The sequence below is a fragment of the Parabacteroides sp. AF17-28 genome, assembly GCF_003479205.1.
GTDB lineage: Bacteria > Bacteroidota > Bacteroidia > Bacteroidales > Tannerellaceae > Parabacteroides > Parabacteroides acidifaciens.
This window is the reverse complement of sequence record NZ_QUGV01000002.1, coordinates 115,343-230,685: the sequence shown is the minus strand read 5'-3', so window position 1 is coordinate 230,685 and position 115,343 is coordinate 115,343. Positions and strand designations below refer to the sequence as shown.

General features: G+C 48.2%; 78 protein-coding genes and 2 pseudogenes (2 of these 80 running past the window's edge). 42 read left to right on the top strand and 38 right to left on the bottom strand.

Features of this window, described 5'->3' with window-relative positions; genetic code table 11:
• From DWW90_RS20710 to DWW90_RS02275, 9 genes are all read right to left on the bottom strand, one after another.
• Positions 1–2,135, bottom strand: the 5' end (the start) of a protein-coding gene (locus tag DWW90_RS20710; RefSeq protein WP_122343842.1) for a cyclically-permuted mutarotase family protein. Its footprint begins 2,479 nt before the window's first position; 2,135 of the gene's 4,614 nt are visible here — the first part of the coding sequence; its start codon is at positions 2,133–2,135; its stop codon lies beyond the left edge, outside the window.
• A 7-nt stretch (positions 2,136–2,142) separates the two neighbouring features.
• Positions 2,143–3,762, bottom strand: coding sequence for a sialidase family protein (locus tag DWW90_RS02315; RefSeq protein WP_122343841.1), 1,620 nt, complete (start codon positions 3,760–3,762; stop codon positions 2,143–2,145).
• Between the two features lie 15 nt (positions 3,763–3,777).
• Positions 3,778–5,025: an MFS transporter gene (locus tag DWW90_RS02310; RefSeq protein ID WP_122333791.1), complete on the bottom strand. Its 1,248-nt coding sequence runs from the start codon at positions 5,023–5,025 to the stop codon at positions 3,778–3,780.
• On the bottom strand, positions 5,025–6,221 hold the full coding sequence (locus DWW90_RS02305) for an AGE family epimerase/isomerase (RefSeq protein ID WP_122343840.1): 1,197 nt from the start codon (positions 6,219–6,221) through the stop codon (positions 5,025–5,027). Before DWW90_RS02305 ends, DWW90_RS02310 begins: the two co-directional genes overlap by 1 nt.
• Before the next feature lie 13 nt (positions 6,222–6,234).
• Positions 6,235–7,152, bottom strand: coding sequence for a dihydrodipicolinate synthase family protein (locus DWW90_RS02300; protein ID WP_122343839.1), 918 nt, complete (start codon positions 7,150–7,152; stop codon positions 6,235–6,237).
• Positions 7,153–7,284: 132 nt separating this feature from the next.
• Positions 7,285–8,499 (bottom strand): ROK family transcriptional regulator, encoded by a 1,215-nt coding sequence (locus DWW90_RS02295; protein WP_115498436.1) that lies wholly within the window; start codon positions 8,497–8,499, stop codon positions 7,285–7,287.
• Positions 8,500–8,597: 98 nt separating this feature from the next.
• Positions 8,598–9,287: an ATP-binding cassette domain-containing protein gene (locus DWW90_RS02290; protein ID WP_122343838.1), complete on the bottom strand. Its 690-nt coding sequence runs from the start codon at positions 9,285–9,287 to the stop codon at positions 8,598–8,600.
• A 220-nt stretch (positions 9,288–9,507) separates the two neighbouring features.
• Positions 9,508–10,227: a hypothetical protein gene (locus tag DWW90_RS02280; RefSeq protein ID WP_122343836.1), complete on the bottom strand. Its 720-nt coding sequence runs from the start codon at positions 10,225–10,227 to the stop codon at positions 9,508–9,510.
• 664 nt (positions 10,228–10,891) lie between these two features.
• On the bottom strand, positions 10,892–12,184 hold the full coding sequence (locus DWW90_RS02275) for an ATP-binding protein (protein WP_122343835.1): 1,293 nt from the start codon (positions 12,182–12,184) through the stop codon (positions 10,892–10,894).
• 319 nt (positions 12,185–12,503) lie between these two features.
• Here DWW90_RS02275 and DWW90_RS02270 point away from each other — a divergent pair, with 319 nt between their 5' ends.
• From DWW90_RS02270 to DWW90_RS02245, 6 genes are all read left to right on the top strand, one after another.
• Positions 12,504–14,111: a hypothetical protein gene (locus DWW90_RS02270; RefSeq protein ID WP_233547630.1), complete on the top strand. Its 1,608-nt coding sequence runs from the start codon at positions 12,504–12,506 to the stop codon at positions 14,109–14,111.
• 190 nt (positions 14,112–14,301) lie between these two features.
• Positions 14,302–14,937 (top strand): porin family protein, encoded by a 636-nt coding sequence (locus DWW90_RS02265; RefSeq protein WP_233547629.1) that lies wholly within the window; start codon positions 14,302–14,304, stop codon positions 14,935–14,937.
• A gap of 127 nt (positions 14,938–15,064) precedes the next feature.
• Positions 15,065–15,688, top strand: a complete 624-nt coding sequence (locus DWW90_RS02260) for a hypothetical protein (protein ID WP_122343833.1) — start codon at positions 15,065–15,067, stop codon at positions 15,686–15,688.
• 83 nt (positions 15,689–15,771) lie between these two features.
• Positions 15,772–16,380 carry a hypothetical protein gene (locus tag DWW90_RS02255; RefSeq protein ID WP_122343832.1) on the top strand — a complete coding sequence of 203 codons (609 nt, stop codon included), beginning with the start codon at positions 15,772–15,774 and terminating at the stop codon, positions 16,378–16,380.
• 75 nt (positions 16,381–16,455) lie between these two features.
• A complete protein-coding gene (gene ruvB, locus DWW90_RS02250) occupies positions 16,456–17,481 on the top strand; it encodes a Holliday junction branch migration DNA helicase RuvB (protein WP_122333492.1) in 1,026 nt (341 codons plus the stop codon).
• A 6-nt stretch (positions 17,482–17,487) separates the two neighbouring features.
• Complete coding sequence (locus DWW90_RS02245) at positions 17,488–18,990, top strand: lipopolysaccharide biosynthesis protein (protein ID WP_122343831.1); 1,503 nt, start codon at positions 17,488–17,490, stop codon at positions 18,988–18,990.
• A gap of 33 nt (positions 18,991–19,023) precedes the next feature.
• Here the strand turns inward: DWW90_RS02245 and DWW90_RS02240 are convergent, their stop codons facing one another.
• Positions 19,024–21,093, bottom strand: coding sequence for a sensor histidine kinase KdpD (locus tag DWW90_RS02240; protein WP_122343830.1), 2,070 nt, complete (start codon positions 21,091–21,093; stop codon positions 19,024–19,026).
• Between the two features lie 231 nt (positions 21,094–21,324).
• Between DWW90_RS02240 and DWW90_RS02235 the strand changes: the two are divergent.
• Both DWW90_RS02235 and DWW90_RS02230 read left to right on the top strand, forming a co-directional pair.
• A pseudogene (locus DWW90_RS02235) lies at positions 21,325–22,678 on the top strand (TIGR00341 family protein).
• Between the two features lie 19 nt (positions 22,679–22,697).
• On the top strand, positions 22,698–24,830 hold the full coding sequence (locus DWW90_RS02230; RefSeq protein ID WP_353890110.1) for a S46 family peptidase: 2,133 nt from the start codon (positions 22,698–22,700) through the stop codon (positions 24,828–24,830).
• Positions 24,831–24,901: 71 nt separating this feature from the next.
• Here DWW90_RS02230 and DWW90_RS02225 read toward each other — a convergent pair whose 3' ends face one another.
• From DWW90_RS02225 to DWW90_RS02215, 3 genes are all read right to left on the bottom strand, one after another.
• Positions 24,902–25,507 carry an HU family DNA-binding protein gene (locus DWW90_RS02225; protein ID WP_122343828.1) on the bottom strand — a complete coding sequence of 202 codons (606 nt, stop codon included), beginning with the start codon at positions 25,505–25,507 and terminating at the stop codon, positions 24,902–24,904.
• 222 nt (positions 25,508–25,729) lie between these two features.
• Positions 25,730–26,227 (bottom strand): hypothetical protein, encoded by a 498-nt coding sequence (locus DWW90_RS02220; protein ID WP_147382392.1) that lies wholly within the window; start codon positions 26,225–26,227, stop codon positions 25,730–25,732.
• Positions 26,220–27,458: an AAA family ATPase gene (locus tag DWW90_RS02215; RefSeq protein WP_122343827.1), complete on the bottom strand. Its 1,239-nt coding sequence runs from the start codon at positions 27,456–27,458 to the stop codon at positions 26,220–26,222. The genes DWW90_RS02220 and DWW90_RS02215 overlap by 8 nt, the downstream gene beginning before the upstream one ends.
• Before the next feature lie 140 nt (positions 27,459–27,598).
• Here DWW90_RS02215 and DWW90_RS02210 point away from each other — a divergent pair, with 140 nt between their 5' ends.
• Entirely contained in the window at positions 27,599–29,170 is a 1,572-nt protein-coding gene (locus DWW90_RS02210) for a sulfatase (protein WP_122343826.1), read from the top strand.
• Positions 29,171–29,179: 9 nt separating this feature from the next.
• On the opposite strand, the gene DWW90_RS02205 is transcribed toward DWW90_RS02210, so the two are convergent.
• Complete coding sequence (locus DWW90_RS02205) at positions 29,180–30,067, bottom strand: AraC family transcriptional regulator (RefSeq protein WP_115498415.1); 888 nt, start codon at positions 30,065–30,067, stop codon at positions 29,180–29,182.
• 132 nt (positions 30,068–30,199) lie between these two features.
• Between DWW90_RS02205 and DWW90_RS02200 the strand changes: the two genes are divergently transcribed.
• The 13 genes from DWW90_RS02200 to DWW90_RS02145 all read left to right on the top strand — a co-directional run bounded on the left by DWW90_RS02200 (position 30,200) and on the right by DWW90_RS02145 (position 50,453).
• The gene (locus tag DWW90_RS02200; protein WP_122333485.1) at positions 30,200–31,573 is read left to right on the top strand and encodes a sugar porter family MFS transporter; all 1,374 of its coding nucleotides are present in this window, start codon (positions 30,200–30,202) and stop codon (positions 31,571–31,573) included.
• Positions 31,574–31,582: 9 nt separating this feature from the next.
• Complete coding sequence (locus DWW90_RS02195) at positions 31,583–34,879, top strand: DUF5107 domain-containing protein (protein ID WP_122343825.1); 3,297 nt, start codon at positions 31,583–31,585, stop codon at positions 34,877–34,879.
• A gap of 33 nt (positions 34,880–34,912) precedes the next feature.
• Positions 34,913–37,717: a sugar-binding domain-containing protein gene (locus DWW90_RS02190; protein ID WP_122343824.1), complete on the top strand. Its 2,805-nt coding sequence runs from the start codon at positions 34,913–34,915 to the stop codon at positions 37,715–37,717.
• Between the two features lie 150 nt (positions 37,718–37,867).
• Positions 37,868–40,552, top strand: a complete 2,685-nt coding sequence (locus tag DWW90_RS02185) for a sugar-binding domain-containing protein (RefSeq protein ID WP_233547634.1) — start codon at positions 37,868–37,870, stop codon at positions 40,550–40,552.
• 43 nt (positions 40,553–40,595) lie between these two features.
• The gene (locus DWW90_RS02180; protein WP_122343822.1) at positions 40,596–42,878 is read left to right on the top strand and encodes a glycoside hydrolase family 95-like protein; all 2,283 of its coding nucleotides are present in this window, start codon (positions 40,596–40,598) and stop codon (positions 42,876–42,878) included.
• A 674-nt stretch (positions 42,879–43,552) separates the two neighbouring features.
• A complete protein-coding gene (locus DWW90_RS02175; protein ID WP_122343821.1) occupies positions 43,553–44,272 on the top strand; it encodes a hypothetical protein in 720 nt (239 codons plus the stop codon).
• 185 nt (positions 44,273–44,457) lie between these two features.
• Positions 44,458–44,610 (top strand): hypothetical protein, encoded by a 153-nt coding sequence (locus DWW90_RS20485; RefSeq protein WP_158582800.1) that lies wholly within the window; start codon positions 44,458–44,460, stop codon positions 44,608–44,610.
• Between the two features lie 40 nt (positions 44,611–44,650).
• Complete coding sequence (locus DWW90_RS02170) at positions 44,651–45,841, top strand: 6-bladed beta-propeller (RefSeq protein ID WP_122343820.1); 1,191 nt, start codon at positions 44,651–44,653, stop codon at positions 45,839–45,841.
• 199 nt (positions 45,842–46,040) lie between these two features.
• A complete protein-coding gene (locus tag DWW90_RS02165) occupies positions 46,041–47,246 on the top strand; it encodes a 6-bladed beta-propeller (RefSeq protein WP_122343819.1) in 1,206 nt (401 codons plus the stop codon).
• An 80-nt stretch (positions 47,247–47,326) separates the two neighbouring features.
• Positions 47,327–48,070, top strand: a complete 744-nt coding sequence (locus tag DWW90_RS02160; RefSeq protein ID WP_122343818.1) for a 6-bladed beta-propeller — start codon at positions 47,327–47,329, stop codon at positions 48,068–48,070.
• Positions 48,071–48,171: 101 nt separating this feature from the next.
• The gene (locus tag DWW90_RS02155; protein WP_122343817.1) at positions 48,172–48,597 is read left to right on the top strand and encodes a hypothetical protein; all 426 of its coding nucleotides are present in this window, start codon (positions 48,172–48,174) and stop codon (positions 48,595–48,597) included.
• A gap of 258 nt (positions 48,598–48,855) precedes the next feature.
• Positions 48,856–49,932, top strand: a complete 1,077-nt coding sequence (locus DWW90_RS02150) for a helix-turn-helix domain-containing protein (protein WP_122343816.1) — start codon at positions 48,856–48,858, stop codon at positions 49,930–49,932.
• Entirely contained in the window at positions 49,932–50,453 is a 522-nt protein-coding gene (locus DWW90_RS02145; RefSeq protein WP_122343815.1) for a DUF5615 family PIN-like protein, read from the top strand. Before DWW90_RS02150 ends, DWW90_RS02145 begins: the two co-directional genes overlap by 1 nt.
• 406 nt (positions 50,454–50,859) lie before the next feature.
• Here the strand turns inward: DWW90_RS02145 and DWW90_RS20605 are convergent.
• From DWW90_RS20605 to DWW90_RS02095, 10 genes and pseudogenes are all read right to left on the bottom strand, one after another.
• Positions 50,860–51,078 (bottom strand): annotated as a pseudogene (locus DWW90_RS20605) (deaminase); the annotation flags it as partial.
• Positions 51,079–51,357: 279 nt separating this feature from the next.
• Positions 51,358–52,680 carry a sigma-54 dependent transcriptional regulator gene (locus tag DWW90_RS02135; protein WP_004291471.1) on the bottom strand — a complete coding sequence of 441 codons (1,323 nt, stop codon included), beginning with the start codon at positions 52,678–52,680 and terminating at the stop codon, positions 51,358–51,360.
• Complete coding sequence (locus DWW90_RS02130) at positions 52,673–54,991, bottom strand: ATP-binding protein (RefSeq protein ID WP_004291467.1); 2,319 nt, start codon at positions 54,989–54,991, stop codon at positions 52,673–52,675. The genes DWW90_RS02135 and DWW90_RS02130 overlap by 8 nt, the downstream gene beginning before the upstream one ends.
• Entirely contained in the window at positions 54,991–56,916 is a 1,926-nt protein-coding gene (gene tet(Q), locus DWW90_RS02125; protein WP_004291466.1) for a tetracycline resistance ribosomal protection protein Tet(Q), read from the bottom strand. The genes DWW90_RS02130 and tet(Q) overlap by 1 nt, the downstream gene beginning before the upstream one ends.
• Before the next feature lie 657 nt (positions 56,917–57,573).
• On the bottom strand, positions 57,574–63,390 hold the full coding sequence (locus DWW90_RS02120; protein ID WP_122343813.1) for an N-6 DNA methylase: 5,817 nt from the start codon (positions 63,388–63,390) through the stop codon (positions 57,574–57,576).
• Positions 63,380–63,832 carry a DUF1896 domain-containing protein gene (locus DWW90_RS02115; protein ID WP_004304266.1) on the bottom strand — a complete coding sequence of 151 codons (453 nt, stop codon included), beginning with the start codon at positions 63,830–63,832 and terminating at the stop codon, positions 63,380–63,382. Before DWW90_RS02115 ends, DWW90_RS02120 begins: the two co-directional genes overlap by 11 nt.
• Positions 63,833–63,994: 162 nt before the next feature.
• Entirely contained in the window at positions 63,995–66,082 is a 2,088-nt protein-coding gene (gene topB / locus DWW90_RS02110; protein WP_004291456.1) for a type IA DNA topoisomerase, read from the bottom strand.
• A gap of 60 nt (positions 66,083–66,142) precedes the next feature.
• Positions 66,143–67,714 carry a DUF3945 domain-containing protein gene (locus DWW90_RS02105; RefSeq protein ID WP_004291455.1) on the bottom strand — a complete coding sequence of 524 codons (1,572 nt, stop codon included), beginning with the start codon at positions 67,712–67,714 and terminating at the stop codon, positions 66,143–66,145.
• Between the two features lie 20 nt (positions 67,715–67,734).
• Positions 67,735–68,085, bottom strand: coding sequence for a helix-turn-helix domain-containing protein (locus tag DWW90_RS02100; RefSeq protein WP_004291454.1), 351 nt, complete (start codon positions 68,083–68,085; stop codon positions 67,735–67,737).
• 3 nt (positions 68,086–68,088) lie between these two features.
• Complete coding sequence (locus DWW90_RS02095; RefSeq protein WP_004304264.1) at positions 68,089–68,451, bottom strand: helix-turn-helix domain-containing protein; 363 nt, start codon at positions 68,449–68,451, stop codon at positions 68,089–68,091.
• 201 nt (positions 68,452–68,652) lie between these two features.
• Here DWW90_RS02095 and DWW90_RS02085 point away from each other — a divergent pair, with 201 nt between their 5' ends.
• Together DWW90_RS02085 and DWW90_RS02080 are read left to right on the top strand one after the other, a co-directional pair.
• Positions 68,653–68,952 (top strand): helix-turn-helix domain-containing protein, encoded by a 300-nt coding sequence (locus tag DWW90_RS02085; RefSeq protein ID WP_004291426.1) that lies wholly within the window; start codon positions 68,653–68,655, stop codon positions 68,950–68,952.
• Positions 68,953–68,983: 31 nt separating this feature from the next.
• Positions 68,984–69,289 carry a helix-turn-helix domain-containing protein gene (locus tag DWW90_RS02080; protein ID WP_004291424.1) on the top strand — a complete coding sequence of 102 codons (306 nt, stop codon included), beginning with the start codon at positions 68,984–68,986 and terminating at the stop codon, positions 69,287–69,289.
• 77 nt (positions 69,290–69,366) lie between these two features.
• Here DWW90_RS02080 and DWW90_RS02075 read toward each other — a convergent pair whose 3' ends face one another.
• Both DWW90_RS02075 and DWW90_RS02070 read right to left on the bottom strand, forming a co-directional pair.
• The gene (locus DWW90_RS02075) at positions 69,367–69,729 is read right to left on the bottom strand and encodes a hypothetical protein (RefSeq protein WP_004291423.1); all 363 of its coding nucleotides are present in this window, start codon (positions 69,727–69,729) and stop codon (positions 69,367–69,369) included.
• An 11-nt stretch (positions 69,730–69,740) separates the two neighbouring features.
• Positions 69,741–70,976: a site-specific integrase gene (locus tag DWW90_RS02070; protein WP_004291422.1), complete on the bottom strand. Its 1,236-nt coding sequence runs from the start codon at positions 70,974–70,976 to the stop codon at positions 69,741–69,743.
• A 347-nt stretch (positions 70,977–71,323) separates the two neighbouring features.
• Here DWW90_RS02070 and DWW90_RS02060 point away from each other — a divergent pair, with 347 nt between their 5' ends.
• On the top strand, positions 71,324–72,898 hold the full coding sequence (locus tag DWW90_RS02060; RefSeq protein WP_122343812.1) for a beta-N-acetylhexosaminidase: 1,575 nt from the start codon (positions 71,324–71,326) through the stop codon (positions 72,896–72,898).
• Between the two features lie 272 nt (positions 72,899–73,170).
• Here the strand turns inward: DWW90_RS02060 and DWW90_RS02055 are convergent, their stop codons facing one another.
• Positions 73,171–73,551 carry a hypothetical protein gene (locus DWW90_RS02055; protein WP_122343811.1) on the bottom strand — a complete coding sequence of 127 codons (381 nt, stop codon included), beginning with the start codon at positions 73,549–73,551 and terminating at the stop codon, positions 73,171–73,173.
• The gene (locus tag DWW90_RS20480; RefSeq protein ID WP_158582798.1) at positions 73,526–73,702 is read right to left on the bottom strand and encodes a hypothetical protein; all 177 of its coding nucleotides are present in this window, start codon (positions 73,700–73,702) and stop codon (positions 73,526–73,528) included. Before DWW90_RS20480 ends, DWW90_RS02055 begins: the two co-directional genes overlap by 26 nt.
• Before the next feature lie 131 nt (positions 73,703–73,833).
• Here DWW90_RS20480 and DWW90_RS02050 point away from each other — a divergent pair, with 131 nt between their 5' ends.
• Positions 73,834–75,747: an Ig-like domain-containing protein gene (locus tag DWW90_RS02050; protein ID WP_122333269.1), complete on the top strand. Its 1,914-nt coding sequence runs from the start codon at positions 73,834–73,836 to the stop codon at positions 75,745–75,747.
• A complete protein-coding gene (locus DWW90_RS02045; RefSeq protein ID WP_122343810.1) occupies positions 75,686–76,582 on the top strand; it encodes a DUF3108 domain-containing protein in 897 nt (298 codons plus the stop codon). The genes DWW90_RS02050 and DWW90_RS02045 overlap by 62 nt, the downstream gene beginning before the upstream one ends.
• A 1-nt stretch (position 76,583) precedes the next feature.
• Here DWW90_RS02045 and DWW90_RS02040 read toward each other — a convergent pair whose 3' ends face one another.
• On the bottom strand, positions 76,584–77,642 hold the full coding sequence (locus DWW90_RS02040; protein ID WP_122343809.1) for a PAS domain-containing sensor histidine kinase: 1,059 nt from the start codon (positions 77,640–77,642) through the stop codon (positions 76,584–76,586).
• 14 nt (positions 77,643–77,656) lie between these two features.
• The gene (locus DWW90_RS02035; protein ID WP_122343873.1) at positions 77,657–78,991 is read right to left on the bottom strand and encodes a sigma-54 dependent transcriptional regulator; all 1,335 of its coding nucleotides are present in this window, start codon (positions 78,989–78,991) and stop codon (positions 77,657–77,659) included.
• Between the two features lie 527 nt (positions 78,992–79,518).
• Between DWW90_RS02035 and DWW90_RS02030 the strand changes: the two genes are divergently transcribed.
• Both DWW90_RS02030 and DWW90_RS02025 read left to right on the top strand, forming a co-directional pair.
• On the top strand, positions 79,519–80,766 hold the full coding sequence (locus DWW90_RS02030; RefSeq protein WP_122343872.1) for an efflux RND transporter periplasmic adaptor subunit: 1,248 nt from the start codon (positions 79,519–79,521) through the stop codon (positions 80,764–80,766).
• A gap of 13 nt (positions 80,767–80,779) precedes the next feature.
• Positions 80,780–83,203 carry an ABC transporter permease gene (locus DWW90_RS02025; protein ID WP_122343808.1) on the top strand — a complete coding sequence of 808 codons (2,424 nt, stop codon included), beginning with the start codon at positions 80,780–80,782 and terminating at the stop codon, positions 83,201–83,203.
• Between the two features lie 49 nt (positions 83,204–83,252).
• Here DWW90_RS02025 and DWW90_RS02020 read toward each other — a convergent pair whose 3' ends face one another.
• Both DWW90_RS02020 and cysS read right to left on the bottom strand, forming a co-directional pair.
• Entirely contained in the window at positions 83,253–83,660 is a 408-nt protein-coding gene (locus DWW90_RS02020) for a PaaI family thioesterase (protein WP_115498386.1), read from the bottom strand.
• Positions 83,661–83,757: 97 nt separating this feature from the next.
• Positions 83,758–85,230: a cysteine--tRNA ligase gene (cysS, locus tag DWW90_RS02015; RefSeq protein WP_122343807.1), complete on the bottom strand. Its 1,473-nt coding sequence runs from the start codon at positions 85,228–85,230 to the stop codon at positions 83,758–83,760.
• Between the two features lie 189 nt (positions 85,231–85,419).
• On the opposite strand from cysS, the gene DWW90_RS02010 reads away from it, so the two are divergent.
• On the top strand, positions 85,420–87,234 hold the full coding sequence (locus DWW90_RS02010) for a right-handed parallel beta-helix repeat-containing protein (RefSeq protein ID WP_122343806.1): 1,815 nt from the start codon (positions 85,420–85,422) through the stop codon (positions 87,232–87,234).
• Positions 87,235–87,834: 600 nt separating this feature from the next.
• Here DWW90_RS02010 and DWW90_RS02000 read toward each other — a convergent pair.
• Both DWW90_RS02000 and DWW90_RS20365 read right to left on the bottom strand, forming a co-directional pair.
• The gene (locus DWW90_RS02000; protein WP_122343804.1) at positions 87,835–88,824 is read right to left on the bottom strand and encodes a hypothetical protein; all 990 of its coding nucleotides are present in this window, start codon (positions 88,822–88,824) and stop codon (positions 87,835–87,837) included.
• A 2-nt stretch (positions 88,825–88,826) separates the two neighbouring features.
• The gene (locus DWW90_RS20365) at positions 88,827–89,078 is read right to left on the bottom strand and encodes a hypothetical protein (RefSeq protein WP_147382391.1); all 252 of its coding nucleotides are present in this window, start codon (positions 89,076–89,078) and stop codon (positions 88,827–88,829) included.
• A gap of 534 nt (positions 89,079–89,612) precedes the next feature.
• Here DWW90_RS20365 and DWW90_RS01995 point away from each other — a divergent pair.
• From DWW90_RS01995 to DWW90_RS01985, 3 genes are all read left to right on the top strand, one after another.
• Positions 89,613–91,163 carry a PglZ domain-containing protein gene (locus tag DWW90_RS01995; protein ID WP_115500739.1) on the top strand — a complete coding sequence of 517 codons (1,551 nt, stop codon included), beginning with the start codon at positions 89,613–89,615 and terminating at the stop codon, positions 91,161–91,163.
• A 64-nt stretch (positions 91,164–91,227) separates the two neighbouring features.
• Positions 91,228–91,647: a tRNA (adenosine(37)-N6)-threonylcarbamoyltransferase complex ATPase subunit type 1 TsaE gene (tsaE, locus tag DWW90_RS01990; RefSeq protein WP_115500740.1), complete on the top strand. Its 420-nt coding sequence runs from the start codon at positions 91,228–91,230 to the stop codon at positions 91,645–91,647.
• A gap of 3 nt (positions 91,648–91,650) precedes the next feature.
• Positions 91,651–91,866, top strand: a complete 216-nt coding sequence (locus DWW90_RS01985; RefSeq protein ID WP_122333263.1) for an immunity 17 family protein — start codon at positions 91,651–91,653, stop codon at positions 91,864–91,866.
• Here DWW90_RS01985 and rnr read toward each other — a convergent pair.
• Positions 91,863–94,043 (bottom strand): ribonuclease R, encoded by a 2,181-nt coding sequence (gene rnr / locus DWW90_RS01980; protein ID WP_122333262.1) that lies wholly within the window; start codon positions 94,041–94,043, stop codon positions 91,863–91,865. The two genes, DWW90_RS01985 and rnr, sit on opposite strands and share 4 nt — an antisense overlap.
• Before the next feature lie 82 nt (positions 94,044–94,125).
• Entirely contained in the window at positions 94,126–95,079 is a 954-nt protein-coding gene (locus DWW90_RS01975; protein ID WP_122343803.1) for an SMP-30/gluconolactonase/LRE family protein, read from the bottom strand.
• Positions 95,080–95,272: 193 nt separating this feature from the next.
• Here DWW90_RS01975 and DWW90_RS01970 point away from each other — a divergent pair, with 193 nt between their 5' ends.
• Positions 95,273–96,712, top strand: coding sequence for a tagaturonate reductase (locus DWW90_RS01970; RefSeq protein WP_122343802.1), 1,440 nt, complete (start codon positions 95,273–95,275; stop codon positions 96,710–96,712).
• Positions 96,712–98,199 (top strand): UxaA family hydrolase, encoded by a 1,488-nt coding sequence (locus DWW90_RS01965; protein WP_122343801.1) that lies wholly within the window; start codon positions 96,712–96,714, stop codon positions 98,197–98,199. The genes DWW90_RS01970 and DWW90_RS01965 overlap by 1 nt, the downstream gene beginning before the upstream one ends.
• Positions 98,200–98,431: 232 nt before the next feature.
• Here the strand turns inward: DWW90_RS01965 and DWW90_RS01960 are convergent, their stop codons facing one another.
• A complete protein-coding gene (locus tag DWW90_RS01960; RefSeq protein WP_122343800.1) occupies positions 98,432–100,120 on the bottom strand; it encodes a Na/Pi cotransporter family protein in 1,689 nt (562 codons plus the stop codon).
• An 82-nt stretch (positions 100,121–100,202) separates the two neighbouring features.
• Between DWW90_RS01960 and DWW90_RS01955 the strand changes: the two genes are divergently transcribed.
• Both DWW90_RS01955 and DWW90_RS01950 read left to right on the top strand, forming a co-directional pair.
• Positions 100,203–101,870 carry a nucleoside kinase gene (locus tag DWW90_RS01955; RefSeq protein WP_122343799.1) on the top strand — a complete coding sequence of 556 codons (1,668 nt, stop codon included), beginning with the start codon at positions 100,203–100,205 and terminating at the stop codon, positions 101,868–101,870.
• A 146-nt stretch (positions 101,871–102,016) separates the two neighbouring features.
• Positions 102,017–103,243, top strand: a complete 1,227-nt coding sequence (locus DWW90_RS01950; RefSeq protein ID WP_122343798.1) for a pitrilysin family protein — start codon at positions 102,017–102,019, stop codon at positions 103,241–103,243.
• On the opposite strand, the gene DWW90_RS01945 is transcribed toward DWW90_RS01950, so the two are convergent.
• Positions 103,244–104,644 carry a sodium:alanine symporter family protein gene (locus tag DWW90_RS01945; RefSeq protein WP_122343797.1) on the bottom strand — a complete coding sequence of 467 codons (1,401 nt, stop codon included), beginning with the start codon at positions 104,642–104,644 and terminating at the stop codon, positions 103,244–103,246.
• Between the two features lie 160 nt (positions 104,645–104,804).
• On the opposite strand from DWW90_RS01945, the gene DWW90_RS01940 reads away from it, so the two are divergent.
• The 5 genes from DWW90_RS01940 to DWW90_RS01920 form a co-directional block, all read left to right on the top strand.
• A complete protein-coding gene (locus tag DWW90_RS01940) occupies positions 104,805–105,311 on the top strand; it encodes a flavin reductase family protein (protein ID WP_122343796.1) in 507 nt (168 codons plus the stop codon).
• A gap of 101 nt (positions 105,312–105,412) precedes the next feature.
• Positions 105,413–109,534, top strand: coding sequence for a hybrid sensor histidine kinase/response regulator transcription factor (locus DWW90_RS01935; RefSeq protein ID WP_233547628.1), 4,122 nt, complete (start codon positions 105,413–105,415; stop codon positions 109,532–109,534).
• A gap of 235 nt (positions 109,535–109,769) precedes the next feature.
• Positions 109,770–112,781 carry a TonB-dependent receptor gene (locus DWW90_RS01930; protein ID WP_233547627.1) on the top strand — a complete coding sequence of 1,004 codons (3,012 nt, stop codon included), beginning with the start codon at positions 109,770–109,772 and terminating at the stop codon, positions 112,779–112,781.
• A gap of 21 nt (positions 112,782–112,802) precedes the next feature.
• Positions 112,803–114,476 (top strand): RagB/SusD family nutrient uptake outer membrane protein, encoded by a 1,674-nt coding sequence (locus DWW90_RS01925; protein WP_122343793.1) that lies wholly within the window; start codon positions 112,803–112,805, stop codon positions 114,474–114,476.
• Positions 114,477–114,605: 129 nt separating this feature from the next.
• Positions 114,606–115,343 carry the 5' portion of a DUF2264 domain-containing protein gene (locus DWW90_RS01920; RefSeq protein WP_233547633.1) on the top strand. Its footprint extends 423 nt past the window's final position, so the window shows 738 of its 1,161 coding nt (coding positions 1–738); its start codon is at positions 114,606–114,608; the stop codon falls past the right edge of the window.

Genomic DNA, 115,343 nt, shown 5'->3' with positions numbered 1-115,343 from the left:
GCTATAACAAGCGGCTTTTCCCGTTGGAGCACCATATTATCTGAGTAAGTAACGGGCATTTGCAGTCCTCCGTGATCGTATGTAACGTTGTTGCCACAGTCAGCCTTCTGTGCATGCATGGCGGGAAGTTCCTTGTCCGGCGAATAGATGAGGCCGTCGACAGCCTTTTCACCGTCCGGTGTCACGAATACGAATGTAAACATCCACTTCTGCAAGCGGATTTCTGGTTGTGTGAATGTGCCGACAGGAAGTTTAAGAAAGACCTTGTTCCATCCTTTCTTTAAATGGACAGGGATGGGTGGACGAACCACGCAGTTCTCGTTGCCGAGCAGCGTCTCATTCGACTTTTCGCGATGTGTAGCTGTCCAGACAGGAGGAAGAATTTCCCGGTCGTTCAGCCATACGCGGCTTTCCCGGTAATCCCATTTTCCGGGAAGTGGTGGCAGGTCCATTTCCGAACGGCTGTAATTCTGGAATTCGATCCAGGCGCCGACATCCTGCGCTTCAGGTGAATAAACCCAAGTCCAGGCATAGGCCGTATGATTCTCTTCCGGCTGTTCGTAAATACCCGGAACCAGTGTTCCCCATACATGGCGCAGATAGATTCCGGCGCCTCTTGCCTCGCAGGTTCCGTATGTTTTCCCGTTGTATGTATATTGCGTATCCAATGTTTTTTCGGGCGGGAACGATTCGTGCAGATTCCCTTGGTTCGGGAAAGCATCCGTAATGCGCCATTTGACATTTGTCTGCCTGACGTACGCGAACGGATATCCCTGGAAATAATGTTCCTTATGCCAGAGCAACCGGTTCTCGAAATCGGCAAAAGCTTTGAACTCTTCGCTGCTTTCCGGAGGAAGGACAGTCCCGTGCTTGTCGAAATATTCGGTTCCTCCACCGCGCCAGGCACGTTCGGCGATGGCGAGCATATTCGGATAGAAGTTATTCTGTTTGATGATGTCCGCTTCCGGTTGGATCATCCGGTCGTTCCAGACGGCCAGGATCGTCCCGGCGAGATCGTCACTGCCCTGCGGCTCGTTGTAGATACGGCTGTTATAGAGGGCGAACAGGTCGGCGAACGTATCGAAGTGATTCAGGTAATGGAAGCGGGAATCGATGGCGGGAATCCCTTTTTGCGCTTTCCCGCGATAACTCCACAGATGCGTCATGTCTATTTCTCCCGGTTTGTAGTGCCAGCCGGGGTTCCAGGATATTACTTTTTTCCCTTTGGAACGGACATAAGCGACCATTTCGGGTACGAAATCAGGGTTTGTGAACTTCACCTCGTCCGTTCCGATGTGCAGGTACGGAACGTCGAATGTTTCGCATACTTCGTCCAACAGGAGCTTTAATATCTTCATCCCTTCCGGGCTCTGCATATCGTGGCCGAAAGCGCGCACAAAAGCGGCGCTGTGTCCCGGCATATCGATTTCGGGAATGAGCGTGACGTAATGCTGTTTGCAGAAATCAACCAATTCCCGTGCCTCTTTTAGCGTATAGAATTTTCCCGGCATACGGGTTGTGTTCGTGCTGTCGCTCAGCATCGGAAATTGTTTGCTTTGCAGGCGCCATGCCTGGTTCTCGGTCAGGTGCCAGTGAAAGACATTTATTTTGTAGCGGGACAGGGCCGCGATTTCCCGCTTCAGCTCTTCAAGCGAGATATAACTCCGTCCTACATCCTGCATAAAACCGCGGACCCGGAAAGCCGGCCAGTCTACTATTTCACAGCCGGCGACCGAAATGCCTTTCCCTTTCTTTTCCGTCAGCTGCCGCAAGGTCTGGACAGCCCGGTAGACGCCTGTTTCCGTCGTTGCCTCGATCCGTATTTCGTTGGACGTGACACGTAGTTTATACGCTTCGTCCGGATTAACCGGAATACCGGGAATACTATTCACCAAGTTGATGGTCAGTCTTCGGTTACCTGGCGATTCGACGACGGATATCCCGCAGTCCGATAACCATTCCATGCCCGGGAAATTTTTATTCCATGCGCATGAAACGGAAATTTCCCGGGCATGGAACTTTTCTCCGGTCCAAGTCACTTTTTGCGGCCAGGGGAGCAAATGAGGGATATTGGCTGCGCAAGCAGCCAATATCCCTAAACCTAAACTTACTAAAATGAACAGTATGCGTTTCATGAAAAACTTATTTCACTAAATCGGTCAGCTTGACTGCCTGGAATGTCATGTGAGCGACGCTCGATTCGTAGAAGATGCCGACCGTCTCGCGGTCGATCATGGAGAGGCAGGAATAGCCCCATCCTTCTTCTTCGTCCAGTGTTACTTGGTTGGCAAGCGGCCAGGTTATACCTCCGTCCGTACTGACTTTTATCGTGATATGGTTACGTCCTTTCGTCGTGTTCGGGTTGGAGAAGATCAGCAGGTCTTTTCCGGTGATATTGTCCTTTGCATCCACATGGATGAGGCTTGCCATGCAGACGGGCTCTTGCAGTGCGCTACGGCTCGACGGGTGTTCGTACCACGTTTTACCCAGATCGCGGGTCGTGGCTACGGCACGGCTTCCTCCCCGGTTGTCGCGCATGTTCAGCATCAGGACGCCGGGCTCTACTTCCGCCACCTGCGCTTCGGTCGTATTTGTCCGGGCCAGGTTGTGCAGATGCCAGGTGGTTCCGCTGTCTTTGCTGTACATGATGCCCGCATTCGGCACGCGGGTGGAATCGATAAACTGGATCGGGAAGACCAGTGTCCCGTCCTTCATCGTGATGCCTCGTCCCGGTCCTTGCAACAGGAAATACCAGGAAGGATCTTTCACCTGCGAGGTGATATTGATCGGTTTGCTCCACGTTTTCCCGTCGTCCTCACTCTTGACAAGCATTAATTGGGCGGTGCTGTCCGGTGTCATGCCCGGCATGGAGTTCCACCAGGCGCGTCCGTTCCCCATTCCGTGTGTCCAGGCTGCAACGACCCAGATAGTATTCGTTTTCTTGTCCACCAGGATAGACGGGTCGCCCACGCCATTCTGCGCATGAGGCAGTCCGCCTGTTTCGCCGAAAGTCATGGCCACGCGCATCGGTTCCCAGGTCTGTCCCTTGTCAGTGCTCCGGCTGACGCCTATGTCGACCATTTCCTGCAAGTCCACACTGCTGTTGTAGCGGATGTCGTACACACCTAACAATGTTCCGTTGTTGGAAGTCACCAGCCCCGGAATGCGGAATGCGGAAGCGCCATCGTCTCCGGCATGTCGCACGCCGATCCCCATGCGGCGCACATCCGCCTTGCCGTCCCACATGATCGTTGCCGGCATGCCGTTGATCTCGGCCATCGGCATCTGTACGGTGAGAGTCGACAATAAAGAGGTTTCCGGTTTCATTTCGATGCTGACCCAGTAATAGTTGACGCCCTCTACCATCGGTTGGTTGCTGGTGAAGGTCACCGTCCCTGTGATTTCCGTCACTTCACTCTGCTTAACGGAGTAAGCCGGATTGGCCGCTTTTGTTTTTCCTTCCGCATGGCTGGAAATATAGGATACGGGGCGGTAATGCCGGCCTTCCCTGGAGGCTGCTTCCGTGCCGCTATAAAAGAGGCGCAACGCCTTTATGTCGTTTAAATCGATTTCTCCTTTGAATTGCAGGGACAGTTTGTTGAGCACATCGCCTTTATGCGCGTCTATGCGCATTTCCAACAAAATATTATCCGTCCGGTCGATCAATATCGGAACCAGAGGTTTCCTGACAAACAGGCTGTCGGCTGCAAAAGCCGTTTGAATGAAGAGAAGGAGGCTAAAATAAAGAAGTATCTTTCTCATGATGTTTTTTTATTATTAATCGTTCATATTGATTGTTTTTGGTCGCAGGAAGATTACTTCCACGACTAAAGCGGCAAAGACCAGACCCGCCATCATGGCGAAATCGTGTCCCAGGTTTCCTGCATCCGTCGATTCGCCTAATAGTTTCGTGATGAACGCTCCGGCAAACACCCCTGTCATATTCATAATCCCGTAGGCCGTAGCCCGGTAGCGTGGCGATACGAACTGGCAAAGGATCGGCATGTTGTTGGCGTCGAATATGCCGAACCCGATACCGAAGCAAAGTCCGCCGCCGATAATCATCGCAAAGCTATTGCCGAACCCTAAGAGCAGAAGCGCGGGAATAGTCAGCGCGAGTCCGATGGAACCGGTATAAATACGGCCCCGGACGTTTCGTTGTATCCATTTATCAGACAATATACCGCCCGCAATCACCCCGATAAAGGAAGAGATCGCGATGGTGAAAGTCGATAACGGCCCTGCTTCCGACATATCGATGGACAGGTTTTCCGAGAACAGCGTCGGCAGCCAGTTCTTGGTTGCCCAACCCGGCAGGCTCGACGTGGCGAAATAGAGCAGGATAATCCAGAAAGAGATGTTTACGAATAACATTCCCATTCCTTTTATCGCAGCCGCCACCGGATTCTCTTTCGGCCCGGGAGCCGAAGCAACCGGCTTGACAACCGTATGGTCTTTTTTATCTCTGAGGAAAAGGATCAGCACCAGGCTGTACGCAATCCCGATGATCCCGAACCAGTGGAAAGTCGTCTCCCAACTGTATGCCCCGGCGATTGTCGCCCCGAAGCCGCCCAACGCCTGTCCGGTGTAGAGGCCGGTCATATGGACGCCGACTGCAAGCGAGCGGGTTTTCTCCTGGTGGTAATCCGTTATCAGGGAAAGTCCGGCAGGAATATACAAGGCTTCGCTGACTCCCATAATGGCCCGGAGGATATAGATCTGGTTGAAGTCTGTCGAATAGCCCATCATCAATGTTACGAACGACCAGACAAAGAGACTGCCTACGATCAGCCACTTCCGGTTCACCCGGTCGGCGATCATGCCGGCTACAGGGCTCATCAGGCCGTAAATCCAGAGGAATACAGCCATCAGGCGGCCGAAGTTGGTGGCGGATTCCAGTTCGGTAATATCGATCATCATGGCAGACTTCATGGTCGAAAGCATCTGTCTGTCCATGTAGTTTAACAAAGCTACGCCCCAAAGCAAGGCGACGACTATCCAGGGATAGTATTTCTTATTGTTCATCATAGCCCAGGCAGTATTTCCTTACATAACAGATGACATTTCAGAAGCATCCGGGGGATGTGGAACGGTCCTTTATACATGTTCCCCTTTGCAGGCTGTGAGAGTGTTCCGTCATAATGGAAATAGCCGAACCATTCGCCGTATTCCTTGTCCGGAAAACGAGCGTAGGTATATTCGTTGATCTGCCGGTGCATCTTCAGGTATTTCGGGTCTCCGGTCGCCTCATACGCATACAGCGTGGCAATGATGGCTTCGCATTGCGGCCACCAGAACTTCATATCGTGCCAGTATTCCTGTTGCGGGCGGTTTTTACAATCCCTGAAATAGGTGATCCCGCCATACTTTTCATCCCAGCCCCACTTCCAGGACCAATCGAGGATGGTCAGCCCCATCTGTTTCAGCTTCGGGTCCCAATTGCGGTGTTTGGCCTCTTCGAGAATGAACCAGGCTGTTTCGATGGAATGTCCCGGATTGATGGTTCGGCCCGGTATCGAGTCGATAAACTCGCCGTCCGGTCCGACAGTCTCTAAGATCGCTTTAAACTCCGGTTTCATGAAATCACGTTGCAGTTCGGCTATCGATTCGTCGATCTGGCAGGTCAGCACAGGGTCATTGACCGCTTCGCGGATGCGGGCGGCTGTGTCGATCAGGATCATGCAAAAGGAATGACCTTTTGCAACGAATCCTTCTCGAAATTTAGGCTCTAATGCCCCGGGTGTGTTCTTGTAATAGAGAATTTGGTTGAACAATTTGACCGCTTTTTCGGCATAGCTCTTGTCGCCCGAGGCGATCGAATACTGAGCCATGGCGATGGCGGCAAATGTTTCAGAAAATACATATCGGCGTTTACGTACGGGAGTTCCTATTTTCGTTACTTCGTAAAACATGCGTCCATCCGTATCGAAACAGTGTTTTTCGATAAAGTCGATGCCGCTTTTGCAGGCATCCAACCATTCGGCGCGTTTTTCGAGATGATTGTAAGCATAAGCGAGTATAAAGGCAAACCGCCCCTGGAACCAGACCGATTTATTCGTGTCTAATAGCGAACCTTCGCGGTCCAGGCAAGTGAAGTAGCCTCCGTTCTCTTTGTCTAACCCATATTTCAACCAGAAAGGCAGAATGTCGGTCAGTAGATCTTGTTTGTATTTTTCGCCCCAATACCCTAAGTATTCGGACGGGTGTGCGATGTCATTCATGGCGTTTTGTTTTTTAGAACTTATTGCATCTGTCGAAGAAGCCGATTGCTTCCAGTTCCGCTTTCATGGCGGCCTCTTCCGCATCCGTCATGTTCTGGAACGGCGTGCGGTTCTTGCCTAAGTCGAGTCCGATCAGTTTCATGATCCGTTTCCCTCCGACGATGTTTCCGCGGTAGTGGCAGATCACATTGATGACTTCCTGTGAGAAGTTCTGGCGTTCGCGGGCTGTTTCCAGGTCTCCGGCAGCCCAAGCTTCGAGTATTCCGGTCAGTTCCTTGCCGTTGTAGTTGGTTGTTCCTCCGATGCCGCCCTGGGCGCCGCCCATTGCTAAGCAGGGAAGGATTGTTTCGTCCTGGCCGTGAAGCATATCGAATTTACCGTCTTTGTAGAGGCGGCATTGGTTGTATTCGTACAGGCTTTCGTATGTATATTTGATCCCGGCAAAGTTCGGGATGCGCCCGTCCACCGCTTTCAGCAGTTCGACCATCGGCAGGAAAGCCCCGTTGAAAGCCGGGATATGATAGTAATAGAAAGGAAGTCCGGGAGCGCCGGATGCGATCTCTTCGCAATATTTGACCAGCTCTTCTATCCGGTTTACCTTTGGAAAAGGAGAGGCCATTGCCCCGATTCCCCAGGCGCCGATCTTCTCGGCATGGGCGGCAAGCTTACGGCTCGATTTGACACAAGTGCTTCCGACATGCACGATGACCTTAAAACCTGCGGGGGCCACAGCCACCCATCTCTCGGCCAGTTTCATGCGTTCTTCGTCGGTCAGCATATAGCCTTCGCCGGAAGAACCGTTGATAAACACTCCTTTTAAACCGTTTTTGACAAGAAGTCCGGCGTAAGCTTCTATGGGTTCGTAGTTTACCTCCCCGTTTTCGTAGAACGGGGTGAAAGGTGCATCAATTAAGCCTTTAATCTTTTCCATTACTTGCGTTGTTTAATGTGTTTTATTACCTGGTATCTTTAAATACTTGGCAAATATAAATAAAATATTTTAATAACAAGCTTGATGTTAAAATAATATTACAAATAATGGTCTAAAGAATAGCGAGTTCTGTTAATAACGTATCATGCCGAGCAGCTTGCTCCTTGACAGAAGACAGGCTCCGATTGCGCCCGCCCGCTCTCCCAAACGGGAGATTTTGATTTCCGTATCCTGGTTGACCAGGTTAAGCGAATATTTGCGGATAGCACTTTTGATCGGGAGGCTGATGTATTCGCCCGCCAGTGAGAGTGTCCCGCCTAATATGACTAATTCGGGATTGAAGAGATTCATCAGTCCGGCAATGCCTTTCCCTAAATTGAACCCCATCTGTTCCAGTATCTCGATGCAAAGCACATCTTCTTTCCGGACAGCTTCCAGCAGGTCGCCGAGCGAAATCTCTTTCCCGCTGTCCAATTTACCGGCAAGGATCGTATTGCTGCCCTCCCGGTGTCGTTCCGTCAAGATACGGTGGAAAGCCGAGCCGGATGCTTCCGTCTCGAGACAGCCTTTTTTGCCGCAATGGCACAACACCTCGTTGTCGAACATGCAGAAGTGCCCGAACTCTCCTGAAAATCCGGACCTGCCGTAATAGAGATTTCCGTCTACAATAATGCCGAGGCCCAAGCCCCAGGCCATATTGATGAACAGGATATTTTTTTCTCCCTGTACGACGCCTTTCATATATTCGCCGTATGTCATGGCACGGCTGTCGTTCTCGATGAATACTTTTGCCTGCAACCGCTCTTCCAGTATTTGTGCAAGTGGTTTTTCATCAAAGTAGAAGATGCTGTAGCTGTAGCCCGATACCGGATTCACGCGGCCGGAGATATTGACTCCGACAGCCAATATTTTATTCCGTTCGATCGGCAAAGACACGATGAAATCTTCAATAATCCGGCAAAACTCATCGAACGAGGCAGGCGTGTTTTTCAGCTCGTACGGGACGTTTTCCTCCAATTGGACTTTATCCCCTTTGAAATCGATAGCCGCCATATTGAGCTTGTCTTTGAGCATATCTACTCCCACGAAATAGCCCGATGCGGGATTAAGACCATAAATATTGGGCTTTCGTCCTCCGTTTGTGTCTTGCTTCCCGAAGTCCAGGATGTAGCTGTCCTCCTGAAGTTCGGTAACCAGCTTGGTGACGGTCGGGACACTCAAATCCATTTCCCGTCCAAGGTCCGCAATAGTCGCGTCGCCATTGGCAATATAATAGTGGATGATCTTCTTTTTAAGAAGCTCACTCCGGTTATTGCTGTCGGAAGACAATAAGAAATTTGTGTTCATGGTCGTTAGATTTTTACAATAATAAAATGCTCCACAAAAGTATATAAAATTTTTTCAAATATGTGATTGTAAAAATAAAAATGTATATGAATGTGAACTTATAATAGATGTTCGATCGCTCCATCAGCACGTTGCTTCACGGTGGTGCGGAGTAATTCTTGCAGTTCCCCGAAACGCTCTTTGGGATAGCTGCTGGCGATTATACCGTCTTTCATGTAGTGGATATAATCGCAAACCGTTGTCAGGGTTTCGTAAATATGGGAGGTGACAAGCACTGTTTTTCCATTCTCCCGCAGGCGCGATAAGATGAGAGTCAGCAAGTGAGCGCTTTCGAGGTCGAGGCCATTGTAAGGTTCGTCCAGTATCAGGATCGGTTTGTTCATTTTCAGCACGGCAAGCAAGGCAAGCTTTTTTCTCATCCCGGTGGAATAGTTTTCGGTTATCTCACCTAATGGCAGCGATAGCAGCTTTTGCCAGCTTTCCGTATCAAAATTTGTCCCGCCGGAAGGGAACAGGTTCAGATACTCGTTACCGGTCATATAGGGGTAAAAATAGTTCTCCGATTCCAGATAGCCGATCTCCTTTCTTTTTAGCGGTGAACCGTCATAGAGAATGGTTCCGCTTTGAGGACGGATGAAGGAGTAAAGCGCATTGAGCAGTGTTGTTTTGCCTGCACCGTTCAATCCGACAAGTCCGTGGATTTTTCCCGTTTCCATCGAGAGGCAGATCCCTTTCAGGACATCTTTCTCTTTACTATAGCCGACTCTCAGGTCTTCAATTGTAAGCATAAAGATATTGTATTAGATTACGGCGTGCCGTGATATATTTTTTTATCAGAAGCAATAAAGTCAGAGGAGCCAGTACCGGGAAAAGTATGCCGAACAAGGAGATCGAAATAGCGATCTGCCCGCCCGTAATCCGGGTATTCGGTAGATAAGCGGCATATTTGGACACAACCATCAACGCAATATTCAAGCTCCCCAATAGCACGAACAGCACTGCCAACCACTAATGGGCGGGATGCAGGAGCGTGTAAAGCAGGCACACCGGCATCATCGGAATGAAGTATAACCGTATATATAGGTTTAATTTCCGGTGAAGAAAACGGTTGGCTGACAGCTCCTGTGCACAAAGTATGGAGGTCGGTTCCGAATAGCAGAAAAATTCAGCCATGATGCAGGTCAAAAACCAAAGTGACACCAAAGATACATAAGGCAAAGACAACCCGGCGTAAGCGCTGCCGTAAATAACTAACATCAGCCATCCATATTTACGGACGCCTGTTCTGTACTCGAAAGCCTTTTCCGGGATAAAACGTGGCGGCGAAAAACCTTTTTGTACCCGGCGGACAGGCTGTTCCTGAAGGCTGATCAACCAACATCCGATCCAGACTCCCAGTCCGATCCAATAATATCCGCGTATTATTTCGAGAATAAAGAGGGGTACGGACAGCAGCCAGTAATCCATAAAAAAGACTTGTTGAGGTTTTTCTTCCACGAGTTGGATAAAGTGGAAATCGTTGCGCCGCAAATGAAGCAGCCAGATCAGTAACAAAAAACATCCTCCTGTCGTTGCCGCTCCTGTAAGATTGTCCATAAAAGCATAGATCCCACACAACAAAAATACAGCCATCCCGGTCAATATCACCAGATAAGGCACCGGAATATCCCGTACAATCTTGCCGAATTGCCGGAACCGGAATTTCAGGAATGCTTTGTTGTAATACATATGCTCACGCTTTTGCTGATAAATATACGATTATTCTGGAAAAAGAAGGAATCTGTTTCAAATATCTCGAGTTTTGAACCTCCTTTAAACCGGATGAATTACAATAACCCCCTTTTTGGGCTTTTTTTCTATTTCGTCCGAAATCTTGATCCATTTTGGATTGACTTTTTGCATGGTTTCAATCTTTCCGGCTGACACCGGATGAGATGAGGTGCCGGGGCCATTCCGGAAAGTGTACAATTTGATTGTCGAAAGGTAGAAATGCCGGCAAAGTGATAAACCTTAACTCCCGGAGAATCGAATATTTGAAAACAAAACGGACGGCGTTCCAAATATCCCAAGGCAATTCAGGTGCTTTTTTGCCCTTATGACGGTCCACTTTTCAATTACGACCGTCCAAATCGCCATTACGACCGTGCTAATCTTCGCGAGGTGCCGAGTGCACTACACATTAGCACGGTCGTAATGGCAAAGAGGACGGTCGTAATGGCTGAAAACACTCAAAAAAGGCGGAAAAGTCCCTTTTTGCCGTCTGAAAATCGGGTTAACATTTGTTTGGAATTGGGCTTCTTCTGATCTTGGAAAATACGTTTTTTACAATAAGTACTCTTAAATGAGTGACATGGTAAGGTTGTCTTTTGCATCCTTTCTTCCGATGATGTGTTTAATCTTTAAGACAAGCTAATGGAATAATCTTAACTCCATCAGGGCGTGTGTAAGCCATTTTCCCACCAGTTATAACAATGAGAAGATCGGGTTCTCGAAGTGGAACCTGTTTCTCTTGTTTGTTGAATTCATTAATAAGACGCTTAATTTCAAGCAAATGGTTTGCTCCTTCTTTTATTTCGTTACTTCCTAATTTGCATTCAATCAATGCATAACGTCCATCTTCCAAATGAAGAACAAGATCAGCTTCAAGACCATAACGGTCGCGATAATAAGAGATATGACTATTAAAATCAGGTGTATAAGCTTTAAGGTCGCGCACGCACATCTGTTCAAAAATGAATCCAAAAGTCTTTAGCTGGGTTATAAGAACTTCCGGGGTTAATCCTAAGGAGGCTACAGCGATAGATGGGTCTATAAAAGAACGCTTTAGACCGCTACGTATAGCTGTTTTGCTCCTAATGGCGGGACACCATGCTTCAATGTTACATATCACGAACAGACGTTTAAAAGCTGTAACATAATCTTCAAATGTAGGTGGAGTACAAGATACTTCACCGGAAGAAGTTACATTTGCCATTAACGAAGTGTTTTTTACTAAAGTGGATATATTCCGGGCATAGGCCCTAAGAATCATTCGTGCCAATCTTTCATCTCTTTGCACACCATCAACTCGTGAAATATCCTCACGACAAACAGTGTCAACATAATTTCTTGCCACAAGAAGTTTTGCTTTTGAGCTCTTTATATTGACTGTTGCTGGCCACCCTCCACGACAAGCAACATATATCAAATCTTCGATTTGCATATCAGATGTAATTCCGTCTATGTCATATTCTGGGTTGTCAAACAATTCTTTTAGAGAAATTTTGCCATTGGATTCTTGTGATTCCCAAAGGCTCATCGGTAACATATTCATACGTGAAATGCGTCCATTACCCGAATGAAAAATCTGGTCTTTTTTTACAGCGTTAGAACCTGTAAGAATATATAGTCCTTGCTCTTGTCGCTTATCTACCATTGTGTGGACTGCATCCCAAAGTACTGGTGCATCTTGCCATTCATCTATCAACCTTGGGGTCTCTCCTAATAGCAAAAGCGATGGTTTGGATGCTGCTGTTGCAAGATATTCATCGCGCATATCTGTGTCTTGCATTTTAATGACACTTCGTGCTACTTGTTCGGCGGTTGTTGTTTTTCCACACCACTTGGGACCTTCAATTAGAACGGCTCCGAAGGCTTTTAAGCGTTCTAATAGGACTTTATCTGATACTCTGTTCAAATAACTCATAATATTATTTTTAGTGCTTGCAAAGAGACTGAATTATAATGGTTATAACAATCTATTTTGTGTTTTTGTGGTCCTTGTTCTGTTTAGTTGTAGCAGACCATATTCTGTTTGAAAGTAATTATGGCACGTGCAACATAATGAAAGGATTGATCTGAAATCGTCACAATAACATACTGGTATATCCATTAGGAATTTGTATCTTGCCCCCATAAATCATGAGATCTAACAAAATACACATATGAAAAATACATGGCTACTAATCCTGTTGTTCATCTGTTCATTCTTCTCCTGCCGGAATGACCGGGTTGCCCATGATCTGATGAACAGGGCGGAAGGGTTTATTGAAGCTGATCCGGACAGTGCTTATACATTATTAAACAGTATAGAAGTTCCCGATAATCTGAATGATAGACAGTTTGCCCGCTGGTGTATGTTGTATGGGCAAGCGGCAGATAAGCTTTTTAAAGATATGCCATATGTCATACAGCTAAACCGGGCTTTGCATTGGTATAAAAAACATGGAACCCCTGAACAACAAGCCTGGATGGGATTGTATTTGGGGCGATCGTATATGGAAGATAAACTTTTCATACCGGCAACAGAAGTTTATTCGGAAGCCTTGGATCTGTCGAAAGAGAAACATCTGTATAATGTTGCCGGGTATATTTGCAGTTATATGGCGGATCTTTACGAATATACCGGACAAGTTTCCGAAGAACGGCGTAAATTTGAAGAGGCTGCCGAATTCTTTAAAAAGGCACGCAATGAGCGAAGTTTTGCTTTTGCCTTGCGGGACATCAGTAAGACATGTGTGTTTGATGATTCCACCTCTCTTGCACTCGCTTTGATGCTGAAAGCGGATTCGATTGTTACAACTCTGAATGATTCGGTGGGGATGGCATCGATAGCGAATGGATTGGGGAACGTTTATGCGTCGATAGGAGAAATAGAGAAAGCCAAGAGTTGCTATCAGAGAAGTTTTTCTTATGATACGACAGATTTAGCACCCCATTATTTAGCATTAAGTAGCCTTTATTACAGCAACGACATATTGGATTCGGCCCGCTATTATCAGGAGAAAGCCGATTGCCCGACCGATAATCTCTATACTCCTTCCGACCGGTTGTATATGGGATATTTGATCGAAAAAGAGGCAAACGATATCTCTAAGGCTTTTCAATACTTGGAACAATTTTATGAAGCGAAAGATTCCTTATATGATGAGCAGAAACAGGTGGATATCGTAGATGCAGAAAAACGGCACAATTTATTTACCGTTGTCAAGAAAAACCGGAAATTGCAAACTGATATGTACATAGTATCATCTGTTGCAATTTTCATTTGTCTTGTCCTCTGTGTGCTCTATCAAGCCAGAGACAGGAGGCGGTTGAACAAGATTAATAAGCAACAATTGGTGTTAGATGAAAAAGAATATCAGCTAACAGAGTTGAGAAATGAAATTCGGGAAAAAGAAGCGGTACAAAAAGAAAAAGGAGAGACAGAACATGAAGACGTCGAGCTGATTCGGAATAAGATATCCCAAGTCCAAAAAGAAGTTATAGCTCTAAAATGTGATAAACTTCAGTACTCTTCTCTTTTTAAACAGATAAAAGATCGATGCCAAAAAGGGCATTTGAAAGATATGCAGGCTCTTTCTAAGAAAGATTGGGATAGTTTAATAGCCCTGATCGACTCCGCTTGCCCTAATGTGTTAACATTTATATGCAACAATCCGCTTGGTTTAACAAAAGCAGAGATTGAAATTTGCTATCTTAGTTTTTTAGGTCTTGGCTTGAATGAAGAAGCTATTTTGTTAGGCATCAATACCGATTCGGTGAATAAGCGCAGGCTTAGAACTCGCCATAAACTTAATTTGGTCAATACAAAGACTGGAATTAATGAATTTCTTATCAGTCAAACTTTGTAAGAAATGTTAATGTAATTTTGTCCATATAAAAGCTGCGACGTCTTGCCGCTATATAAAACAAGCCTGATTATCAGGCTTGTTTTATTACATATGTCCATATAAAAAGGCTTTTGTCCATATCGATTTTGCCCGTTTTTGTGTGTACTAAAACCTTCCTCTACTTTTGCTGCACATTTTAAAACAAACGTATATGAATACATTTAAAAAGAGAGTTGATATGAAAAAGAGTTTGATGTTTTTATTGTTGAGTTTCGTATGTTTATCTGTTTCTGCACAGAGTGGAAAAATCAGAAGTGGTGTGATTGCTGGGGTGTCGATGGATTGGTACAAGGATAAAGCGGTATCCAATGACAGACTTGGGTTTAATGTGCCGGATATGAAGCCTTCTTTTCATGTAGGGTATCAGTTTCAATTCTATTTGATGCACCGTTTATCAGTTGATGCTGCCTTATTATATGGGCAAAAACGGGGAGAAATGGCTTCAATAGGTTATGAAGTGGTACCCGTCGAAGGCTATAAGAGTAAATTTACAAGAAATTACATTGCTTTAAACGGAGTTGTTAATTATAACTTGATAGGAGGCCTGAAGATTGGAGCAGGTATCGAACCTACGATTCATTTTAAAGAAGATATAATGATTGAGAACAAGATTAAATCGGCATTTGATGTCCCAGTCGTTGTCAAGGCTGCCTATGCCTTCAAATACTTCGATCTGGCTTTGATGTATAAACATGGTACGTGCAACGTGATGAAAGGAGTTCCTTTTATGAAATACGGACGTACGCGTGATTTACAAGTTTCTATATTTGTCCCGATATTCCGCTGATATCTTGGTTTTGGAAAGAATGTTGAAATTCGTAGTTTGTAAATAGCAAAATCTTAATTTCCCGATAGGGGTTTCCTTGATTTTCCTGTCATATAGGTAAAGCCTAAAAGACGAAAAGGAAGTTGATATGAAAAGACATTTGTTGTTTCTGTTATTATTGGTTTCAATATCTGTGTCCGCTCAGGTGGAGCATGGTGTGTTGGTTGGTGGTGGTGTCGGTTTTTCGATGCAGGATAATAAACAGTTAGATTGGGACGCATCTGATCTCAAATACAATCATAAATTGAAAATAAATGGAATGATTGGTTACCGCTTCCGCTTTCTGCCGGAACGTACGTTCTTTTATGATCTGGATGTTACGGTAGGATTCCAGAATATGAATTCTCATAAGTATTCCCCGTTTTTAGCGGCTGATGGAGATTATGTGGGTCATAGTGATGGTGAAAAGGATTTTAGTGAATTTATCATGCCAGTATCCGTAGCGGCCAGTTGGAATATCCGATTCTCTAAGAATTGTTATTTTGGGTTGGGCGTTGCTCCGACACTCTATGCCCGCCCGCAAGCCGTCTTCGACTTGCCTGTTTTGGCAAAGTTGGGATGTCGTGCAGGAAGGCATTGCGAGCTGTCGCTTTCTTATCAATACGGTTGCTTGAATACATTAAAGCATTTCAACAACGGACCTGCTTATGGACGCACGGGACGCCTGTCCGATTTTATGTTTTCCGTGTATATCCCGTTTACCATTAAATAACAAAAACTCACATCCTTTGGATAGGGGACTTCTTTGATTTTCGGTCATAGAGATATAGTCTAACAAATAAAAAGAGAGTTGATATGAAGAAGAGTTTGATGTTTTTATTGTTGAGTTTCGTGTGTTTATCTGTTTCTGCACAAGGTGGAAAAATCAGAAGTGGTGTGATTGGTGGAGTGTCGATGGACTGGTATAATGACAAGACGATTGCCAAAGAGGGGAAAGGATTCAACGTGCCGGATGTGAAACCGGCTTTTCATGTGGGTTATCAGTTCCAACTCGAATTGAAACACCGGTTGTCTGTGGATGCAGCTTTGCTTTATGGGCAAAAGCGGGGGGAGATAGCTTCAGTTGGCTATGAAGTGGCACCTGTCAAAGGTTATAAGAGCAAATTTGCAAGAAATTACATCGCGTTGAACGGAGTTGTTAATTATAACTTGATAGGAGGCCTGAAGCTTGGAGCAGGTGTCGAACCTACGATTCATTTTAAAGAAGATATAATGATTGGGAACAGGATTAAATCGGCATTCGATGTCCCGGTTGTGCTCAAGGCTGCCTATGCTTTCAAATACTTCGATCTGGCTTTGATGTACAAACATGGTACGTGCAACGTGATGAAAGGCGTTCCTTATATGAAATACGGGCATACACGTGATTTGCAAGTCTCTATATTTGTACCGATATTCCGCTAATCTTTATTGTGTTTACCTGTTTCTATACAGAATGGGGAATATCTTATTATCTTTGCCTGTCAAAGTAATAAGAATATGGAAGATGAATTTGATATAAGGGACGCGCGGGTGCCGGAAAGCGAGCGGGAGTATGAGAATGCGCTCCGGCCGCTTTCGTTTCATGATTTCAGCGGACAGGCCAAGGTGGTCGAGAACCTGAAAATCTTCGTGATGGCGGCCCGGATGCGTAAGGAGGCACTCGACCATGTGCTGCTGCACGGGCCTCCCGGATTGGGTAAAACGACACTGTCCAATATTATTGCGAACGAACTGGGAGTCGGCTTTAAGGTTACTTCCGGACCGGTGCTCGACAAGCCGGGCGATCTGGCGGGAGTGTTGACCTCATTGGAGAAGAATGACGTCCTTTTTATCGATGAGATACACCGGTTGAGCCCGATTGTCGAGGAATATCTTTATTCGGCGATGGAGGATTACCGGATCGATATAATGATCGACAAAGGGCCGAGCGCTCGTTCCATTCAGATCGACCTGGCCCCGTTTACGCTGGTTGGGGCTACGACGCGCAGTGGTTTGCTGACGAGCCCGCTCCGTGCCCGTTTTGGAATCAATATGCACCTCGAATATTACGAGATGGAGACGTTGACGAAGATTGTGCTCCGAAGCGCCGATATCCTGAATGTGAAGTGCGAGCTGAGTGCCGCCCGCGAGATTGCTTCCCGTAGCCGCGGTACGCCCCGTATCGCCAATGCGCTGTTGCGCCGTGTGCGCGATTTTGCACAGGTGAAGGGGTCCGGCGAAATCGACAAGGCGATTGCTTGCTATTCGTTAGAGGCGCTCAATATAGACCGTTACGGGCTCGACCAGGTCGACAACAAGCTGTTGACGACCATCATCGACAAGTTCGGCGGCGGTCCGGTGGGGCTGACTACGATCGCGACGGCTCTTGGAGAAGATCCCGGAACGCTGGAAGAGGTCTATGAGCCTTTCCTGATCAAAGAAGGTTTTATTAAGCGTACACCGCGTGGCCGCGAGGTGACAGAACTGGCTTATACGCATTTGGGGCGTAGCAGGGGAAGTGAACAAGGATTCATATTTGATTAAAAAGTTATGGCAGGAGGAATGAAGCGGCTCGCCGGTGAGACCGCGATTTATGGCGTCAGCAGTATTGTCGGGAAGTTCCTGAACTGGATGTTGGTGCCGATGTACACGCGTGTGTTGGCTACAGAAAGCGATTATGGAATCGTGACGAATTTGTACGCTTGGACAGCTTTGCTGATGGTGATTCTTACGTATGGGATGGAAACGGGCTTTTTCCGTTTTATGAACAAGAAGGAGATTAAGCTTCCGATGCGCGTCTATGCGACGACGCTGTTCAGTCTTGCGATGACTTCTGTTTTCTTTATGGTCTTGGTGTTCGCTGCACTGACGCCGATCAGCCATTCGCTGGGCTATGAGGCACATCCGGAATATGTCGGGATGATGGCAGGGATTGTCGCGGTGGATGCCTTTTGCTGTATCCCGTTTGCTTTCCTCCGGTATCAGGGCAGGGCGGTTCGCTTTGCCGGTATCAAGCTGTTTAATATATTCCTGAATATCGCGCTGGTGATATTCTTCCTTATCGCCTGTCCCTGGCTGTACGAGCATGTGCCGGGATTAGTCAGTTGGTTCTATGTGCCGGACTATCAGGTTGGGTATATCTTTATCGCCAATGTGGCGACTTCGGCGGTGACCTTCCTGCTTTTAGTGCCGGATATGGTTCCCGGACTTCGCGAAAAGGCCAGCTTTGTGTTGCTGAAGCAGATGCTGAAGTACTCGTTTCCGATCCTGATCCTGGGGATTGCCGGTATTTTCAACCAGACAGCGGATAAGATTCTCTTTCCTTTCCTGTTTGAAGACAAGGACTATGCGAATACCCAACTCGGGATTTACGGCGCCTGTTTCAAGGTGGCTGTGGTGATGGTGATGTTTATCCAGGCGTTCCGTTATGCTTACGAGCCGTTTATTTTTGCCAAGAATAAGAGCGACGATAATACGAGGGCCTATTCGGAGGCGATGAAGTATTTCATCATCTTCTCCCTGATTATCTTCCTGGGGGTGATGTATTACCTGGATATACTGAAATATATTGTGCCGGTGGAATATTATCCCGGGCTTCGGGTGGTTCCCATCGTGATGCTGGGCGAGTTCTTCTTCGGCATCTATTTTAACCTGTCCTTCTGGTATAAACTGATTGACCAGACACAGTGGGGGGCTTATTTCTCTACGATCGGCTGTGTGGTGACGGTCCTGATAATCGTGCTGCTGGCCCCTACATTCGGCTATATGGCTTGTGCGTGGGCCTCTTTTGCCAGCAACCTGCTGATGATGATACTCTCTTATGTCATCGGGCAGAAGAAGTTTCCGATCCAATATGACTTGAAATCGGCTGCTGTCTACGGCGTGCTGGCGGTTGCATTCTATGCCGCCGGGATGTTGCCCCGGATCGATTCGGAACTCCTCCGTCTGGGCTACCGTACGGTTCTGCTCCTGATCTTCCTCGCCATTATCGTGAAACGCGATTTGCCGTTAAGCGAATTGCCTTATATCGGAAAGCGGTTTGCATCTAAGTAGAGATGCACGGCCGTGCATCTCTATACCATAGTGTTATTTGTAGGGATTTACCGGCAACCGTAATATGAAGCGGGCGCCGCCAGTGTAATCGGTGTCCAGGTTGAGGCTGCCGTTGAGTCGTTGGGTGATCAGGCGGCAGAGGTAGAGCCCCAGCCCTGAGCCGGGAATGAAATCATCGTTTTTGGTGAAACGTTCGAATATCCATTCGCTTTTGTCGACCGGGATTCCGCAACCGGTGTCCGTAACGGTGATACACATTGTTTTTCCGTCGTCTTCAGTTTGATAAGAGAGGGTGATGCTGCCTCGTTCCGTGAACTTATTAGCATTGTTCAACAGGTGGGAGATGATGAGGCCGAAATGGCTCGGGTCCGAATAAATCAGGTCGTTATTCTTGTCTCCTTCAATCCGGTAATCGATATCCGGCTTTTGATGTAATTTCTTCAACCGGTCCATTTCATGGTGGCAAAGCAGGTCGATATGGGTCGGTTCCAGCGGAAGGACATCATTGCTGCTATCCAGCTGGGCGATAACCAATATATCATCCATCATGGATGTAATGTTATTGCAGTTCGTGAAAATGATCTTGCTGAACTCCTTTTTGTCTTCGGGGCTGATGCCTTCGCTGGTGATCAGCTCGGCAAAGCCGTTGATCGCATTCAGCGGTGTGCGTACTTCGTGACACATGTTTTTAATAAAGGCATTCTTCATCCGTTCGCTTTCCTGCGCCTTTTCGCTGGCGATGACCACCAACCGGTTCGATTCCTGGAGTTCTTTGTAAAGGGATTTGATCTTACCCAACCGGAAGAAAATATAGATTCCGACACTGATCGCCAGGATAAGCAAAGCGAGGAACAGATAAAGCTGGCTCTGGCTTTTATGCAGTTCCACTTCCAGCGCCTTTTTCTCTATCACTAACTCGTCTACATTTTTCTTGATCTCGAGGTCTTCCACTTTGTTTTCCATACTTTTGGTACGGGCGGAATCCAACAGTACGGTATATTCTTTATAAGCCTCATAAGCTTCTTTATACCGGTGCAGGCTGTCGAGGCAGTCTATTTTGTCTTTTAACGACAGGACGATATTTTCGCTCAAGTCAAACGGGAAATCACCATCGCGGAAATAGTGGATGACCGAGTCGTTATAGTCGATGGCTTTTTGGTAGTCCTGTATCGACTTATAGTAGTTGAGCGATGTAAAATAACGATCGTATTCGGCGGAAAATGCGGCATCTTCAGGATATTTCTTATTCAGATTGATAAAGATGTTGAAATAGTAGGTCGCCATATCTTTTCCGACAGTTTCTGCCGAAGTAGCCAGGGTCGAGTAGGCATTCAGCAGGTGGCGTTTGCTTGTGTACGGACGCTTTTTCATCTCTTTTGTTTCCGCATATTCCTTTTGCATATTCAGATAGCGAAGGGAGGCTTTTGCCCGGTCTTCCGGGGCTGCTTCCATCAGGCTCAATATATTAAATGCGTTCAGGCGGAACAGAAACGAATAGTTGAGCGGGATATTATCTGATATCTTAATCAGATTGTTGAAGTGTTGGCAGACCTCTTTGTAAATGGCATCCTGATTTTTCGGGTCGACCCGGTTGCTGTTTGCCATGCCGAGGGTGTAATAGATCGACATCTTTTCGAGTACGGGTATATTCTTCTCCGTTTCCAGCCGCAGGCGATATTTTTCGATCAGCTTCATGCGGTCTTCGCCTTTCGTATAATAGATGACGCGTACGTCCATGATTGTCTTCATGTAGGTGACCAGGAAATCGCGGGCTTTTCCCTTTAGCTCGCGTTCGGCCTCCGCCAGATAGACGTTTGCACTGTCTTTTACGTCGTTGTTTACGTAATAGCGTAGAATCTCCGTTAAAGCCGCTTCCTTATGATAGTCGTCATTTTCGGTCAGAGCCAGATGGTACAATTGTTTGGCATAGTCCACTTGCTCCTCCTGGCGGGAAATATCCATCAGGTTCGTCATGGTTTCCAGCTTCTGCTGAGGGGATAAAGCGGTTTGCAAAGCATTTATCAAAGAGTCTTTAACCGCAGTATTCGCTGTGGAAACAAGAGGGAAAAACAGGAGATATAGGAGAATAATGCGGTGTTTCATCTTGTCTTATGAGGGATTTATTTCATTTTACTTACGTGTTTGTATATTTGTTGTCCGCAAATTTAGCTGAAAATCAACAATTATCCAGATATTTCCACTACTTATTTTATGTTCACTTCTCTTATTTTTTATTTCTGGATACTATTTCTATCTTTGTGCGATTATTGAATGTGTTAGCTTTTACCAATCATTTAATGGGGCGTTTTGTTACCACAACATTGATTTAATAGGATGGAAAAAGGATTGTTGCACAAGCAAATTAGGGACTTCTTTGTCCGTAATTTCGATGTCCGCCAGGAAAAAGAAGATGAGCTCGAGACCATCGAGTCCATCCGCAAAGGCATAGAATTTAAGGGAACGAATCTCTGGGTTCTTATCTTCGCCACGTTTGTAGCCTCGTTAGGGTTGAACACGAACTCGACGGCGGTGATTATCGGTGCGATGTTGATCTCTCCGTTGATGGGACCTATTATGGGCTTCGGCCTGGGTTTGGGAATCTCCGATTTCGAGCTGATCAAACGCTCTTTTCGCAATTTTGTTACGGCAACGCAGTGTGATTACTTCCACGCTCTTTTTCCTGATTTCTCCGATCAGTGAGGCGCAGAGTGAATTGCTGGCGCGTACGCAGCCGACGGTCTACGACGTGCTGATCGCTTTCTTTGGCGGTCTGGCGGGGATTGTGGCGAGCTCGACCAAGAGCAAAGGGAATGTGATCCCCGGTGTGGCTATCGCTACGGCCTTGATGCCGCCGCTCTGTACGGCCGGTTTCGGATTGGCAAGCGGCAACCTGTATTATTTCTTCGGTGCTTTTTACCTCTATTTTATCAATACGGTGTTTATCAGCTTGGCGACCTACTTGGTGGTGCGCCTGTTGAAGTATCCGAAGAAAGTGTTCCTCGACAAGCAACGCGAGAAGATCGTAACGCGCTATGTCGGCGTGATCGTCTTCTTTACGATCGTGCCGAGTCTTTTCCTGAGCTACAACCTGATCCGCGCCAGTTATTTTAACGACCGGGTCCGTATGTTCGTCACCGAAGAATTGAACTTCCCCAATACGCAGATACTGAACAAGACGATTACCGACACCAGTGACAAGAAAGAGGTGAAAGTAGTCCTGATCGGCGAAACGGTGCCCGAAACGATGATCACGAATGCCCGTGCAAAGATGCCGAAATACGGTCTGAAAAATGTAGACCTTGTCGTGCAGCAGGGATTCGGACAGGAAGCTACCGATATTAACGAGTTGAAAAGCCTGCTGATGCAGGACCTGTATAAAAACAACGAAGAAGTACTCCGTGCGCAGGCAGTGCAGATCGATTCACTGAAACGTGACCTGAACAGGTATCACACTTATAACCATCTCACGGTCGATCTGATGCCCGAGATGAAAGTGCTTTTCCCATACGTCGAGGAAGCTTCCTGTGCACGAACTTATCTGATGGCTGCGGATAGTGCCAAACCCGATACCGTTCTGTTAGTATATCTGAAGAGTAAGGAAAAGGTACTCGAGGCGGAGCAGAAAAAGATTAAGGAGTGGCTTGCCGCTCGGGTGGAACAAAAGAAAATCAAATTAATAATTGAATAATAAATAAAGAATGAGTTTTATGAAGAAGTTGTGGGCTGTGTTATTGATTCTCGTTATCTCAGGCCAAGTATTTGCCGACGAGGGCATGTGGGTTCTGAAAGAGTTGAATAAACAAAACCTGGAAAGAATGAAGGAGTTGGGATTTACTCCGTCTTACGAACAGTTGTACAGTGAAACTGACCCTTGTGTTGCCAATGCCGTTGTCATCTTCGGAGGAGGATGTACGGGTATTACCGTCTCGAACGAAGGACTGGTCTTCACCAACCACCATTGCGGTTTCGGTTCGATCCAGCAGTTGAGCAGTGTGGAACATGATTACCTGAAAGACGGTTTCGTTTCCCAGAGTAAAGAAGAAGAGTTGCCGGTTCCGGGCCTGACCGTCCGTTACCTGCGTGAGACGGTGGACGTGAGCGACCGTATCAATTCGCAGATCGGCGATATCAAGGAAGAACACTTGCGCCTGGCTGCCGCCGACTCGATCGGGCAGGCGATAGCCGACTCGGTAGGGAATACGGAATTTCTGTCTGCCGACGTGATCCCCTTCTATAATAATAACAAGTATTTCCTGATCGTTTACGATGTCTACAACGACGTCCGCATGGTATTCGCCCCGCCCAGCTCAGTGGGCAAGTTCGGTGGCGATACGGACAACTGGATGTGGCCGCGCCATACGGGCGACTTCTCTGTCTTCCGCGTATATGCCGATGCCGACAACAAACCGGCAGCCTATAGCAAGGACAATAAACCCTATCAGCCGAAATACGTGGCCGAAGTCTCCCTGCAAGGTTATCAGGACAAGGATTACGCCATGACGATCGGTTTCCCCGGCAGCACGGACCGCTACCTCTGTTCATGGGGCGTCGAGCAGCGCATCGAGGACAGCAACAAGCCCCGCATCGAAGTGCGCGGCATCAAGCAGGCGATCTGGAAAGACGCGATGCTGAAGAGCGACGAAGTCCGTATCAAATACGCCTCCAAATATGCCGGCAGCTCCAACTACTGGAAGAACTCGATCGGTATGAACAAAGGCCTTGCCAACCTGAAGGTGATCGACCGCAAGCGCGAGGAAGAAGCCGCTTTCGCTGCCTGGGTGGCACAGGATGAGAAACGCAAGGAAGTCTATGGCGACGTCCTGAACCTCTTGGAAAAAGGATATAGCTCTTCCAGCGAATATAAGAAGATCTCCACCTACTTAGGTGAAGCTTTCCTGAGCGGCGCCGAGATCGTCAAACTGGCCCGCATGATCCAGAGTGTGGATGTGAAAGGCTCTACCCCTGAAGAGATCGATGTCTTCCTGGAAGACAACATCAAGTCGTTCTTCAAGGACTACGACGCAACTCTCGACCAGAAGGTGCTGGCCGCCATGATGCAGGTAGCCAAAGAGCGTGTCCCGGCTGAAAACCTCCCGGATATCTACAAGAAGATCGACAAGAAATACAAAGGCGATTACAAGAAGTACGCCGCCGACCTGTTCAAGAAGACCTCTATCCTGTCGTACGACAATATCGCCGAAATGCTGAAAGATCAGAAGAAATATGCGAAACTGAAAAAAGACCCGGCCGCCGAATTGAGCCTGTCCGTCCTGATCTCCCTCTTCGAATTGCAACAGCTCACTGGTGATTCCTATTACGACATCGCCAAAGGCGAACGCCTCTATTTCGCCGGCCTGAAAGAGATGTATCCTGAAAAGGCTCTTTCTTCGGATGCCAACTTCACGATGCGCGTGAGCTACGGCTCTGTTGGCGGCTATCGTCCGTACGACGCAGCTTGGTATAACTATTATACGACCGAAAAAGGTATCTTTGAAAAAGAGAACCCGGAGAGCGACGAGTTCTGGGTACAACCGGAAATCCTCGACCTGATCCGCAGCAAAGACTTCGGCCAGTATGCCAATAAGGACGGCGAATTGCAGCTTTGCTTCCTTTCCAACAACGACATCACCGGCGGTAACTCCGGCAGCCCGGTGTTCGACAAGAACGCCCGCCTGATCGGCCTCGCCTTCGACGGCAACTGGGAAGCCATGAGCGGCGACATCGCCTTCGAACCGGACCTCCAGCGCACGATCAGCGTAGACATCCGCTACGTCCTGTACATGATCGACAAATGGGGAAAATGCCCGCGGTTGATCGAGGAGCTGAAGTTGGTGAAATAAGAAAGATTAGTATCGTATAGATAAGAGAAAGGGAAATGGCGCGAACGCTATTTCCCTTTTTTTACCGAGCATTATGGCTGGTTTGCGTTTACAGGTACATACAGCACCGCTTTCCCGTACCCCAGCTTCTTTATTTTGCCGATCTCAATCAGCTCTTTCAGGTCACGTATGGCGGTATTACGGTTACATTCATTCAGGCGCATGTATTGTGCAGCCGTATAATATTCCTTTTCCTTTAGCGCCATCAACATACGACCTTTCCGTTGTTCCGGGGAATAGCTGGTGGCACGGGCATCGGTATCCCGTTCCAGATCGAGAGCTTTCAGTTGGTTTTTCAGTCTTTTACACCCTCTGAAATGAATGTTCCCGAAATGCACGGACCAGGAGCGCAGCTCCTTCTTATCCATGACCGGGCGGCATTTCAAGGAAAGGGAAAAGGACCCCAGATCATCCAATTCGACAGTGTAGCCCTGCCGCAGGTTCCGGGAAATGATTTTTGCCAGTGCATCCAACATCCCTTTTGTAGTGCCTGTGGAGTAGCCGCTGCTATCGGCTATTTCTTCCGCGATTTCCTGTGTACGGACCGTACCTTTCGGGACGATTCGGGCGTGTAGCGGTTGTTTCTTTCCGTCGCCCTTAGGGTTCGGGTTCTCATATAAAGCGTATTTAGCTCCCATAATAGCTGTTTTTAAGTGATAACTTCTCTCTTCTATTGCATGTCACTGCCGTGTTCCTTTCATGTCACAGTCGTACTCCTTCTATGTTACAACCGTATTCTTTCTGTTTCATAACTGTGACATGAATACCGGATGGATGCAAATGTACAACATATTCCGTATGAACCACTCTATTCGCCGGGTTGTTTTTTATTCGCGGCAGGTAAAATGCATTGAGAGTGCTTATGGTTTGTACTCAATCATATTATTCTTGATTTTAACAGGGCAGTTGTGCTTCTTCACCATATCTTCCTTCAGTTTTTCAATAGTTCGGTCGGTTTGGGGAACACGGGAACTGACGATAAAGGCTTTCCGCAGGGATATATTTGTCATTATACCTTCCCGAATAAAGGTCTGGAGCGTTGTAATGATTTGGTTGATCGCCTTGCTTAAGTCTTTTCCTTTCAATTCGACGAAATAGGCTTCCCGTTTTTCTTGTTTGAGATCGGGATTATAGAAAAAGAAATAGTCGCATTTCTCTGTCGTCTGTTCGTAAATAAGAGCGCCGTCCACCTTTATTTTCTCCACTTTATTCCAGTCATCAGTGACCAGGACGAACTTGCGTCCGTTTTCTTGGGCAGACAACCGGATTCCGGATTTGCACCGGCAGGTACAGGCTGGCAGTCGTTCAAGTAAGCTTTTTCCTGAAGGTTTTGAGTCAAAGCATTTACATTTACTCATGATACTTTATTTCTAAAAGTGAATCGTATATGTCGGAAAGTTCGGCGGAGACATTATCCATTTCGTTAATGCCGATCGTATGGTATTCCGGATCCAGGATATTCCGGGAGGTTCCGTTTGCATTTATAAACAGGCAGGTGAGGTCGTCATAATCGATCCATCTGTCTTCCGGTACGAGTTTCTTTACTTCAGCCGCTTTTGCTTCGCTTTCTTTTGCGATGTTTCCGGCTTGCAGCAAGTTCTGGAGGGTGCTCATTACGTAAGGGCTATGGGTGGTGATGAATATTTTAACATGATTCTGCTTAGCCCTCCGGATAATATATTCGATGAGGTCTTTTTGGACTTTTGTGTATAAGTTCAGTTCCGGTTCTTCGATGATTAATAAGTTCTGGCTTAATAAAGAATAATCGAATACGGATAGCATAGGAATTAATGCTTGGAGCCCGCTGGAGGCTTGGGAGAGATCGACCTCGTCGCCGTTACCGAGTATAAAGCCGTCGTTCCCCTTTTTATTATCGAAAAGGACGAGAATATTGAGGAAGTCGATTACATAATGATCGTTCTCTCTTTTTGCAAGGCTATATAGATTAGCGAACTTCTTGAGACTGATCGGCAGGTTGATTTCTTTGTCATAAAAACTATAGATAGCTTGTGATAGCGTGGACATTAGTATTCGTTCTGCCGGGATGTAAATTGAGGATTCACCTCTGTACATGAAGTTAATAAGTTTAGCATATAACGAATAAAATTGATGTCTTAAGAAAAAATCTTCTCCCTGTATTTGCTCGATAGCATTTAATTGTCCTTCGTAGAATGCTTTCAAATCTTCATCGAAGTTTTCAATAACTGATAAAATACGTGATTTGTAAAAAGATTTTTCTTCAGATAAAGGTAATGACAAGTTATTCCATTCTTTTATGCTTTCCGCATAAGGATAATCTGTCTGTACCCCTTCTTTACAGATCGTCCAATGATAAGGCTCTTTTTCATACCGGATATATGTGTCCTCTTTGAATTCGAAATCAATATTGTATGTCTTCAATAAAGATATAAACGGTGACAGATCATCCCCCGGTCCGATACAATAAAACTCCATGCTGTTGAATATCGCCAGCAATTTAGCGATAGTACTTTTACCGCTGGAAGTGTGGCCGATAAGGACACAGATATCTTTAATGTCTATCTCTGCCTGCTGGATGGGGCCGAAGTCTTTTATTCTAATCTTTTCCATATGATGGGATATGTCAGTTCGTGCAAATATAGGTATTTTCTTGTATCTTTAGCCTGAGTATATGCTGGTTTTGAAGTATTGTAGTAGACATTGAACGGAAAATCGCTACTTTTGCAGGAAAGTAATATGAAATACATATCATGAAAACATTCAATAACCTGATCATCGGTGCCGGCTTTCTGGCTGCCATTTCTCCTGCACGGGCAGAAGATAAAGAGGCGCCTGCCGAACGGCCGAATATCCTCTTTATCCTTTCCGACGACCATACTTCGCAGGCGTGGGGGATATACGGGGGAATCCTGAGCGAATATGTAAAAAATGAGAATATACGACGGCTGGCTGCCGAGGGCTGTGTGCTGGACAATTGCTTCTGTACAAACTCGATCTCTGCGCCCAGTCGCGCCGCCATACTGACGGGCGCTTACAGCCATCATAACGGAGTCTACACCCTTGAGGACGGCCTCGACCCGATGACCGATAATATCGCCAAGCAGATGCAGCAAGGTGGTTATCAGACTGCGCTGATCGGCAAATGGCATCTGAAACGGCAGCCCTCCGGCTTCGATTATTTCAGTGTCTTTCACGATCAGGGCGAGTATTGGGACCCGCTTTTCAAGACTGCCGACGGCTGGGTGGACGATGACCAGGGAAAGAGCGGTAAGCCGGAGAAAGGTTTCTCGACCGACCTGGTGACCGATAAGACGATCCAGTGGATCCGTTCGCGCGAGAAGGACCGTCCCTTTATGATGTGCTGCCATTTCAAGGCGACGCACGAGCCTTGGGATTTCCCCGAACGGTTAGCGCATCTTTATGACGACGTCACATTCCCCGAACCGGCCAATATGATGGAGTTCGGACCGGAAAAATCCGGCCGTACCTTCCCCGGGCAACAGCTCGAGAATATGGCGTGGCGCTGGGAGACGGCTTCGAAAGACCCTGCTTCGTGGTGGTGCCAATATCCCGAATTGCCGTTCTCCATCCAGGGAATGGGGAAGGAGGAGGCCCGTCGGAAGACTTATCAGAAGATGATCCGGGATTACTTGCGCTGCGGGGCTGCCATCGACGATAACATCGGCCGTCTGCTCCGTTTCCTCGACGAAGAGGGGTTGTCACAGAATACAATCGTGGTTTATGTCTCCGACCAGGGTTATTTTCTCGGTGAACACGGCTTCTTCGATAAACGCATGATGTTCGAGGAGCCGTTGCATATGCCTTTCGTGATCCGTTATCCGAAAGAAATCCCTGCCGGGACACGCAATGGCGATATCATCCTCAACACCGATTTTGCCTCTACGCTGGCGGACTATGCCGGAGTGAACGCCCCGTCCTGCAGCGAAGGCCGCAGCTTCCGCGACAACCTGAAAGGCGAGACTCCGCGTGACTGGCGCCAGTCTATGTACTATCGCTATTGGACGCATCACAAGATCCGCCCGGCGCACATGGGTATCCGTAACCACCGCTACAAGCTGATGTTCCTTTATGGCGATCCGTTAAACGCGACCGGTTCGGACAAAGCACCCGTCACTCCCTCCTGGGAATTTTATGACCTTCTGTCCGATCCCCACGAAGATCACAACGTCTACAATTCCCCCGCCTACACCGGCGAGATCGAGCGGATGAAACGCGAACTTTTGCAACTCCGCCGCGAAGTCGGCGATACGGACGAGGCAACGCCCCGGATGCAGGAGATTATAGATGGGTATTACTGGTAAGTAATAAGCTCATCCTTTTTTCATCTTCTTGTACTCCCTCGGAGGCATTCCCATCACCTTGCTGAAGAGGCGGGAGAAGTAGTAGGTGTCCTCGATCCCGATCTTATAGCAGACTTGGTTTATTTTCATGTCCGTGAAGTCTAACAGTTGGCAAGCCTGCTGGATCTTCAACTGGTTGAAGTAGGCGAGTGGGGCATAGCCTGTCCGCTGGCTGAACAGGGCGGAGAAATGGGAGGCGGAATAGCCCGTGTGGTCGGCGATCTTCTGCAAGGTCAGCCGTTTTTCGATGTTTTCCTTCATGAAATGGATGGCAGCCGTGACGATGTCGTTCTTCTCCGTTTCGTTGTGGGCGGCATCCCGGTATTGTTGCAGGTAGCGGAGTGTCCCGAGATAGTGGTAGAAGATGGAGCTGGCATATAGCAGGTTCTCGTGGCTGTAACCCATTTCGAGTGTCCGGAATATTTCTTCGAACATGTCGATACGGTTGCTGATGCGCGAGTGTACGCCTGGCTTGACTTCTACCGGGCGGGTATATTGCCGCGCAAAGTGGGAAGCCAGTTTCCCCTTGAAATGTATCCAGTAGATTGTCCAGGGATCTGCTTCATTTGCTCCGTAGGCATGCGGTTTCCCTGCCGGCAGTATGAAGTATTGGTTGGCGGTCACGGAGTGTTCCTGTCCTTCCGTCCGGTACCAACCGGAACCTTCCGTGCAGTAAATAAAGACAAATTGGGAGATCGGTTCTTCCCGTTCCCGGAAATGGTGCAAGGCTTTCGGGTAATATCCGATGTCGGTGATGTGCAGGATGGAAGAGATTGGGTCTTCTTCCATGTCATGGATAATGGATTGGGGAAGGACAAGTGCCCGTTCACCGCTGAAACCGTCTTTTCTTTTGATCATGGCTGATAGATTTAAGAATACTGCAAACTTACGATTAAAATCGGAAGATTGTCCATTGTTATAGACTTTTTATCTATTTTCCGTTTATACGGAAGTCCTTTACTTTGCATCATATCTTAATAACTGATTATCATGAAGCAAACGACAGCCTATTTATTACTGATCTGCCTCGTCTCGGCGATGGGGGGATTACTGTTCGGTTACGACTGGGTCGTGATCGGAGGAGCTAAAATCTTTTATGAACCCTTTTTCCATCTGGAAGGTTCGGCCGCTCTGCGCGGGTGGGCGATGAGCAGTGCGTTGATCGGTTGCCTGGCGGGTGCTTTGCTGTCCGGCGCGTGGAGCGATCGCTACGGGCGTAAGAAGATGCTCATTGCGGCATCCTTCCTTTTTGTCGCTTCGGCTGTGGGGACAGGGGCGGTGGACAGTTTCTTCTGGTTTGTCGTCTATCGCATTATAGGAGGTTTCGGCATCGGTATTGCCTCGAATGTCTCTCCGGTCTATATAGCCGAGGTGTCTCCTGCTTCCGTTCGCGGAAAGTTCGTTTCCCTCAACCAGTTGACGATCGTGTTAGGTATCCTGATGGCGCAGTTGGCAAACTGGCAGATCGGGGAGTACTTTACTGCCGGCGGGGAAACATTGAGCGCCGGGAGTATCGAATGGGCCTGGCGTTGGATGTTCTGGGCCGAACTGATCCCGGCAGGATTATTCTTCATCCTCTCTTTCGTGATTCCCGAAAGCCCCCGGTGGCTGGCTACGACCGGACGGACAGCCGAGGCCGGAAAAATCCTGGGACGTGTGGGCGGAACGGAATATGCCCGGCAGACGCTTTCCGAACTGGGACAGTTGAACGGGGATAAGAAAGAAAAAGCCAACTGGGGAGCCTTGCTTCAACCCGGTGTGCGCAGTGTGTTGGTGATTGGGATTGTCCTGGCCGTCTTCCAGCAATGGTGCGGTATCAATGTGATCTTCAATTATGCGCACGAGATATTCTCGGCTGCCGGTTATGCCGTGTCGGATGTCCTGATGAATATCGTGGTGACGGGTGTGACGAATGTGGTCTTTACGTTTGTTGCGATCTATACGGTGGACAAATGGGGACGGCGTACGCTGATGTTTGTCGGTTCGGCAGGCTTGGCGTTGATTTATGCGATTCTGGGGACTTGCTATTTCTTAGGCATAAGCGGCTGGCCGATGCTGTTGCTGGTCGTGCTGGCGATCGCCTGCTATGCGATGTCGCTGGCTCCGGTGGTCTGGGTAGTCCTTTCCGAGATATTCCCGGTCCGCATACGTGGTATGGCGATGGCGCTCTCCACCTTCTTCCTTTGGGTGGCCTGCTTCCTGCTTACCTATACTTTTCCGCTTTTGAATGAGGCGGTCGGCGCCTCGGGTACGTTCTGGCTGTATGGCGGGATCTGTCTGGCAGGCTTTCTCTTTATACGGGCACGGCTTCCGGAAACCAAAGGAAAGACATTGGAAGAACTTGAAAAAGAATTAACGAAATAACTTTAGAATATGGCAGAGAATGTAAAAGTTTGGGAAGAAGATATCCTTCTCCCCACCTATGGCATCGGTAAACCGGAAAAGAACCCGATGTTCCTGGAAAAACGTGTTTACCAGGGAAGCAGCGGGGTGGTATATCCGTATCCCGTGATTGAAAAGATTGAAGATACCTGCGAAGACAAGTCTTATCACGCAGTCTATCTGGAGAATGAATATATAAAGGTGATGATCCTGCCTGAATTGGGCGGACGTGTGCAGATGGCATACGATAAGATCAAGGAACGCCATTTCATCTACTACAACCATGTGATCAAACCGGCTCTGGTCGGCCTGACAGGCCCCTGGATCTCCGGCGGCATCGAGTTCAACTGGCCGCAGCATCACCGCCCCAGCACCTTCCTCCCGGTGGACTATTCGATCGAGAAACGCCCCGACGGCAGTGTGGTGGTCTGGGTGAGCGAGCGGGAACGGATGTTCCACCAGAAGGGGATGGCGGGCTTTACCCTGCGTCCGGGACGTGCCGTGCTGGAGATACAGGGCAAGGTTTATAATCCGACTCCCCTGCCGCAGACATTCCTTTGGTGGGCGAATCCGGCGGTGGCGGTCAACGAACATTACCAGTCTGTCTTTCCGGGCGATGTGAATGCCGTGTTCGATCATGGCAAACGTGATGTTTCCCGTTATCCGATTGCGACCGGAACCTATTATAAGATGGATTATTCGGCGGGTGTCGATATCTCCCGTTATAAGAATATTCCGGTGCCCACTTCCTACATGGCTATCCGTTCCAAGTATAATTTCGTCGGCGGTTACGAGAACGATACCCGTGCCGGCGTCTTGCATGTCGCAAACCATCATATCTCTCCGGGTAAAAAGCAATGGACTTGGGGAAACGGTGATTTCGGGCAGGCCTGGGACCGTAACCTGACGGATGCCGACGGCCCTTATATCGAGCTGATGACCGGTGTCTATACCGACAACCAGCCCGATTTTACCTGGCTGCAACCGTATGAAGAAAAGACCTTCACGCAGTTTTTTATGCCCTACCGGGAATTAGGTGTTGTCAAGAATGCCTCTTCCGACCTGCTGATGAATATCGAACCGGAAGGAGAGGTGTCGCGTTTGAAGATATTTGCCACTTCTGCACAGAAAGGGTTGCATATCGTGGTGACAAAAGAGGGAGAGCCGGTGTTGGACATCGTCCGTGACATCACCCCTGAAACGATCCTGGAGGAAGAAGTACCGGTCAGAGACCTGGCAGGCATAAAGGTGTCGGTTTATAGTCCCGGAGGGAAACTCCTTCTCGGTTGGGAACCCGAACCCGATGAGATCAAGGAAGTACCCGAACCGGCTAAAGCGGCTCTCGATCCGAAAGATATCCGGACGACGGAGCAGCTGTATCTGACCGGACTTCACCTCGAACAATATCGCCACGCGACATATTCCGCCACCGATTACTATGAAGAGGCGCTCCGCCGTGATCCGGACGATGTGCGGAATAATAATGCGATGGGCCTGTGGCTGATCCGTAAGGGACAGTTTGCTAAAGCCGAACCCTATTTGCGCCGGGCGGTGAAGACGCTGACGGAAAAGAATCCGAACCCCTATGACGGCGAACCGTTGTATAATCTCGGGCTCTCCCTGAAATACCAGGGTAAAACGGAGGAAGCGTACGACTATTTCTATAAGGCTTGCTGGAATGCCGCCTGGCAGGATGCCGGCTATTATTCGCTGGCACAACTCTCCGCCGCAAAAGGGAACTGGGAAGATGCGCTATATGAAATAGATAAATCCCTGCTCCGTAACTGGCATAACTTGCGCGGACGTCATCTGAAAGCGATTGTTCTCCGTCATCTCGGACGTACTGATGAAGCGCTCGCTCTGATCCGCGAATCGCTAACCATCGACCGTTTTAATTTCGGTTGTAGCTTTGAAGAATATTTGCTGACGGAGAAGAAAGAGGTCCTGGACGATCTGGTGCTCCGGATGCGTCGGGAAGGTCATAATTATGAGGAACTGGCCCTCGATTATGCTTCTGCCGGCTGCTGGGATGAAGCCTTGAAGGTGGTTGAGGTAGCTTGCGAAGCGGTTACAACGGGACGGACCATGCTCTACTATTACAAGAGTTGGTTCCTGCTGGTGTCGGGCCGGATGAGAGAGGCGGAAATGGCAATTTGTATCGCCGAACATCAGCCGGCCGACTGCTGTTTCCCGAATGTTTTGGAAGCGATTCTTGCTCTTCAGGCTGTGGTCCGTTTTGCAGAATTTACCCCCAAAGCGTATTATTATCTGGGTAACCTGTGGTACGACAAACGGCAGTATGCCGAAGCTATAGCTGCATGGGAAAAGTCGATAGAGCAGGACGATACCTTCCCGACAGTCCTCCGCAACTTGTCCCTGGCATATTTCAATAAGCTGGGCAAACAACAGGAGGCGGTCGCCTTGCTCGAAAGAGCCTTTAAGCTGGATATACGGGATGCCCGTATCCTGATGGAATGCGACCAGCTGTATAAGCGCCTGAACCGTCCTCATGCCGATCGTCTGGCCATATTGGATAAAGTCAAGGAGACGGCTTTTTCCCGCGACGACCTCTATCTGGAATATGTCACCCTGCTCAACCAGTCGGGACGCTACGAGGAGGCGATCCGCATGATCGATGCCCGCCGTTTCCATCCCTGGGAAGGTGGAGAGGGGAAAATCCCTGCGCAATACCAACTGGCGCGTGTCGAACTGGTGAAAGCTTGCCTGAAAGCCGGAGAGAACGAAAAAGCATTGGCACTGATCGAAGAATGTTTCGTCTATCCCCATAATTTGGGAGAAGGTAAATTGTATGGAGCCCAGGAGAATGATTTCAATTATTATAAAGCCTGCGCCCTGCAAGCATTGGGACGTGAGGCGGAAGCGCATGACCTGTTCCTGGCCGCAAGCGTTGGCAATAGCCAGCCGGCAGCCGCCATGTATTACAACGACCAGAAGCCGGATAAGATTTTCTACCAGGGATTGGCGCTCCGCAAGCTTGGACGCGAGGAGGAGGCCCGCAGCCGCTTCAACCGCCTGATCGATTTTGGGGAAAAGCACCTGTTCGACACTTTCAAGATGGATTATTTCGCCGTCTCCCTTCCGGATCTCCAGATTTGGGAAGACGATATGGACAAGAAGAACCGCATCCACTGCAACTACCTGATGGGCCTCGGCCACCTCGGCCTCGGCAATCCGGAAAAGGCAGAAACCTATTTCAGCATCGCCGCCGAAATGGACAACAACCACCAAGGAGTCCAGATCCATCGGCAGATGATAGGAACGGTATAAACAAATATATCAATCACTTAAACAGATAAGATTATGAAACTGCGGAATAGCGTGTTGTTCTTGATGTCGATAGGATTGCTTTCCTTGATGTCTTGCCGGAGGGGACCGGCCGAACTGTCTTTGGCGGGTGAGTGGCAATTTGCTTTGGACCCGGAAGATATAGGTGTGAAACAGGAATGGCAGAATAAAGAATTGGGAGAAACGCTCCGCCTGCCGGGTTCCTTGCAGGAACAGGGGAAGGGGGAAGATGTCAGCCTGGATACGAAATGGACGGGACAGATTGTCGACAGCTCCTGGTATAAGGCCCCCGAATATGCCAAGTACCGCCAGGCAGGTAATATCAAAGTCCCTTTCTGGTTGAATCCGGATAAGCATTATGTAGGTGTCGCCTGGTATCGGAAGAAAGTGAATGTCCCGTCCGGTTGGGAGAACCGTCCGGTCATACTGGACCTCGAACGGACGCATTGGGAAACCACTCTTTTCCTGGATGGCCAAAAGGTAGGGTCGCAAAATTCTTTGCAGACGCCTCACCGTTATCTCCTGGATGGATTGAAAGCCGGGGAACATACCTTTACCCTGCGGGTGGATAACCGCCTTTACGTCGATGTCGGCATGAATGCGCACAGTGTTTCCGACCATACGCAAAGCAACTGGAACGGGATTATCGGAGAGATGAAACTGTCTGCAAAGCCATCCCTTTATATCGAATCCGTACAGATCTTCCCGGATATAAAAAAGAGGCAAGCGCAGGTAAAGATCCAATTAAAAGGCTCGGCAGAAGCAGGCGCACCTACCGTTTCATTGCAAGCCGTAACGTTTGACGGCAAACCTGTCGGAAGCCCGGTGCAGTCGGCCGTTGAGCCCGGAAAAGAAACTGAACCGGTTGAAATGGTTGTCGATATGGGAGAAGAAGCCGGGCTTTGGTCGGAACATACCCCCAATGCCTATAAGATGAATGTTTCTGTTCAGTCTTCCGGCGGGACGGATGAAGCCTGTTACGACTTCGGCCTCCGTGAGTTCAAGGCGAACGGAACCCGTTTTGAAGTCAACGGACAGCCCGTTTTCCTCCGGGGCACGCTGGAATGCTGCATCTTTCCGCTGACAGGCTATCCCGCCATGCAGCCTGACTATTGGGCAAAGATCTACCGCACCTGTAAGGAATATGGCTTGAACCATGTCCGCTTCCATTCCTGGTGTCCTCCGGAAGCCGCTTTCCATGTGGCGGACAGTATGGGAATCTATCTGCAGGTGGAATGTGGGGCCTGGGCGGAGGTCGGCAGCGGCAAACCGCAGGACCAGTGGCTGAAGGAGGAAAGCGACCGTATCCTGAAAGCATATGGCAACCACCCTTCGTTCTGCATGATGGTGTACGGTAACGAACCTGCCGGAGCCGATCAGGTGGCTTATCTGTCCGGCCTGGTCGATTATTGGAAAAGTAAGGACTCCCGCCACGTTTATTCCAGTGCCGCCGGATGGCCCTATGTCGGGAATGCCGATTACTGGAATGCCCCTAATCCGCGTATCCAGGCTTGGGGAGCAGGTCTCAGGAGTATTATCAACAGGGAAGCCCCGCGAACGGATTATGACTTTGCCGGTATCATCCGGCAGGATATGCCGACCGTCAGTCACGAGATCGGTCAGTGGTGTGTCTATCCGAACTTCAAGGAGATAGAGAAATATACGGGCGTACTGAAAGCCAAGAATCTGGAAATATTTCGGGAAACCCTGGCGGAAAAAGGAATGGCTGATATGGGAGAAAAGTTCCTCTACGCCTCCGGCCGTTTGCAGACCCTGTGCTATAAGGCGGATATCGAAGCTGCTCTGCGTACCCCGGGCTTTGCCGGTTTCCAGTTGCTCGATCTGCATGATTTTCCCGGACAGGGGACGGCGCTTGTCGGTGTGCTCGACCCTTTCTGGGATGATAAAGGATATGTGACAGGCAAAGAATACAGTATGTTCTGTAACGGTACCGTTCCGTTGATTCGTTTTCCGAAGATGGTCTGGTTGAATAATGAGGTGCTGGAAGTCCCCCTGGAAATAGCTCATTTCGGAGAAAACGCGATGCCCGGTGTAACAATCCGCCTGTGTATTTCGACGATGGATGATGAACTGCTGGAACAACGTTCTTTCACTTGTGACCTGCCGCTTGGCAATTGCATACCGGTCGGTACAGCTCGTTGTGACCTGTCTCGTTTTAAAGAGCCTGTCCAGCTACTCGTTTCGGCTCAGGTTGAGAACACGGACATACGGAACCAATGGCATATCTGGGTTTATCCCGCGGAAAAGAAGGCAATAGACAAGTTGCCGTATATCACGACCCGTCTGGATAAAACAGCGCAGGACAAGCTGAATAACGGCGAATCCGTTTTGCTGTTGACCTACGGGGCCGTTCCGCCGGAAAAGGGAGGCGATATCGCTGTCGGTTTCTCCAGCATCTTCTGGAACACCGCCTGGACACGCGGACAAGCCCCGCATACACTCGGCGTTTGTTGTGATGCGAAACATCCCGCACTGGCCGCTTTCCCCAATGAAGGAGTGAGCGATTATCAGTGGTGGGACCTGATGAGCCGTTGCGATGCCATGATCCTGGATGACTATCCGGAAGGCTTCCGCCCGATTGTCCATATCGTGGATGACTGGTTTACGAACCGTAAACTCGGGATGCTCTACGAAGCCCGTGTCGGCAAAGGCAAACTACTGGTTTGCAGTGCCGACCTGCAAAACGATCTGGCAAGCCGTCCGGCAGCCGCCCAGTTCCGGCAAAGCCTCCTGGAATATATGATGTCCGGGCAGTTTAACCCTAAGCAAGAGGTGGAAATCGATAAGATAAGATATTAAAGTCCTAACTCCCTTGTCCCCGCGCTTGACGCGGGGCCGGGGTACTTTGCTTCCTAAACAAATAAACAATAAATAGACATGAAACGACTCTCACTGTTATTGATCTCCCTCTTTGCTTGTCTGGTGGTACAGGCAGAGGAGTCCGGGCGAATGGACCTGTCCGGCCTGTGGCGCTTCCAACTGGACCCGATGGGGTTTGGCAAGACACCCGGATCGGAATTGTATTTAAGTAAACTGACCGAAACGATCACTTTGCCCGGCTCTATGGATGAAGGAGGCAAAGGCATTCAGAATATAGTGGCGCATGTGGACCGCCTGAGCCGTAAGTTCGAATACTGCGGGCAGGCGTGGTACCAGCGTGAAGTGGTGATCCCGGAAGACTGGAAAGGGAAGGAAGTGATCCTTTCGCTGGAACGCTGCCATTGGGAAACGGCTGTCTTTGTGGATGGCGAACCGGTTGCGACCGATGAACGCCTCTCCACCCCGAACCGTTTCATCTTGACTAAACAGCTGACGCCCGGCCTGCACACGCTGACCTTGTGTGTCGATAACCGTCTGAAATATCCGATGGACCAGTGGACACACGGAACGACCGAATATACGCAAACAAACTGGAACGGGGTAGCCGGGCGCATGGAACTGATCGCTAAACCGGCTTGCTATATTGAAAAGATGGATATCTATCCCGATACCGAAACCGGGAAGGTAAAAGTCAGCCTTGCCCTCCATACTGCCGGAAACCCGGTAAAGGGGACCCTTACGCTTCACATCCGTGAAAAGGGTGGAAAAGAGGTTTGCCGGGCGGTAGTTCCTGTCGCCTTGTCAGGCGCCAGCACGATCGAGCACGAACTCGCGTTGGGCAAAGATATGAAACTGTGGGACGAGTTTTCCCCCGCTCTCTACGATCTGACGGCGACGCTCGATACGGAAGCCGGTGAAGACTTGCGCTCATCTGTTTTCGGTATGCGCCACGTGGAACAGGGACGCCATCATGTCCGCCTGAACGGCCGCGATATCCACCTGCGCGGTGTCCTGGACTGCTGTGTCTTCCCGATCACCGGCTATCCGGCTACGGATGTGAAGGAGTGGAAGCGTATCATGGGTACGGTGAAAGATTACGGGATGAACCATATCCGCTTTCATTCCTGGTGCCCCCCGGAAGCCGCTTTCGATGCGGCCGACGAACTCGGATTGTACTTGCAGGTGGAACTTCCGATGTGGATCAAGGATGTCGGCCGATACCCCGCTCGCCGCGACTTCTTCGAGAAGGAGATGTATGCCATTCTGGACGAGTATGGCAACCACCCCTCCTTTATCCTCTACTGTAACGGTAATGAGAACGAAGGCGACTTCGCTGTGCTGGAAGACCTTGTGAAGAAGGGACAGGCTTACGACCCCCGCCATCTCTATTCCGCCTCCACAGCCCGTACGCACGTCAAGGCAGACCAGTATTACGCCTCCCATGTAGCCGCCAATGTCGGGGATAAGAACCGGCGCTGGATCACCGTCTACGAGGGCAAGCCCTCCACCGATTGGGACCTCTGTGAGGAATCGGCCATCGACGTGCCGGTCATCGCCCACGAAACGGGCCAACGCTGCATGTATCCGAACTTCGAAGAGATGAAGAAATACACCGGCGTGCTGGAACCCCGTAACTTTAAAGTGTTCCAGGATCGTCTTGCCCGTAACGGCATGCTGCACCAGGCTGACGAGTTCTTCCGGGCAACCGGTGCGCATACCGTCCTCCAGTATAAGGAGGTGAACGAAGCCCTGCTGCGTACCTCCACCTCCGGCGGCTTCCAGCTGCTCGGCCTTTCCGACTTCCCGGGACAGGGAAGCGCCTTTGTCGGAATCCTGGATGCTTTCTGGGAGAGTAAGGGATTGGTGACGCCGGAAAAATTCCGCGAGTCATGCGCTCCGGTCGTTCTTCTGGCACGTCTTCCGAAACGTACCTATACAAACAATGAAACCTTCACCGCAAAATTAGGTATCTATCAGTTCGGCCCCGAAGCGATCCGCAAGGGACAACTCGCCTGGCAGCTCGAGGGTGAAGCCGGCAATATCGTCGGAAGCGGTAAGATCAACCACAAGGAGATCCCGTTCAGTACGGTTGACTCCCTGGGTGTGGTCAATATCCCGTTGGATAAAGTCACTGCCGCCGGAAAATATACGTTGAAGGCGCGTATCGCAGGCGGTATTTGCAATGAATGGGACATCTGGGTCTACCCGGCTGTGAAACAACCCGCATCCGAAGTATATACATACGTCCGCCAATGGGAAAAGGCTAAGGAGTTGCTTCTGAAAGGTGAAAACGTCTTGCTGGTCCCGGACAGTTGTGCCGGGCGGAAAGCGCATTTCGCCAGCCATTTCTGGAATCCGATCATGTTCAACTGGAAACCGATGATCGTCGGAACCCGCATTGATCATCAGCATCCCGCCTTTCGTGACTTCCCGACCTCTTATTATGCCGACTGGCAGTGGTGGGACATCCTGAACTACGCAACGGCGGTGGATCTGACCGATATGCGCACGTTGACCCCCGTTATCCAAAGTATCGACACCTACGAAGTGAACCGTAAATTAGGAATCTCGTTTGAAGCTAACGTTGCCGGTGGTAAGTTGTTTGTCCTTTGTGTCGATCCGGAGAAGGATATGGAAAAACGTCCGGCCATGCAACAGCTGTTGACATCCGTCCGCAACTATGTCGCCTCCGACCGTTTTGCCCCGTCTGTATCTTTGCAACCGTATGAGCTGGATGCCCTGTTCGACTACAGCAAGATCCATCGTGCGGAAACCCAATCAAGCGAAGCGATCAGGCAGTTATTAAACCAATAAACCGTACCTTTGCTGAAGAAAAGATAATATCGATTCAATACACATGAAAAAGGAATTTTGGATAAGTTGTATAAGCGCATACCTGTTGGTCGCTTGTAGCGGGAATGGATCACTGCCTGTCGTCCCTTCGGACAGTGATTTGCAGTTTGATAATCTGGCGCAGACCTGGGATGAAGGTATTCCGCTCGGGAATGCCACTGTCGGGGCTTTGGTCTGGCAGCGCGATTCGGCTTTGCGTCTTTCACTGGACAGGACGGACCTGTGGGATTTGCGTCCGAGCGATAGCATCTCGGGGCCGAACAACCGCTTTGCCTGGGTACGCGAGCAGGTGCGGAAAGGGGATTATCTGCCGGTGCAGCAGAAGTTCGACTGGCCGTATAATGCATTGCCCGCCCCTTCCAAGATTCCGGGAGCAGCATTGGAATTTCCGCTGAAGATGGGGAAGGTTTCTTCGGTACATCTTTATCTTAATAATGCACTTTGTGAGGTCGCTTGGGATAGCGGGACGAAGCTGAAGACCTTCGTGCACGCGTCCGAACCGGTCGGATGGTTTGTGTTTGAGAATTTGCCGGATACTGTTTCGCCGGATATTGTCGCTCCCCGCTATAATAACCCCGATGAGGTTGCCAACGATAATTCGCATGCCGGTCCTGCTTTGGTCCGCTTGGGATATAAGCAGGGTACTACGCGGAAGGATGCCGGTACGGCCACTTTCCATCAGGAAGGCTGGGGCGGATTTTCTTATGATGTGGTGGTTCGTTGGGAACAGAAAGGCGGAACTCTCCGGGGTGTATGGAGTTTGACCTCTTCCCTTTCGGAAGACCGGGCTGAGAAGGAAACCGCCGATGCAATGAAGAGAGGCGTCGAGACCGATTATCGTTCGCATATGGGGTTTTGGCGTGACTACTGGGCACAGTCGTCCGTATCGCTGCCGGACACTGTTTTGCAAAAGCAGTACGATAACGAAATGTACAAGTTCGGTTCTGCCGCCCGCGAAGACTCCTATCCGGTTTCTTTACAGGCTGTTTGGACAGCTGATAACGGGATGTTGCCGCCCTGGAAGGGAGATTATCATCATGATTTGAATACGCAGTTGAGTTATTGGCCTTCCTACACCGGGAACCACCTGCAGGAAGAGATGGGCTATCTGAATACCTTGTGGAACCAACGCGATGTTTATAAGCAATATACCCGTCAGTATTTTGAAACGGACGGCATGAATATACCGGGTGTTTGTACCCTGACCGGCGAGCCGATGGGCGGTTGGATACAGTACTCCATGTCTCCGACAGTCGGAGCCTGGTTGTCCCTGCATTTTTATCTGCATTGGAAGTATTCTGCTGATCGTGTATTCCTGAAGGAACGTGCTTATCCGTTCTTGAAAGAGGTGGTAACTTTCCTGGAACAAATCTCCGAGGTCGGTGCAGACGGCGTTCGCAGATTGCCGCTTAGTTCCAGTCCGGAGATCTTTGATAACTCGATCGATGCCTGGTTCAAGGATATGACAAATTACGACCTTTCCCTGATGCGTTTTGCTTTCGGTGCAGCCTCGGAGTTAGCTTCGGAACTGAACTTCACGGATGAGGCGGCCCATTGGAAAGCCGTCGGTGCCGAACTCCCTGAGTTTGCGCTGGATGAAGACGGCGCGTTGGCTTTTGCCAAAGGTTTCCCTTACAATCAATCGCATCGCCATTTCTCGCATGCCATGTCCATCCATCCGCTTGGTCTGATCGACTGGAGCCAGGGTGAGAAATCCCGACAGATCATAAAAGCAACCTTGAAGAAATTGCAGGATATCGGTCCCGATTACTGGTGCGGTTATTCTTACAGCTGGTTCGGCAACATGAAAGCCCGTGCTTTCGATGGTGAAGGGGCTGCCCGTGAGCTTCGCACTTTTGCCGAATGTTTCTGCCTGCCCAATACGTTCCATGCGAATGGCGACCAGACGAAGAGCGGAAAGTCCAAGTTCACCTACCGGCCTTTTACGCTGGAAGGTAATTTTGCCTTTGCCGCCGGTATTCAGGAGATGTTGCTTCAGAGTCATACAGGTATTATCCGTGTATTCCCGGCTATCCCGGCATCGTGGCAGGATGTCTCTTTCGATAAATTGCGTGCAATGGGAGCTTTCCTGGTCTCGGCCGAGAGAGAAGGAGGCAGGCTTCGGCAGATCCGAATCTATCCGGAGCAGGGAGGAACCTTGCGACTGGCGATCCCCGAGGGAAGCAAAATCAGTTTCGTTTCCGGAAATAAAGGTGAGAAACAGGAGCAGGATGGTATCCTGACTCTGGAAACAGGTAAAGGAGAGACGTTGACTATTGGATTTTGAGGGGGCTTATTGTAAAAAACGTCTTGAAAACTTCCTTTAGAGGCTTCGAGAAGTGCTTCCCGACGATTGTTTTCCGGTCGAAAAAGCGCTTTCGGACCGGTTATTTTAGTGAAATATGCGATTTTTCCAAAAGACGACCGTCCTAATCGCTACCGCGACCGTGCTAATAGGTAGTGCACTCGGCACCTCGCGAAGATTAGGACGGTCGTAACGGCGATTAGGACGGTCGTAATGGAAAAGAGCTGCCTGTTTACCGAAAAATACCCTCCGAATCCTTGCCATATTCCTGTCCCTTCCCCTTCATGCTTTCAAATATTCGATTCTCCGGGAGTTAAGCTTTATCGGAATGTCGGGAAGTCTCTGCTCCGCTTTGACAAATGTCACCCTTTTTGAACGGGCTGCGCAGGCCGCCGGTCCGTTTGTTACGAAATGTGCTGTTTCGGTAGCGAAAAGTCAAATTGAAATCGTTCATTTTTTGAGGTGAAATAGAAAAATAGGGGGTTATTGTAAAAATACCAACAAAAGATTACCGGAATAATAAAGGAAATAAGAGAAAGTATTTGTAATATTGTATCCGGTGTTTGTTGGTCACACCGGTACGGGATAAGAATTATATGAATAGAATAGTTATGCGATTGCCCTGTTTTTTCCTCATATTATGCAGCTGTTTAATCATGGCATGCAACAGCTCTGTCGATCCCTCTTTTTCCCGCGAAGAGACTTTAACTCCAGAATTAAAGCCTTTGCGGGGGATAGCCGGTTCTGTGATAGTAAAGGTGAAGCCTTCTTTTTTGATTCTTCATAAGACGTTGTCGCAAACGGATAGTTCAGACGGTGTCTCCTTTATTGCTGATTCGTTATATGTGACAGATGCTATGAACGCAACTTCCGGCTTAGTTCCTAATGGGGCGGAGTATTATGCTGATCCTGATATGAAGCGCGTGTATGTCAATGACAGCCGTGTTGTGTTCTGTTATGGATATAAGAAACAGATTGATTTCATGGATTTCAAGTTTAACCTTATCAATCGGGTGAAGTTTGAATTTGCAGCCCCTAAGCATATCGATTTGAGAAGCCGGGAAGACGTAAATTTAAGTTATATCTGTAGTTATTTAGGTAAGCGCTATTTCTATACGTTGTATTTGGGGATTTCATCGAACAAGCGTACGTACCTCTCTTCCCAGGGCACTTTTCTTGAAGTATATGATTTAGACGGGAATCCGGTCATCCGATACCTTTTGAATGGAGGGTATCCTGTCTATTTTGCAGTAGATGAGAAAACCTTTACGCTATATGGACCTCAAGCCTACGACGATCCGGAGGATCATATGCTTGTGTACAAATTGAAAGGATTAAAGAATAGTGCAGGTACCAACAAAATGTTATCGAAATAGTATGGAAATAAGGGAGGGTTTTTGTATCATTGCATCTACAAAAATAACACATATGAGAAAACACTTTCAACTGCCAAAAACAATCCCATATCTTTCCTCTGTTACAGGAAGCCGAAACCCTTATGGACAGTCGGCCGGACAGTTCGTTGTGCCTGCTGTAGTCTGTGTAGTCTCCGGAAAACCTTTTGGCGGCAGAATATGCCACCTGGTGTTTGCTGGTCACGCAGGCGTTGGAAACTTATCTGAAGGTAAAAGAACAGGTTAGGCAAACAGTGGATTTTGATTTGAAGCCGGATACGATTACTTCCGTAGAACGAAATAAGGTGTACCCTGAATAATTTGAAGAAACTAGTATTAATTTTTATTTATGTAAGGAAAATGAAGTATAGTATTGTCGTTTTGTTAATTGCTATTCTTTTTTCTTGTAACAACCGGGATATTCGGATTGCTCCTTGGGGCTTACCTGAAAATGGAAATATTATTGCCCGGCAGGAAGTTGTAGGAGAGGATACAATAATCATTTGTAGTTTGGATGAGGTCTCAAAATCTTTAACCATAAAAGTGAGTGATTTAGTTGATTCGTTGGAATTGATTAAATTAGAAAATACAGAAGATGCTCTTGTGGGTGAAGGAGATGTTTTTCTTTCTGATAATTATATAGGGGTTAAATCCAGTGTTTATAAATTATTCAATAAAAAAGGTGTTTATATCAATACGATTGGAAATATAGGGCAAGGACCTGGTGAATACAATAATTTGTATGATTCTCAGATTGATGAAGTCTCAGATCGTATATATTTGTTAGAGATGAATGCTAAAAGTATCCTTTCCTATGATTTGAAAGGTAATTATATTCAATCTATTCCATTGGCATACCGATTGCCCAAAGGACGTATATATATAGAGACGGCAAGCGAGAGAGTGACAATAACAGCAATGCCTTGGCAAGGAGAAGAAATTCCACTTCTTTGGATACAGGATTTTGAGGGGAATGTGATAACTGAGACGAGACGCGACAATGTGGCTGTTTTTCCTGAGTTTAGCAGTGAGGTCTTTTCTGGTATGCCTGAATATCGTGATAATTTCAGTTTGTTTGTTACTTCCATAACAGGCCGTATTGATACTCTATATCATTATTCGTTAGCAGATAACAAACTTTCTTCTCGTTTTACAGTCGAATATCCTAATAAGGAAAAGATACCTCTTCATTATTACTGCGAGTTACCTCATTGTTATATTGTGGAAATTTATGAGAAAGAAATAAAAGGGCTTGATTTTACAGCATTTCCCCAAACTCGAATTATAGTGGATAAAAAAACTTTAAGAGGTGGGTATTTCGATTTGTTGCTTGATCCTTTGGGTGGGCTTTTTTATAAAAGTTATGTCACTTCTTTTCGTGATGGGTATTTTATATTGAATATAGATCCAGGAAATCTGAAAGATTTGGTTGATGAATCCAAATCTTTTTATGAGCTATTGAGCGAAACAGATATACAGAAGTTGAAGGACTTGAAAAAATCAATATCCGAAGATGATAATAACTATATTTTACTGGGAAAATGGAAATAAAGGCAGTAGTAACACAGAAGGGCTTTAAAGGCTTTTTGTGTTGTAACCGGTTTTCGAACGGGCTGCGCAGGCTATAGGTTCGTTTGTCACGAAATGTGCTGTTTCGATAGCGAAAAGTCAAATTGAAATCGTACCTTTATTGTGGTGAAATAGAAAAATAAGGGGTATTACAATCTGGAAATATTAAAAACTAAAGAATATGAAGTACACATATATATTGATGAGTTTCCTTCTATCATTGACGTTACAAGCTAAGGATAAAGAATTAGTGATCGATATGACTCAGGCCAAAGTTGGCGATATCCCCTTAAGCAGAATTGTATCCAAACTGGAATATATCCCATTGGAATTGACAAAAGAATCTTTATTGAAAAAGCCTTCTGTTTTTTTGACGGATCGATACATTATTACGACTGAGTTTGCAGGGAAAATATGTTTATTTGACAGGAAAAGTGGAAAGTATCTTCGTCGTCTCAGTCAAGAAGGAGGCGGTCCTGATGATTATGCACATCTTATGACAAATTGCACATTGGATAAGAAAAGAAATGTTTTTTATGTGGATATATGGAAGGGGTGGAGAGGAATAGATATAGAAACCAATAAGTGCGTGAATGAGGTCATAAGACCTAAATATCGCTACGAAAAAGAACTGAAATATCAACAAAGCATTAGTAGTCTTTACCCTTACAAAGACGATCTTTATATAGGTTTGGCCAATGATGAACAGGCCAATGACCATTGTGCGCTTTATGTCTTTAATAAAGACGGAGAAGTTTTGAAGGTTATAGATAATGGTCTTCCGGCTCCTGCTTGGAAAAGCCCAAAATCTTACTGTAGTAGTTCGGGGCGATTTCAGAAAGTAGGGGATAATTTGTATTTTACCGTAGCTGCGGATAATGATACCGTTTATTTGGTGGATGAAAAGCATTTGATTCCCACTATTATATTCCATTTTAACGAGACATTGGGTAAAAAGTCAGAAGCCGGGACTGTGGAATTCGGAGCCGGTAATATAGAAACGGTTCAAAAATATAAAAAAGGCTATTTGAGTTATTTTTCTATTTCTCAAACTAACCGGTATGTATTGTTTAATAGTAGGGAATGGGAGGGATTGAGTTCAAATATCAGTTTTTCCAATTATTATGATAAGAAAACAAAGCAATTGTATAGTTGTGAACGTAAAGGAGAAAGATGCGGGTTTGTGAATGACATAGATGGATTAGGTACTTTTTTTATGCAACGATTAGATGGAAATAAGCTGGTTGGCTTGTTGATGCCGGAAGAACTTTTAGATTATATGGAAATTCATAAGGATGTGAAGTTGAGTTCGACCGGAAAGAAAATATTGGAAAATCTGCAATTTGATGATAATCCGGTCGTGGTGATCGCTACATTGAAAGAGTAATAGTAATTTCCCGGATCAGGAGTACGTCTTTCCTATACTGAACAATGTTGCTATATGGATTTTTAATCAATTAAGAGAATATGATGAGAACAAGTCTACTATTAGTTTGTATCTTTTTCTTCTTTGGAGGATGTGCAGATAGAAAGTCCAAAACAAAAGAGGATGTTGTACAAGAGGAGGAGGTCATGAAGCGTGACACGGTTATTCATTTGGTTGAAGCATTGGACGCTCAACCTACAGCATTTTATATTTCGGAAATAGCCGATAGTATTACCTATTTGCCATTGGAAACGGGGGCGAATTGTTTGTTAAGTCGAACAATTATCTTGCGCTTTACACAAGACGGGATCTACCCTGGCCGTTGTTTAAAATTCGGTTGGGATGGTAAATTTGTTAAGCAAATTGGTCGGGTTGGTCAGGGAAGAGGTGAAGACCCGAATGCATTTGCGTGGTTGTTAAAATCAAAGGATTTGTATTATACGGTTGGTAATCGGATTATAGAATATGATGCGGATGGGGAATTTACGGGAAAAGAGACTAATAAATTCTTTTTAAAGTCCCGCGAAGATTCAACTATCATATATAATTTGTTTCGTGAAGTCGAATCAGCGGTGATAGACGGACATATTCTTATTTATCAATATCCGGATAGCCTGATTTGGGTAGATACGAAAGATTTCAAGGTGGATCATACGGCTCGGGTTGTAGAGCAGGGGGATATTAAAGTTGATGGTATATCTTTTTATCTGACACAATGTTTTTTTATCTCTTATAATGAAAAAAAATATTTTATAATTTCTATAACGATACAATCTATACTGTAAGAGGAGATGGTTTATCTCCCGAATGGGTAGTCGATTTAGGCAATCGGAAACTCCCGAATGAGGTTACGCTGTATAAATTAGGGCCTTTGTCCCGGCAGGCGTTGAGAGGAGGAAGTATAGAGGCCTCAGAGTTAATCACTAAAACAGATGGAAAGATTTTTATTAATAACATCTATGAATCGGATCGTTTTTTACTGTTCTATTATAGCGAAACACGTTATTTCTGGGGAACGCGTAAAAAAGATCCTCCTGTTGGTAAGTTAATCATATATGATAAGGTCACTAAAAATCTGACTAATATAAAGGATAAGATTATAGACGATTTGAATGGAGGTCCCGGATTGCGTCCGTTTTATGATGGAGTAATCGACAACAAATTGATTGCTATGATTTGGCCTTTTGAGTTGAAAGAGTATGTAAATGAACATCGGAATGAAGGAAAGTTGTCTTCGAAATTGATTGATATAGCAGATCACTTGGATAACGAAGATAATCCGGTATTAATTATAGTGCATTTGAAAAAGTAGTATATGATATGGAAGCAACGTTATCCTTGAATACTGAATTTGGAAAAAGAAAAGGCATTATGCCCTGAGAAACGGGATCAATTGGTTAAAATCTTAGAGAATTTAAAAAGAGGATGATAATTCGATAATAATGGTTGCTAACCTAAACTAATCATTAAATATTCTTAATCTTAAATATTTTAGAAACAAAAAACATCATCTTTGGTTGACAAGGATACTATTATTGGTATTTTTGTAAACCAATAAAGATGAATACGCATGAAGATAGAAGAAATTTTTGCAAAACGGTTAAAGAGCGCACGAGTTATGGCAGGCTTGTCCATGGATATGCTTTGCGAAAAAATTGGTAATATGATTAGCAAACAATCTGTTTCCAAATATGAGAATGGAAAGATGATGCCGGACAGCTCTGTTCTTATAGCTATTGCCAATGCGCTAAATTTAGATCCAGATTACTTTTTTCGTCCTTTTTTGTTCGAATTGGATGAATTTGAAGTTAGTTTCAGAAAGAAAAACAAGGTTAAAGTATATGAGACTAATGCAATAAAGGAGAAGATACGAGATAAAGTAGAACGTTATTTGGAGATAGAAAATATTTTGGGTTTAGGGAACAAATTTCAATCTGCAGCTTATTCTAATGCAATCATATCAAATGCACAAGACATTAAAATGCAGGCTCTCCGTCTTCGTGAAGAATGGGGATTGGGAAAAGACGCAATCAACAATGTCCAAGCAATGTTGGAAATGCATTTTATCAAGGTGATAGATGTGGATGCGCCGGAAGGCTTCGACGGTTTAAGCGGTATGGTCAATGATGAATATCCTATAATAGTTCTGAATGTAAACATAGAACAATCCGAGCGTCGTAGAATGACTGCATTGCATGAATTAGGGCATCTCCTATTCAATAGATCTTTTGATCCTGTATTGAGCTCTAAGCAAAGAGAAGATTTATGTACGATTTTCGCTAATGAAATGTTGATTCCAGGTTGTGTTTTCAGTGGTATAATCGGAGAAAACAGGAAAGATATATCATTAAATGAACTGATAGATCTGCAAATCATGTATGGCGTCTCCATAGATGCCATGATGATGAAAGCCAAAGAACTCAATATTATAACGGATGCAAGATGCCGTACTTATTATATTAAGAAAAATCGGAATGAGAAATTTAAGAAATTAGTGATTGCATCCAGATTTCAGGAGAAAAAACCTCAACGCTTTACAAGCCTTGTATTTAAGGCAATAGCCAGTGATATTATAACAACTTCAAAAGCCGCTTCTCTCTTGAATATTTCAATTGAAGATGTGCGTAATCGATTAAATCTTGTGTAATGGAGATTATAGTAGTCAGTGATACAAATATCTTTATTGACTTATATAAGGTTGGCTTGTTAGATGAATTTTTTTCATTAACGATCCATGTTCATACAACAGACCTTATTATACATGAGTTAAAAGTAAAGGAACAAAGAAGCAAGATACTTGGCTATGAAAAGCTTTTTATTAAAAAGTTCAATATGCAAGAGATGATGGAATTGGTTAACTTCCAACGGAAAATGCATGATATGACAAACGTGAGTATTCAGGATTGTTCTGTTTGGGCGTATGCACAAGACAATGACTACACTCTGCTCACTGGAGACAGTAAGCTTCGTAAGATAGCAATTAAAGAAGGTACGAATGTTCGTGGGATTCTGTATATATTTGATAAAATGGTAGAAGAAAAGTTGCTTACTCCCCAAAAAGCTTGTGAGAAAATACAACTACTTAGACAATTAAATGGAAGATTACCTTCTAAAGAAATAGAAAAAAGAGTTTGTTTATGGAGTAGCAAAGAAGACACTTTCACTTGATATTGGTTTTGTACGTTCGTCTCAGGATGCAAAGAGAGTTGAAATTGAAATATGGGGGATGCGTCAACCCCCTGCCTATAGCATTTAGCGGTTTTTGACACATCCCCGATAAGTTGTTGTAAATCGCAAATCCTTAATAAATGGACTCCGGTCTTTCCCGGGAACCTGTTTGTCTGGCGGTCAGAAGTTGCCGGATGATAGCGGGAGATGTCTGTTGGGACGGGTTGAATGCACCGGATTTCATATATTCCATGAGGCTGTACAACAATTGCTTCTTCTCCGGATTCTCAGCCTGTTCGTGGAGCAGGTCCATACTGCATACGATCAGTTTGCCGTTCAGGCAGTTCGTCTCGAACAGGTTGGTCAGGCGGCGGTTGTTGGCAAAGTTGTCCACGCATTCGACAAGAGGGGTGGCTTCCGCGAGGTAACGGATGTTTGTGCAGTCTTTTCTCCATTCGTGCAGCATTGAAATGGAATAGTCCGGTGTCACACGGTAAAAGGCTTTCTTCCTGATTTCATCAAGACCGCAACGGTCAAGGCACAAATCCTGATGTGCTTTATCATATAACTCTGAAGAAAGACATCCGTCCATCGTCAGTACGGCGAGAATCTGAACTTTACCCATAATCGTTTCCTTTCGTTAGGCAAGGGTAAAAAAGTAGCGTGCAATTCACACTACCTTCAAGCGATGGCTCTGGTAAAGCCTTTACGGAGAGTACGTGAATGCACGCTATGCGTAAGCATAGCATAAGCATCACGCAATCGTCTCCGTAGTTCCAATTTACCAGATTTTCGCTTGAAACGCCTTGCGGTCTTATCCTATATGTTGGCGGCGAAAAGCTCCTGCCAATCGCCGTTTTTCTCAAATGTTATGCAAAGATAGCCAAATTCAGTGAATTACGGGCTATGATTGCTTGAATTTATATTTAAGTCCATACTCTTCAAGTTTGCTGTATAGTGTTGTCCTGCCTATGCCGAGCAGTTCTGCGGCGACACTCCGGTTGCCGTTTGCCTGTTTCAACGCACGCAATATCCGCTCCTTATCCTCCGCGTCATTGCGCAAGGCGAAGCTGACAGTAGAGGTCGGTTTCGTCACGGCAAGTTCCAGATGCTCTTTCATGACAACACCTTCCTGCGCCTGCAATACAGCACCCATAACTTTCTGCCGAAGTTCCCGCACGTTGCCCGGCCATGCGTGTGTCAGCAACGCTTTACGTGCTTCGGAACTGAACCCGCTCACGCTACACTCCAGCTCTCTGTTTGCCATATCACGGAAGAACTCTGCCAGCGGCATAATGTCTTCTTGACAGTCACGCAACGGAGGAACGGTTATCCCGAAGTCGTGCAGGCGGTACAGAAGATCCTGCCGAAAACGCTTTTCATTCACCGATACCTCCAAATCTTCATTGGTAGCAGCGATGATGCGGACATTGAAATTCCGGTCTGCCTTGTCTCCGACCGGGCGATACCGCCTCTCCTGTATGGCACGGAGCAACATCTGTTGGGTTTCCAACGCGAGGTTTCCTACCTCGTCCAGAAACAACGTGCCGCCTTCCGCCTCATGGAAATATCCTTTCTTGGCATTGTCCGCACCTGTAAATGCACCTTTGACGTGTCCGAAGAAAGCCGACGGTGCAAGCTCTTTGGAGAGTGAACCGCAGTCCACCGCCACAAATGGCTTGCCTGCACGTTTGCTCTTGTCATGCAACAGGTGGGCAATATGCTCCTTGCCCGTGCCGTTCTCACCAAATATCATCACGCTCATATCGGTGGCGGCTACCAGCCTTATGCGGTGCATGATTTTCTGAAAGGCGGAACCTTCACGGGCGAATATAGGCATACGGCGTTGTCCTGCCTGACGTTCTTTCAGTATGGAACGGATCAGGGGGACAAGTTTATCCTCCACAAGCTGTTTGGGAATATAGTCTATCGAGCCGAGTTTCATGCTTTCCACGGCGGTATTAACTTCGGCGTAGTCGGTCATAATGATGAAGGGCTGCATCTTTCCCTCCTTTCGCATCCAGCACAAAAGGTCTATGCCACTGCCGTCAGGCAGACGCAGGTCGGCAACCACGATATCATTATCTGTTGCCTGTTGCAGATGTTTCTTCGCGGTTGAGAGGTGGTAAGCCTTCATATTGCGGTAGCCCTCCCGTGACAGCATATTGCAGACATATTCGCAATACACGATGTTGTCTTCCACCACAATTATTTTTGTCTTATTCATCTTCGTATTTTCTCCTTTCCTCTTCTGCCAACCGTATTATTTCCACTCCCTTATCCAGCACGGCAGTCACGGCATGGCTTAACGCTTCACCATCCGGGAGAGCATCGCCACGAAGCAATCCGTAAAGTACATTCAGCGGTTGGTCGGCACGGAGCACCTCCCACGAACTGCGCAGGTGGTGGATCAGGGAATCCAGCTTTTGCAGGTCTTTTTCTTTTGCTGCATCCCGTACCGCCTGCATTTCCTTTTCTGTTTCAGTTATCAACTTTTCCAGCATGACGGCTTCATTGCCATAGGACAATAAGGCGGAAAAGTCCGGTTTCCCGTCCGGTGTCGCTTTTATGGCACACCTGTCGGAAACCTCCATCAGTTCCGATATGGAGAACGGTTTGAACAGGCATCCGGCAAAGCCTTTTGCCAATAGTTCCCCTTTGTTACAACTGCCCGAAGCGGTTGCCACAACCACCGGGATTGTTGGTGAATTGCCCACGTTGGACGAACGCAACAGTTCCAGCAATTCGAAACCGTTTATATCGGGCATATTCAAGTCTGTCAGCAACAGGCTGTATTCTTTCTGGCGTATCATTTCCATCAGTGCCGCAGCATCGGTGCAAGTGTCGCAGTGTATTCCTTCTTGGGAATACATCTCTTTCAGCATCAGAAGTAATACCTCATCATTGTCAATGGCGACAACATCATGGAATTTATTGTTATGATAAACAGGTGTATTGCTTGTATATCCAAGCTGTTCTTCAGCTTCCTGCATAGAAATTTCAACTGTGAAACGACTGCCTTTCCCTTTCTTGCTGTCTAAACGGATTGTTCCGCCAAGCATCGACACAATATTACGCATTATGGCAAGCCCAAGCCCGAAACCCTCCTTTGCGGCGGCATTTGATAGACGTTCAAACGCACCGAACGCTTGTTTCTGTTCCTCTTCTGTCATGCCTGTACCTGTATCTTCAACGACCAGTGTCAGAACTCCATTATCATATTCAGTAATCAAAGAAACACCGCCTTCTTCTGTGAACTTGACAGCGTTTGACAGCAGGTTATTCCCGATTTGTATTATTCGCTCTTTGTCGGTCAATACAATGGCATCGTGTCCAGTCTTCACGGACAAGGACAGCCCTTTGTTCACGGCAACAGGCATGAACTCCGTTTCAAGTGTGTGCGTGATTGCTGAAATCCGGCAGGGTGACAGACGGGGCTGTTCCTTGCCGTTGTCCAGGCGGAAGAAGTCAAGCAAAGTGTTAAGCATATCCCGCATACGGTCGGAGGATTGCAGTATGTTTTGGATATACTGCCCGGACTTATCCTCACACTGTTCTTTCCGTATCAGTCCGGCATAGCCTGTTATTGCTGTCAGCGGTGTGCGCAGTTCATGGGTGATAGTATGTACCGCCTTCTTCCTTGACGTTATCAGTGCCTCGTTCCGTTGTACGGATTGTTCCAGTTGCCTTATCAAATCAGTTGTCTTGTGCTTGTATTGTTTAATGCTTTTTGCATCACGATGTATGATGATGTAGGAAATTAACAACAATAGAAGAACGAATCCCATTAAACCGCCTACTTGCATAAATGACTTTTCACGCATGGCAACTATTTCGTTTTCCCGGCTTTGCAGTTCGGTTTGTACCTTTTCTTCTATTTGGCAAATCAATTCTTGCAGTTGTCTGTTAAGTTCTGCATTACGAGCTGCAAGGCTGTCGGCTTGTTCCGACAATTGGCGATCCTGCACTTTCTGTTCGCTGATTACGTTTCTATTGACCGAATGAAGGATAGTGGTTGATACTGCTGGAGTTACTTCCTTTTTTTTGCCGAATATGCCTAAGAAACCTTTTCGTTTTGGCTTTTTGGACTGTTCCTGCACACTTTTCTGTACAATAACCGGAATTTGATTGGCTATCTTCTTGTTAATAGATTGTTGTTCATCCATTAACCGGACTATCTGGAACATCTGTCGTTCCTTATCCTCTAAAAGACTGCGCACACTATCGATGCGCTCTGCTGGATAGGTGGCCTTGAAACGGCAGAGCATACTGTCCATTGCCATACGCCGTGCATGGTAATGCTCGATATCTTTATCGTTCCATTCCAGTATTGTTTCACCCAATAGAGAAAATTTTATCATTTGAATATTGATATTGTTTATTTCTTTTCGGAGCTCGTCTATTTTTTTATTGCCAAGTTCTAATGCTTCTATCTCCTGCCATTCATAGAGGCTATTATATGCCATACATCCGATAAGAATGGAGATAAGTATATATCCCAACCGTATTGCCTTATAGAAATTTCCTGACCGCTCCATTATTTTAATGACATTGATTTTTGGAACATGAATAAAAGTTTATCTTTTTCGTTCATGCGGATATTATCAGAATAACCGTCTTTTGTTATTTGATACCCACATGGCTTAACCATAAAAATGCCTAAGCCCTTAGTGTACGAACTTACTTCTGAGGCATAGTCTTTACTTGTATTTAATGGAACTTTCCCTTTAATATGACACCACTCATTATTACAACTGATGTCTTCAATCTCAGACATCAGTTTTTGCAAATCTGTAATAGCTTTGGAACTCGCTACTTGGGGTATCTGCAACTCAAAACAGAGCATCGGTTCGAGAATGTCCACACCTGACTGTTGCAAAGCCAGCCTGAAGACATAAGGGGTCAGCTGTCTGAAATCAGCAGGTGTACTTACCGGGCTATAATACTCGGCTTGAGTAAAAGTTACTTTCAGATCTGTCACTTCCCATCCATGTAAACCAGATTGGCAAGACATACGAATCCCTTCAAAAACGGCATTTTGAAAAGAATGGTTCAGATAACCATAGGAGATGTCACTTTCGATTTGCAACCCTGCCCCTAACGGTAAGGGTTCAAGAGTCAGCCCTATTGTGGCCCAGTAAGGGTTGGGTGGTACTTCGATCTGAATAATCTTATTGACCTTTTTTATAGGTCGTTCTTTGTAGATAGTCTTGATCTCATCAAAATGGACCTTTACGGAAAATCGTTCTTCCAGCAATGTCTGTATGATTTCCTTTTGGGTCAAACCATATAACGAGATTTCCAATTCATCACTATATGAGTTTATGGAAAAGGACAAAGACGGGTCTTCAATCCACAATGTATTCAGAGCGGATATCACCTTGCTTCTCTCTTCGGGCTTATTTGGCCGGACGGAGGATTTGAGAGCGGGATGCTGATGAGATAATCCTTGAATCAAACAAGGTTTAGCACCTAAATAATCTCCGATTCGAAAATCTTCTATATCTTCTACAATCGCGATATCATTGGCACCCACTTCATCAACATTTATCTCTCTGCCCTGATAAATAGTCTTTAGATTTTTAATCTTGATGAATTTTTCCGAATCGTTGATTCTTACAACGTCTCGAAGTCTCAGACTTCCGTCAATTATTTTAAGAAAACTTCTTTTATGCCCTTTGGGGTCATGCTCTATCTTATAGAGATAAGCTGAAAGTCTGTTTGAGACTGATGCCGGAGGAAGTATAAAAGAAGAAATGGCGTCCAACAACTCATTGATACCGATATTGAACATTGCTGATCCATGTAGCACCGGATAGACTTTGGCTTTTGCCACAAGAGCGATTATCGTATTCCAATAATCAGCCGGTGAAATTTCGCTATCCGCCAAATATCGTTCTAATATATCGTCGTCATGGTTGCATACAAATTCTTTGTATTCTTCCTTTATATATGTTTGGGAGCAAACCGGATAAACCGATCCATCGACAACAGTTTGCATAAACAGGACATCTTGCGACAGATTTGTTTTTATATCCATATACAAACGCTCCAAATTCACACCGGCACGGTCAATCTTATTGATAAATATAATTGTCGGGATTTGCAGCTTTTGTAAAGTACTGAACAGCAACTTTGTCTGCGCTTGTATGCCTTCCTTTGCGGATAAGATGAGGACTGCTCCATCAAGCATTTTGAATGTCCGCTCCACTTCCGCAATAAAATCCATGTGTCCCGGAGTGTCAATGATATTGCATTTCACTCCATTCCAGATAATAGATGTCGTAGAAGCCCGGACAGTAATTCCTCTACGTTTCTCTATATCCATAGAGTCCGTTATGGTGTCACCATTATCCACACGGCCGCACTTTTCCGTTGCTCCACTGGCAAACAGCAGATTCTCGGTTACGGAAGTTTTTCCTGCATCAATGTGAGCAAGAATTCCTAAATTTATAATATTCATTTGGATTAAGCAATAATATACTACAGTAGATGCATTGTCGAAACGCACCTTTTAATACCTCCTCGTAGCATATGAGAACTACAGGATTACTAACTCGTATTAATATGTATATTATTACTGCCGCATAACGATTACAAAATTACACAAAAAAATATATCTAACAAAAGTGGGAGGATTTTTTAACTTTTTACCATAGACATTTTATTAGGGAAGCGTAGGTTCAACTGGCAAGTACAAATAAGTAGAAATGTTTGAACAACACCGTTTTAGGAAGTTGAAAAATCAAGTTTCTCTCTCGGTATAGCGTTTATTTTGGCCAATATCTTCTTTAGTTTAGCATTTGTGTATTTCCCATTCGTGTTCTATTTAGCTCCTTATTATGAGTATGTAGCAAGTTACTTATCAAATTCAGCCTCTTTGAGGGTCAAATATGGTTTTGCAAATGGTGACTGACAAGACATAAACAAGGTCAGCAGGAATTTTTTACATAAATGGACATGAATGTATATAACCTAAAATAAGAATAAATTTTAATAAGGGCTGCCCAAAAAGAAAAAAATGCAGTTGCCATCCTATAGATACTTGCAGAAAGGATAAAATTTACTTTTAGACCTTTTGGGATAGCCCTTATTAATACTTCAGATAAAATTCCTTAGGTTATATTTTCAATCCTTTGGACCGGGTTTCCTCCTTGGCATACAGTCCCGGACGCCCGATTATGACATGGTTGGCAACGATACTATCCGCCGGACTGCGTATCTGCGGCGGTGCATTTTCGGGATATTGCGCCTGCCTGTTCCTCACATCTTCCGCTTCCGGCTTGAGCTGTTGCCCTTCATTCTCCTTTTCTGCGACTTCGGGCGTGGGTGGCGCAAGCTCCAGCTGAATTTTTCGGTCAAGGGCGGCAAGTTCGGACTTCAACTGCTTCAGCTCGTCCTCCTTCTTCCACACCTTACCCGCTATCTCCTGTAACTGCGGTATCTCCATCTCCAGCACCTCGTTCTTCGCCTTGTACTGGTCGATGATGGAGGGTATCCTCTCCATCGCGTTGAGGAAGTTGCGGGCGGCGGCCAACGGGTTAGCCATCGCCAGATGCCCGTTGTTGTAGGTGTACTTGTAGTTCCCCTCGACCACGAAGCGGTTGTCGGTGAACTCCAATCCCTCTTTGAGTATCCTTTCGCTCACCACCTTTATCGGAAAACCGTAAAGTTCACCGACCTGCGTGTACAACCCTCCGGTCGTGGCATTCTTGGCTATCTCCTGCAAACGCTTTCCGATGACCTTCTCATCGGCGGAATCCACTCCGTCCACCTTTATTATATTAAGGCGGTTGCCCTCCTTGTCGGTCTGCACCACCGACAGGAAGCGGTTCCAGTCCTCCGTCATGGCATCTATGAAAGCCGTGTTGTTGCGCAACTCGCCGGTCTTTGACTCCAGCTTGAACTCCGAATCACGCTTGCCCTTGTTGAACGACTTGCGTTCCCCTTCGAGCGATGCGATCCGCTTTTCCAGTTTCGCCTTGTCCAACAGGTCGGTATTGCCGGAGAGCAACGCCATGTATTCCGAGAAATTCATGCCCGATTTTTCGTCCATTGCCCCCTCGTCGATGGTACGCGCACCCATCGCACCGCTTTTGAGCTGGCTTATGAAAGTCTGCTTGCAGTGCAGGAGGTTGAACTTGTAGCTGTCCAGTGACTTCTCCACCGCGTAGATGATTACATCCACGTTGTTCCCGGCGAAATGTTTGGCAATCTCATTACCTGCCCTAACTCCGCGTCCGTCACGCTGTTGCAAGTCGGACGGTCGCCACGGCGTATCGAGATGATGGATAGCCACACACCGTTTCTGGGCGTTCACACCCGTTCCGAGCATAGAGGTAGAGCCGAACAGCACACGCACCGTCCCGGCGTTCATGGCGTCTATCACCGCCTTCCGCGCCTTGTCGGTCTTGCACTCCTGAATGAAGCGCACCTCGCTTGGCGGTATACCGTAGTCCTCCGTCAGTTTGCGCTTGATTTCCGAATAGACGTTCCACCCGTCGCCCGGCTGGTATGTCCCCAAATCAGAGAAAACGAACTGCGTGCCTTTCTGGGCGTCGTATTTTTGATAATACTCCGCGATCATCTTGGCACAGTGACTCGCTTTGTTGTCGGGATGATCTTCGTAATTCGGGTCTATCATGCGCATGTCGAGTGCCATTTTCCGGGCATAGTCCGTGGCGATGAGCATCTTCGCCTTTTCTTCCGTTTCCGAAAGCGGCAGCCTGCCCAACAAGGTGGCATCGCCCGTCTTGGCGAACTGCATCAGTTTCTGTATGAAGTCCTCCTGTTCCGGCGTGGGCGGTATATGGTGCAGTATCTCGTTCTTGGCAGGACGGTCAACGCCCACATCCTCCGCCGTGCGGTAGTCCGTGATTTCATTATAGAAGGCGGCAAGCTCCGGCACTTTGATGAAGTAGCGGAAACGCTCCTTCTGGACCACATTGTTCGTCACGTTAAATTCAAAATCCGTCGTCTTCTTGGCAAATATCGCCGCCCAAGCGTCGAAACACCTTATGTCCTGCCGTTCCAGCTCCTTCGGGCGCAGGTACTTGAACAGCAGGTACAATTCAGTCAGTGAGTTGCTGATAGTCGTGCCGGAGAGGAAGGTCGCACCCAAGTCTTTTCCTGTGCGCTCCTGTATGGTGCGTATGGCAAAGAGCATGTTAAGTGCCTTCTGGCTTCCCTCGCTGTTTCCCAATCCCGCCACACGGTCGTGGCGCGTGTTGAAAGTCAGATTCTTGAACTGGTGGCTCTCATCTATGAAGATGTGGTCGATGCCCATCTGCTTGAAATCCACCACGTCGTCCGTGCGTGACTTTATGGCGTGTTCCACCTTCTCCAGCTTCGCTTCAAGGTTGTGCTTGCGCTTCTCCAATCCTTTCAGCATCGCCCGCGACACGTTCTTTCCCTGCTGCCGTAGCACTTCGAGGTTTTCCTCCACCGTGTCAAGCTCTGCTTGCAGGATGCGCTGCTGCAATTCCGGCGACTGCGGTATCTTGCCGAACTGGTCGTGCGACATGATGACGCAATCGTAGTCGTTGTTCTTTATATTATTGAAGAAGCGCACACGGTTGGCGGTCGAAAAGTCCTTCTCCGAAGCGTACAGAATACGTGCGTTGGGATATGCCGCCTGATAGGTGGCTGCAATCTCCGCAACGTTGGCTTTCAGCCCGATAATCATCGGCTTGTGTGCCAAATTCAGACGCTTCATCTCATGCGCGGCGATGCACATTATCAGCGTCTTACCGGTTCCCACCTCGTGGTCGCAAATTCCGCCGCCGTTCTGTTTCAACATCCAGACGCAATCCATCTGTGAGGGATAGACGCTCTTGATACCCCGGCTTGCCAGCCCTTTCAGGTTGAGGTCGGGAAAGGTCTGATGGGAGCCGTCGTAGCGCGGGCGCACGAAACAGTTGAACTTGCGGTTATACATCGTCACAAGCCGCTCCTTGAACTGCGGCGACTGCTCTTCGAGCCATTCGGAGAAGCCGTTTCGTATCTCGTCAATCTTGGCGTTGGCGAGTTGTATTCCCTCGCTGTCGCGCATCTTGATGTCGTTGCCATGCTCGTCCTTGCCGATGGACTTCATCATGTCAGGGCAGGTGTTGTGCAGGGCGTGTTTTAGGAGGTGCATACCGTCATAGTTCCGGTAATACCCCTTCACCAGAAACTCGTCCGTGATTTTCATGGTGCGGTAGCCGCACACCACCGAAAACTCGTCCATGCTTGCGGAATAGGCGATTTTCACCTCCGTGTCGAACAGCCGGCTCATGTAGGCGGCATAGACACCCGTCGGAATCCAGCGTTCCCCGAAATTGAAGTCCAGATCCTCGAAGGCGATGCGCTGCGGCTCGGCATCTTTCAGAGCCTCCAACGCCTGCTTCACCTCCGGCATACGCTCATTTTCGGGATTGTCACCCATCCATGCCTCTATGCGTTCCGCTTTCTCTATGACATTTCCGGCGATGAAACGGTCTTTGATTTCGTAACCGGTCACGAGCGGATTGTAGTAGATGCGCCCTTGCAGGGCAGTGAGCAAATCCTCCGCCGTGCTGTCGGTTATCTCCCGCATATAGTCGAGATTGACCGTACCATATTTGTTGAGCGACGCAGACAGGGCTTCTTCGGGAGAGCCTACGTTGGCATGGCTCTCCACCGCGAAGGAAACAGGATGCTCGAAGATGTCCGCCTTGACGAACTTTCCGTTTTCCATCCGTTCCAGCGAAAGGATGTCGCGCCCGCCCGCATCCATCATCACTAACTTCACGTTCTGCTTGGCGTTGAGGTTGCCGTAGCGCATGACAAACTCATCGTAACAGGTATTCAGATGCTCTCGCCACGGAACATTTGCCTCGCGCCGGAGCGATTCATAACGGTACAGACGCTCGTAGGCGTCACGCAGCGACACATACAACAACGCCTTTTCCTTCTGGTATCCTTTCAGGTCGAGCGGCTGGAATGTCGCCCCGTATGGCGTGATGTCTTTCAGGTAGCCGATGTTATGACGCCCCCGGTCAGCCACCAGCGACCCTTCGCGCAGGTGCATCTCCGGCGTGCGGTGGTAGGCACGCGGAGAAAGGTCCACGACTTCCTCCTTCGGCTTTTCCGCTTCGATGTCGGGGAAAAGGAAAGTCCCCACCGCTTCCGATGGGGTATCTGTAACGGCAGGTGCGGCGACTGCCTCCGGCTGTGTTTCCTCCTGTCGTGGCTGCTCACGGGAAGTTTCCGGCACGGCTTTCACTTCCGTCTTTTCCGCCACTTGTTTCTCGTTATGCTGCCTTGCCAGTTCCCGAAGTTCTTTCCTACGCTCCGGCGTCAAACCCATCATCATTTCATAGAAACCGTTGATGGGAGGATTGGTATCCCAGTCCAGTGTGGCATAGATGTCGTCCGGGTCGGCAGGCTTGGCGGTGTTCTCCGCTTTCACCTCCTTATTCTCCATTGCGGGTTTTGCAGTTGGAGCTGTCGGTGTAACCGTGACTTTCGGTTTGGGCGGAGTGGACTTTGCCGTAACTGCCTTTTTCACCGTCTTTTTCTTTTTGGAGGTTTTCGGTTGGCTGACCTCTTCCGTCATCCCCCAGAGGTCAAGCAGGGTGAGCTGCACGCCTGCGGAATATTGCGGGCGCGGTTCTATCTCCGGCTTTTCATCTGCGGGTTGCGGCTTTTCTGTCGGAGTTTCCACCGTCTGCGCCGAGGATACTGTTTCCAATTTTATGGCAGGACGCTCTACTTTATTTTGAACGGCAACTTTTTCTTCCGTTCCTGCCTGCCGGATTGAACCCGAATACAAGCGCATGGCAAGCCTGTAATGGAAATCCTCGTCGAGCATACGGCGCAAATCCCCGGCGATGCCTGCTGCCTTGCCCTCGTGCAGATAAACCATAGCGGGCTTCCCGTAGGGGTCTGTGTCAAGTTTCGCCATCGTATGCACGATGCGTTCCGGGTGGTGGATGAAATAGGCGTTGTCGGTCAGGGCGGTTTTCGTGTCCGTCTGTATCACGGTCATCAGCCGCTCGTCCTGCGACATTTCCTTCTTGCTGAGGTTCTTTTGCAGGACAATCAGGTCACTGCCCACCTCCGTGCCCGCGTTGTCCGTGAACAGGTTGTTGGGCAGGCGTATCGCGGATACCAGATTGGCCTGACTGAACAGCTCGTTACGCACGGAGGTCTTGGTGCTATTCAATACCCCTTGCGAGGTGATGAACGCCACGATACCGCCGTCACGCACGGCATCCAGTCCTTTGAGAAAGAAATAGTTGTGGATGGTTTTCTGGGCGGAGCGTCTGCCGAAAGAGTCGCTCCGCTGAAACTCCGCGTCGAACACGGCAATGTCACCGAACGGAATGTTGGACACCGCCAAGTCGAAATAATTGTTGAACGGTCTTTCGATTTTCTCAAAACCGCAGGTGCGCATTTTCTGGTCGGGATAGAGATGCCTCAAGATTGTACCCGTGAGCAGATCCTTCTCGAAAGCCATCACATCCGCATTGGGGCTGTGCCGCAGCATGGAATCCACGAACACGCCGACACCTGCCGACGGTTCGAGCATACGGGCGGGGCGGACGCTGTAATCTGCCAGCACGTCCGCGATGGTGTCGGTTATCTCTTTGGGGGTGTAGAAAGCGGTCAGCACGGACGCTTTCAGCGAATCCACAAACCGCTTGTACTCTGTTTCGTCCTTGCTGTTCTCACGGATAAGCCTGTGCAGCTCCACCGTCGGGGCGAACAGTTCGAGGTCGGATTTCGCCCACCGGACGGCATCCGTCAGTTCCTTTGCAGGGTTGAGGATACATTTCAGACCGCCGAAACCGCAGTACCTTTGAAGTATGGCACGCTCTTCGGTTGTCGCTGTCCTATTTTCCCTGTCAAGGATGAATGCCGTCCGTATCGCCTCGATGTTGTCCCGCAGTTTCTGTTTGCGGTTAAACGCCATATTCGTCTAAGTAAAGGACGGTTGCTCCCGTCAGCTCCGTGTAGAGCAGGTCGTAATCGGAAGACAGGGCGAAATTGTCATCCGAGAGGTCATAGACGGAGAACACGTTGCCGACAAGCGGCAGCAGTTTCAGGACAAAGGCTTCACGCTTCTCTTCCGGCACTTCATCGGCAAACTCGTTTTCCACGACTTCGCGGAGGATGGCGTAACGGGAATAATGCAGCCCGCGCAGCAGCGTGTCCATCGCCAGTTCCTGCGCACCATCGGCGGGATAGCCTTCAAGCCGTGCCCTCTCATACGTTTCGGCGGCACGGTCGGCCCGTTCCCGTATGAAAGCGGTGTCGTCAGCCTGTTCAAACTTGTTCGTGCGGAGATAGTCCAGCAGGTACAGACCGTAATAGGAAAAGTCGGTCTGACCCTCGTTTTTCTTCTTGTTGTTCATTACTTTGGATTTAGCGGATTGATAATTAACGGGATAATCGGTTGGAAAAAGGAAGAAAAAGGCACTCGGTATCCCTCCGAGTGCCACCACTAAATCCAAAGTATGAGTGTAATCCGGTATCGAAGAACAATTCATTACTCTGAACAAGTGGCAAAGTTAATACTATTTCTTCCGTCCTGAAAATTTCTTGTCCTTTTTAGCCTCCGGGAACACAAAAGTCGTGTTATATTCCCCGTCAAAGGCGACAACAGCATCGAAACTCTTGCCCTGTTTGCTCTTGAACCCTTTGAGCAGCTTGGTATGCCCTTCGGTGAGCAGGTCTTTGATTTCATCGTCGGACAGGGTGCGTCCCGCTTTCAGCCGGAACACGGGCAGTCCGCACTCCGTGTTGTCGCAGCGTACCACCTTGCCGTAGAACCGCATCCTGCCCGTGCCACACTTGGGACACGCGCAGCCGGAGTCACGGCTGCCGAAGAGCTTGTCGCACGAGATCAGTTCGGAGGTTATCTCACGTGTGTACGCCTCTATCTCCTTGCGGAAGGTGTCGTCGGACAGTTCCCCGCGCTCGATACGCGCCAGCTCCTTTTCCCATTCGCCCGTCATGGCAACATCGGCGATGCGCATCGTCTTGACGACGGAATTGAGGGCAAGTCCTTTTTCGGTGGGAACAAGCGACTTCTTGCAGCGTTCCATGTAACCGCGCTTGAAAAGCGTTTCGATGATGGAGGCGCGTGTGGCGGGAGTACCGATGCCACAGTCCTTCATCGCCTGCCGCAGTGCGTCGTCCTCAATTTCCTTGCCCGCCGTTTCCATTGCCGAGAGCAGGGTGGCTTCGGTATGCAGCGGCTTGGGTTTGGTCTTTCCTTCGGTAATGGACGAGCCTTTCGGTGTCAGCGTGTCGCCTTCCTGCCAGCCGGGGATGGTAATTTCCTCTTTTTCCTCGCCATAGACGGCACGCCATCCGGTTTGCTTCACGACGCTGCCTTTTACGGTAAACTCCACTCCGGCACATTCCGCCGTGACAGTGGTCACATCCTTGACGCATTTCTCAGAGAATGCCTCGACCATGCGCCCGGCAATCATCTGATAGATGGTATTGTCCTCTTTGGAGAGGAAGAGCGGTTTCTCACCCGTGACGAGCAGGGCATGGTGGTCTGTCACCTTGCCGTCGTCCACGCTGCGGCGTGTCGGGGCGGCTTTTGCCCGCACCTTGTCTTTCCATTCGGGCTGTGTGCCGATGAAAGCGAGCAGTTTGGGAATTTCGGCAAACACGTCTTCGGGGATGTAGCGGCTTCCCGTTCTCGGATAGGTTATCAACTTCTTTTCGTAGAGTTTCTGCGCGATTTCAAGCGTCTGTTCCGCCGTGAAGCCGTGCTTGGCGTTGGCTTCTTTCTGGAGCGTGGTCAGGTCGTAGAGCAAGGGAGTTTCCTCCGTCTTCTCCTTGCGCTCGGCTTTCGTGACAGTGGCGCAACCTGCCGCCTTTACCTTATTATATAGTTCCATCGCCGGTTCTTTCTCTTTCCATTTCTCGGAGGATGAGAATTTCACGACTTCGCCGTCGCAACCGTCCGTTGCGATATGGAGCTGCCAGAATGCTTCGGACGTAAAGCGGCGGTTCTCCCAGTAGCGTTCACATACCATAGCCAACGTTGGTGTCTGCACCCGCCCCACGGAATACGTGCCGTGTCCGGCGGCGATGGATAACGCCTGTGTGCCGTTGATGCCCACGAGCCAGTCGGATTCGCTCCGCGCTTTGGCGGCGAGGTAGAGGTTGTCGTATTTGCTGCCGTCTTCGAGTTTCCGCAGTCCCTCGCGGATAGCTTTGTCGGTGAGAGAGCTGATCCACAGGCGCACGAAAGGAGTGGTGCAACCCGTATAGTGGTAGAGGTAGCGGAAGATAAGCTCTCCCTCGCGTCCGGCATCGGTCGCCACGATGATATGTTCGCTTGTGTCGAACAGTCTTTTGATGACTTTTATCTGCGACACCACGCCGCTGTCGGGCTTGTAACCTTTCTCCGTCCTGACCTGACGGGGGACGAGCGTGAATGTGTCGGGAATAATCGGGAGGTTGTCACGGACAAATCCGCGCACGCCGTAGCCGTCGGGCATGGCAAGCTGAACGAGGTGTCCGAATGCCCATGTCACGGCATAACCGCCTCCCTCGAAATATCCTTCCTCTCTCTTTGTCGCGCCCACGATGCGGGCGATTTCACGTGCCACGGAGGGCTTTTCTGCAATGATTGTCTTCATGTCTTCTTCTTTTTTGTTGATACTTTGGATTTTATTTTGGATTCAGTGGCGGACACGGGATTACATTTTCATGCCCTTGCCCGTTTTCTTCTGCGGCTTCTCCTGCTGCTGTTGCTGGCGGGCGTCCTTCGGGTTGGTCTGACCTTTCTGCAACGGCTCTCTCAGATTCTTTGTAGCCTCGTTGGTCTTGCCATCGTTGTTCACCGCCACCTGCGTGCGGCTCTCGTTGGACGGAGCAACCTGCTGTGCATTGTCAGGGTTCGTGTCGTAGCGGTACGGGCGTCCCTTCTCCGGGTTGAACTTGATATACATCGTGGCATGGAAGCCCTGCTTGTCGGTCACGTTCTCCAGCTTCACGGCTTTACCCGCCACATAGTCGGCTTTCTGCTGGTCGGTGAAGCTCACGCCGCTCCATTTGCTGATGGGGCGGATGCTGCCGTCCTCGTTCGTCCACGTGTTGCGGCGTTGCTCCTTCTTGGTCTGTGCGGCATTTTCCCCGCCCTGCGCCTGACTTTTCGATGTGTCGCCTTTGGTTTCCTGTGTCTGTGCGGTACGGGGCGACTTGCCGGTTCCCGGCACGAACTCCACGCCGCGCTGCTCCACGTTCACTTGCAGGGTGGTGACGAACTTTCTGCCGTCGTTGCGCTCGATGAGCTTGTCGCGTACGGGCAGTCCGGCGCGGAGCATGTCCCGCTCCTGCGTGGTGATTTCCGTCTTGCCGATGCGCTCCGGGATGCGCACCCTGCTTGCCGGAATGTCCGTGATTTCATTCGTCTTGCGGTCGATGCTGATGTAGGAGGGGATGATCTCGCCCGTTTCCCTGTCCACAATGTCCACGACCCTACCGAGATTGCCCGTTTCGCGGAGGTTCTTCCGGTCATTGTCGGAGAATTTGTGTTCCTTGTACTCATCCAGCTTCTGCTCCTTGCGGATGAAGTGCGGCACGAGGCTGATGTTTCCCTCACCGTCCTTCTTGAAGGAGAGGCGGGCGTCCAGCTCGAATGATTCGCCGCCGAAGGTCGGTTTGACCTTTACCAAGTCGGACTTGCCATAGTTGAGCATCTTCGTAAGGTCGCCGGACTTTTCAAGGTTGTCCCGCTTTACGCCCCATCTGTCCTCCAGCTCCTGCCAGTTGATTTTACTCTCGTCGATGGGCTGGTAGCCACGTTTGCCCTGCATCTGTTCGGATTTGTCCTGTTGCTGTTCTTTCCGTTGTTCCATGTTCTCCTGTTTTTGAGGTTCTTGTTTCTCTGTCTGTTGTGCTGCCATCTCTTCCTGCACCTTCTTCTCATAGTCGGAGGTGTCCACCTTGTGAGGGGCGAGCAGCTCCTTGTTCGCTTCGGGGTCTTTCAGCAGTTGCTTCATCACCTCTAAGAGATTTTCAGCTTGGTCTGCCGCAATGCGGTAGAAACCGAAGCGGCTGGGTTCCTTGCACTGCCGGAAGAAGTTCTTGAAGAAGTTGTCCAGCACGTCGCCATGTCGGTCGAATTGCAGGAAACTCTGCGCGTTCTCCGCTTTTGCGGGGGTGCGCTTGGGTGTGCCGTCCGCGTTCAGCCCGGCTACCACGCTGATCTCGCCTGTCTTCTCGTCACGGACTACCAGCACGTCCTTTTCGTCTTTTTTCTTTGCCATCTGAAAAATGTTTTAATGGGTTATTTATGAAAGAAATTATGGATACGAGCCTTGTAGAAGGCTATATCTTCCTTTTTGAAGTCCTTGATATGGTTGGAAAGGAATGTCAGCACGTCCTCCTCGCTGTAATAGGTCTTCTTGCCCAGCGTCTTGTAGGGCAATGCGCCTACGCTGCGGTAGCGTTGGAGGGTGCGTTTGCTTATCTGGAGCAACATGCACAAATCCTGATTGTCGAAAAGGCGGATGCTTTCCGTGATAGTGGGCTGTTTCCCCTCAGCCTTCATCGCCAGCAGCAGTTCGTCCTGACGGTCGAGCCGTTCCATCAGCTTCTGCATCCAGCCCTCGAAGTTGTTTCGTGTGAGCAGTTCCATGACCTATGTCCTCCTTCCTTTTGGTTTGCCGCCCGTGCGCAGCGTGTGGTTGTGGAACAGGGTGTCTATTGTCCCTTCCTCGTTCCTTACTGTGTTGTCCTCCAATAGCCGCAGTATCTCGGAAAGGCGGTAGCGGCAGCTTCCGCGTACCACCACATACTCGATACGGTGGTCGGTGCGCATACGCTGCATGGTGCGCTTGCTCACGTTGAGCATCTTCGCCGCCTGTGCCGTGTCAAGCAGCTTGTCTTCGGTTTCCCGCTTCCGTTTCTTCTCGTCCCTTGCCTCGCGGATGTACCCTGCGATGTTCGCAATCTGCGCCATCATCTCCTTGTAGGCGGAACTTTCCATTGTTATCACTTTCATGTTCAGTCCTTTCTTTTTGTTTCTGCGACAAAATTCGGCAATAAACAAAAGGGGCTTTAACAACTCACTACGTGACTCACGTAAGATTTTTGCGGAAGATGGCTCCGTAACCCGGTCAAACGGCGCAACAGGCAGCCTTTCAGCGGAAAACGATACGTCTTGTATGCCGTTTCGTTACCTTTGCGGCAAACTCTAAATGACATGAATATGGAAATAGTATCTATCGAGAAAAAGACTTTCGAGATGATGGTGGCGGCATTCGGCGCACTCTCGGAGAAGGTCGCCGCCCTGAGGCGCAAAAGCGACACGGGGCGCATGGAAAGATGGCTCACGGGCGAGGAGGTCTGCGGGCAGTTGAGAATAAGCCCGCGCACGTTGCAGACGCTGCGTGACAGGCGGCTTATCGGCTACTCGCAGATAAACCGCAGGTTCTATTACAAGCCAGAGGAGGTGAAGCGGCTGATACCGCTTGTCGGCACGCTCTATCCGCACGGCAGATGATTTGATTTATTCACCCACTGAATCCGAAGTTATGATGAACGAGAACAACGATGTTTTTACGATGGAAGACGAGCCGATAGCCTCTGTGGTGCAGGATATGCGCAAAGGCTCGAAATGGCTGTCCGCATTTCTGGAAAGCTACCGTCCTCCGCTGGACGGGGAACGTTACCTGACGGACGGCGAGGTGTCGGAACTGCTCCGTGTGAGCCGGCGCACCTTGCAGGAATACCGCAACAACCGCGTGTTGCCCTTCATACTTTTGGGAGGGAAGGTGCTTTACCCGGAAACGGGGCTGCGCGGGGTACTGGAAGCGAACTACCGCAAGCCGCTGGAGTGAGGCGGTTTCATGAAAAAGTAAACGGGTGACACCTTTTGTGGTGCTACCCGTTTACTTGTCTTATGGGGTATGTGCAATCAGCAATACCCGGCTTTTCCGTTCTGTATGAACATCACGTATGTCTGCCGTTTCTCTTGTGAGAGTGCCTTTCCCACCAGCCATGTGCGGAACAGGTGGGTGTTGTAGGTATTCACCCTGAAAGCGACCGGGATGATGATTTCAAGGGCGTACACGTCCGCGTGCAGCCCGTTTTCAAGCTGCATGTAGCGGCACACCTCGTAGTCGTTCAGCACGTCCGACTTGCGGACGGCTCTGATGGCGGCGTTCACTGCCGGGACGGTCGTATGGAACAATCCGGCTATTTCGGTGGCGGTCATCCACACGTCGTTACCGGTTACGCTGACTGCCTTGTCCTCGATGATGATTGTGTCACGTTTCATGGCTTTTCTTTTTAGATGGTGCAACCTGCAAATTCCTCGACGCCGTTCAATCTTGCGGCAAGGTTCTCCATGTCCTGATTGAGCTTCTCTTTGGTTATCTTTGCGTAAATCTGCGTCGTCTTTATGCTCTTGTGTCCGAGCATGGAGCTGACCGTTTCGATGGGAACACCGTTGGAGAGGAATATCGTCGTGGCTGCCGTGTGGCGGCTCTGATGCCACGTGATATGCTTGGTGATGCCGCAACGCTTGGCGACGGCACGGATACCGGCAAGGCACGTGTTATAATGCGGAACGGGAAATATCCTGCCGTCCCCGCACAGTCCCCGGTATTTGCCGATTATGCGGTTGGCGATGTCGAGCAGGCGGATGTTGGACACCACGCCCGTTTTCTGGCGGTTGATGTTTATCCACTCGTGTTCGTCGAAGTAGGTGCGGATATTCTCTTCCGTAAGGTTGCGCATATCCGCGAACGACAGCCCCGTGAAGGCGCAGAACAGGTAGAGGTCGCGGTACAATTCCTGTTTGGCGTTTTTCAGTTTCCCCTCCATCAGCAGGCGGATCTCATCTTTGGTCAGGAAACTGCGTGTTGTTTCCTCCTTCTTGATTTCATACTCGCGGAACGGGTCGCGCGTCAGCCACTCGTTGTTGATGGCGATGAATACCATCGTCCGTAACGGGCAGACGTACAGCCACACGGTATTGGTGCAGCAGTGCTTGTCCGTGCGCAGGAACATCTCGAAGTCGGAGATGAAAGCCGGGGTAAGCTCTTTTAGGGCGATGTCCTTCACATGGTAGCGGATGTCGAGGAACTCTTGCATGTGCTTGTAAACGGTGCGGTACTTCAGCAGCGTGCCTTTGGCTTTCATGCCTGCCTCCACCTGCTTCTCGTAGTCCTCGTTGTGCTGGCGGAACACCTGCATCAGCGTGTGGTAGCGGTGTTCCAGTCCGAGAAAGGCGTTCTTCACCTTCTCCGCCGTGACGAAGTTGTCACGCTCCATGATTTCCTGATAATGCCTGTTGATGCGTACCCGCATCTTGTCAAGCATACGGTTCGTTTCGAGTGCCGCCGTGCTTCTGCCCGTGACACGTCCACCTTTGGTGTCCCACAGTTTCGGATCGACAGTCAGTTTGCAGCTGAACTGTGTCTGGCTGCCGTCCACCGTGATGCGTCCCATGACGGGAACTGTCCCGTCCTTTTTCACTACCTGACGCTTGAGGTAGTAGATTACTGAAAATGTACTCTTCATTGTCCTTAATTTTTGGGTTTCAAAATTAGTTGGTGAAGAGTCCGGTGTTGGTACGCAAAACGGGGAGGAACGGCGCAATCTTTTTCCGTAACCTGATTTTTCGCATGAGTTATGGATAACTCACTATTCCTTAGAGCCTTGTTTCGCTATTCGTACCCGTTTGTCGCATTTTCGGGCATGGTTACGAACAAGTAACGTAGCGGCGTCAGGATTTGGCTTCGGCAGGGATTGTAATGGCTTCACGGATTATCGCCACTTCAACCAAAACCCTTGTAACTCAATTCTATCACTATATCTTTCCGCATTTCACTTTTTTGTAGTAACTTTGCCCAATAATATTACAAGCCATGAGAAAACTAATTTATTTAAGCACATTACTACTTCTATTTGTGTTGCCTGCGATGGCACAACAACCTTTGTTCCCGACGCCGGCAAAGGTACAGAACGGCAAAGGTTCGTTCACCATTGGAAAGAATATCCAAATACAAGGAAATGGCGGATACGCCGATAAATTGGCTGCCGCCCTGCCGGCCGAGTTGAAAGACGCCGGTATGCAATCATCGCCCGCTAATGGGACGATCCGTCTGGAGCTGATCCCGGATCAGAAGATGGCCGATGAAGCCTATACGCTCGTTGTCGAACCCGGCAGTATCCTGTTGCAAGCCTCTTCCGAATCCGGACTGTTCTATGCCAAGGAAGCCCTGTTGCAACTCTCCCGTTTCGGTAAAGGCAGCGTACGCGCCTGTAAGATACAGGATCAGCCGCGTTACGGCTGGCGCGGTTTCATGCTCGACGAAAGCCGCCACTTCTTCGGAAAAGAGAAAGTAAAACAATATCTGGACATCATGGCGTCTCTCCGTCTGAACGTCTTCCACTGGCATCTGACCGACGAACCGGGCTGGCGTATCGAGATCAAACGTTACCCGAAGCTGACCAGCGTAGGCGCTATCGGCAACTGGCATGATCCGAAAGCTCCGGCACAGTTCTACACCCAGGACGAGATCAAAGAAATTGTGGCCTATGCCGCCGACCGCCAGATTATGGTAGTTCCCGAATTCGATATGCCGGGACATGCCACATCCGTCAGCCGCGCTTATCCCGAAATATCGGGCGGCGGTGAAGGTAAATGGAATGGCTTTACTTTCCATCCCTGCAAGGATGAAACGTTTGAGTTTATCAGTAACGTACTCGACGAGATCGTAGCTCTTTTCCCGTCTCCCTATATCCATATCGGAGGTGACGAAGTCCATTACGGCAACCAGAGCTGGTTCACCGATCCCGAGATCCAGCAGTTCATCAAAGATAAGAACTTAGGTAACGAGGTCGGCCTGGAACATTACTTTATCCGCCGTGCCGCCGATATCGTAGCCTCCAAAGGCAAGACAATGATCGGTTGGGATGAAATGATAGATGCCGGTGTTTCACCTGACAAAGCCGTTATCATGTGGTGGCGCCATGACCGCAAACACCAGTTAGTGAAAGCTCTCGAAAACGGCTACCGTGTGATTATGACTCCGCGCCGTCCGTTCTATGCCGACTTCATCCAGTATGGCGCTCATAAGGTGGGCCGTGTATGGGGCGGCTACAACACGGTCGAGGATATCTGCCGTTTCCCGGAAACCATTATCCACCTGACACGCGATTACGAAGACCAGTTGATGGGCCTCCAGTTCTCCCTCTGGACTGAACGTGTAGCCGATGCCAAGCGTCTGGACTTTATGACTTTCCCCCGTCTGGTAGCCGTAGCCGAATCCGCTTGGACCCCGGCCAAGTCAAAGGAATGCAGCCTCTTCATGCAGAAGCTCCCGTACTTCCTGCAATACCTCGATACCAAAGGCATCTACTATTTCAACCCCTTCGCCCCCGACACCACTCCCGAACCCGGTGCACCGGATAAGGAGGATGAGTTGAAGAATGGGTAAGGTATGTTGGTGAACTTGTAAGGAATTTTTACAGGTTCATTATATATCCAATTGTGTAAGCTTTCAGTTGTCGCAAATCTTGCGACAACTGAAAGTCCCCTATGCCGTAGGTTCTCTTTTGCCGTCTCTTCAGCTGACTAAAATGTATAAGACAAACCATTTCTTCCCTAAGTACTTTAAAGATGCTCCGATGTGGTAAACATCTTTATTTGTCGATGATCAGAAAACGATTTTGCAACTGAAAATAGACATATTAGCAAATATGATGTCCGTTATTCTTCCGTTTCGTCAAAATCGTTCCGGATGTATTTACCGTCTTTGTGGTTGTTCGTTATATATCGGATAATATACCGGTCATCTCGGCGGGAAAAGAATATATACCAGGTGGTATGCTTGCTGGTTTTGCGCCGGAAGAATACATAATACAAGTCTTTGCCATAACGGTTAAAACGTTTTTGGGTAATGGGTGAAAGTCTGTAATGGGGAATTTCAGGTATTGTATAGACGAAATCAAGTATATCGTCTACAAGCATATCTGCATATTCTACATTAGAATAATAGTCTTTTTCAAGTAATGTGTCAGTTAAATCCAGCAAGTATTCTTTTATGCTAACAGGAATCAGGACATTATTTCGCCGGTTTATATTTTGCATAGCGTTTTCTTATCTCTTCTTTCATTAGTTTACGGAACTCTTCTACAGTCAGTCCGTTTTCCCAGTCCCTCTCGAATTCGAGTTTTAGGCGTTCCTCTCTTGATAAGGCCTGGACGGGATGTTCGTTTTGGTATGTTGTTGTGTTCTGCATATCTTAATATGTTGTTGATTTTGTATCTTATAGATGCAAAGATAGATTAATAACTCTATATATCGCTAATTTTCACCGGATTTTTCCCTATTTTTGCGCGTGTTTGTCAAATGCATTTGAAATAGACATAAATGGATAATAAATATATACGAAATTCATTCCGCTTGTTGTATGGAATGCTGTTGCTGGTTGTCATCTATTCGTGTGCCAATATCGGCAGTCCGAACGGGGGGCCTTACGACGAGGACCCGCCTAAGTTCGTGAGCAGCACGCCTGTTCCGAACCAGGTCAATTACAAGGGAAAGAAGATCGAGATCCTGTTCGACGAACTGATACAAATAGACAAACCTTCGGAAAACGTGATTATCACGCCTCCCCAGATGGAGTTGCCGATCATCCGTTCTGCGGGTAAGAAGGCGGTGATTGAACTGAAAGATACGCTGAAGGAGAACACCACTTATACGATCGACTTCACGAACTCTATCGCCGACAACAACGAGAAGAACGTTTACGAGAACTTCTCTTTCGCCTTTTCCACCGGTGATGTGATCGACACGCTCGAAGTATCCGGCGTGCTTCTGAACGCGGAAAATCTCGAGCCGATGCCCGGTATTACGATCGGTCTGCATAGCAACCTCGAAGATTCGGCCTTTGTCAAATTGCCTTTCGACCGCACGTCACGCACGAACGACAAGGGGCAGTTCACGATTCGCAATATCGCCCCCGGCACGTATCATATCTTTGCCCTGAACGATGTCAACCGTGACTATAAGTTCGACCAGCCGGGCGAAGATATCGCCTTTTTAGACTCCGTTATCGTTCCTACCTTTGAGCTGACCTCGCGGCAGGATACCGCCTGGAAGGACAGTCTGACGATCGATACGATCCGTACGGTCGGCTATACCCGCTTCATGCCGGACAACATCGAACTCCGCCTCTTTAAGGAGAAGTTTGAGCGCCAGTATATGGTGAAACCGGAACGTCCGGACGAGAAATACTTCACGCTCCGCTTCAACTCGAAGTTGGACACCGTTCCGGTGCCCGTCCCCATCAACTTTACTCCGGAAGACAGCGCCTGGTATTTCGTCCAGCAGACGGAAGGCGGCTTGGCTGTCAACTATTGGCTGGCCGATTCGACTGTCTGGAAGCAAGACACGCTGCAGGTGCAGGTCTCTTATCCGAAAAGCGATTCCCTGAATATCCTCCGTCCGCAGACCGACACCGTGCAAGTAGTCATGCGTCGCCGCCCGGCGGAAAAGAAAAAGAAGAAGAAAGACGAGCCCGAACCGATCGATTTCCTCGGAATGCAGGTGAACGCTTCCGGCTCGATGAACCTGTTCGACACGATATCCGTTACGTTCTCCGAACCGGTGCTGGATATCAACGAAGATATGTTCTTCCTCGACCAGAAGGTCGATACCGTTTGGAATGCCGTCGATTTCGAGTTCTTCCCCGATACGACGAACAGCCTGAACTTCTTTATCAAACGTCCCTGGAAGTACGGGGAGGAATATCGCATAGAAGTGGATTCGGCTGCTATCACCAGCCTTTACGGCAAATGGAACAACTTCTTCACCAGCGAGTTTAAGATCAAGAAGGAAGATGAGTACGGCCATTTCTATCTCAATATCGTCGGTGTGGACACAACCGCTTTTGTCGAGTTGCTGAGTTCGGGAGATGCCCCGGTCCGCAAGGCGAAAGTAAAAGACGGCGGCGTCCTCTTTATGGACCTGAAGCCCGATAAATATTATGCCCGCATCATCATCGACACAAATGATAATGGTGTCTGGGATACCGGTAATTATGCCGAAAAGCGGCAACCCGAGAAGGTGTATTATTCACCCAAGATGTACGAGATCATGCAGAACTGGCAGGTGGAAGAGACCTGGAATGTCACCTCGACCCCGTTAGCCAAGCAGAAACCTCTTGAGATAACGAAGAATAAGCCTAAAGAAGTAACCAAGAAGAAAAGAAACTACAAAGATGAAAGTCAACAATCATCGTCAAGGAATAATAGCGGCGGCAATATGGGAATGCCGTTCTAAAGTAGCCTGCCTGTGGCTGGTACTTTTGCTTTTGTTGTTTGCCGCCGTGACGGAAGCGCAGACGATTCCTGTCAGGGAACGGTTCAGTCCCGGAGAGAAGGTGCAGTATGAGCTGTACTTCAAGTGGGGACTCCTGATGCCCCGTGCAGGCCATGCCACTCTTTCCATCCAGGATGCGGAATATGAAGGAAAGCCTTCCTACCACTACCGCCTTCTCTTCGCTACGTCCGGTATTATCGAGAAACTCTACAAGATGCGTGACACGCTCGATTGCCATTTCTCTTCCGATATGCTGCTGCTCCGCAGTGAGAAACGCGTGAACGAGAATGACTATTACCTGATCGACGATATTCGTTTCTCGTACGACAACAAAAAGATATTCGCCCATTCCCACCGCTATACGCCTTCCCGCACGAAGATCGACACGATGCTGGTTTCGGAAGACCCTTATATGTTCGATATGCTGGGCGCGACGATGTTCCTGCGCTCCTTAGACTGGCATACGATGAAGACGGGCGACACTTTCCCCTTCCAGGTGGCGATCGGCCGGGACCGCATCAACATCAGTTTCCGTTACACCGGACAGCAGATTGTCGAGCGGACCGAGACACTGAAATACCGTACCCGCCATTTCTACATCGACATCTACGACGATGCCTTTACCCAGAGCAAGGAAGCTGCCGAAATCTGGGTTGGCGACGACGAGAACCATATCCCGATCAAGATACGCGCCAAGCTGAAGATCGGTGCCGCCGAGGTCTACTACAAGTCCTCCAAAGGCTTGCGCTATCCGTTGACTTCGCGGGTAGAGATAAAGAGAAGGGAACAATATTGAGTTACCCGCGTGGCTTTGCGGGTAAAGCAATCGTGAAACACGTTTCCGCGTAAGGTTGCGAGACGACGGACAGTTCTCCGCCATGCATCCGTACGATCTGGCGGGAGAGGCTGAGGCCGATGCCGCTTCCCGTTGCTTTGGTCGTGAAGAAGGGGACGAAGATGTCGTCCTGCAGGTCCGAGGGGATGCCCGGCCCGTTGTTCGTCACCCGTATTTCCAACTCGTTCTTTTGCTGCTTTACCTGGATGCGGATATGTCCGTCTTCCTGTCCTTCGAGGGCTTGCATGGCGTTCTTCAGCAGGTTGATCAAGACCTGTGAAAGCTGTTCTTCATCCGCATAAACCGTTATCTCCGGCTGGAAAAGGTCGAGGGAGAAGCGGATCTGTTGCCGTTGCATATCCGGTTGGTGCAGGGTTTGCAGGTTTTGGAGCAGGCGGGTGAGGGAGAACGGTTTGGGTTCCGGTTTCTTCAGGTGGGCGAATTGCCGGTACGACTCGGTGAAATGTATCAGGCTTTCCCCCTGGCTCTTGATCGTGTCGAGTCCGCGGACGGTCTTGCGGACCGTCGTGTCGGTGATCTCCTCGCTGCTTTTGACGGATTCTTTTGTCCGGAAATAGGAGAGGAGCGTGCCGGAAAGCGAGACGATCGGAGCGATAGAGTTCATAATCTCGTGCGTCAGGACGCGCATCAGCCTGTCCCACGATTCATATTCCTTCCGGTGCAGTTCGCGGTCGAACTCCTTCCGTTTGTTCTCGGTCATCAGCCTGTGTATGCGGTTGAAAGCGGCGTGCAGGCGGCGTTGTTCGCGGCTGCCGATGTTTTCGGGGAAGTAGAGCATGGACTCGTTGTCTTCTATCGCATCCAGGAAGAGTTGTATCCTCCGGTTGTAAACATTGAGATAGTAGACGAGATAGCTGATCATCCAGGCAGCGATGAAGAGCGCCACGACGCCGAGTATGACCGCCCGCCCCGTCACAATGCCTGCCGCGCCCAACCCGGCCACCACGACGATGGCAACCACTTGCAACAAAATACGTATGTAAAGGCGGATGCTGAACATATCGGTCGGGGGGATCAGAGGTTGAAGCGTTTCATCTTATTATATAGCGTCTGCCGGCTCACCCCCAACTGTTCGGCGGCGGCTGTCAGATTCCCCTCGTTTTGGGTGATGGCGGCCAGGATCGCCTGCCGTTCCACTTCGCCGAGATTAGGCGCCTCGCTGAAGGAAACCGCCTTGCCGGGACGGATGAAGAGGTCGGAAGCGCGTATCACATTCTTTTCGGCCAGGATCACCGCCTTCTCGATCGTATGTTGCAGCTCGCGGATATTGCCCGGCCAGTCGTAGTTCGTCAACTTCTCCACCGCTTGCGGATGCAGGCTGATCCCCGTCCGTTTATAAAGGGCGGTGTATTTCTTCAGGAAATAGTCGGCGAAAAGCGAGATGTCCTCCCGCCGGTTGCGCAGAGGCGGGATTTCGATCTGTATCGTGTTGATGCGGTAGAACAGGTCTTCGCGGAAGAGCGAGTGCGCGACCATTTCCGGCAAGTTCCGGTTCGTGGCGGCGATCAGGCGGATGTCGACCGGAATCTTCCGGTTGCTCCCCAGTCGGGTGATCTCGCGGTTCTGCAAGGCAGCTAACAGCTTGGCCTGCAATCCCAACGGCAGGTTTCCGATCTCGTCGAGGAAGAGCGTGCTCCCGTGTGCCGCTTCGAACTTGCCCGCCCGGCTTTCCCGTGCGTCGGTGAATGCGCCCCGCTCATGCCCGAACAGTTCGCTTTCGAACAGCGATTCGCTGACGGCTCCCATATCCACATGGACCATTTCGTGGCGGCTGCGGAGCGAGAGGCGGTGTATCTCGCGTGCCAACATCTCTTTCCCCGTTCCGTTCTCGCCGGTGATCAGGACGTTTGCATCTGTCTTGGCTACTTTGGTCACGACCTTGATGAGCTTCATCATGACCGGGGAATGGCCGATAATCATCGCCGGTTCGCTCGGCCGCTTCGGAGGCGGCAGCGGTTGTCCGGACTGCCGTCCCTGCAGGGCGGCGCGTATCTTTTCCAGCAGGTTGTCATTGTCCCAGGGCTTGAGCACGAAATCGGCAGCCCCGCTTTTCAACGCCTTTACCGCCAGTTCGACGTCTCCGTAGGCGGTCAGCATGATGACGGGCAGCCCCGGTGCGATCTCCTGTATCCGGCGAAGCCAGAAAAGCCCTTCGTTACCGGTATTGACGCCGGCGGAGAAGTTCATATCCAACAAGACAAGGTCGACCGGCCTGCTGTCCAGAACCGACAGGATGCTGTTTGGGTTCGAGGCAGTCTCCACCTGCTCGAACTCGTCTTCCAGGAGCAGTTCGAGGGAGGTCAGCACGCTCTTGTTGTCGTCTACTATCAGGATTGTTCCGGCTTGCATAGTCTCTTTTTCCTGTAAAGTTATCCGCTTCCGGAATACCTTGCAAGCAAGCGTCAAAATATTTGACACTTTCAGGGGATTATTCTGCGGTTGGCCGCCGCCAGCTGCCGTCTTGATTTCAGTTACATGGGAGGAAATAATGGTTTTGTTCCCATCTAAAAGGAATCGTGTCCCATGCAATCCTTGTTCGACCCGGGTCGAACAGTTGTTTGACCTCCGTCGGACAGCTGTCCCACCCTCGTCGAACAGCTGTCCGACCCAGGTCGGACAAGAACTGCGACGGCGTTTGTGGGAATCAGGTGCCTGTTCTTCTGCTTTTTCATGGGACATTGTTGAAAACAGGACGGCAGGCGGTGCCGGGCAGACAGGCAGGGAGCAAGAGACGGGCAGTGTCAAATAGTTGGACGGATGGGTGTCAAAATTTTGGACGGTTAGCGGGAAGGTTCTCTCTTATCCTGCTGATTATCCGTGCGCTACGTTTCTGGCACGCCGTTTGCATCCTTTCTTGTATGATGACAGACAGTAATATGGACATCCGCATCGAGCGCAAGTCCCGCTTTAAGAAGAAACATATATATGCCGTTGCAGGAGGGAGTTTCGTACTGCTTTGCCTGCTCTGGTTCATCTTTCGCGACACCTCCTCTTCGTTGACGGTGGACAAGGAACGCCTCACGGTTGCCACCGTGCAGAAGGGTGAGTTTAACGATTATATCCGCGTTATCGGGCAGGTCTTGCCGGACCGTATCATCTATCTCGACGCGATTGAAGGCGGCCGTGTGGAGGAACGCCTCATCGAAGAAGGGGCGCAGGTAAAGGCGGGCGACATCATCCTGCGCCTCAGTAATCCGCTCCTGAATATCGGCATCCTGCAAAGCGAAGCAGACCTGGCCTACCAGGAGAACGAGCTTCGTAACACACGCCTCAGCATGGAACAGGAACACCTCCGGCTGAAGCAGGAGCGCATCGAACTGAGCAAGGAACTGACGCGGAAGGAACGCCGGTTCAAACAGTACGGGCGACTGTGCGAGGAGGGCCTCATCGCCCGCGAAGAGTTCCTGCAGGCGCGTGAAGACTACGAGACCGCCCGCGGACAGCTCGCCGTCGTGGACGAACGGATCGAACAGGACGCCCTTTTCCGCAGCAGCCAGCTGAAGAGCCTGGATGAGAACATCCGGAATATGAAGAAGAGCCTCGCCTTGGTGCGAGAACGCTTGGAGAACCTGAAGGTGAAAGCGCCCGTGGACGGACAGTTGGGCAACCTCGAAGCCCAGATCGGGCAGTCTATCGCCCAAGGGGAGCGGATCGGACAGGTCATCACGCCCGAACTGAAGGTCGAGGCGAAGATCGACGAGCATTACGTGGAGCGCATCCTGCCCGGCCTTCCCGCCAACTTCGAACGCGAGGGCAGGACGTATGATATGACGGTCACGAAAGTCTACCCGGAAGTGCGTGAGGGGCAGTTTCGTACCGACCTGCATTTTGTCTCCGGCCGGCCGGAGAATATCCGTGCCGGACAAACCTATCACCTGAACCTGCAACTGGGCGACCCGGTGCAGGCGGTGATCGTCCCCCGCGGCAGTTTCTACCAGGCAAGCGGCGGCGAGTATATGTATGTGGTCGACGAGGAAGGCAAGACGGCCTGCCGCCGCCCTGTCCGCATCGGCCGCCAGAACCCGCAATATTATGAGGTGGTGGAAGGGCTGCAACCGGGCGAGCGGGTGATTATTTCCGGCTATGACTTGTTTGGGGATAACGAGAAACTAATACTAAAATGATATATTTGCGAATATGGTAGTATCAAACTATTGGAACAGTGCTCGGCGCAGCCTGGCGAAGAAGAAAGGATTCAGCGCCATCAATATAGCGGGGCTGGCGATCGGTATGGCGGCCGCCCTGCTGATCCTGACCTATGTGGCTTTCGAGTATAGCTACGACGATATGCACAGCCGGCAGGAGCGCATCTTCCGCGTCGAGGCGCGTTTCTACGAGAACGGGGAGCTGACGGACGACTGGGCTTCTTCTTCCTCCGGATATGCTCCGGCGATGAAGCAGAACCTGAGCGCCGTGGAAGATTACACCCGTGTCGGCAGCCAGTACTTCCCCGAGCAGGTGGTGAAATATAACGAGCTGCTGTACCGGGAGACCGGCATCGGATATGCGGAGGCTAACTTCTTCAATTTCTTCGACTTCAAGCTGCTGAAAGGGGACAGGAACACCTGCCTGGACGGGCCGAACAAGGTGGTGATTACCGAACGCATCGCCCGGAAATATTTCAAGGGAAAGAACCCGATCGGGAAGATACTGATCTTCCGTAGCAACATCGGGGAGGAGGCTTGCGAGGTGACGGGCATCATGGAAGATATGCCGGTGAACACGCATATCCGCTATAATCTCCTGATTTCTTACAAGACGCTTCCGAAGTGGCTGGATGACTATTGGTACCGGCACGAGGTCTATTCCTATGTCTTGCTGAAGTCCGCCGGGAAGAAAGAGCAGGTGGAGCAGGAATTTCCCGCCATGGCGGAGAAATATAAGACGGAAGAGGCGCTGAAGAACAAGACTTGGGCGATCCAGCTGGTCAACCTTCGCGACATCCACCTGAACCCCCAGAAGGCCTACGAGCCGGAGGTGAAGGGAAACCGTTCTTCCATTTGGGTACTGATCTGCACGGCGCTTGCCATCCTTTGCATCGCCTGGATCAATTATATCAATATGACGGTTGCCCGCTCGATGGAGCGCGCCAGGGAGATCGGGATACGCCGCGCTTCGGGGGCGAGCCGCAGGCAGATCATCGGCCAGTTCCTGTTTGAATCGCTACTGACGAACGGGATTGCTTTCGTCTTAGCGGCGGGATTGATGGAGGCGTTGATGCCGGCTTTCAACCATCTGACGGGACGCGCTTTGAGTTTCTCCGTTTGGTTTACGACGCCGTTGGGGGGATATTTGTTGCTGATCTTTGCGATTGGGGTGTTTCTGTCGGGTTTTTATCCGGCGACGGTGCTGTCGGGGGTGAAGCCGATGCGCCTGCTGAAAGGGAAATTCACGCATACGCGGGGTGCGGCTATCACCCGCAAAGTGCTGGTCGTGTTGCAATATACGGCTTCCTTAGTCTTGCTTTGCGGGACGCTGATCGTCTATGCGCAATTGCGATATATGCGGAACGCCTCTTTAGGCGTGCGCGTGAATCAGACGCTTGTCCTTAAATTCCCGGCGCAATGCGAGGAGTTAGCGATGAAGCTACAGGCGTTCAAAAAGGAGGTCGCCTTATTGCCTTCCGTGAAGGCGGTTACGGTTTCCGGCGCGGTGCCCGGGACGGAGGTGGCGGATTTCCTTTCCATCGTCCGCGAGAGCGATGTGACGAAGCAGACGCGCCTGTTAGAGATGTTGAGCTGCGACGAGTATTTCCTGAATGCTTATGGCCTGAAGTTTGTGGCCGGACGGGGTTTCTCGGAGGATTACGGGGGAGATGTCTATAATATTGTCCTGAACGAATCGGCGGTCCGCACGTTAGGCTTTGACTCGCCGGATGCCGCTTTGGGACAGCGGCTGTCTGTCGAGACGGTCGACCGCCCGATGCAGATTATCGGGGTGGTGAAGGATTACCACCAGCAATCCCTGAACAAGGACTATACGCCTATCTTGTTCGCCTTGCATGAGAAGCTGAGTTGGATGAAGCAGCGTTATATCTCGGTCGTCCTGGAGAGCGGTAGTCCGCGCGATCTGGTGAAGCAGACGGGGGCCGTGTGGGAGCGTTATTTCCCGGATTCCAGCTATGATTATTTCTTCCTCGACCAGTTCTTCGACCAGCAATATCGGCAGGATGAGGTGTTCGGGCTGATCGTGGCGTTGTTTGCGATATTGGCGATCTTTATCTCTTGCATGGGGTTAGGCGTGCTGGTCATGTTCTCCTGTTCGACCCGTACGCGGGAGATGGGGATAAGGAAGGTCCTGGGCGCTTCCAATATGCAACTGTTCTATGAGTTGGGACGCGAGTTCTTCCTCTTGATTGCCATTGCGATCGTGATCGCCCTTCCGCTTTCGTGGCTGATCATGAGCGGCTGGCTGAGCCATTATTCGTTCCGTACGGATTGGAAGGCTTGGTTCTTTGTCGTCCCGGTGATTCTGTTGTGTGTGATCTCTTTATTGACCATCGGCTGGCAAACCGCCAAAACCATCTTCAGCAAGCCCGCCCGCTCTTTGCGCTACGAGTAAATAAAAGAATGTACGCTATTTGCTTATCTGGCGGCAATAGCGTACATTTTTACTCTATTGCCGCAAATGGCAACTCCGTATCCTTTCTGTAACCCGTTCCGTTGAAGGTGGCGATGAGGTCGCCGGCTTCGTTGGTGATGCGTACTTCGCAGTTTGCAAGCCGTTTGTGGCTGAAGGCTTCGCGGGCTTCGGCGTAGAGGAAGCCTTTGCTTTCGGCTTTGAAGAAGTTGATGCTGGAAGTGATCGAGAGCGTCAGCCGTGCATGGCTGTTCGTCGCGGCAGCAAAAGCAAGATCGGCAAGAGTGAAGATCGCTCCGCCCTGGCATACTCCGCCACCGTTCAGATGTTCCGGTTTTATTTCCATCCGGGCTTTCGCATAGCCATTACCAGTCTCCAACAGTTCTACACCGGCCAATAGGGCGAACTTGTCGCCTTGAAGAAATTCGTTTATTGTCATGGTAAATAATGTGTTAATGTGCCAATGTGCTAATGTGCCAATGTGTTGATGAAGCCAACTGTTAATTGGCACATTGACACATTAGCATATTGGCACATTATAACTTCCATTCCGCGCCGTCCTTCGTGTCTTTGATTTCGAAGCCGAGGGCGGTCAGTTCGTTGCGGATTTTGTCGGATGTGGCCCAGTCCTTGTTGGCTTTGGCCTGCTGGCGGATGGTCAATAACAGATCCATCGCTTTGCCGAATGCCTCATAGCTGCTGCCGCCGGCAGAGGCTGCTTCGTCTTTCATTCCGAGGATGTCGAAGACGAAGGTATGGAAGACGTCCTGCAACTCTTTCAGGTCTTCGGCCGAGATCGTAGCCTTGCCGTCCTTCACAGAGTTGATGGCGCGCGTGGCATCGAACAGGTGGGCGATCACGATCGGCGAGTTGAGGTCGTCGTTCATGGCGTCGTAGCACCGGCGGCGCAGGTCTTTCACGTCGACCGTCGATGCGTCGGATGCTTTCAGCTTCATCAGATGGTTGTAGGCATCCATCAGGCGTTCCAGTCCCTTTTCGGCAGCTTGCAAGGCTTCGTTGCTGAAGTCTACCGTGCTGCGGTAATGCGCCTGGAGAATAAAGAAGCGGATCGTCATCGGTGAATAAGCCTGATGCAATATCTTGTTGCTGCCCGTAAAGAATTCGTCTAACGTGATGAAGTTCCCCAACGACTTACCCATCTTCTGTCCGTTGATGGTGATCATGTTGTTGTGCATCCAGTAGTGGACCATGTCGTCGCCCTGCGAAGCGACCGCCTGTGCGATCTCGCATTCGTGGTGCGGGAAGATGAGGTCCATGCCGCCGCCGTGGATATCGAAATGCTCGCCTAAGTACTTCTTGCCCATCGCCGTACATTCGCAATGCCAGCCCGGGAAACCGTCGCTCCAGGGAGAAGGCCAGCGCATGATGTGTTCCGGTTGTGCACATTTCCAGAGGGCGAAATCGATCGGGTTATGCTTCTCGTCCTGCCCGTCCAACGCGCGGGTCGTGTTGAGCATATCGTCGATGTTGCGGCCGGAAAGGACGCCGTAGTTATGATCCTTGTTATATTTCTCCACGTCGAAGTAGACGGAACCTTCGCTCTCGTAAGCATAGCCGTTGTCCAGGATCTTCTTCACCAGTTCGATCTGTTCGATGATATGTCCGGATGCATGCGGTTCGATGCTGGGAGGCAGGACGTTGAGCGCTTCCATCGCATGATGGTAACGGTTCAGGTAATACTGCACCACTTCCATCGGCTCCAACTGTTCGAGGCGGGCTTTCTTGGCAATCTTGTCTTCGCCGTCATCCGCGTCGTGTTCGAGGTGGCCGACATCGGTTATGTTGCGTACGTAACGTACTTTGTATCCTATATGAGTCAGGTAACGGAACAGGAGGTCGAAGGTGATGGCCGGGCGTGCATGCCCCAGATGCGCATCGCCGTAAACGGTCGGACCACAAACATACATACCCACATGCGGCTCGTGCAGCGGGATGAACTGTTCCTTTTTTCTTGTAAGCGTGTTGTAAATACTTAATGGATGTTCCATATCTATTTATTTTTAAGAGGGGCAAATATAGGAATAATCTCTGCCTTTGCCAACCTGTCGGGAAGGTATTTACGCGATTAATTACGGATAGGGTACAGATTATCGAGGGGAATGGCCGCAGATTAAAATAATAAATTGATATATTTGTTCCCGAATTGTAAAATAGGATCAACACATAAGATACTTGCCATGAAACTAAAATCATCTTTTCTACTCACATTTATGCTGGCGGTTCTGCTGACAGCCTGTGCCGGTCAGTCGTATAATCTTGCCGACTATGGCTTGAAACCGGACAGTAAGGAAAACGCATCCCCCTTGATTGCGAAAGCTTTGCAGGAGATCGCCGCGACGGATCATCCGGACGGCGTCACAATTGTTTTGCCGAAAGGGCGTTACGACTTCTATCCGGAAGGGGCTTCCCTTCGTGAGTATTTCATCTCCAACCATGATCAGGATAATCCCAAGTCCGTAGGGCTGCCGTTCGAAAACATGAAGAATGTTGTCTTTGACGGGCAGGGTTCGGAACTGATTTTTCATGGGCGGATGCTTCCCGTTTCGCTGGTGGGTTCGGAGAATTGCACGTTGAAGAACTTCAGTATCGACTTCGAGAATCCGCATATCAGCCAGGTCAAGGTGTTGGAAAACGATACGGTGAACGGTTTGATCACCTACGAGGTGGCGCCTTGGGTACAGTATGAGATACGCGACAGTAACTTTGTCGCCAAAGGGGAAGGCTGGGAACATATTCCTGCCTGGGGAATCGCTTTTGAAGGAGATACGAAACGGCTGGTCTATACCACCAGTGATATCGGCGTAGGCAGCAGGCATGTGGCAGAGATCGCTCCCCGTAAGATACTCGCCTCCTGGAAAAACAAGAAACTGATACCGGGAACGGTTGTCGTTTTCCGTGGGTACGGCCGTCCGACTCCGGGCGTTTTCATGTATCATGATACCAATACGGCATTGGAGAATATACAGGTCCATTATGCCGAAGGGATGGGTTTGCTGGCACAGATGAGCGAGAATATCACGTTGGACCGCTTCTCGGTCTGCCTGCGTGGCAAGGATGATCCGCGCTACTTCACGACACAGGCGGACGCCACTCATTTTTCCGGATGCAAGGGACTGATCCGTTCTGTCGGCGGTTTGTACGAGGGTATGATGGACGATGCGATCAATGTGCATGGCACTTATCTGAAGGTGCAGCAACGTGTCGACGACAAAACGCTGTTGGGCGAGTATATGCACGGTCAGTCATATGGTTTCGAATGGGGGCGTCCGGGTGACACCGTCCAGTTTATCGATTCCAAAACAATGGAGATACTCGGAGAGCAGAACACGGTGACGGCCATCCAGGCTGTCGACAAGCCGGATGATCACGGTGCCAAGCAGTTCCGTATCACATTTGAGAAGCCTGTCGACCCTGCGATCAGCGAGGCCGGGACGTATGGCATCGAGAACCTGGAATGGACGCCGACGGTTTATTTCGCCGACAATGTGATTCGTAATAACCGTGCCCGCGGTTCACTGTTCAGCACGCCTAAGCGGACTGTTGTGGAAAATAATGTCTTCGACCATACCTCCGGTACGGCTATCCTGCTGTGCGGCGATTGCAACGGATGGTTTGAGACGGGAGCTTGCCATGACGTATTGATCCGGAATAACCGGTTTATCAACGCGTTGACGAATATGTTCCAGTTCACCAATGCCGTAATATCCATCTATCCGGAGATACCCGACCTGAAAGACCAGAAGAAGTATTTTCATAGCGGTATCGTGATTGAGAACAACACATTTGATACTTTTGACGCCCCGATCCTGTATGCAAAGTCGGTCGACGGACTCGTCTTCCGCAATAACGTGATCCGGCAGAACCAGGATTATCCAGCCTTCCACTGGAACAACCACCGTTTCTTCTTCCAGCGTGTGATTAATGCGGAGATAAAGGATAACCAGTTCGACGGAGGGTTCGATGAGGCGCGGGATATACTGAATGAGGAATAAGATGTATGAAAAGGCTTTAGCCTTTATGTATTCTTCTTATCTATTTAAAAACAAAGCGCTAACGATTGTTTTAACATTCTCCTGTTTATATATCTGAGTCGGTCTTATTCATGAATCGAAAAAATCGTTTGTATTCCTGTTTATCTGAAATATTAGGAAAGATATAGTTTATGATCTTCTTCTCATCGTTCGTTTGAATAAGAATGGGGGTTGGCATATATTTCAGTTCCTTTCTTATCAAATCATTATTGTCTGAATAGATGTATTCTTGATATTGATTACGTATTTGGTATTGAGTTGGATTTCCCATTGATGAAATGATTGGAACCGATTTGCGTCGATAGAATTTATCAATTCTTTTGACCAATTGGAATCCGGAATCAATACAACTACCACAATCATAAAAGTTAAAAAGGAAGATAATGTTTGCTTGTTTGTCTTCATTTTGGAGAATTGAATCTAAAGAATAGACGTGTTTCCCTAACAAATGGAAAACGTCTACCCATGCAGTGTCTTGTTCTTGCACATTTAAGGATTGCTGTCTTTTATGTGAGCAAGAGCAAAGCAAAAAAATAGTAATGAGAAGGATATAAGACTTGTTCATTGTTTCAATTTGTATTTTTCAATTGCACAGTCCTTGTCGCTATATATGGCATATAAATAATTGTCGGATACACAAATAGCCGTGTAGAATCTTCCTGGCAGTTCATAATAGCCAACCGGTTTCATATCTTCATTACTAACATCTACTTTTAACAGAGTGTTACATCGGTAATTGTTATTATCTCCTAAAGATGCACATAATAAATAGAGGAAGTTATTATGTATGTCCCCGTCTTCCATATAGACGTAATAAGATTTAGGTTCAACAGGCTGGCTCTCAATAAAAGATATGTTTGACTGTATAACCGGTATATGAGAGATATCTAAGTTTTTTATCCATTTGCCTGTTTTCGCATTGTAACTATCTATATAAGGATAGCATTCTGCTACGGTATAAAGTATTCCATTATTTAAGAATAAGTGTTTCTCGTTTTTCATGATAGTCCGTCTCTCATTTTCTTCTTTTACAACTTTTCCCTCATAGGCCCGTTTTTCGGTATCATGCCTGTTTATTTTCAGGTAGCAGGATGAGTCTGTAGGAAAAGTTGTATACAAAGCAGTGTTGTTGACAGCCATTCTTTTCTCATAAAATCTGACTGAAGAAAGACTACTGATTTGTTTGCCTTTCGTGTAAACCTTCAAAGTGTTGATCGAACCTTCATCGCAAATATACACCGTGTCCTGCCATACTGTAAAAGCGATAGGCATTACCAGATCTATTTCCGAATGAGGGGCTATACACTCTATTTGTTTGAAGTCTTCAGTTAAAGCGACTAAATCACCTCTCTTTTTATCCATTAAATATATACGCCCGTTCTCATATTCGGCATGGGTAATTTCAGTAAAGAATGTAGAGTCGGGGAATTCAGTCAGGCGTTCAACTAATTCATAATTCATGGTTTCTAATTCCATATCGCTTTTATGCGGATTGCAAGCCGCTAATCCGCATAAAAGTATAAAAGCTGCTTTTGCAAATACTTTTTTCATGATTAACATTTAGTTGTTTTGCCATTGCATTTGACCCAGCCTCCGCCACGAGTACATTCTGTTCCAGTACAAGAGACACTGCCCATTACTGTTCCTGCAAAGTTAAAACAATTGCTTGTTACTGTACAAGTATTACTACCCCCATCTCCTCTATCACCTGGTGTTGTTGGAGAAGTTGGATCATCACCTTCAGCAAAGACGTTTAAGTTTATTGCTGAGAATAGCATAACAGATAATAATAAAATCTTTTTCATAATATGATTGTTTGAATTACGGTCGTAATAGTACTATTTCTATTTAATATATGCAAATTATTTTTGTTGCTTTTTTGAAAAAGTTACATAATCTTCGGCCCTTGCAGTGAGATTCTGTGGATTTGATTTACTTGGGTTATGGTAATAATATAATTAAATTTAGGGCAATTGATTGGTCTTTAATGATATGGTTAAGATTGTTAAATATAAAACTAAATGATGACTTTTCTACGTTGTATTCTTCATCACCTCTCGGGATAGTTCATATATTCAAATAATGGACACCGGATAGATATGATGTCGTATACATCTCGCGCGTCAGTATCTCCTTGTGTTTTTATGGGAAGCGGCTTTCAATGTTCTCGTTGTGAGGCAGGCAAATGTAATCACCAAATGTCTCTGGTAAGTATAGTTAACTCGTTTATATTATACAAAGGTAATACAAAAGAGCCTAAAAAAAGAGGGAAGGTTATACAAAAAGAAAGCGTATCTCGTTATATTATCATACATTTGTAGAGAAGAAAAGATAAAACTATGGCAGTAAAGAAAGACAGAGTACTTTGGGCGGACGATGAGATAGATTTGTTGAAACCTCATATCCTTTTCCTGCAAGACAAGGGGTATGAAGTGGTTCCGGTGATCAGCGGGCAGGATGCTATTGAATGCTGCAAGGAGGAATCATTCGACATCATTTTCCTGGATGAGAATATGCCGGGTCTGACCGGGCTGGAAACACTGGCCCAGATCAAGGCGATCAATCCCGATCTCCCTGTCGTCATGGTTACCAAGAGCGAGGAAGAGAGCATTATGAACCAGGCTATCGGCAATAAGATCGCCGACTACCTGATCAAGCCTGTCAACCCGAACCAACTGCTTTTGTCTATCAAGAAGAATGTCCATAAGAATGTGATTATCTCTGAGACGACGACTGTCGGCTATCAGCAGGAGTTCGGCCGTATCGGCATGCAGATCAACGACTCGCTGACGACCGACGACTGGATGGAGGTCTATAAGAAACTCGTCTATTGGGAACTTGAGTTGGAAAGCAGCCAAGTACCGATGACCGATATGCTCCGGATGCAGAAACAGGAGGCGAACAATGCTTTCGGTAAATTTGTCAAGAAGAATTATGTGGACTGGATTCAGAATCCGGCCGAACGCCCGTTGATGAGCCCCGACCTGTTCAAGAAAAAGGTGTTCCCGATGCTCGACAACGACGAAAAGGTGTTCTTTATCCTGATCGATAACTTCCGCCTCGACCAGTGGCGTGAGGTGAAAGACCTGCTTGCCGAATATTTTACTTTCGACGAAAGCCTCTACTACAGTATCCTGCCGACTGCTACGCAGTATGCCCGCAACTCGATATTCTCCGGCCTGATGCCGCTACAGATCGAGAAAATGTTCCCCGAGCTTTGGGTGGACGAAGACAGCGAGGAAGGCAAGAACCTGAACGAAGCGCCGCTTATCCAGACGCAGATCGAACGGTTCCGCAAGAAATATACGTTCTCCTACCATAAGGTGCACGACTCGCAGTATAACGACAAGTTGCTGAATATCGTCCCTTCCCTCCTGAATAACCAGTTGAATGTGGTTGTCCTTAACTTTGTCGATATGCTTTCGCATGCCCGTACGGAAAACAAGATGATCCGCGAACTGGCCCAGAGCGAAGCGGCTTATCGCAGCTTGACGCGTTCCTGGTTCCAGCATTCCGGCACGTTGGAACTCTTCAAGCGTATAGCCGGGAAAGGCTACCGGGTTATTGTTACGACCGATCACGGGACGATACGTGTGGATAACCCCCTAAAGGTGATAGGAGACAAGAATACGAACACCAATCTCCGCTATAAGGTCGGCAAGAACCTGAATTACAATCCGAAGGAAGTGCTCGAAATCCGCTATCCGGACAAGGTCGGATTGCCCTCCCCGAACCTGAGCAGCAAGTATATATTTGCGATGAATAATGATTTCTTCGCCTATCCGAATAATTATAATTACTACGTTTCTTACTATAAGAATACGTTCCAGCATGGCGGCATTTCGATGGAAGAGATGCTGGTCCCTTTTATTACGATGATGCCAAAATAATTGACAATTGGCAGTTGACAATTGACAATTGTTTTAACTTTGTACCCAGAATTCAAAAAAGATTATGAGCGTAATTAAAATCGACAGTTTAGATACGATCCGCCAGGCCGCGAAAGCGTTTATCGCCGGGATGGACGACCGTACCGTTTTCGCTTTTCGCGGAAGCATGGGAGCAGGAAAGACTACCTTTATCAAAGCTATTTGCGAAGAATTGGGTGTGGAGGATGTGATCAACAGCCCGACGTTCGCCATCATCAACGAATATCGCAGCGATACGACCGGCGAGCTGATCTACCATTTTGACTTTTACCGCATCAATAAACTGAGCGAAGCGGAGGATATCGGCACGGAAGATTATTTCTACAGTGGCGCGCTCTGCTTTATCGAATGGCCGGAAAAGATTGAAGAACTCTTGCCGGGCGATGTAGTGGAAGTTGCCATTACGGAGAACCCCGACGGATCGCGTACCGTAGAAGTCAAGTAAGCGATGGAACCTACCGAATATTTTATCCTGATTCTCTTTATCGCATTGGGGGCTTTCTCCATTGTAGCCGCCATCCTGAACCTCGAATGGTATTTCCAGACCAGCGGAGCCATGACGTTTGTCCGCTGGCTGGGTCGCAAGGGTGCCCGTATCTTTTATGCCCTGTTAGGGTTGGGACTGATTGCTTGCGGGGTGGCAGGACTTGTCTTTTGGAGTTAAACTATCGCAAAGTCCAACTGTTTTCTTTCCAGGTTCGCCTGTGCCACTTTGACTGTGATGGAATCTCCCAAACGGTATATGCGTCTTGTTTTACGGCCTAACAGGCAGTAGTTTTTATCGTCGTACTCGTAGAAATCATCATCGAGGTCACGTATCGGGACAAGCCCTTCGCATTTATTGTCATTCAGTTCCACATACAAGCCCCATTCGGCTACGCCGGAAACCTTGCCGTCGAATACCTGCCCTAACTTATCTTTCATAAATTCCACCTGTTTGTACTTGATGGAAGCGCGTTCGGCACTGGATGCCAGGATTTCCATTTCGGAACAGTGTTTGCAGAGTTCTTCATACTTGCTTTTGATCACACTGCGCCCGCCCGCCAGATAACGTTCCAGTAAACGGTGTACCATCATATCCGGATAACGGCGGATCGGGGAGGTGAAGTGTGTATAATAGTCCATTGCCAATCCGTAATGCCCGACATTATCTGTCCCGTAAAAGGCTTTCTGCATGGAACGGATAGCTAATGTCTCCACCAGATTCTCTTCCGGTTTGCCCTGTACGGTCTCCAATAAGCGGTTGAAGCTCTTGGAAATGTCCGTTTTACTTCCTTCCGTACGTACCTTGTGACCGAATCGGCTGATGAATGCGGAGAAGTCTCTTAGCTTCTCAGGATCCGGCTGTTCGTGAACACGGTAGACGAATGTTTTCTTTGTCTTATTCTTGGTCTTTCCGACGAATTCGGCTACTGTACGGTTGGCCAGCAACATGAATTCTTCGATCAGCTTATTGGCTTCTTTTGACTCTTTGATATAAGTACCCAATGGTTTACCTGTCTCGTCGATATCGAATTTGACTTCGAACCGATCGAATGCGATAGCTCCGTCCTTGAAACGCTTTTCACGCAATTTTTGTGCCAGGCTGTTGAGTGCCAGGATTTCTTCTTTATAATCGCCTTCTCCTGTCTCGATCACTTCCTGCGCTTCTTCGTAGGCGAAACGGCGGTCGCTCTTGATGATCGTACGGGCGATATGGAATTGCTGGACTTCGGCGTTTTTATTTAATTCGAATATAGCCGAAAAACAGAGTTTTTCTTCGTCCGGACGGAGTGAACATATCTTGTTGCACAAGCGTTCGGGCAACATCGGGATGGTACGGTCTACCAGATAGATGGAGGTGGCCCGGTCATATGCTTCCCGGTCTATCAGGCTTTCCGGTCTGACGTAATAAGTGACGTCGGCAATATGTACGCCAACTTCCCAGTTGCCATTTTCCAGAAGACGTGCGGAAAGCGCATCGTCAAAGTCTTTGGCATCTTTCGGGTCGATGGTGAAAGTCGTGATATTACGGAAGTCTTCACGTTTGGCTATTTCCTCTTCGGGGATTGCTTCCGATATCTTATCCGCCGCTTTTTCCACATTGGCCGGATATTTGTATGGGAGGTCGAACTCTGCGAGGATTGCGTTCATCTCGGCATTGTTGTCACCGGCCGCACCTAAAATGTCTACCACTTCGCCCAGCGGGTTCTTGGCTTCTTCCGGCCATTCGGTGATACGGACAATCGCCTTATCGCCCGTCTTGCCGCCTTTCAGCTTGTCTTTGGGGATAAAGATATCGTTTGCCAATGTCTTGTCTTCGGTAATCAGGAAGGCAAAGCCTTTTGTCACTTGCAGCTTGCCGGTGATTGTCCGACGTTCGCTTTCCAGGATTTCAATCACTTCACCTTCCGGATCGGCGCCTTTTCTCTTTGCATGAAGCTGTATTTTTACCTTATCGCCGTTAAGCGCATGGGCGGAGTTGCGTTCTGCCACAAAGATAGGCGTTCCGCCGTCTTCGGGGATAAAAGAATTCTTTCCGTTCTGCCGGCGCATGAAAGTCCCGACGGCTGTTGTTCCCCAGTCGTTATAGCGGTAGCGTCCCCGGTCTATTTCGGAAATGAAGTTATCAGCGGAGAGATCATACAGGATGTCCACCACCTGCAATTTCTGCACTTGGTTAGTCACTCCTATCATACTGCTGATTTGTCGATAGTTGAAAGGTTCCTTGGGAGAAGACTTGAATACGTCGATGATGGCATTGATCATTGCCTCTTTTTTCATCCGTTTGTTATTGCTTTTGGAGCTGTTTTGCTTCTTCCCCTGTTTATTACTTTTCTTTTCAGATTTATTCTTAGTCATATTTTTATTTCAATGTTTTACAAAGTAAACAATAAATATTGAGAAGCTGTTTACATTTGTGATAAATTATGTCCGGAAGGCCTTAATTCCCGAAACTGTTGGCTGCTACTCCTTTAGCACCCGGTTTGCAACTGAAGACGCTGCCGCTCAACGGATACTTGCGGAGTTGTTCTTCGGACAGGCCGGCGCGAGCCGTTGTGATATAAAGCGTGTCCATCTTTTTACCTCCGAATGCGCAGGAGGCGACATTCGGGGCCGGAACGTTCACCTTGGCCAATAATTCTCCCGTATAAGGGTTATAACAGTAAACGCCATAGCCTCCCCATTGAGCCACCCAGAGGTGGTCCTGGCTGTCGATTGTCATTCCGTCCGGCGCCCCTGTCCCTTCCGGCAGATCGATCGCAATTCCGTCAAACAGGATATCGCCGTTGTCGGGATCATAGCGGTAGCGGGCTATTTTGCCGGTCGGCGTATCGTTGTAGTACATGAATCTCTTGTTTGCTGTCCAGACGATACCGTTTGAGATCGTTACTTTTTGCAGTTTGGTGCTGATTGTGCCGTCGGGTAAAACACAATACAAGGTTCCGGCTCCTTTCGGCGCGCCAAAACCCATTGTTCCGATCCATAGACGTCCTTCCGGGTCGCATTTCCCATCGTTGCAGCGTACTTTTCCGTCTTTGTCGGGTATCGGAGCGACGGATGTCGTCTGCCCGTCAGCCAGGTTTACCCGTACGATTTCGTTTTGCAGGGCGATGATAACTGTGCTGTCGCTTTCCGGTACGACAGTGGATATCATGCGGTCGAATTTCCACGAGTCGCATTTCTTTGTGTTCGGGTGATATTCGTATAACGTCTGACCTTCAATGTCTACCCAGAATAATGTCTGGCGGTAGGGGTCCCAGATCGATCCTTCTCCGGTAGTGGCTTCGGCCTTGTAGGCCAATTCAGCCGGAATGATTTCTACTTTAGGCGAACAAGATATTGCCGTGATTAAAATAGAGAATAAAGTCAGTATGTTAATAAGAAAATGCTTCATGATACAAAATGCCGGTTTTAGTTCGTGATAGAGATATTTGATGCAAATATATTAAATTAATCCTGATTACCAGACATATTTATATGTTTTATTGCATATTGTTGGATATGTTTCCGTTTTCCTTTAAATTAGAACCCAATTTGATTACCGGCTTCGATTGCTGTTAATGAACGGATTTTAAACAGAGATTGGGATGAGAGAATTGAATAAAAAAACAGCCGGTAAGGTGCTGCATCCGGAACGGATCATACAGTTCGGCGAAGGGAATTTCCTTCGTGCCTTTGCGGATTGGATTATCCAAAAGATGAATGAGAAGGTGGGGTTTAACAGTAGTGTGGTTGTTGTCCAGCCGATAGACCGGGGGATGGCCGATATGCTGAATGCGCAGGATTGCCTCTATCATGTCAATCTGCAAGGCTTGGATAAAGGAGAGAAGGTAAACAGCCTGACCCGGGTCGATGTGATCAGCCGTGCGTTGAATCCCTATACGGATTTTGCCGCTTTCATAAAATTAGCGGAACAGCCGGAAATGCGTTTTGTCATTTCCAATACGACGGAAGCGGGAATCACTTTCGATCCGGCTTGCAAACCGGAAGATGCGCCGGCTTCTTCTTATCCGGGAAAGCTGACCCAGTTACTCTACCATCGCTACAAGACATTTAACGGCGATAAAGACAAAGGGCTGATAATCTTCCCGTGCGAACTGATATTCCTGAACGGGCATAAGCTGAAAGAAACGATTTACCAATATATCGAACTGTGGGAATTGGGCGATGGCTTTAAAACATGGTTCACAGAATCCTGCGGGGTGTATGCGACACTGGTGGACCGCATCGTACCGGGATTCCCACGCAAGGAGATCGATGCGATCAAGGAAAAGTTACAGTATAACGATAACCTGGTTGTCCAGGCGGAGGTCTTCCATCTGTGGGTGATTGAAGCGCCCGGTTCGGTAGCGAAGGAGTTCCCGGCGGACAAGGCGGGGTTGAATGTCCTGTTTGTTCCGAGCGAAGAGCCTTATCACCAGCGGAAAGTGACTTTGCTGAATGGCCCCCATACGGTTTTGGCGCCTGTCACCTGGCTTTCCGGGGTGGATATCGTACGGGATGCTTGCCGGCACGAGGTATTGGGGAGATACATTCATAAAGTGATGTTTGAAGAATTGCTGGAAACGTTGGATCTGCCGAAAGAGGAACTGATGCAGTTCGGCCGCGACGTGATGGAACGTTTCAATAATCCGTTTGTCGATCATTCGGTTGTCTCGATCATGCTGAATTCATTTCCTAAATATGAAACGCGCGATTTACCGGGCCTGAAAGTCTATCTGGAGCGGAAAGGCGAGTTGCCGAAAGGGCTCGTTTTAGGTCTGGCTGCCATTATTACCTACTATAAGGGAGATGCACGTGCCGATGGTGTAAAAGCGGAGCCGGATGACTCTGTGGAAAACCTCAAGTTGTTACAGGAACTTTGGGCGACCGGTTCGACGCGGAAAGTGGCGGAAGGCGTATTGGCTGCCTCTTCCATTTGGGGTGAAGACCTGAACCGGATTCCGGGGCTGACGGAAATGCTGAAAGAGTTTCTGGATACCATTCAGGAAAAGGGAATGCTTACTGCCGTTAAAGAAATTTGCTGATGCGAACGTATATACAGATAAATCCGGCCGATAATGTGGCTGTGGCCGTCGAAGACCTGCATACCGGCATGTCGTTGGACATTAATGGAAAGACTGTTGTTGTGCGACAGGATATTCCGGCAGGTCATAAAGTAGCCTTGCAGGACTTTGAGGAAGGCGATTATATCGTTAAATACGGCGCTCCTATCGGGCATGCCCGGATGGCGATTGCTGCGGGTTGTTGGGTAAACGAGAAGAATATCAAAACCAATCTGGAAGGATTGCGTGAATATGAATTTAACCCGCAGCCCATCCCTGCACAACCTTCACGGGCTTCGCTCGCTTTTAAAGGCTATCGCCGCAAGAACGGGAATGTCGGTATCCGGAATGAGGTCTGGATCATTCCGACGGTCGGTTGTGTGAATGGCATTGCCCGCCGGCTGGCCGATGAGTTGCAGCGGGAGACACAAGGGGCGGGAGTCGATGCGATTGTCGCTTTTCCGCATAACTATGGTTGTTCCCAGTTGGGTGATGACCACGAGAATACCCGGAAGATATTGCGGGATATGGTGTTGCACCCGAACGCGGGGGCGGTTCTTGTTGTCGGTTTGGGATGTGAGAACAACCAGGTCGGCGCTTTCCGCAAGCTATTGGGAGAATACGATACGGAACGCATCCGCTTTATGGAAACGCAGAAAGTGGACGATGAATTAGAGGCGGGCATGGCGCTTTTGCGTGAGCTTTATGCAGTCGCTTCACAGGATGAGCGAACGGATGTCCCTTTAGGCGAATTGCGTGTGGGGTTGAAATGTGGCGGCTCGGATGGCTTTTCCGGCATTACGGCTAATCCGTTGCTGGGCGTCTTTTCCGATTATCTGGTGGCACAGGGAGGAACGAGTGTTCTGACGGAAGTGCCGGAGATGTTCGGAGCCGAAACGATCCTGATGAACCGGAGCGAATCGCGGGAAGTCTTTGAAAAGACTGTTCATTTGGTCAATGACTTCAAATCCTATTTCATAGAAAATAAACAACCCATTTACGAGAATCCTTCCCCGGGCAATAAGGCGGGAGGTATTTCTACACTGGAAGAGAAATCGCTGGGGTGTACGCAGAAAGCCGGGACTTCGGCTGTGCGCGATGTGATGCTCTATGGTGAACGGTTAGTAACAAAAGGTCTGAATTTGTTGAGTGCTCCTGGAAACGACCTGGTGGCCAGTACCGCTTTGGCAGCTTCCGGCTGCCATCTGGTACTGTTTACAACCGGAAGAGGAACGCCTTTCGGCACGTTTGTCCCGACAGTGAAGGTTTCGACTAACAGTAATTTGTATGCACGCAAGCCAAACTGGATCGATTTCAACGCCGGTTCCCTGTTGGAAGGCAAAGGCATGAAAGAACTTTGTGAAGAGTTTATCCGCTTTGTCATCGATGTCGCAAGCGGTTGTCCGACCAATAACGAAAAGAACGGTTACCGGGAGATCGCAATCTTCAAATCCGGGGTGACATTATAATTAATCGGGATAATTCGTTTATTGCCAAATATGAAACAATAAATGATGATTTAACGGGGTGTCGCTATGTTTGTATTACCGGACGCAGATTTCGCAGACGACGCAGATTTCGCAGATCATTTATTGTTTTTTTAAAATAAGTCTGCGTTCCTCTGCGTAATCTGCGCCCGTCTGCGTCCGGTAAATACGAGCAGACACACCGATAAATCAGCATTTACAGGTTCACTTTTTCTTATATCTTCTTCTCAATAACCGCCTGCACTACATTCAATACATAGTCGCCAAGCTTCTCTGCTTCGCCGATGATATCCATGTAGTAGACGCCATCCTGGTACTGGTATTTCTTGTTGTTGATGTCTTCCACGTTGTGGTTCTTCAACTGGTTGCGGTAGTTGTTGATTTCGTTCTCAATGTTGTAAGACGGGTTGACATCATCGCGGACGAGTTCTGTCTTTTTCAGGATCTCGATCATGCGGTACAAGGCCTTTTCCGTCAGTGCCAACATCTGGTCGACGTTATGGTTTTGCTCGTCCGTAAACGTCGATTTGAACTCGTTGCGGCGCTTGATACTTCGTGCCATATTGTTGCAGGAGTCGGCAATACTTTCTATCTCCGATACGGCACGCAGCATGATACGGATCTCTTCCTTACCTTCCGAACTCAGGCGGCCTTCAGCCACGCAGGTCAGATAGTTGGCAATCTCAATTTCCATCCGGTCGCTGATACTTTCGTATTTCTCGATGCGACTGTAGGTCTTCAGGAATGCTTCTTCATTCTTTTCGTAGAACAGTTCTTTTACCATGCCTAACATACGGCCTGTGCGTTCTGCAAAAAGAGTGATTTCCTTGTGTGCCTGCAGGATGGAAAGCTCGGCTGTAGACAACATACCGCCTGTAATATAACGTAAGCGGTATTCTTCTTCCTCCTCTTTCTTCCCTTTGATGAGAGCACGAACCGTCTTCTCGATCAGGTTGACGAACCAGATCATAATGAACGTATTGCTGATATTAAATGCCGTGTGGAATGCCGCCAACTTGAAGGAAACGGCTACTGCCGGATCGCTTATGCCCATGATATTTGTTACGAACCAGGAAACGGCATTTGTAAACGGATAGAACAGAACAAGCACCCAGCAAACGCCGAATATGTTGAATACCAAGTGTGCTAAAGCCGCTCGCCGGGCCTGTATATTTCCGGTCAACGCTGCCAGGTTGGCCGTGATGGTTGTTCCGATATTTTCGCCCAGTACCAGCGCCACACCTAATTGATAGTCGATCCAGCCGTTGGCACACATGATAAGCGTGATTGCCATTGTGGCGGCGGAAGCCTGCACAATCATGGTCAGGATCGCACCGATGAAAAGGAACAGGATGATGGAGATGAATCCCATATCGGTATAGTTCTGCACGAAAGCAAGCATATCGGGGTTGGCGCCAAGATCAGGTGCGTTGGCTTTCAACGACTGCAAACCCATAAAGAGGAATGCGAAACCGAAGATGAACTCGCCGACCGACTTACGGGAACTTTTACCGGAAAAGAGTAGAGGAATACCAAATGCTAATAGAGGGAGGGAAAAGGCTGCGATGTCGACTTTAAATCCGAGGGCGGAAATCAACCAGGCGGTTACGGTCGTACCGATATTGGCTCCCATAATGACCCCGATGGATTGGGTGAGGGTGAGCAACCCGGCGTTGACGAAACTGACCACCATGACTGTAGTGGCGGATGATGATTGGATCAGGGCCGTGATCAAAACGCCGGTTAAAACACCGGTTACCCTGTTAGTCGTCATGGCCGTCAGAATCTTGCGTAAACTGTCACCCGCAAATTTCTGCAGACCTTCGCTCATGATTTTCATACCGTACAGGAACAAGCCTAAAGAACCTATCAGGCGTAGAAAATCAAAAAATGAATAGTCCATTTAAAATACGTTTAAGTGGATGTATATCCGATTAATATTCCTAACTTTAGGGGGCAAATTTACAAATAATAACTGATATACCATGTCTGAAACGATTACAATTTATTGCAAAAATAACAATACCTATAAAGAGGTTCCCATTGGTTCTTCACTGTTAGACATATATGCGCTTGTAGGCGCTCCGCTCCGGTTGCGGCCGATGAATGCGCAAGTAAACAATAAAACGGAAGGTTTGAGCTTCCGTTGCTGGCATCCGAAAGATGTAGAATATGTCGATTATTCCCAACTGTCAGGAATGCGTACGTATGTCCGTTCCCTGTGCCATATCTTTTCCAAAGCGGTAAACGATGTGCTGCCTTCGGCGACGTTGAACCTGGAACATCCGATTTCAAAAGGTTACTACTGCGTCATTCACAATGGAAAGAATATCGATGAAGAAACGATCGGCAAGATCAAAAAACGGATGTGTGAGATTATCGACGCCGACTTGCCTTTCCGTTTGAAAACGATTCGTACGGCCGACGCGGCGGTCTTGTTCCGCGAAAGGGGCATGAACGACAAGGCGCGTCTGATCGAAAGCGCCGGTATGCCTTATACCTCTTATTATGATTTGGATGGTTACATCAATTATTTTTACGGTTGCCTGACGCCGTCTACCGGCTATGTGCGGCTTTTTGATCTGGTCCCTTATTTCGACGGCGTGTTGTTGCGTGTCCCGCAAAGGGGCAATCCGTTGGAGTTGGAACCTGTCATCCGCCAGGATAAGATGTTTCAGGTCTATAAGGAACACCTGACTTTGCAGCGTACGGTCGGGCTGGATAATGTTGGCGACCTGAACCGGGCAATCGAGAAAGGCCTGTCTTCCGAGATTGTCATGGTATCCGAAGCTATGCAGGAGAAGCAGGTTGCCAAGATCGCGGAAGAGATTGCTTCGCGCTACGACGACGGCATTCGCATCGTCTTGATTTCCGGCCCTTCCTCTTCCGGGAAGACAACCTTCTGCAAGCGTTTGGAAGTGCAGTTGATCACGAACCTGATTCATCCCGTCAGCCTCTCGTTAGACGATTATTTCCTGAATCGCGAAGATACGCCTAAGGATGAAACGGGCGAATATGATTTTGAATCCCTCTATGCGCTCGACCTGCCTTATTTCAACAGCGAGTTGCAGAAATTGCTTTCGGGTGAGGAGATAGACGTGCCGAGTTTTGACTTTGAAACCGGCCGTCGCGTGTATAAAGGAAAGAAATTGAAGATGCACCAGAATTCGATCCTGGTGATCGAGGGTATTCACGCCCTGAATCCGGAATTGACTTCTATGATCGAAGATTGCTATAAATACCGGGTTTATGTTTCGGTGCTGACCTCTATCTCGTTGGACAACCATAACTGGATTCCGACGACCGATAACCGCCTCCTGCGCCGTATTATCCGCGATTACCGTTTTCGTGGTTATTCCGCCCGCGATACGATTGCCCGCTGGCCCAGTGTGCGCCGGGGCGAAGATAAATGGATTTTCCCGTATCAGGAAAATGCGGATGCTATGTTCAACAGCGCCATGTTGTATGAACTGGCAGCTCTGCGGAAGTTTGCCGAACCGATTTTAGGCGAAGTGCGCGAATGCGATCCGGAAAATGCGGAGGCTTACCGCTTGCTCCGTTTCCTCCGCTACTTTAATTATATTCCTGATGTCGGCCTTCCGGGCACTTCCCTCTTGCGTGAGTTCTTAGGAGGAGGAAGTTTCCGTTACTGATATTTGTTTTTCGGCGGCGTCATTTATATTTATGACGCCATCGTGTATATTCCCGACGCCGTCGGATTTCTTTTCGACGGCGTCGGGAACAGATTTCCTTTGCACCGAAATTTATTGTACTTTTGTGCGCTCTAAATGAATGGATAATGGAAAAAGATTACTTCTCGCATATATTGCCGAACGGTTTACGTATCGTGCATCTTCCCTCTGCTTCTCCGGTGTCGTATTGCGGTTTTGCCGTGAATGCGGGAACGAGGGATGAGGAGGCGCATGAATTCGGATTGGCTCACTTTGTGGAGCACATGGTATTCAAAGGGACGGAAAAGCGGAAGTCCTGGCATATCCTGAACCGGGTGGAGAATGTGGGAGGAGAGTTGAACGCCTATACGACAAAGGAAGAAACATTCGTCTATTCCATCTTTATGGAAGAACACTTCCGCCGGGCTTTCGAACTGTTGGCCGATCTGGTGTTCCATTCCCAGTTTCCGGAACAGGAGATCGAGAAAGAGGTGGATGTCATCCTGGACGAGATCAACTCGTATGAGGACAGCCCTTCGGAACTTATCTTCGATGAATTCGAGAATTTATTGTTCGACGGCCATGCCTTAGGGCATAATATCTTAGGAGATGAACAATCGTTGCTGAGCTTCGACAGCGAGTCCGGCAAGTCGTTTATGAAACGTTTCTATGCGCCCGAAAACATGGTCTTTTTCTCGATGGGACGCATTCCGTTTAAAAAGATTGTGCAGATGGCGGAAAGCGCTTTGTCGGATGTCGCCTTCCCGATGGCGTCGCGTAACCGGGTTGCGCCTGCCGGGATTCTTCCTGTGACGCGACAGGTCCATAAAGATACGCATCAGGCGCATGTCCTGATAGGCGGTCGGGCATACAGCATGCACGACGAGAAACGGTTGCCGCTTTTCCTGCTCAATAACCTGTTGGGCGGTCCGGGAATGAATAACCGGTTGAATGTCTCCCTCCGGGAAAAGCACGGGTTGGTGTATAATGTGGAATCAAATGTAACTTCCTATACCGATACAGGTCTTGCAAGTATCTATTTCGGTACTGACCCGAAGAATAAGGAGAAAGCTGTCCGGTTGGTCCATAAGGAGCTGGCAAAGCTGCGTGATGTGAAACTGTCGGTCACCCAGTTGGCTGCCGCCAAGAAGCAGGTGATCGGCCAGTTAGGTGTCTCGGGTGACAACCGCGAAGGCTTGTTCTTGGGCTTGGGAAAGAGTTTCCTGCATTATAACCGTTACGATACCTTACCGGAAGTCTTCGCCAAAGTAGAACGCCTGACAGCAGAAGAAATACTGGAAGTCGCCAACGAGGTCTTCGCTCCGGAACGGTTGTTCGGTTTGATTTATCAATAATTACCAGCATTCCGCCTTGTCCTTTAACTCCGGTATCCTGTTCTTGTCGAACGTCGGGCTTTTGATGCCGCTACGTTTTTGTCCGATATAATCATGGAGCAGCAGGAATGCTTGTTTACTTAACAGCGAGATAGCGATGAGGTTGCAAATCGTCATCAGTGCCATTGTGATATCCGCCAGGCTCCAGGCAAGGTCGAGGCTTGCCAATGCACCGAACATCACCATTCCGCCGACCAGCAGGCGGTAGATGTATAAGACGCTTTTCTTAGGCGTGATAAACCGTATGTTCGCCTCCCCGTAATAGTAGTTTCCGATGATGCTGCTGAATGCGAACAGGAAAATGGCTACCGCTACGAATATGCCTCCGGCTTTCCCTATCTCGAGTGTCAGGGCGTGTTGCGTCAGTTGTACCCCGTTTACCGAGCCATCCAGCGGAGCTCCGCTGAAAAGGATGATGAAAGCCGTACAGGTACAAATCAACAGGGTATCGGTGAAAACGCCCAATGTCTGGATAAGCCCCTGTTTCACCGGATGCGTCACGGATGCTGTTGCCGCCACATTGGGAGCTGAACCCATACCGGCCTCATTGCTGAACAGTCCGCGTTTGATCCCCTGCATCAGAGCTGCGCCGACCGTACCGCCCAATGCCTGTTCCCATCCGAATGCGCTGCCGACAATCAGTTTGATGACACCCGGCAGCTCGGTAATATTGAAAAGGACAATGCCTAATGCCAATGCCACATATCCCAATGCCATTATCGGGACAATCACGCTGCTCACCTTGGCAATACGTTGGATTCCCCCGAAGATAATGGCGAGCGTCAACACGGTCAGGATTCCCCCGACGATGGCCGGATTGAAATCGAATGAACCTTGCAGGGCGGCACAAATCGTATTGCTCTGTACCGAATTGAAGGCGAAACCGAAAGTAATGGAAATGAGGATGGCAAACAAGACTCCCATCCAGTTCAGCCCTAACCCGTAACGCATATAATAGGCGGGTCCTCCGATAAAAGAGTCTTTTCCTTTCCGTTTATAAAGCTGTGCCAGTGTCGATTCGATAAAGGCGCTGGATGAACCCAACAGGGCGATAATCCACATCCAGAACACCGCTCCCGGTCCGCCTACGGCAATGGCAGTGGCTACTCCGGCAAGATTACCTGTCCCGACACGGCTGGCAAGTGACACGGCAAAAGCCTGGAAAGAGGAGATATGTTTCTCGCCCTCATGGGCTTTGTTGGCGGAGTCGCCGAGTACGCGAATCATCTCCCGGAACATACGGAATTGGACGAAACGGGTTTTGAAGGTGAACCAGAGGGCGCATCCCAATAACATAATAATCAGAATATACGACCATAAAATATCGTTCGCTCCGCTGATCCAGTTGTTTAGTATTTCCATTGAGGCAGTTTATTGTCTTGATAATTACGCGAATATTAGCGTACAAACCTAAAGAAAATATTCCGTATAGGCAAGAAGGATATCCGGATTAAGGATTAATAAGTATATGATAAATAAATAATTCCGTATCTTTGAGTGTTTATTAATAAGGTATTGAGTTATGAAAGCAATTGAACCGAGTCTGATCAAGGACAATTTTATAGAGATTATCGGAAAAGAGTGGATGCTGGTGAGTGCCGGCGACGAGGACAAGTTTAACATGATGACGGCGAGTTGGGGCGGCGCAGGCTTCCTGTGGAACAAACCGGTGGTGTTCGTCTTTATCCGTCCGGAGCGTTATACCCGCGAATTTGTCGATGCCAAAGGCGCTTTTACGCTCTCTTTCCTGGGTGAAGAACATAAGGCAGTCCATAAGATATGCGGATCGAAATCGGGTCGTGATATCGACAAGGTCGCAGCAACCGGCCTGACTCCGTATTTCACCGAATCCGGCAATCCCTGTTTCAAGGAAGCGCGCCTGACGCTCGAATGTAAGACTCTTTATGTCACGAAGATGGATAAAGATCATTTTGTCGACCCTGCCCTGTACGAGAAATGGTATAACGCAATGGCCGGCAATCCGCATTATGTATATGTTGCGGAGGTCGTAAATGCCTGGGAGATATAATCTCCAGGCATTTTGTGCAAATAAGTGTCGAAACATACAATTAAATCAAAAACTTTATCTATTTTTGCCCGGAACACAACAAAAACACAATGTCTAATGCTATGTTAATTCGTTTATGGCTTGTAGCTTTGTTATCCTTTGGCATTTCTTCTTTATATGCATCGGATAGCGCTCTTCCTGTATTTCATTTCGGGCATATATCGGCACAGGATGGCCTTCCGACGGATGAAGTGCGTCAAATTTATCAGGATAAGGACGGGTATATCTGGATCGCGACCAATAGCGGGCTGTGCCAATATGATGGTTATCAGATTAAGACATACAAGTCGAATCTGCATACACCCGGACTGTTGAGTAATAATACGATCTGCTGTGTGGCGGAGGATAATCATCATAATTTGTGGATCGCCGCTTACGACGGAGTGAATGTGCTCAATAAAACGACCGGCCATATCCGGAAAATTGACAGTAAAGAGTTGCGGCGAAGTATAGTCGACCGTTTACTGGTAACTGCAACAGACCGTATTTTTATTGGTACGGAAGCGGGAGTGTTCGAATATTTCTCCGAAAAAGATTCTTGTGTAGCTTTCAAACCGGACGTGCTGAAAGGCTCTGTCAAGGCAATGATCGAGGATTCCAATCATAACCTATGGATAGGAACTTGGTCTGATGGGTTTTACCGGTATGACCCGGAGGTTGACAAGGTGTTTGCTTATCCGGTATTGAATGGCCGGAACTCGGCATATGATATTTTCGAAGACAGTAAACAACGGATTTGGATCGGCTCATGGGGGTATGGCCTGTTTCTACTTGAGAATCCTTACGAACCGGAACGTTTGTCCTGGAAACAGTATAAGCATGATGCGAATAATCCGAATAGCCTTTGTGACGATATAATATATGATATCGATGAGGACCTGAATACAGGTACGCTTTGGATAGGAACCCGGAACGGGCTTAGCATACTCTACAATGAAGCTGCTTCATTGTTTCAGAGTTATCGACCGGATAACTCTGAAATTTCCGTTTACCATAATGAGATCAGTTCTGTCTTCCGCGATCGGGAGGGAATGATGTGGCTTGGACTGCTGGGAGGTGGCGTGAACACCGTTATTACACGCAAGCCGGAGTTTAGTCTGGACCGGATGGATGCGGTAAAAAACCCGTTGCTTACGAACTCTTCCGTCCGCAGTATCCTGGTTGACCGGGACGGTTTGATCTGGCTTGGATTGGGTAGCTGGGGATTCTTTGTCTATAACCGTATTGCCGGAACATACACGCATAATCTGGATATGCCGGAGTTTAAGGGATTGGGGCGTCTTCCTATTGTCAATACGATTATTCAATCTCCTACCAGCGATAAGATCTGGTTGGGAACGTATGACTGGGGAATTGTTTCGTATGATAAAACAGCTCCTGCCGGGCAGCAAGTCCGGTTGTTCAATTACGATACTGATTACTGGTTGACAAACCAGTGTGTTTTTTCTATTTTTGAAGATAAGGACAAGAATACCTGGTTTGGTACCCGTAATGGGATATGTGTCCTTACGGCGGGGGATAAGGGTGTCCGCTTCGATTCTTTCAAACTGAACGGGGCATCTGTCAATGCCTATGCTTATTTGTCCATCGTGCAGGATTCGCAGGGACGTATTTGGACGGGTACGAACAATGGGGGCATTATCAGAATCAGCGGTAGTCCGTCACAACCTGAGGAGATGGTGTTTGAACGTTACTCGTTCGAGGATGAGAAATTGAACAGCATCTCCGTACTTTGTCTTTTTATCGACAGCCATGGACGTCTCTGGGCCGGAACGGAAGGAGGAGGCCTGAACTTGTATGATCCTGTTCAGGACCGGTTTATTCCGGTACACAAACAAAGAAATCTGCCAGGCGATGCTATCTTCAGTATCCAGGAAGATCAGCAGGGTAACCTTTGGATGGGGACAAATGTCGGCTTGATGAAAGTCCATATCCCGGACGATCTTTCGAATGTAACCTACCGGCTTTATACTACTTCCGACGGTTTGCAGGATAACATCTTTTATCGTAACACAGCATTTACCGATATAAACGGTGAAATGTTCTTTGGCGGTTATAAGGGGTATAACAGCTTTTTCCCCGACCGGATGATGGAAGATGAGTCGTTCCCGCCGATCAGTATAACGGATATTAAGATTTATAACCAGTCCTGGTCTTTGCTCGATGAAAAGATACAAAAGAGTATATCGGAACAGGCTCCGGATTTCACGGAACGAATCCGGCTGGATTATCGCAGGAATAATTTCAGTATCGAGTTTGCCGCTTTGAGTTTCTCTAATCCGCAGCAGATCAAATATGCCTATATGCTGCAAGGATTTGATACGGATTGGCAATATGCGGATGCTTCGCGCCATTTTGCCTATTATAATAACCTGAAGCCCGGTACTTATACTTTCTCTCTGAAATCTACCAATTCGAACGGAACCTGGAATAAGGACACCAGGCATCTCGAAGTCGTAATCCTGCCGCCACCCTGGAAGTCAGGTTGGGCGTATGCCGGCTATGCTTTGCTGTTGTGTCTTTTGGCTTATATCGCCTACCGGATTGTGCACTACAGGGTGGAGATGCGGAACGCGTTGCATCTCAGGGAGCTTGAACAGGCAAAGGCAGAGGAAGTCAATCACTCCAAATTGCAATTCTTTACGAATATAACGCATGAACTGTTGACTCCGCTTACTATCATATCGGCTGCCGTGGATGAGCTGAAGATGATTACACCGCAAAACGGAGAGTATTACCAGATTATGACGAGCAATATCAACCGGTTGATCCGCCTGCTTCAGCAGATTCTGGAATTCCGTAAGGCAGAGACCGGTAACCTGAAATTAAGAGTCTCACAAGGTGACTTGGCGTCGTTTGTCCGTAACAGCGTGGATAGTTTCCGTCCGCTGATTAAGAAGAAGAAAATGCTTTTTTCGCTGGTTTGTGATCCGCAGGAGTTACCAGCCTGGTTCGATCCGGATAAGGTGGACAAGATTTTGTATAACCTGTTGTCCAATGCGGCCAAGTATAATGAACCGGGCGGCACGGTACGGGTCGAACTGTCTGTTATTGGCTCCGGAAATGCGAACTTAATTGTCAGAGATAATGGAAAGGGGCTTTCTCCGGAAGCTATAAAGAATCTGTTTAAACGGTTCTATGAGGGTGACTATCGCAAATTCAATACAATTGGGACAGGCATCGGCCTTTCATTGACAAAAGATTTGGTGGAATTGCATAAAGGAAGCATCTCGGTATCCAGTAAACAGGATGAGGGAACCGCTTTCTCCGTAGTAATTCCAATCCTCCGTGAATTTTACACTCCTGAGGAAGTCGATGAAAGTTTGCATATTCCGGTTCTTCCGTCTGATAATAAAGAAGAGTGGAAGGAGCCTGAAAAAGAATCGATGAAACCGTCAGATAAAGAGAATCTCCGTTCACTGTTGTTGATTGAAGACAATGAAGATTTGTTGCGCCTGATGACTCGTTTGTTGAGTCCTACTTATAAGGTTTATACCGCAGTAACGGGAAAAGAGGGAATGGAGGTTATCGACCGGGAAGAGATCGATTTGGTAGTCTCCGATATTATGATGCCTGAAATGGACGGTATCGAATTTTGTAAACAGCTAAAAGGACATTTGGAAACCAGCCACATCCCTGTCGTTCTGTTGACAGCCAAAAACCGGGAAGAGGATCGTGCAGACGCTTATGATGCCGGAGCCGACGGGTTTATTATGAAACCGTTTAATTTGAGCGTGCTTCATGCCCGTATCAATAATTTGTTGAAACAAAAGGAACGTATGTCGGGTGATTTTAAGAAACAGTTAGTCTTTGAAGCCAATGAACTGAACTACACGAGTCTCGACGAAAACTTTCTTCAGCAGGCAATCGACTGTGTCAACCGCCATCTTTCCGACCCTGATTTCGATCAGCAGGCGTTTCTCGATGAAATGGGAACGAGCAAGTCTACTCTTTATCGTAAGTTGAAATCATTAACAGGATTGAACTCCTCTGCCTTTATCCGTAATATCCGTTTGAAGGCTGCTTGCCGGATTATGGAAGAAAAGAAACATATCCGTGTTTCGGAGTTGGCGTATGCTGTCGGTTTTAACGACCCCAAGTATTTTAGTGTTTGTTTCAAAAAAGAGTTCGGTATGCAGCCCAGCGAGTATTTGGATAAGTTTGTGCCGGGGCATTCGGAATGAAACGTATTGTTGTGTGACCATCCTTGAAATTCAGGCTGCGCTTTGCAGCCTGTCCTTGTCTTGTGGTTTAATTATAATTCAAAAAGGTTTGATTCTGGTGTATGAGTGTAGAACTTACCTTTTTGAATCATCTTTCCCATATATAGTAAGAAAAGAGCCTTTCCTTTGCTGGCAGAAAATTTGAACCACAAGTATTAATTTTAATTTTTAATGCATGAAAGCACAAAGCTTAGCCTTGGCCGTTGCACTCTTGAGTGTTGGCCCCGTACTGTACGGTAACGCAGCTGAAGCAGATGTATCGCGGCACGAAAGTGCAGCCGTTCTGCAACAAGTGAAAAAAATCACAGGTGTGATCAAAGATGCAACAGGCGAACCGGTTATCGGTGCAAATGTTATTGTCAAAGGTACCACGAACGGAACCATGTCCGATATCGATGGTAAATTCTCTTTGGAAGTTCCCGCCGGAGCTATCCTCTCTATCTCCTATATCGGGTATGTGGCACAGGAAATCCCTGTTAAAAATCAGACAGACCTGAACATCCTTTTAAAGGAAGACAGTGAGATGCTTGACGAGGTAGTCGTGGTCGGTTATGGTGTTCAGAAGAAATCGGACGTGACGGGTTCGGTAACGTCGGTATCAAAGGAACGCCTTGAAAAGCTTCCGGTAACAAACGTATTACAGGCTGTACAGGGTGCGGCTGCAGGTGTGACGATCACACAAACCTCTTCTATTCCTGGAGAAGCACCTTCTGCATTGGTACGCGGTAAAAACTCTATTAATGCAGAAACAGGTCCTTATGTTGTAGTCGACGGTATTCCATTAAGTAAATCCGGAGGTTCTTTAGCTGATATTAATCCGAATGACATTGAGTCGATGGAGATTTTGAAAGATGCTTCTGCTGTCGCGATTTATGGAACAAATGGTGCCAATGGTGTAATTCTGATTACGACTAAGAAAGGAAAGATTGGAAAGCCGACAATTCGTTATAACGGTTATGTAGGTGTTGAGGATATTGCTCATACGCCGGAGCTGTGTTCACCTGAAGAATTACTGGCTCGTTATGCTGAAGGCAAGCGTATTAATGGTAGTTCAATGTTTCATGACAAGGTGAAATATGAGAATGAAGTGTATAACTATGAAAACGGTATTACGACAGACTGGATTGATGCTGTAACCCAGACTGGTATTATAACCGATAACAATATTAGTATATCTGGAGCAACTGAAAAGATGAACTATTATGTTGCGGGGGGATATATGTCACAGAAAGGTGTCGTAAAAGGTTATAATTATAAGCGTTATACGTTCCGTACAAATCTGGATATGGACGTTACGAACTTCTTGAAGGTTGGAACCAATTCTTATATTGTGGCTCACAATAAAGATGGCGGACGGGCAAACTTGTTGAATGCAACAGCAATGAGCCCTTATGCAAAGATGTATGAAGATGACGGAAGTTATTGTATTTATCCGATGCATAGTGAGACTTTGTGGAATAATCCGTTGCTAAACACGACAACTAATCCGGAACGCCGCCAGTTTAATGTGACAGTTAACGGATATGCAGAGGTCGATTTTGAAAATATATGGAAGCCTTTGAAGGGATTGAAATATAAACTTAATGCAGGTTTTTCATATGTGCCGAAACGTGAAGACAACTATACAGGTCTTTCTGTAAATGATAAATTAGGAACTGCCACTATTTATGATTATGAAACACAGAATTGGACGCTTGAAAACATTCTTTCCTATTCACGGGATATTCAAAAACATCATTTTGATATTACAGCGTTGTATGCTGCATCACGTAAACATTATCAAGAAAATAAGTCTACGGCGACAGATTTTATCAATGATGCTTTGGGATGGAATAACTTGGCAGGTGCAGCAACCTCAAGCGTATCTTCTAAAGGCGAAAAATATTCGACGGTTTCACAGATGGGACGTTTGAACTATTCTTATGACAGTCGTTATTTGTTTACTTTTACTGTTCGTCGTGACGGATCTTCTGTGTTTGGTGCTAATAATAAATACGGTGTATTTCCTTCGGTCGCTTTAGGTTGGAATATTGCAAATGAGTCCTTCATGGAGAAAAACCAGGACTGGTTGAATAATTTAAAACTCAGACTTTCATATGGTAAGTCAGGTAATGAGGCTATTAGCGTATATCAGGCTATCACAACGATGAATAGTATTAAGCTTCCGATGGAAAGTAGCCTGAATGTAGGTATGGTTACTAATACATTGGGAAACTCGAACCTGACTTGGGAGACTACCAAGAGTTTTAACTTTGGTCTGGACTTTGGTTTATGGAACAATCGCCTGTCAGGAACAATTGATGTCTATTCTGCCAGGACAAACGATTTGTTGTTGAAACGTAAACTGCCTACTGCAACAGGATTTGATGAGGTGTATGCCAATATGGGTGAAACTGCAAATAAAGGAATTGAGTTAACATTGAATAGCCGCAATATTGTTACCCGTGATTTCCAATGGAGCAGTACACTTGTATTCTCAATGAATAAAAATAAAATAGTTGATCTGTACGGTGATAAAACATCAGATATTGGTAACCGCTGGTTTATAGGTGAGCCAATTGATGTTATCTATGATTATACAAAAGTTGGTATCTGGCAGGAAGATGAGATAGCTGCTGGTTTAAATAAGGATTGGGATCCTATTGCTAAAGCGGGTGATGTGAAATTGGCAGATTTGAATGGTGATGGTCAGATTACGGATGAAGACCGTACGGTTCTTGGACAGAAGTCCCCAAAATGGATTGGTGGTTTGACTAATACATTCTCTTATAAGGATTTTTCTTTGAGTGTGTTTATCCAAACAGTACAAGGAGCTATGCGTAACAATGGTTCTATCGGTATGGCATCTGATGAGTTGCAGCGTCGTAATAGTTTTGCGGAAATAGGGTATTGGACTCCTGAAAATAAGAGTAATGAATGGCGTTCATTAGGTGAGAATTCTAATCCTCATGGTTATGGTTTCCCTTATAAAGCTAATTATACACGTATTAAAGACATAACGTTAAGCTATAATTTCCCTCAGAAACTGATTACAAAGATGGGCATCGGTGGCTTGAACCTGTATGCAAGCGGACGTAACCTTTATACGTTTACAAACTGGATTGGTTGGGACCCGGAAGAACGGGATGACACGCGAGGTAGTGGAAACTGGGATATAAACTATCCATCGGTACGTAGTATAGTATTCGGTATTAATCTTACATTCTAAATATTAAAGGAGTAAAATAGTATGAAACACAAAAATATATTTTTGACATTAGCCCTTTCATCCCTTGCTTTGGGCAGCTTTATCTCTTGTAGTGAAAGCTTTTTGGATGAAACACCGCAGTCTTCCTATTCTCCGGAACAGTTAGGAGACGAAAAAGGAACAGAGGCTTCACTAAAGGGCCTGCACTATTTGTTTGGACAACTATGGTCGTGGTCTGATCGGCAGGGATGGCTGAGTTGCTGGCAGGTGGGAACAGATGTTGCTTCGCCGGGTGGCGTTGAAGGAGTGGAAATCCCCTTTTACCAATATGGTGAATTGACATCGGAAAATGATGCCGTGGCTTATATGTGGAAACAATGTTACAAAGTAATCAATAATGCCAATGCGATTATTGCAACTTTAGGAGAAGATGGGAATGCTGCACAGTTGGCAGAAGCTAAGTTTTTCCGGGGCTATATGTATAATATGTTAGCTACATTGTATGGAGGTGTCCCTTTGTGTACAGAACCTACTCAGGTTGCAAAAGATGATTTTGTACGTGCATCAGTGAATGAAATCAATGATCTGGTTGTTAGCGATTTGAAGTTTGCTTCGGAAAACTTGCCAGATATGAGCGGATTGGCCCAACAAAGTCGTGCAAATAAGTATATGGCAAAGCAAGCCTTGGGAGAAGTTTACTTACGTTTGAATATGAATGCGGAAGCGGAAACTGTTCTGAGTGAAATCATTAATAGTGGTGAATTGCAATTAGTAAAACAACGTTACGGTACGGATGCTGCAAAACCCGGTGACTGTTTCCATGATATGTTTATCTATGGTAATCAGCGGCGTAACCAAGGAAATACGGAGGCGATCTGGACATTTGAGTTGGAGTATAATAAAGTGACTGGTAGTGATGGATTCACTAATGCTCCCCAGCATCGCCGCGTATTTAATCCCTCCTATCATAATATTCCTGGGATGTCATATGAAGCGGATTCTCTTGGGGGACGTGGAAACGGACGATGCCGTCCGAGTTCTTGGGTAGTAAATGGATTGTACGAAGAAGGTGATATGCGTAATTCCGAATATAATATCAAACGTCATTTATATTATAATGCGGAAGGTTTTGAAGCAACTTATGCGGTTGATAAAAACGGATGGCGTGTTGATTCGGATAGTCCTGATAAAGTAGGTGAAGTATCGGTAAAGACCGGCGATCCGGTAGTCCTTCAGGTTGGTGATACTATAATGAATTTCTATCCTTACAGTACAAAGTGGAACTCTTATGATCCGGCAGACGGTTGGGGATGGACATGTATTAAAGACTACCCTATGATGCGTCTGGGAGAAACGTACCTGTTACGTGCTGAAGCTCGCTTTAAACAAGGAAATAGCCAAGGAGCAGCGGATGATATCAATGTTTTACGTGAACGTGCATATCCTGAATATCCTTCAAAAGGAAAAGTTGATGCAGGCAAAGTTGATATGAATTTTATATTGGATGAGCGTGTTCGGGAGTTGTTATTTGAAGAGAATCGCCGTATGACGTTAGTTCGTACTGGAACTTTGGTGGAACGCGCTGCTTTGAATACGGAAAAAACAATCAAAGGAGAGATTACAGGATTGGAATCTAAACATTTATTGTTGCCAATTCCTTTGACAGAAATTCAGCGCAATACAGGTGCAGTCCTCGAACAGAACCCTGGTTATTAATCGGACTTCATTGTTATGCAACGACGTAACTTCATAAAAACAATAGCAGCTACAGGCGCCACAGGAGTGGTGGCCTGTAGCCCTTTTTCTTTAACGATGGCGGGAGAGCCGGAGAAGAAAAGGAAAAAAATGCCGGAAGCGGAGATGAGCGACCGCTTGTATTGGACAAGCCTGATGTATAAGATCGCCTCGCCTGTGCTGTCGAATATGGCAAAAGGAGAGCTGAGGAAGAAGATGACAGTCGAGGTAAGTCCCAACTGGGATGGGCGCGATAAAGGCGTTACCTATATGGAATGTTTCGGACGCCTGATGTCCGGACTGGCGCCTTGGTTGAGCTTGCCGGACGACGATACACAAGAAGGGAAACAACGGAAACAACTGCGCGAATGGGCATTGGCGAGCTATGCGCATTCGGTCGATCCGGATAGTCCGGATTACCTGCTCTGGCGGAACGAAGGCCAACCGCTGGTCGATTCCGCATACTTTTCAAACGCTCTGATACGGGCGCCGAAACAGTTGTGGGAACCGCTCGATGCAACGACGAAGCAACGCATTATAGCTGAATTGAAACAGTTGCGCCGGGTAAAGCCTCCGTACACGAACTGGTTGCTCTTTGCAGCCATGAACGAAGCATTCCTGATGATGGTCGGTGAAGACTATGACCCGATGCGTCTGGATTTGACGATCAAGAAGATAAACGAATGGTACGTGGGAGACGGCTGGTATGCTGACGGTGAACGTTTCCATTTCGATTATTATAACTCATTTGTGATCCACCCCATGTTGGTGGAGGTATTAGAGGTTTTGGTAAATAGAGAGGTTGTGAAGGAGGATACGTACAGATTAGCACTTCAGCGTATCCGGCGT

What these genes read in the sequence shown, in the direction of transcription:
- DWW90_RS02175 (WP_122343821.1), top strand. Translation starts at nt 43,553, where the DNA reads ATGGCATGCAACAGCTCTGTCGATCCCTCTTTTTCCCGCGAAGAGACT.
- DWW90_RS02305 (WP_122343840.1), bottom strand. Translation starts at nt 6,221, where the DNA reads ATGAATGACATCGCACACCCGTCCGAATACTTAGGGTATTGGGGCGAA.
- DWW90_RS02060 (WP_122343812.1), top strand. Translation starts at nt 71,324, where the DNA reads ATGAGAAAACTAATTTATTTAAGCACATTACTACTTCTATTTGTGTTG.
- DWW90_RS01925 (WP_122343793.1), top strand. Translation starts at nt 112,803, where the DNA reads ATGAAACACAAAAATATATTTTTGACATTAGCCCTTTCATCCCTTGCT.
- topB (WP_004291456.1), bottom strand. Translation starts at nt 66,082, where the DNA reads ATGAAGACAATCATTGCAGAAAAGCCCTCCGTGGCACGTGAAATCGCC.
- DWW90_RS02245 (WP_122343831.1), top strand. Translation starts at nt 17,488, where the DNA reads ATGGCAGGAGGAATGAAGCGGCTCGCCGGTGAGACCGCGATTTATGGC.
- DWW90_RS20480 (WP_158582798.1), bottom strand. Translation starts at nt 73,702, where the DNA reads ATGCAGAACACAACAACATACCAAAACGAACATCCCGTCCAGGCCTTA.
- DWW90_RS02170 (WP_122343820.1), top strand. Translation starts at nt 44,651, where the DNA reads ATGAAGTATAGTATTGTCGTTTTGTTAATTGCTATTCTTTTTTCTTGT.
- DWW90_RS02030 (WP_122343872.1), top strand. Translation starts at nt 79,519, where the DNA reads ATGGACATCCGCATCGAGCGCAAGTCCCGCTTTAAGAAGAAACATATA.
- DWW90_RS02000 (WP_122343804.1), bottom strand. Translation starts at nt 88,824, where the DNA reads ATGAAAAAAGTATTTGCAAAAGCAGCTTTTATACTTTTATGCGGATTA.
- DWW90_RS01975 (WP_122343803.1), bottom strand. Translation starts at nt 95,079, where the DNA reads ATGAAGCATTTTCTTATTAACATACTGACTTTATTCTCTATTTTAATC.
- DWW90_RS02205 (WP_115498415.1), bottom strand. Translation starts at nt 30,067, where the DNA reads ATGATCAAAAGAAAAGACGGTTTCAGCGGTGAACGGGCACTTGTCCTT.
- rnr (WP_122333262.1), bottom strand. Translation starts at nt 94,043, where the DNA reads ATGACTAAGAATAAATCTGAAAAGAAAAGTAATAAACAGGGGAAGAAG.
- DWW90_RS01965 (WP_122343801.1), top strand. Translation starts at nt 96,712, where the DNA reads ATGCGAACGTATATACAGATAAATCCGGCCGATAATGTGGCTGTGGCC.
- DWW90_RS02095 (WP_004304264.1), bottom strand. Translation starts at nt 68,451, where the DNA reads ATGAAAGTGATAACAATGGAAAGTTCCGCCTACAAGGAGATGATGGCG.
- tsaE (WP_115500740.1), top strand. Translation starts at nt 91,228, where the DNA reads ATGAGCGTAATTAAAATCGACAGTTTAGATACGATCCGCCAGGCCGCG.
- DWW90_RS02135 (WP_004291471.1), bottom strand. Translation starts at nt 52,680, where the DNA reads ATGAATAAGACAAAAATAATTGTGGTGGAAGACAACATCGTGTATTGC.
- DWW90_RS02195 (WP_122343825.1), top strand. Translation starts at nt 31,583, where the DNA reads ATGGCAGAGAATGTAAAAGTTTGGGAAGAAGATATCCTTCTCCCCACC.
- DWW90_RS02115 (WP_004304266.1), bottom strand. Translation starts at nt 63,832, where the DNA reads ATGAACAACAAGAAGAAAAACGAGGGTCAGACCGACTTTTCCTATTAC.
- DWW90_RS02130 (WP_004291467.1), bottom strand. Translation starts at nt 54,991, where the DNA reads ATGGAGCGGTCAGGAAATTTCTATAAGGCAATACGGTTGGGATATATA.
- DWW90_RS02050 (WP_122333269.1), top strand. Translation starts at nt 73,834, where the DNA reads ATGGATAATAAATATATACGAAATTCATTCCGCTTGTTGTATGGAATG.
- DWW90_RS02230 (WP_353890110.1), top strand. Translation starts at nt 22,698, where the DNA reads ATGAAGAAGTTGTGGGCTGTGTTATTGATTCTCGTTATCTCAGGCCAA.
- DWW90_RS02025 (WP_122343808.1), top strand. Translation starts at nt 80,780, where the DNA reads ATGGTAGTATCAAACTATTGGAACAGTGCTCGGCGCAGCCTGGCGAAG.
- DWW90_RS01960 (WP_122343800.1), bottom strand. Translation starts at nt 100,120, where the DNA reads ATGGACTATTCATTTTTTGATTTTCTACGCCTGATAGGTTCTTTAGGC.
- DWW90_RS02190 (WP_122343824.1), top strand. Translation starts at nt 34,913, where the DNA reads ATGAAACTGCGGAATAGCGTGTTGTTCTTGATGTCGATAGGATTGCTT.
- DWW90_RS02045 (WP_122343810.1), top strand. Translation starts at nt 75,686, where the DNA reads ATGAAAGTCAACAATCATCGTCAAGGAATAATAGCGGCGGCAATATGG.
- DWW90_RS02040 (WP_122343809.1), bottom strand. Translation starts at nt 77,642, where the DNA reads ATGTTCAGCATCCGCCTTTACATACGTATTTTGTTGCAAGTGGTTGCC.
- DWW90_RS02105 (WP_004291455.1), bottom strand. Translation starts at nt 67,714, where the DNA reads ATGGCAAAGAAAAAAGACGAAAAGGACGTGCTGGTAGTCCGTGACGAG.
- DWW90_RS02035 (WP_122343873.1), bottom strand. Translation starts at nt 78,991, where the DNA reads ATGCAAGCCGGAACAATCCTGATAGTAGACGACAACAAGAGCGTGCTG.
- DWW90_RS02240 (WP_122343830.1), bottom strand. Translation starts at nt 21,093, where the DNA reads ATGAAACACCGCATTATTCTCCTATATCTCCTGTTTTTCCCTCTTGTT.
- DWW90_RS02180 (WP_122343822.1), top strand. Translation starts at nt 40,596, where the DNA reads ATGAAAAAGGAATTTTGGATAAGTTGTATAAGCGCATACCTGTTGGTC.
- DWW90_RS01940 (WP_122343796.1), top strand. Translation starts at nt 104,805, where the DNA reads ATGAAAGCAATTGAACCGAGTCTGATCAAGGACAATTTTATAGAGATT.
- DWW90_RS02290 (WP_122343838.1), bottom strand. Translation starts at nt 9,287, where the DNA reads ATGCTTACAATTGAAGACCTGAGAGTCGGCTATAGTAAAGAGAAAGAT.
- DWW90_RS02150 (WP_122343816.1), top strand. Translation starts at nt 48,856, where the DNA reads ATGAAGATAGAAGAAATTTTTGCAAAACGGTTAAAGAGCGCACGAGTT.
- DWW90_RS02255 (WP_122343832.1), top strand. Translation starts at nt 15,772, where the DNA reads ATGAAGAAGAGTTTGATGTTTTTATTGTTGAGTTTCGTGTGTTTATCT.
- DWW90_RS02160 (WP_122343818.1), top strand. Translation starts at nt 47,327, where the DNA reads ATGATGAGAACAAGTCTACTATTAGTTTGTATCTTTTTCTTCTTTGGA.
- DWW90_RS02165 (WP_122343819.1), top strand. Translation starts at nt 46,041, where the DNA reads ATGAAGTACACATATATATTGATGAGTTTCCTTCTATCATTGACGTTA.
- DWW90_RS02055 (WP_122343811.1), bottom strand. Translation starts at nt 73,551, where the DNA reads ATGCAAAATATAAACCGGCGAAATAATGTCCTGATTCCTGTTAGCATA.
- DWW90_RS02295 (WP_115498436.1), bottom strand. Translation starts at nt 8,499, where the DNA reads ATGAACACAAATTTCTTATTGTCTTCCGACAGCAATAACCGGAGTGAG.
- DWW90_RS02010 (WP_122343806.1), top strand. Translation starts at nt 85,420, where the DNA reads ATGAAACTAAAATCATCTTTTCTACTCACATTTATGCTGGCGGTTCTG.
- DWW90_RS02275 (WP_122343835.1), bottom strand. Translation starts at nt 12,184, where the DNA reads ATGAGTTATTTGAACAGAGTATCAGATAAAGTCCTATTAGAACGCTTA.
- DWW90_RS02260 (WP_122343833.1), top strand. Translation starts at nt 15,065, where the DNA reads ATGAAAAGACATTTGTTGTTTCTGTTATTATTGGTTTCAATATCTGTG.
- DWW90_RS02215 (WP_122343827.1), bottom strand. Translation starts at nt 27,458, where the DNA reads ATGGAAAAGATTAGAATAAAAGACTTCGGCCCCATCCAGCAGGCAGAG.
- DWW90_RS01945 (WP_122343797.1), bottom strand. Translation starts at nt 104,644, where the DNA reads ATGGAAATACTAAACAACTGGATCAGCGGAGCGAACGATATTTTATGG.
- DWW90_RS02070 (WP_004291422.1), bottom strand. Translation starts at nt 70,976, where the DNA reads ATGAAGAGTACATTTTCAGTAATCTACTACCTCAAGCGTCAGGTAGTG.
- DWW90_RS01970 (WP_122343802.1), top strand. Translation starts at nt 95,273, where the DNA reads ATGAGAGAATTGAATAAAAAAACAGCCGGTAAGGTGCTGCATCCGGAA.
- DWW90_RS02300 (WP_122343839.1), bottom strand. Translation starts at nt 7,152, where the DNA reads ATGGAAAAGATTAAAGGCTTAATTGATGCACCTTTCACCCCGTTCTAC.
- DWW90_RS02020 (WP_115498386.1), bottom strand. Translation starts at nt 83,660, where the DNA reads ATGACAATAAACGAATTTCTTCAAGGCGACAAGTTCGCCCTATTGGCC.
- DWW90_RS02085 (WP_004291426.1), top strand. Translation starts at nt 68,653, where the DNA reads ATGAATATGGAAATAGTATCTATCGAGAAAAAGACTTTCGAGATGATG.
- DWW90_RS02200 (WP_122333485.1), top strand. Translation starts at nt 30,200, where the DNA reads ATGAAGCAAACGACAGCCTATTTATTACTGATCTGCCTCGTCTCGGCG.
- DWW90_RS02120 (WP_122343813.1), bottom strand. Translation starts at nt 63,390, where the DNA reads ATGGCGTTTAACCGCAAACAGAAACTGCGGGACAACATCGAGGCGATA.
- DWW90_RS01995 (WP_115500739.1), top strand. Translation starts at nt 89,613, where the DNA reads ATGGCAGTAAAGAAAGACAGAGTACTTTGGGCGGACGATGAGATAGAT.
- DWW90_RS01985 (WP_122333263.1), top strand. Translation starts at nt 91,651, where the DNA reads ATGGAACCTACCGAATATTTTATCCTGATTCTCTTTATCGCATTGGGG.
- DWW90_RS01935 (WP_233547628.1), top strand. Translation starts at nt 105,413, where the DNA reads ATGTTAATTCGTTTATGGCTTGTAGCTTTGTTATCCTTTGGCATTTCT.
- DWW90_RS01955 (WP_122343799.1), top strand. Translation starts at nt 100,203, where the DNA reads ATGTCTGAAACGATTACAATTTATTGCAAAAATAACAATACCTATAAA.
- DWW90_RS01950 (WP_122343798.1), top strand. Translation starts at nt 102,017, where the DNA reads ATGGAAAAAGATTACTTCTCGCATATATTGCCGAACGGTTTACGTATC.
- DWW90_RS02075 (WP_004291423.1), bottom strand. Translation starts at nt 69,729, where the DNA reads ATGAAACGTGACACAATCATCATCGAGGACAAGGCAGTCAGCGTAACC.
- DWW90_RS02145 (WP_122343815.1), top strand. Translation starts at nt 49,932, where the DNA reads ATGGAGATTATAGTAGTCAGTGATACAAATATCTTTATTGACTTATAT.
- DWW90_RS02270 (WP_233547630.1), top strand. Translation starts at nt 12,504, where the DNA reads ATGAACAGGGCGGAAGGGTTTATTGAAGCTGATCCGGACAGTGCTTAT.
- DWW90_RS02220 (WP_147382392.1), bottom strand. Translation starts at nt 26,227, where the DNA reads ATGAGTAAATGTAAATGCTTTGACTCAAAACCTTCAGGAAAAAGCTTA.
- DWW90_RS02310 (WP_122333791.1), bottom strand. Translation starts at nt 5,025, where the DNA reads ATGAACAATAAGAAATACTATCCCTGGATAGTCGTCGCCTTGCTTTGG.
- DWW90_RS02100 (WP_004291454.1), bottom strand. Translation starts at nt 68,085, where the DNA reads ATGGAACTGCTCACACGAAACAACTTCGAGGGCTGGATGCAGAAGCTG.
- ruvB (WP_122333492.1), top strand. Translation starts at nt 16,456, where the DNA reads ATGGAAGATGAATTTGATATAAGGGACGCGCGGGTGCCGGAAAGCGAG.
- DWW90_RS02280 (WP_122343836.1), bottom strand. Translation starts at nt 10,227, where the DNA reads ATGTATTACAACAAAGCATTCCTGAAATTCCGGTTCCGGCAATTCGGC.
- DWW90_RS02080 (WP_004291424.1), top strand. Translation starts at nt 68,984, where the DNA reads ATGATGAACGAGAACAACGATGTTTTTACGATGGAAGACGAGCCGATA.
- DWW90_RS20365 (WP_147382391.1), bottom strand. Translation starts at nt 89,078, where the DNA reads ATGAAAAAGATTTTATTATTATCTGTTATGCTATTCTCAGCAATAAAC.
- cysS (WP_122343807.1), bottom strand. Translation starts at nt 85,230, where the DNA reads ATGGAACATCCATTAAGTATTTACAACACGCTTACAAGAAAAAAGGAA.
- DWW90_RS02265 (WP_233547629.1), top strand. Translation starts at nt 14,302, where the DNA reads ATGAATACATTTAAAAAGAGAGTTGATATGAAAAAGAGTTTGATGTTT.
- DWW90_RS02210 (WP_122343826.1), top strand. Translation starts at nt 27,599, where the DNA reads ATGAAAACATTCAATAACCTGATCATCGGTGCCGGCTTTCTGGCTGCC.
- DWW90_RS02225 (WP_122343828.1), bottom strand. Translation starts at nt 25,507, where the DNA reads ATGGGAGCTAAATACGCTTTATATGAGAACCCGAACCCTAAGGGCGAC.
- DWW90_RS02185 (WP_233547634.1), top strand. Translation starts at nt 37,868, where the DNA reads ATGGACCTGTCCGGCCTGTGGCGCTTCCAACTGGACCCGATGGGGTTT.
- DWW90_RS02315 (WP_122343841.1), bottom strand. Translation starts at nt 3,762, where the DNA reads ATGAGAAAGATACTTCTTTATTTTAGCCTCCTTCTCTTCATTCAAACG.